This is a genomic window from Paenibacillus sp. Y301, assembly GCF_059445505.1.
On record NZ_JCAIUL010000013.1, the window covers coordinates 1 to 115,343 of the forward strand.

A 115,343-nucleotide genomic window follows, 5' to 3' on the forward strand; every position below is an offset into this window, starting at 1 on the left:
AAAATTAAATTTAAAATAATGAATCTTTTAAATATATAAATGCGGACGTCAATGGTATGGGAATCTGAGGATTTCCCATACCATTGACGTCCGCATATTGCTCTGGAATTCCTATTGTAGCTTCCACGAATTATTGAGATCTAGATTGCTGCTAATTGAGCTGTTTCCATTTGGTATCCATCACTTGTGGAACATAGTGTTCCATGCGTTGGATAAGGTCTATAGGGTCACTAGAAACATTGATTAGACTTAGATTCGAAGTGTTAGAGAACCCCTCTTGTACACTGTAATTGATCATGTTCAGAAGTGGGTCGAAATAACCACTAACATTTAAAATTCCAATTGGCTTGCTGTGTATTCCAATCTGAGACCAGCATAAAACCTCGAATAGTTCCTCATATGTTCCGAATCCTCCGGGAAGGGCAATAAACCCATCTGCTAATTTCCCCATCGTGGCTTTGCGCTCGTGCATGCCTTCAACTTCAATTAATTCGGTTAATTGTTGATGCACAATTTCGCCTTTAAATAACCCTTTGGGCATAATGCCCGTCACTTCTCCACCATTAGCGAGTACGGTATTTGCAATCACACCCATAAGTCCCTTGTTGGATCCACCATAGACTAAGCGATATTGTTCTTGGGCCATATAATTACCAAGCTCAGCTGCCTTGAGTTGATACTCCGGACGTTCTCCTAGATTGGAGCCTGCAAAAACACAAATTGACTTCATCTCATTCACTCCGATCTATCTGTGATTATATTAGCTATTATTTTATTATACAGAAGAACGTATCAATATTTGTTAAATTAATGTGTTCATTTCATCATCATACCGATGATGTTGCCATCAAGGAATCAACCACTACTGAGAAATAATATGGTCATAAAAATGAGACCTGAGACTGTATGACTGGAATATTTTCCTAGTAGAATGGAAATGGGTAAAGGATATCCCTAATGTGATTGATCTATCCACTGAAACATTCGTTCAATGGCGACAAGATGAGTGTTAAGTGGGAGATGGTGATCGCCCCCTTCATACGGATGGAATTCAACGGGTACCCCTACTTCCATAAGCTTGTTATACATATTCAGTCCGTGACTGAAATCGACTTGAGTATCCTGAGTGCCATGCATGATCAGTACTGGGCAATGAATCTGTTGTACCATATCGATAGGTGAGCGTTTCTTATAGGATTCGGGTGTTCTGGTGGGTGTACCCCCAATGACGCGTTTTAACATTTTTCGTAGATCGATTCGTTCTTCATACGTTTGTGCGAGATCCGACACCCCACCCCACAAGATTAATCTATGAACGTTAGGAAGGGTTGCTGTCGTGTGTGTGGCATTGATTGAACCTCGTGAGAATCCCATGATAGAAATTCGATTGGCATCTACAAAAGGGAGATTCTCAAGAAGGCGATAAGCAGCAAGAACATCCTCTTGATCGCTCCCCCCGAATTCATCACGACCTTCACCACCCTCATTCCCTCGATAGGTGGGCGCAAAGATAATATGACCGGAATTTGAAAATTGCTCGAGCCAGTCGGTCCTAACTCGGCCTACTTTACCGATGCCTCCACGACAATAGATCAATACAGGCCATTGTTTAGATCGAATATCTTGCTGTGCTGGCAGATAAGAGCAGGATAACTGTGTCACTGGAAGATCAGTAGAAGAACCTATGGATTGATGAATAAGGGTTTCCAATTCTGAGATGGGTAGGTCATAACCATAAGGGAAGCTAAGATACCCTTTTACCCTCAGACCATCGGATATGTATGTCATGTGTGTAATCATATTTTATCAGCTGCCCCTAGTGTTTGTGTGATGTGATTTATTGTCGCATATTCTATTCTTATACCCTAATTGGCTGGAATCAAGTCATTTGTTCAGTTATTTGTTGAACTCATTTTCAAATATAAATAAGTCTCACATATTGATTTGGATATCTGTTGTAGGACGGACTTCACATTAATATATTAGTTAAAAAAGGAGGTCGTGCGTACTGTCTCATTATGTTCAACGCATCTTTGCGTTTACAGTTGTAATTCTTTTGCTATGGGTCAATCCATTTGCAGAAAGAGTAAGTGCAGCAAGTGCAAGTTCATTCGGTTCGGATCTAATTGTGGTGAATAAGAAGACCAATACATTGGCTTTCTTTAGGGATGGGAAATTGGAAAAGAAATATGCGGTTGCTACTGGAAAGGATCCCGAACTAACTCCTGAAGGGAAATTCAGGATAGCGAACAAAATCAAAAATAGACCGTATTACAAAGAAAAAATTCCTGGAGGAGACCCGCGCAATCCATTGGGAGATCGGTGGATCGGACTAGAAGTAAATGGTACCATGGGAACAACGTATGCCATACATGGAAACAGCAATGAAAATTCGATTGGTAAGTATGTCAGTGCTGGGTGCATTCGCATGCACAATGCTGAGATACATGAACTGTTCACACAAGTGAAAGTAAACTCATATGCCGTTATCACTTCTTCTAACCTAACGTTTGAGCAGATTGCAGAGAAGAATGGGTATGTATTGGGACTTAAGGTTATTGAGGGCAAAGTAGTGATAAATGGTGAAGAACGAAAACTAAATAATCCACTTGCAATCGTCGATTCACGTATTTTCATACCGATGAGAGAATGTTTAGAAATGTTAGGAGCTCAAGTACAGTGGAACAATAAAACACAGACGACAACCATCATCATAGGTGGTCGAACGATAACTCACAAGCCACTGACCAACCAAGCGACAGTGAATGGAAAAGCGATCACGATTACACCTTCCATTTATCAGGGCACAACGATCATGCTCCCACTGCGTAATATTTTAGAGTTATCTGGAATTCAAGTAACATGGGACAGTAAGAATAATGCCATCATCATGTCAAATTAATAAGAAGTAGGGCCACGAAAGTGGCTTTTTTTGTGTGATAAATAAGTTACTCTTTAATGAATAAAAGCGAGTGGAAAGAGGGAATGTTTACAAATTTCACGAATGTAATAAAGAGCGTCATGAATACAGATGTGGGGGAAGAATCTGCGAAGGGTGCCGCAGATATTACGTTATGTGAAATTCTGGTAAAGTTTAAAACAACTAAACCGAATAGATCGATTATCTTAGAAAACAAATATTTTTATAGTTGGGAAGTGAGAATAAGCGTGAAGGACAGGATGAATCAAATAAGAGTGAGGTCATATTTAGACTTTACAATACAGCAAAAATTACTTCGTGTATTGTTTGTATTTTCGTTAGGGTTAATATTGGGTTTTTTGGCTAAATATGCGGATACTGTTTCCATTAACGCAGACAGTAAAACTATACATAGATTTTATACATATGGATTAACTATTATCAGAGAAATCACAACCAGTCTAGGAATTTGGGTTCTAATAGGCACAATTCTCGCTTCGAGGAGTCGTTCTCCCAAAGCTGCGGCACTACATGTATTTATATTCTTCGTAGGAATGCTGGTAGCGTATTATTCTTTCTCTACTGTATTGTTTGGTTTCTTCCCTAAATATTATTTTTTTGCTTGGGGTATTTTTGCTGTGTTATCGCCAATTTGTGCGTATATTATATGGTATGCCCGCGGAAGTGGTTGGATTGCTGCTTTTTGTTCAGCACCTCCGATAGTTTTACTTTTGATAAATGGAGATGGCTTCTATCATACTCATTCTCTACTTCAAGGCTTTGATTTGTTTTTGGCAATATTGTTATTTATCATTCTCCCAAGTAACAATATGCAACGTTTGCGTGTATTACCTTTTGTTGCAATTATGTATTTATTATGTAGGAATTTGAATCTGATATCCCTGTTCTTTGGGTGGGTATGATTATTGTTACGCATAACCTTGATCAATTTGAGTATTAATTCGAAGAGGAGTTAGACTAGGGACATAAAGGAAACTTACATATATATGAAAGTGAATTCGAAGAAGGCCACAACATCACTTAAACAGAACATTCCTAAGTCGTCGCTTTCGCTCCTAGGTCACCAAGAGGGATTTCGGAGAAGTGGAATCAGGTGACACATGTAACTGTCTAATTCTAATGACCCGTTCCCTTCGGTCACTTAAGCCACTTGAACGTCAGGAATGCCAAACCGTTAGTACGCCAAGAAGCTTGGCTCATCTGAAGAGGTGAAATTCCTTGTGGGGCAAGGTCTAACCAACTACCTCTATCGAGTGTTGCGCTGACACAGGTAACTGCTAAGTGAAGTGTACACAGAGAGCCATGTAGGTGCCAAAAGGAGATGTACCTCCTGAAGTATATTCAGTCTCGTCAATGTAGTTCGGGAAAAAGAACAAAGAACAGACGACATGTTTAACGTCACGGAAGTCCAAGCAAGAGAAACGTTAAAAGAAAATACGAAGTGCGTTTTTTTTTTTTGGAGGTAAGATTCTGGAGGGTCTGTCGTGTCATGTATGGAGAGATGAGTCAGGAACTTGGGAGTCCCTAAGAGCTCCTACTCCAAGGAGTAGGTAGGCTCGACAAGCGAAAAAGAGGAAAGCTGATGGCGATTAGGGAATCGGATCTATTCATAGTACTCCGAGATCGGGAGAGCCGATTACATGGGGAAGGGACGTGTGCGCCAAGTAGGTTATGTCATTTAGCAGGTGGTAACCCTGCCTAATAAGGGAACTACAGCCTGAATCAGGAGCTTGTTTTGGTCAACGGAGGTTAAGTAAAGTAAAAATGTGAACGTTGTTAATAAATATTAGTTACTCCATAATGAAAGCGTAACCAAAGTGCGACTACAATTGAATTGGGGGTTGAATATGAAAACGGGTATAAAGAATGGATCAGTTTGGTTTAAGAGAACTTCAATCTTGCTGTTGTTTTCACTGTTGCTGGCCGCATGCTCTGGAGAAGGAGGGTCCAACAACGGAAATAAGGACAAGGATTCAACGGATAACCAGAATCAGAATCAGAACGTGGTGGTGGATGAGAGTCCGCTTGGGAAATATGATCCCCCGATTGAAGTATCATTTGTCAGACACTTGAGCGATGTCGTGGAGAATAATGTGCTGGGCGTACTGAAAGACGAAACCGTCGAAGATAATCGCTGGTCACAATTGTATGAGGATCAGCTAGGCATCAAAATAAAGTATGACTGGATCGTTAAAGGCGACGACACCTCAGATCAATACCTTCAGAAAATTAACGTAACGCTAGCCTCCGGGGATTTACCGGATGTCATTCCGGTGAATGCTACACAGCTTAAGCAATTAGCGGATTCAGACCAGATTGAAGATATGACAGAGTTGTACGAAAAATATGCTTCCCCGTTCACTAAAGAAGTGCTCTCGGGAGAAGGAACGAGCGTTTTTGATGCAGCGTCCTTCGAGGGAAAGCTGATGGCGATTCCTAATCTAGAATCTTCAATTGAACGGTCGATGTACATCTGGATTCGTACGGATTGGCTGGAGAAGTTAGGGTTACAGCCGCCTAAGACTATGGCAGATGTTCTCGCCATAGCGGAAGCCTTTACGGAGAAGGATCCGGACGGGAACGACAAGAAGGATACTTTTGGTCTTGGACTCACCAAAGATTTATGGGGTGGAGCAATGGGGCTTGAGGGATTTATGGCCGGATATAATGCCTACCCGAATATTTGGGTGGATGATGGTACGGGCAAGCTCGTATATGGCAGCATTCAGCCTGAAGTAAAGAAGGCGCTTCAGGTGTTACAGGATATGGCCAAAAAAGGGCAGTTGGACCAGGAGTTCGGGGTTAAGGACGGAGGCAAGGTCTCCGAGTTGATATCTGCAGGCAAGATTGGGATGGAATACGGAGAGCAATGGAACTCCATCTGGCCACTTCAACTCAACCGGGACAATGATCCAAATGCACAGTGGCAGGCATTCCCGATCGTCTCTGAATCAGGGGAAACGCCAAAGGTGCCGCTTAAATTTAGCACAACCCGTTTCTTTGCTGTCAAGAAAGGTGCCGCACACCCGGAAGCGGTAATCAAATTGTTCAATATGCATCTGGAGAAGAACTGGGGCGAGACTGCTGAATTCGGCAAGTACTTTGCGCCTCCGGAAGCTGAAAGTGTATGGCAACTATCGCCGGTAACGCCATATCCAGTTACGAAGAATGTAGATGCTTTCAGAGAGATTGATGCCGCCCGTAAAGCTGGTGATTTCTCCAAGCTGGTGGGAGAAGCCAAGACGATTCAGGAAAAGTTAGAGTCGTATGCATCGGGATCGAAGGAAGGCTTCGCATTGTGGGGCTGGGAGCGGATTTACAGTGAGCAGGGTTCCATGGGTATAGCCGACCAGTACATTAAGAACGACCAGTTCTTGCAGGAAAAATTCGTCGGCGCTCCGACTCCGACAATGGTAGAGCGCAAAACGACGCTTGATAAGCAGCAAAATGAGATGTTCGTCAAGATCATTTTAGGAGAGCCTATTGAGAAATTTGACCAGTTTGTGAAGGATTGGGGAAAGCTGGGTGGAGACCAAATTACGCAAGAGGTCAACGAATGGTACGAATCGACTAAAAGATGATTTGCCTTGGAGGAAGAAATCAACGGTTTCTTCCTCCATTCCATTCTTGCTTGCACATGTGGAGGATAAAAATGAGAACGAAACTATTAAAAGAATTACCGCTTCATTTAATGCTTTTGCCGGGATTGGTGATGATAGTCTTATTTTCGTACGTTCCAATGGCGGGCGTAGTGATTGCCTTCCAAAAGTTCATTCCTGCCAAGGGTTTGTTCGGGGACCAGAAATGGATCGGCTGGGATAACTTTGAATATGTGATGAACTTGCCGAGTTTCACGCAAATATTGTGGAACACACTGTTTATTTCGAGTCTCAAGCTTATTCTGGGTCTGATTATTCCAATTATATTCGCCGTGCTTTTGAACGAACTCAAGAACAATGTGATTAAACGGTCCGTACAAACAGCGATTTATTTACCGTATTTTTTATCCTGGGTTGTACTTGGAGGCATATTGATCGATATTCTTTCTCCTTCCGGAGGAATTGCAAATGAATTTCTTGGATTATTTGGAATTTCGAAGATCTTTTTCCTCGGTGACAACGACTGGTTCCCCTTTACACTCATCGCTTCGGATGTCTGGAAGAACTTTGGATATGGGACGATTGTGTATCTGGCAGCAATCACCGGCATTGATCCGGGGTTATATGAAGCGGCCACGATTGATGGTGCCAACCGCTGGCGTAGAACATGGCATATCACCATTCCGGGAATACGGATGGTCATCGTGCTTTTGTCGGTACTGAGTTTGGGACAATTGTTAAATGCCGGATTTGATCAGGTATTTAATTTATATAGTCCGCAGGTATATGAAAGCGGTGATATCCTGGACACCTTTGTGTACCGGATCGGTTTGCTGGATGCGCAGTACGGCGTGGCAACCGCTGTTGGTTTCTTTAAATCGGTCATATCGCTTACTTTAATTTCAAGCTCGTATTTACTGGCCTACCGGTTTGCAAAATATCGGATTTTTTAGAGGAGGGAGTACCTTGGAGCAAAGGCTAGCGCCCAATCAGGCAGAATTAACTGTCAGTCACAAGAAAAAACGCTTAGACTGGATTTCCATAATGAATGCCGTATTTCTGATCTTCGTATCACTGCTTTGCCTTTTGCCTTTGATTCATATCATAGCCGTATCATTCAGTTCAAGCGCGGCGGCTTCCGCAGGTTACGTAAGACTCTGGCCTGTCGATTTCACTTTTGCTTCCTATATGTATACGATGAGCCGTAATGAATTTTGGCAATCTATGCTCGTTTCTCTGACACGGATCGGTATCGGAACTCCGCTGAATCTACTTTTGACCATTTTGGTTGCTTACCCGTTATCAAAGGAATCGCATGCTCTCCGGTTCCGAAGCATCTATGCCTGGACCTTTTTTATTACGATGCTGTTCAACGGAGGTTTGATTCCCTGGTACATAACTATCAAAGAGTACGGCTTGCTTGATTCGATCTGGGCGCTAGTGCTGCCCGGTGCGGTTCCCGTGTTCAGTGTCGTCCTGCTGCTTAACTTTTTTCGGGAGATTCCGAAGGAACTTGAAGAAGCAGCGCTCATTGACGGAGCAGGCCATTGGAGGATTGTGTGGTCCATTTTTGTGCCGATTTCGAAGCCAGCACTTGCTACGCTTGCCTTGTTTTCGATGGTCGAGCATTGGAATAGTTGGTTTGACGGACTGCTACTTATGGGGAGTCCGGACCACTATCCGCTGCAAAGTTATATTCAGACGATCGTAATCCAACAGAACCTGTCGAACATGTCGCGCGATGCAATGCTCAACCTGGCACTTATTTCGGACCGGACCTTAAAATCGTCCCAAATTTTTCTTGGTTCGCTTCCAATCATTCTGGCATATCCGTTTTTGCAGAAATATTTCGTTAAAGGCATCGTTCTCGGCAGTGTGAAAGGGTGACAGTGGGAAGGTTTCAAATATAATCTGTTTGTCTCCTTAAATCTGGGATATAATTGAAAGAAATTACTTTGGAGGTATCGGCATTGTTTTTCCAAAAGGACTTTTCGCTGCGGAACACGATATTTCTACGATTGATTGTGACCTTTCTTCTAATTATGCTGCCTATTCTGTTGTTTGCGGTCTATCTATACCAATGGATCGTGCAAACCACAAGCGCGGACATTATGAAGACTTCGAATGCTCAAACCGTATTCTACCTAAACGATATGGAAAATGAGATAGACCGGATAAAATTGCTGCAGTACAGCCTGCTGGAGGATGAATATCTGAACAAGCTGGCTCTGACTTGGGAAACGCTGACGACGATTGACCGCACGGTGAACCTCAATTCGCTGATGAAACGGCTGTTCACCGTTCAAAACAGCAGTATGTATATTAAGGATGTAAAAATCCATATCTTGTCCATCGGCAGAACGGTTTCAGCCGTTGGCGGAGTGCGGGAATTTGAATCCGAACGCTTCCATGAAATCCGCTCCGTCTTTGGAGAACGCGGTTCCCAGATCATTGAATGGCACGGAGGATTTTTTCTTAACGCTATGAAGCAGGCGGGAATAAAGGGAGCGGAGCCATTGTTCACGGTGGAGATCGAGCTTGATACCCAAAAGCTTCAATTAGCGCTAGGACAATTCAACACGTATCCCGGCAGCGGCACGTTGCTGCTGTCGGATAGTGCTACCGTTGCCTTGTCCAGCGTGACAGGGACGTTGGCGGAGGCCGACCAGTTTTTGTACCATCGGCAAATACGTTTGGTTTCATCTGGCGAAAGGTTAATGATTGATAGGGACCAATATTATATTGTTCAGGCTAGCTCATCGAAATTGGGATTGTCCATTTACCGTATTATTCCGGAAGGGGTCATTAAGACCCCTATAAGAAAATTTTATATATGGGCCTGGGTATTTGCCATAGCTGCGCTCGCCATCATTATTGCTTTTGCACTATCCACCTACAAGTTTATCCATAAGCCAATGTTGACCCTGGTGAAGAGCTTCAGGAAAATGGAGCAAGGGGCATTGGATATTCATATCGCGCATGGCTCCAATGATGAGTTCCGTTACTTGTACAAGAGCTTCAATCAGATGGCCGCAAATTTACACTCCTTAATCGACCAGGTATACAAACAGAAGATTATGGCGCAAAGAGCGGAGCTGAAACAGCTTCAATCGCAGATTAACCCGCATTTTTTGTATAACAGCTTCTTTATCCTCAACACCATGGCAAAAACGGGCGACACAGAACGGATCGAACAGCTCACGACACTTCTCGGCGAGTATTTTCAATTTGTGACCAGAAATGCATCCGATGTGGTTTCGATGGAACAGGAGATTCATCATGCAAGAATGTATACGGAAATTCAAGCCATGCGATTCTCCAGACGGATTCAAGTCCATTTTGAACCGCTGCCGGAAGAGCTTAGGACAGTACTTGTCCCCCGATTGATTGTTCAGCCTATTATTGAAAACGTGTTCAAGCATAGTCTTGAGAAAAAGATCATGAATGGCCTAATTATTGTCCGTTTTGAACAGGAAGGTCTCGAAATCCGCATTATTATTGAAGACAACGGTGAACAGTTGACTGATGAAGCATTAAAGAAAATGAAGAAGACCCTTGAGGTTTATCAGGACCAGGCCGAGACGACGGGGATGGTGAACATTCACCGGCGGATTCGCATTACATTTGGTGAGAAAAGTGGATTGCGGGCCAACCGAAGTGAGTTAGGGGGACTTAAGGTGACAATCCTGCTACTGGCTGGAGGTGACGACACTGATGTACAGAATGCTTATCGTTGATGATGAAGAAATTATCACGGATGGCCTTGCAGTTATTTTTGGAAAAATGAACCTCGAACTGGATCTTTATAAAGCGTACTCCGGTCAAGAAGCACTGAGTCTGCTGGGGAGTACGAGAGTGGATATCGTCTTATCTGATATTTGTATGCCTGGAATGGATGGGCTGGAACTGATGAAAAAAATTCACCTGAACTGGCCGCAGTGTAAAGTGGTTTTTCTGACGGGACACAGTGACTTTGATTATGTCTATCAGGCAATTCAAGCCCCGGGTGTTCAATATGTGTTGAAAAACGAAGGGTATCCGAAACTGATTGAGGCCGTAAAGCGGGCATTGAAGGAATTGGATGACACCATGAGGGTGAACAATCTAATCCGCCAATCGAGAGAGCAACTGGATACGCTTGAGACATTGGCTCAAGGAGAGTATTTCCGCCATCTTGTCCATAGTATCAAACTTGAGCAGAATGTGGAGGAAGATTTCAAGCAATTGCGCATACCGCTGGATGCATCTATACCCGTTTTGATTGCACTCGGCAGTTTATCTTATCCGCAATCATCCCAATCGTATGCCGACCGCCAGGAGTTAGCTCTCGCGGTTAAGTTTCTGTCGGAGAGGCTGCTGAAGGAGAGGACGGTCTGTCTCGGGATAATCGATCGACACGGAGATCTGATCTGGCTCATTCAGCCGGATCGGCAAAAATACGCGGACAAACCGGACACCTTTGAACAGACAGTTATATTTCTGGAAGGAACGTTCGAATTAATTCAGCAAGCATGTCTGGAATCACTGGATATAATGGTTACCGTTACGCTGGGCGTAGAAGAATCAGCCTGGGTCTCGCTCCCTTTTTCATACGAGAAAATAAGACAATTCCAGCATTACCGGGTCGGTGATGGAAACCGGATGGTCCAGAAGGTGCTACCAATGGAGCCTGTATTGCCTGACTCCGTTCGTGACCGGTCATTGCGCGACAAATCCGAGACGCTGACCGCACATTTGGAGGCTGGAAGAAAAAGTGAATTTTTCACGCTTTTTGACGAGATGGTCGAACCTGCCGGTCATGAATCGGAGAGGGGAAGTCCTTACCTCACAGAGTTGTATTTCACCGTAGCACTGATACTTATGTCTTATATCAACAGGTGGGAAGCAGATGAGCAGATAGGCGCGCACGGTTTAGTACAATTGGAGAAACACCGTTCTTGGGAAATAGCTTTCGGCTTCTTGAAGGACAATGCGAATTTCCTCTTCTCGATCAGAAAAAACAGGGAGCAGAAGAGGGCGGCCAGTGCCATCGACAAGGTGTGCTCATATATTGAAGATAATATTAGTCAAGACCTATCACTTGTGCGATTGGCAGATGTGATCCATTTCAATCCCTCCTATTTGTCCCGTCTGTTCAAGCAGGAACGGGGCGTTAATCTGTCAGAATATATTGAGGAAATGCGAATCGGCCAAGCCAAGGAACTGCTCAAAAAAAAGGAACTGAAGGTGGCTGAAGTCGGTTCGTTAATCGGGTATGTGACGCCGCAGTCGTTCACCCGTTTTTTTAAAAAATGGACTGGGATAACACCACAGGAGTACCGGGTTGATATGCAAAGTAGTTAAACCTGCGACTCTCCCAAAAGGTAAGCGTCAGCAGTATCCGTCTTTACTTTACGAAGTTGAGACTTCCTAAGCCGATACCCGGGAAAAGTAGATCAAGAACGGCGCGAAAATGAAGCTGTGTTTCACCATGCAGTCCAGTCCAACGCTGGCATTGGCGACATATAACAAGGAGCTGTTGAATATATTCGCTAAGCTCAAAGTCTAACGACCCTTTTCTTACGGTCACTTAAGTTATTTGAATATCAGGAATAAAGTAAAAAAACCAAGACAAACTGTAGCTGTTGTCTTGATTTTTAATATAAATACTAATTTCGAATTGATTAAAAGTTTTGGTTTAAGCATCTACTCTTTCTGCTTTACGCGTCTGTCTTGTATGGATTTTTTTCATTGCAAATCTTGCTATAGGCTGAGCATTGAAGGAGCACTATATGGCGACTATAGCACTGATAAGGCATGGTTGTACCAGTTGGAATAAAGAAGGACGAGCACATGGGAACTCTGATATTCCGCTGGATCAGGATGGGGTTAATCAAGCAGAACTTTTAGCGACGAGATTAAGATCAGAGGATTGGAATCATATTTATTCAAGTACTTTAGCAAGAGCAAAGCAAACTGCTCTTATTGTAGGGAGGCTATAGGAGTAGATATACACCTTGATGATCGTCTTCGGGAAAGGTCAGGAGGATTGATTGAAAGTACTACTGAAGAGGAACGAATAGAAAAGTGGGGAACAGGTTGTAGAGAATTAGATCTTGGACTTGAGCCAATTGAGATATTCCAAAAAAGAGGTGGAGAATTTTTAGAAGAAATAATGATGAAGCACCAAGGAGAAAAGGTGTTGGTGGTTTCTCATGGTGCCTTAATTCAATTTAACTTTATCAAGTTAGTTCCTGATTTTCCTACTAAACATTTTGGGAATACATAGCATCTCTTCAATTTTGCTTGCCCCTGAAACAATGAATTGTGTAGATTCATAAAATGCGTCGCCTCTGCCTGCGGCAATTTCGGGGAAGCAGATTCAGGAGATTCCACTTAAGATAAGAGCAATCTAAAGCTGGATCGTGTGTTGCTGATGCGAGAAAGTTAAGCGAAATATCCAAAGCATAGAAAGTGAGGAACCCAATGAACAACAGAAGGATTTTCTGGAGTCTAGGGTTATTGATGATAGTGATCATTGGACTTGTTTATTATTATAATTTATCGCCAGAAATTTCTAAAGACGATTTAGTTATTGAAAGTGAAATTCAAAAGTTTGACAAGGATATGTATCTAGTAGAGTTAGCAATAACTCGAACGAAAAAAGAAACGAAGTCTAATTTTATTTATCCAGTAATTCAAGGACTTGGGAATCTCTCCTTTATAGAGAAAGATAATTTATATAGTCCTTCTTCCATTGGAACAGACTTTGAAAGTTATGTAATACTGAATAATGAAATCAAGAGTGAACAGTTAAAGCTAGATGAAATAGGGTTCTCTGTACCAGGTGAGATTGGAACTTATATGATGAAATTCACACTAAGTAACTTGGGAGATATCCAAATGCTAAAAAATCCAAGTATTTATTATGTTCATAAAGAAGAGAAGTTTGGAAAAAAATTAAATTGGATAACAAAAGTACCTATAAAAACAATTGATTAAATGGTTTAGAAGATGTCGGATACATTCGTACGCTTCTCGGTCACCAAGAGTATTTTCTGAGAAGTGGAATCAGGCGACACATCCAACCGGCTAAGTCTGACGACCCGGACCTACGGCCCTTAAGCGCTTGGACGTCAGGAATGCGCAACGTTATTATGAAAGAGATGCAGATTAAGAGAAAAGTTCATTTTTTACAGCTGGTTCTAACTGTAGTTGTACTGTTTTTTTAAGGCAAGAAAGGGAGAAGATTCATAGATGTCCGTAACTACTTAACAGAACACTCATACATTGACGCAACATACTGACAGAATTGTCATGGAGGAATAAATATATGAAAACTGATGGGTGGATTCCTCTCGATGAATTAAATGATAGTCAATATATTTGGACAGGGACGAAAGTTAGATTGTATGGTGTTGGTCTAAATGTGAAGGACAAGGCTGAAGACTATTGTGATTACCTAGTATCATATATCTACGATAATAATGAATACTTACAATTAACTAACCTATCTCATGGCGAAGCAGGAAATATTATCTGTGTCATAAAAAAGGATGAACCAAACCAATATTCATTAGGTAGAACTCTAAAGGAAATGATGGGAATTAAAGATACATGTGTACTGTTTGAATGAGTAGCTGTCATTCCCTTCGGTCACTTAAGCCGCTTCAATGTGAGGAATGCGCAAGTTATGTGGAAGATCAGCTATAAGTCAAATCATCTAAACTTAGGAATTCATATGGAAGAGTTTATTGAATTAATTAGTTTGATAGAAATAGAGATTAGATCCAATGAAATTTATTGTGAATTAATTGATAAGGGGGAAATTTGAAATTGAAGTTTTTATATTTAACAATATCGGCCATTTTAATATTTTTAATTGTTGGTTGTTCACAGCAACAAACCTTTGAAACTTTTTTTCATCAAAAGATGGAGCGTATGCATATTGGGGAACAAGATTATTTCTACAAGCTTGTTTACAAGGAATTTAATGTAGTACATCATGATGATGTGGTGGCAGTTTTTAAAGAAAATAATAAACATGGAGAGCAAATTTTTATAGCTTATTTTGAGAAACAGGATAATCAATGGAGTTGGATACAGACAATAGGGGCTGAATGGGATTCCCCAGTGAAATGGTCTTCAATGAACCAAACACCTTTTATATACTTTGGTACAATAAGTGGCAATTCGATTAGCGAAGTATATGCAGGTGATGAAACTGGGGTAATCGTTGATGTTGAAGAGGATAAGAAGTTTTGGTATGCAATTAATCCTATTAAAGATGTGGAAGTAATGGTGGTAAAAGAAGATGGTACTAAAGAAATTATTAAGAATATTAATCATGAAGAAGTATCAAGTAAATAATTTCAAGAAATGGCTTACTTATATTCAAACGATACGATAGTTAGAGCAGCATTAGTGAATGGAGTATATCCCCATATCTATGGCGAGTTAAATATAGACTCTGTATTAAGAACAAGTGATTTTGATCCTAATAGATGGAATATTTTCATTACCCCAACATCGCATTCAACGCTGGGTGTTGGAACCAGCCCGGCCATGGGGTACGGAAGGGATATTTCAGGGAGGCAAATTCACCGGATACATTCAGTCGGCTAAGTGGCGTATTTGCACAAAAACAACTGAAGGAATTTCCAAATACCATCGTATCGTATTGTAAATAAATTACAATTAGGTGGAACATGAAAGCTTTGGATTACTTAAGAAGAGTCTATTATAGGCTTTGTTATTATTATCAGAAATTTCAAATTGATTGTAATGTCTTTTGTAGTTGTTGGAATCGTTGATTATTTTTTTCTTTCAATAAGTATTCAAAGGGACATCGTGATCACAACAATCTTAGATGAAATGATGGTTTTTTATGGAAGGAAGAATTTCAGGATGCAGATAATAACGGAAAGATTAGTACTGAGGGATTATAGTTCAAATGATTTGAATAATTTAATGTTACTTAAGTCTAATAGGTTAGTTTCCTTAAAAATCAATTTTCAGGAGGAATAAATGAATATTAGTCATATTACTTACAATATTGACGAAGTAACATTTCAATTAAAGGAAGATATCGATTTTAGTTGGCTACTAAAATTAGGTTATGTATTTGCAGTATTCGATCAACAGGATTCAGGTAATATCTGTTTTGGAGTGGAGAGTGAAGGGCAGAAGAAGTTTGTTAAATACGCTGGTACCAGGCCTGTTGATTATCAAGGAGAACCCTCCGAAGCAGTATCGAGACTGAAAGATGCAATTCCTTTATATTATGAACTCAAGCATTCTTGTTTAATAGAAATCTTGGATCATTTTAGTGTTAATGGTGGTTATGGTTATGTTGCAATTTTCAAATGGTTTAATGGCGAATGCCTTCATTCTCACTGGTCGTATCCTCCTCCAGCTAAATACACAAATCCCGATTCTCCCTTTTATAAATATAAGCACTTATCGATCGAGCAAAGATTGAACTCATTAGAACGTATTATTGATTTTCACGTATTTGTAGAAGAAAAGGGATATGTTGCAATAGATTTTTATGATGGAAGTATACTTTATGATTTCTTGAATCATGAAACTAAAATTTGCGATATTGATTTTTATCACAGAAAACCATTTTACAATAATATGGGAAGGCTTTGGGGGTCTTCAAGATTCATGTCACCTGAAGAATTTGAATTAGGAGCAGAAATTGATAGCCGAACGAATGTTTATAATATGGGTGCCATTGCGTTTGGGCTATTAGGTGGTGAGCTTGATAGGTCCTATGAGAAGTGGGAGGCCAACCAAGAACTTTATAATGTTGCTTACAATGCAATTAACGAAGACAAGCTAAAGAGATATCAATCGATTAGGGAATTTTTAAATGCTTGGAATAAAAATAAGGAATGCTGAGATGCAATGATAATAAAAAAAATAAAGGATGTGTCTTAATGTCACGACTTTTTGGTGATCGCATAATTCTGAGAGAGTATTGCAAGGAAGATTTAAAATTTATAAGACAATGGTGTAATGACCCGGAAATCGTAGATAATCTATCCGATATATTCTTATTTCCGCATACAGTAAACGGAACAGAACAATATTTAAATTCAATACTTGAAGGGAAGACAGAGCAGAAAGGGTTTGTAATTGCACACAAAGACACTGAGGAGTACATTGGACAGATTGATTTATTTAGAATGGATTGGAAAAATAGATCGGCTGAACTAGGAATAGTGATTGGAATTAAAGAGTACCTTGGCAAGGGATATGGTACTGAAGCAATAAAAACGCTACAGGATTTTGTGTTTAACAGATTAAATTTAAATCGATTACAATTGGAAGTACATGATTTTAATGAAAGAGCTTATAGATGTTACTTAAAGTGTGGATTCAAAGAAGAAGGAAGATTAAGAGAGAAGAATTTTATTAATGGACGATATTCGGACACGATTACTATGAGTATATTGAAAAGAGAATATGAAGAGTTAAATAACCGGTAACAGAGACTGTACAATGAACTAACTATCAGCTGTGTTTGCTGCAACGCATATTACATAAAGATAAATTTCATATGTCACTATGATTGAAGATTAGAATTAGTGTAAAAGATAGTAGTGATTCTTAAGAAAATAGTAGAGACCACCGGATTAAATCCTAAGTGGTCTTTTTTTTACCAAATTTATTACTATTGACTCATGTTAATATTCTTGTATGATACCCACACTGGGCATGTGGTCCTTACGTTAGAGCATAGGGGATTCAAGACTTTTGCTACTCTCGTTTTTATATCTTATTCTAAATTATCTATTGCGTATTGCGCTTCTTCCTTACTGAACTTTTCTCCGTATTCCGAAATCAATTGATCGTAAATAGCCGAATCTGACATACTCATAGATTCTGCATATGAATGTGCCTTTTTTAATGCATTTTCTTTCCAATCGAATACAATGTTATCGATAGCATATTGAGCAGCTTCTGGAGGGAAGTTCTCTCCATATTCAGAAGTCAACTGTTCATAAATTCCTGCCTTTGACATCTGCATAGTTTCTGCATATAACTCTGCTTTCTTTAACGCCGACTTATGTTCTCTAGGGACACTTTCCTCTTTAGCCAATTCTTCAGCCGCAAGCTTCGCTTCAGCATCTGCCTTATCTTTAGCTGCTTGATCTGCCTTATCTTTAGCTGCTTGATCTGCTTTATCTTTAGCTGCTTGATCTTCTTTCTGTTTAGCATCATCTTCTGCTTTGGTAGAAGTTTCATCAGCCTTTGCGGACACAACTTTTTCATTATTAGTGCTGGAGATAGGTTCCGTTTTAGCGGTTGGGCTAGCTATAAGGGCCACTATAAATAAAATAAAGCACGCCAATGAATACAAGAACTTTTTCTTTGCTGTACTCTTTTTCTTAATCAAAGATACAACCCCTAGTATGATTAATATAACAAATGCTAAAAAACTTATAAGACTAATAAACATCCACATTTTTTATAATCCTCCTAATTTCAATGACATAAGACAAATATAGTCTATCAGAACTAGGTAAATATATCCATAATATATTATATTTTTAAGATTTATACGAAGCTTAAAAAATAATTTAATTTTAAATAATCGTATTAGATAAATTATGTAAAGCGATTTTACATACAAGATTATTTGATTATGTAATACCCAATGGATGTAATTAATATATTTAAGTATCAGAATTGCATGTTCAGGGGGGACTTATTATTAATGGGAGCTGGAGGCGCTTTCAGTCCATTCGCAGTAAGCTAATTGCTACTTTACTAATAGTGATTGCGGCACCTACGTTGATTGTACTCTACAATTACTTCAAGACATCGGCTAGAGTGGTGGAGCGGGAGGTATATGCAGCCAACCAGAGCCTGATTGAACAGGCGGCTTTGACGATTAATGATAAAGCTAAACGGATGATTCAAGCCACCTATTTGCTAGAAACGGATATGGCCCAGACTTACGGAAACCGCACCTTTAATTGGGACTACGGGAATGTGGAGGCAATGGGGGCGATCTTTCAGATCCAGAAGCGGATGGGATATTTGCGTGACATTCTACTGGATGATAGCTCTTTTATAGGACTAGCTGATGCGGATGCGAATATTGTAACAACATTGAATAATTTCAACCGTAAGGCCGCCAGCGATATCATCCACGAACCTTGGTTCAAGGCAGGTATAGACGGAAAAGGGTACCCTTACTGGAAGAAAGCCTATCGGCTCCCAGTAAATCTGGGATACACCAACAACGGACCGAATAAGGAGTTCATGTTGCTGGCACGGTCTTTCTCTTTTGAATCCTCCATCCACGATTCAGGTCTGGCTGTAGTAGGCATACCTGTAAGCCAGTTTTATGGGGAAACCTCCCAAGGACTTCCTAATAATACGCAGCTGCTCATTCTGGATCAGAACGCAACCCTGTATGACATTTATGGGAAGAAGCAGTACTCGCTGACGAAGCAGCAGCTAAGAGACAGCGAAACAAGTCCGGCGGTGATGAAGAAGTTGACGTTACATAATAAGGCTTATTTGATGAATTTGGCCACCGTACCACAGATCGGCATTTCTATAGTGTCGCTGCAGCAGATGGGGGACTTCTCAGCCCAGTTGGATAATTCCCGGACGAAATCGATTGCCCTGTTCCTGTTGTTCTTCTGCGTCGGAATCATTATAGTGATCTACATTCTGTTGCGCCTAACCAAACCGCTGTATACGCTAGTACGTTCCATGAGCCGGGTGGGCAGCGGGAATTTCAGCACCAAGGTGGAAGTACGGGGGAAGGATGAGGTTGCGATGCTCGGCAGCCGTTTCAATAAAATGGTGTCCCAGCTGGAGGAATTGGTTCGGCATGTGGCAGAGGAGCAGCGGGACAAGGAGGAGGCGCATTTCCAAGCACTCCAAGCACAGATCAATCCCCACTTTTTGTTCAACACACTGAATTCAATCAAGCTGATGGCCATGTTATCCAATACCAACCGTAACGTCAGCGATATGATTACAGCATTAGGCAAGCTGATGGAATTCTCCATGAAGCAGAATACACTGTTTGTTACGTTGGGGCAGGAGCTGGAATATTTGGAGTTGTACATGTCGCTACAAAAAATCCGGTATCACGACAACATTACCGTCTCTATTAAGGTCCCGGAAGAACTTCTGGAATGCACCGTACTGAAATTCACACTTCAGCCGCTAGTCGAGAACAGCATTATTCATGGCTCGCAGGTGCCCCTGCACATCCGCATTGAAGCCGAACACCGTGATCAATACATACTGTTGCATATCCGGGATAACGGAAAAGGAATTACTCCTGAGAAAATCCGTGCAATCTCCAATCAGTTGACACAGGATCATGTGAAGACAAGTGGCATCGGCCTGCTCAATGTAGATCGGAGAATCAAAATCCATTGTGGACAGGAATGCGGGCTTCAGTTATCGCAGCAGGATGACGGTGGTCTTCAGGTGACGGTTCGTATCCCACATCGGAAGGAGCAGGAATGATGACAACAAAGGTGTTGATTGTGGACGATGAGATTCTGGTCCGGGTGGCGATAAAAACGCTGATTCCTTGGGAGGAGCAAGGATTCGAGGTGATCGGGGAAGCGACGAACGGGGTGGAAGCTCTGGAGATACTCAGCCGTAAGTCCTGTGATATTATTCTAGCTGATATCCGGATGCCGGAGATGAACGGGTTGGAGCTGATGAATCATGTGCGCGTGAGATGGCCAGCTACAAAGGTAATCATTTTATCGAACCATAACGACTTTGAATATGTGCAGAAAGCGCTGCGTCTGGGGGCGGTGGATTATACGCTTAAGCTCGCTTATACCCCTGAAGAGCTACTCGATAAGTGCAAGCGGATACAGCAGTCCTTACGTAACGAACAGCTGAAGCGTAGGGAAAAACACAAGCTCGAGTATAAAATACAGCATTTGGAACGGAAATCCACCGAGTTGATTCTACTCGATTTGTTGGTCAAGCAAGGTTCCCAGCTAGAGGTGGACAACCTGCAAAGAGACGGACTTCTTCCACCGTTTGTGCTAAATGGCTGTCGTGTAATTGTGGCGGGAGTGGATCACTACCAGCAGGTGTTGGAGGAGAACCGATTTAAAAGCGAGCAGTTGCTGATGTACACGGTCAGCAATATCTTGGCGGAAATCATGAGGAAATACGGGGATTTCCAGTTGGTGGATATGTATAATCACAAGCTCGTGATCCTGTGCGGTGCCTATTCAGAAGAGATGTTAGATGAACTATGGGAAGCGGTGGGAACCTTTGTTAAAGTGAATGTTAGCTTCGGTGTCTCTGGAACCAGCTTCAGCCCATACCAATTAAATGAAGGCTGTCGGCAAGCGGAGCAGGCGCTGGAACGGCACTTTTTCCATCCTACGAGACATGTGCTGTATCCGTTGGACAGCTTGGACGAGGTGCGCGACAAGTTCAGCATTTTGCAGAACGGACATTGGACCGACTTACTGGAAAGGGCCGGAGAAGATGTCATTCTAGAGGAACTACGGCAGTGGACCCATCAGTTGCAGAAGGAAGAGGGAATGGGAGTCGCCTGGGTAAGGGAGCAGTGGTTGCAATGGCTACATTTGATCTGCCAGCAGATGGGACAGCCTGAACATATTCTCTATGTCATGCCGGAATATCAGGGGAGATACCCCTTTGATGTGATCCGTAATGCCGAAACGCTCCAGGAAATCAGTAACTGGTTTCTTGGCTGGCTTCCCGAGGCGGTCGCTATTGCGAGACAGAACAAACAGCCGGTATACCGAGATGAGGTGACGCAGATTATTAAGATAATGGAAGAAGAGTATGCTTCATCCCTTAAAGTGGCTGACCTGGCCCAAAAAGTAGGGTTTGCGGAAAACTACCTCAGCGTAATGTTCAAAAAGGAGACCGGCGTGAAAATTGTGGATTATCTGACGCAAATCCGTATGCAGAAGGCAAGAGAGCTACTGCGCAATCCCACGTACAAAATATATGAAATCTCGGAAATGGTCGGTTACACCGATTCCAATCATTTCAGCAAGTATTTCAAGAAAGTAGAAGGATTATTTCCGCTCGAATACCGCAAAGTCATGACAGGCAGGTAAACAGGTAGCTTGGAAATTCCCTCTTAGAACAAAGAATATGCCGTTCGTTATTCGGCAGTGATTTGTTATAACTAAGTTGTAGTTCCGTCCTATACAACGAAAGGGGAAATGATAATGAAGCGAGGATTACTATTAAGTCTGACATCCGTTCTGCTGGCTGGCTCGATGTTAAGCGGATGTGGAGGTAATAACGGAGACTCGGCCAATACGTCGCAGGAGAGCACGAATGCTTCTGGCGGTTCGAAAAAGATAGAACTTAAATGGTGGGGCGGCGTGCCAGAAGAGAATGGACCCAAGGCGGTAGTAGACCGCTGGAACGCCGAGAATCCTGATATTCAGGTCGAATATGTTCGGTTCGTCAATGATGACCCGGGGAACGTGAAACTTGAAACCGCGCTACTCTCTAATACGGATGCTCCCGATCTATTCGTGAACTATGCCGACGCCCAATTGGATCATCGCATAAAGGCCGGAATGGTGGAACCATTGGAGGGTTTGATTGAATCTAGTGGGTTTGATCTAGAGGGAATCATCGGCTCGGAGAACATTACGAAAGTTGACGGCAAGATATATAACCTTCCAGGGTCTAGAGATGTGCGTTACGTTGCCTTCAATAAAGCTTCCCTCGATGCTGTGGGTGAGCGGGTCCCGGAACCGGGCTGGACATGGGATGAATATGAGGCATTGGTCAAGAAGCTGACGAAAGAGGGGCAATATGGTGCCTTTCTTAACCCGATCTTAGAACCGATTGCTACAGATGTGTTGAACTCAGCACAATCCAAGGATTCCTCTTATGCTGCGGACGGAAGCTCTAACTTCGATCATGAATCATTCCGCAAGGGTCTGGAAATGCAAAAGAGGTTGTTTGACGCCAAAGTTCTTATGCCTTATGCGGAAGGGGTTGCGAATAAGGCGCAGCCTCAGGATGAGTTGCTGAACGGTAGAGCGGCATCTACTTATACTTCCGCCTACTTTGTCCGTTACATCAAGGATGACACCGCTTATCCGAATCGAGATTATCAGATTGCCTTTGCGCCGATGCCTCAGTGGACGGCAGGCAGCAATGTGAATAATTCGAAGTTAAATGATATGACCTCAATCAATGCCAAGAGTCCGAACAAGGAAGCTGCAATGAAGTTCCTGAGCTGGTTCCTTGTAGAGGGCAATACCGAGATGCTGCCGGGCGGGCGGATTCCATCCAGTAAGAAAGCCGATGTCAACCAGATAGCGGAAGCTATTATGGGCGATAAGGCAAAGTACTTTGATGTAGATTCGTTCGTGAAGCTGCTGAACACGCAATACATCACTGCAGAAGTTACTCAAACGGCCGGCTTAACCGAAATGCGCAAAGCCGTTCTTGAAGAAGCAGAGACATATTTCATGGACGCACAGGATTTGGATACAACGGTTAAAACGATCAAGCAACGGGCCGATGAAGCGATTGTCGCGGCAAAGAAATAATTCAAAGCTATCTCCGAGCTATCCGGAGATGGCTTTTTTTGCTATCTGGGGAATAGTTATAGTCACGCAGAAGAAGGGTTCAAAGAATATCACGGTATTTGCATAGTTTATGACATTCTGAGGAGGAGGAAGCCTCGCTATAATACAGGTAGAAGGAGTTGAGTGTATGAGAGGAAAAACGAGGGAGAATATCGCCGGCTATTTATTTATTCTTCCGAACCTGCTGGGGTTTGCGGCCTTCATACTGTTCCCGATGGCATTTAGTTTTGTGCTGATGTTCACAGACTGGAACTATCTCAAAGGGCTGGGTGGTCTAAGTTTTTCTGGTCTTGATAATATAATCAAGCTAGGGGGTGATCCAATCGTCTGGAAAGCCCTGCTGCATAATGTGATTTTTTCCTTGAGCAGCGTTCCATTGGCTTTGGTGATTGGTCTGCTACTAGCCGTTATATTGAATAGGCTTGTATATATGAAGACGTTGATCCGTACTATGATTTTCCTGCCTTATATGAGTAGCATTATAGCGATATCCGTAGTCTGGCGGGTCCTATATAATCCTTCTCAAGGTCCAATTAATTCGGTGCTCAAGGCGCTGGGCGTGGATAACCCCCCAGGATGGCTGGCAAGCCCGGATTGGGCATTAGCGGGCGTAATCATTATGACAGTATGGACTTACATCGGCTATGCGATGATTCTGTACATGGCCGGTATTCAGGGGATCTCAAAGGATTTATATGAGGCCTCAGCTATCGATGGAGCCAACGCATTCAAAAAATTTCTGCATATCACCTTGCCCATGCTAAAGACGACAACTTTTTTGACTGCGGTTACACTGATTATTTCATCCTTTCAGGTATTCGCGTCCGTGCAGGTCATGACTAACGGCGGCCCCATGCGTTCCTCCAGTGTGCTGGCGCTCTATATTTATGAACAAGCTTTTGAACTACGAAATATGAGCTACGGGGCAACCGTTTCCTGGCTACTGTTTCTCTTTATATTCATTGTCACTCTGGTGCAATGGCGCTCGCAGCGCAAATGGCAGGACCAATTCTAGGGAGGAAGGGTGAAGCTAGTGTATAAACGCCATACTTATAGATTGGTCGCAAAAATATTCATCACAGCTGTATTCCTCCTGATTGGAATCCTGATGCTGCTTCCCTTTATCTGGATGCTGTCCGCATCCTTCAAGAATACTTCGGAGCTGTTCCGCTATCCGATCGAGTGGATTCCCGATACGCTAAATACTGGCAACTATAAGAGGGTATGGAATGGTGCTGTTTCTTTTGGCGTGTATTACTGGAACTCGATCAAAATCACTTTTTTTCAGGTGTTGGGTTCCCTGATTACCAGTTCGATGGCAGGTTATGCTTTCGCAAAACTGCGCTTCCGCGGCAAGGAGACCATCTTTCTCTTGTATCTGGCTACCATGATCATTCCAGCACAGGTCTTCTTTGTTCCGCGGTTTATTTTATTTGACAGTCTGGGACTGGTGAATACGCATCTGGCTATAATTCTTCCTGGGATGTTCACTGTGCTAGGCACCTTTATTATGCGGCAGTTCTTCAGTACGTTACCGGGCGAATTACTGGAAGCGGCTAAGGTGGATGGTGTCGGTCATTGGAGAATGTTCTGGCAAATTTGTCTTCCGCTAACGAAGCCGGCATTGGTCACGCTTCTCATTCTTACGTTCACTTGGCACTGGAATGAATATGAGAATCCGCTGATCCTGCTGCGGGACCGTAAATTGTTCACGATTCCGCTGGGGCTGACTACGTTTACGGATGAGAACGGTACTGATTATCCTCTGATAATGGCTGCTTCCGTGTCGGCTCTGGCTCCGCTGGTACTCGTTGTTAGCATCTTTCAGCGCTGGTTCGTTGAGGGAATTGCCAGTTCGGGACTTAAAGGCTAAATATATGAAACTACAGAAGGGAGAATTATAAATGATGATTCATAAAAATGAGCATTATCAATTTGTTGTCGTTGGCGGAGGAATGGCTGGGTTTTGTGCGGCTATCGCCGCAGCACGCCACGGGGCGCGCACCTGTTTGATTCAGGACAGACCGGTATTCGGTGGCAATAGCTCCTCGGAGATCCGGGTGACGCTACACGGGGCAGCTGCTTTTCATACGTATGCTAGGGAGACAGGGATTATCTCCGAGCTATTTGTTGAAGAGCGGGCCCGCAATCACGAGGAGATTACCGAGAATGGTTGGACGAACAGTGTCTGGGATATGACGATGTACGATATGGCGCAAAGCACGCCGAACTTGACCTTCCATTTGAATACTTCTGTCCATGAGGTTGTGATGAAGGACGACCAGACGATTCAATCGATTATGGCTCGTATAGCCAATGCGGAGACAACTATTGAAATTTCAGCGGATTTGTTCATTGATTGCACAGGAGACGGTGTCATTGCCGATCTTGCAGGATGCGAGTGGAGAATGGGCTCCGAAGGGCGCGCCGAATTCAATGAGCCGCATGCGCCAGAGATGGCTAGTGGAGACACAATGGGTAATTCCATTCATTTCAAGGCCAAGGATATGGGGCGCCCCATTCCGTTTGTTGCTCCGGAATGGGCCACCAAATACGAAGATGCAGCCTATTTCTACGAACAGGGACGTAAACCGTACGATATCCGTAGCGGATACTGGTGGATCGAGATTGGGGTGCCGTGGCATACCATTACAGATTCCGAAGACATCCGGCATGAGCTGACCAAACATACGCTGGGCATCTGGGATTGGATCAAGAACCGGGACCCTAAGACGAAGGAGTTGGCCGCCAACTATGCGCTGGACTGGATCGGACAGGTGCCGGGTAAGCGAGAAAGCCGGAGGATCATGGGAGAATATTTCATGACCGAGCATGATCCCGTCAACCGAAAGGTGTTCGAAGACGAAGTCGCTTATGGCGGCTGGTTTCTAGACCTGCATACACCAGGCGGACTGCTGGCCATGACTAGTGAGCATTCCAGCTCCGAAAACTACAGCGAGACTACTGAATATGCAATCAAAAGCTACTGTGGTCCCTACGGCATCCCTTTTCGAATCATGCTTGCAAAAGATGTGGATAACCTGATGATGGCTGGTCGTAATGTCAGTGTGACGCATGCCGCGCTTGGTACGGTGCGGGTCATGGCAACCGGCGCGCTGATGGGCCAGGCGGCCGGGACGGCTGCAGCGATCGCCCTGAAGAAAGGTATCGCAATTAAGCAGGTTACGACAGAAGCGATGCCGGAATTACAGCAGACCCTGCTGAGGGATGGTTGCTTCCTACCGAATGCTGTGAATGTGGATGCGGCTGATCTAGCTAGGGATGCGACAGTCACTGTCAGTAGTGAGGTGGCAGTCTACGGTGCAGGGCCGGAGAGTAAGGATCATCTGCCGAAACTGGCAGAATGGAATGACTGTAAGGATTGGAGTGAGCAGGATGAGATACTGCACAGAAGACGCGGCCAATGGATTGCCGTCTCCTCCCCGCAGATCGACTGCTTATCTGTCTGCTTGAGTAACATGACAGATGAATCGCAGACGGTAGATGCAGTGCTGCTCAAGGTGGATCATATCTGGGACTACCGCTCTGAGCCACAAGACGGAGAGCTGGCCAGCTGTACGCTAACCGTTCCTCCGGGAGGAAGGCACTGGATCGAATGGGCCAGCCCTGCAGGTGCCGGGCAAGGATTGCAGCCGGGTTCTTATGTCAGGCTGGATCTAACAGCCAATCCGAACGTAATCTGGCATGCCGCGGGCACGATTATTCCCGGACATATCAGCGCCTTCGAGATGGGTGAGGGCAGAATGCGGCGTTACGAGAAGGGAATGACCATGAGCTATATCATCTCCCCGCCGCAAAAGGCTTTTGGCGGCAATAACATCATAAGTGGGGTTACCCGGCCTTACCGGTCAACCAATCTATGGCGCTCCGATCCGATGCAGCCCCTGCCGCAGTGGGTTGAACTGTCCTGGGATACTAAGCAGAGAGTGGGGACAGTGGAAATTACTTTTGCCGGGCATCTGTTTCGCGAATATCATGCATATGGTCCGTTATATCGAGATCCACAATGTGTTAAGGATTACAGAATTCAGGCATGGATCGATTGCGAGTGGAAGGATGTAGTTCATGTCGTGGACAATTACCGCCGGCATGTACGCCATACATTTCTGGAGACGATTGTTGCAGAGAAGTTGCGTGTGCTCATTGAAGCAACAAACGGTGATCCTTCTGCGGCAGTTTATGAAGTGCGTTGTTATGAATAATAGAGATATGGTCTTACTGGCCTCCATCTCCTAGCCGCTTCATTTGGAATTTCAGAATTGTAGCTTCCTCAACTATTCAACTAGCTAATCCCATGATGTAGCAGACCGCACTGAGGGAGAGATCCCTGCAGTGTTGTCTGTTTTTTGTTGCAAAGAGGATGGAGATATCAAAGAAAAGAAGGAATCAAAGCTAAGAGCAAAGAAGGTTTATGGTCATAAGACTAGAAAGAGGAATAATAATGAGTCCATTTTTAACATATCTGATCAATGAAATAACGGCTAATATAACTGAGGTTCAGGCAATAATTCTTAGAGGCTCACATCTTAATGAAAATACAGTGGATTTCTGGTCAGATTTGGATGTGTTAGTAGTCTTAGAACCATTAGTACACATAGATGAAGAGGTGTTTATTCAAACAATAAATAAATCTGGATAAATTATCGGAAGTGAATTGTATATCAATCCGGAATCAATATTGTATAGAACCGCTATCGAACATAACCAATCAATAGAACTTCTAGACGTATCTATATGTACTTACAATGAATGGTTACTGGTTGAAGCATCAAGTAATATTTCATTAGTTGTATATGGACATATCGAGTTATGTGAACCGGTTAGAGATCATGAGACTAGATTTTCTTTTAACTCCTATGAACCTATAATTGGTGAAATATAGTATAAATATGTTATTACTATTAAGAAATTTGCTCGAAGAGATCATTTGATCGGTCTACATTTACTCCTTGAACTTGTTAGGGAGTATTTAGTAATAGAGATGATCGAGAGGGACATTCAACATAACACGAATATACATAGACATGGATTTAATGAAGAATTACCTGATTATATTAAGTTATCTCATTTAAATGATTCAAATATAGAAGTCATATTAAACTATATTGAGAGACTAGCATTTGAGTATGATAAAAAGTTACAGCATCATGTATCGGGATATTTGAGTCAATTTGATCGAATTGCTAAATATATAGAAGAATCTCGTCAACAAATCAAGTAACGTTTTTTGAATGTCCCAATTGCAAAAGAGTCTACACATCAGACGATTTATAAGAGACATTAAATGAATTGGAGGGTCAGGGGGTATGAGGATGCCTAGTCATGACTATGAATCTAAACTTGCATTGAAAAATGCCATCCATAACGGCTATCTATCTCTAGATAATGAATTTGATGGGATTCAAGAATATCAAAAGGATATCCGTATTCAAGAGGTAGATCGGACACCCGCAGAAATCATCGCTTACCAACTTGGTTGGATGAATCTTGTTATGGGGTGGGATAGGGATGAGAAAATGGGTAAAACCGTCATTACGCCTACTCCGGACTATAAATGGAATCAACTTGGTGGATTGTATCAATACTTTTATCATACATACTCGCATTATTCTTTAGAGGAATTAAGATATGTATTCAAAGAAACAGAACAACAATGGCAGGATTGGATTGATTCATTGAATGAAGAGGAACTTTTTACGCAAGGTGTTCGGCATTGGACAGGTTCCAATCCGAAATGGGCTATGGTCAAATGGATTCACATTAATTCAGTAGCGCCTTTCAAGAGTTTTCGTTCTAAGATTCGTAAATGGAAGAAACTGCAGTTGTAGAACTAAAATAAAGAAATAGAACGGAGTGATTTTAATGCCTTGGCCAATGGTCCATTTCTTGGTTGCAAGTGGATTGTTATCCAAACCATCTTCTGAGTTTTTACTGGGAAGCATTGCTCCCGATTCAATTCATGTAAGGACTAACGAGAGAATAGAGAAAGCAAAAACACATTTAATGCGTGAGGAAGGCAAGTTCCCAACAGATGAAGATCTTAAGGAGTTTTTTGAACACAACAAATATTTGGCATTTAATGATTTGAGGTTTATGCAATATTTATGCGGGTACATCGCCCATGTCTATGCTGATCGAGTATGGACATTTGATATTTATCCAGCGTATGAATTACATCCCAATAGTCGGAGGATTTATACGCAGGATGTAACAAAGTTTGAATTCTTGATATATCGTAATAAGCCGGAGACTAGAGAACTAGTAAGTAGGCTTGAAGCAGGCAAGGCGTTTGAGTTAGGTGGATTGTTTGAACAAGAGGTTTACTATTATAGAGAAGAGAAGATACGTTTCATCAATAACGGTGAGAATGAACCTATTAGTGAGCCAAGTATCTTAACAATGAATAAGTTAGAAGAATTTATTAATACAACTGTGTTAGGGTTACGAAAAATTTTTATAGAGTGGGATGTACTCAATAAGCTTGAAGAAAGCTAGTGAATTCAGCTAACATCGTAGTCAGGTACTGATTGGACGTCCTTAGGGAATTAGCATAGAAGCATAAGAGTATCTCGTAGAGAGGGGAGACTTAAATTGAGGAAGTGTTTAGTATTTACGACATTGTTGATCTTATTATCTTCATGTAGTTCAGAAGCAAAGAATGATTCATTACACGCGGATATGTCTTCTAGTGAGGCTAAACAGCAAGGATATGTTGTGTCAGGCCCATCAGGCCAAGCGAATATAGATAAAATTGAAACGTTCTATGAAGATTATCAGAACAAGAAAAGTAATAGTAATAGTATCACACTTGCTCGGTATACGGATGAAGGTGACCCCATTTATATAGACCTTGAGTCCGATGGAGATAAGATTTCATATTCCTACGATAACACCTGGGATGAATTTGGAGGGCAAAATAAAGGAGTACGAAAAACAAGTTGTACAATCATGGGTCAACGACTCGATCCACAAGAAGACCGTATTGGAACGGAATATTACCTAACTTCTTGTAGCGATGATATAGGATATAGTGATATAGAGAAAGAAGAGTATTATTTACTATTCATAAACGGTGGGAAGTAATAGTTAAGAAATCTAAATGAAATAAGGGAGAATCAATATGACGACATATCATTATCTACCAATGAATGAACAATATGCTTCAGCGATTTGTAAATGGATGTACCCGGAACCTTATAATCTATACGATATGGGTGATAGTAGCGAGAGTATTGATGATCTGTTGAATGGTGATTACTTTTATGCATTAGATAGCCAGGATATGTTAGTTGGCTACATCTGTAGCGGGAACTCTTCTCGGGTACCTGGTGGATATCCAATAGGTATATATGATAACAATAAATACTTGGATTTCGGGGTTGGCTTGAGGCCGGATTATACGGGTAAGGGTAATGGGCTAGAATTCTTGTCTCAAGGTATCGAGTATCTAATGAAAGAGTCTAATGTTCATAATATTCAATTGGTTGTAGCCGCTTTTAATGAGAGAGCAATAAAAGTATATGAGCGTGCGGGCTTTGTTCAAGGATGTAGTTTTAAGAGTAAGGTGGATGACGAAGAGGTTGACTTTATTGTGATGCGTTGTTCCTTGCATAAAACAATATAACAGTTTAGTAGCTCTCACGAATATAACGAAGGAGAAATGAAGATGAGTGAGTTTACATCAGGATGTTTAACATTAGTGAAATATAAAGAATGGCTTACGAAACTTTCCCCAACGTATATGACAGAACTTAATGATGAATGGTTAGTCTTTATCACTAAAGATACTTTTGTTGATGAGGATATTCCAGATAGTTTATATGAAATTTCAAACCAGTTTCCAGTAATGTACTTCTATAATTTTGAAGATCATTGTTGGGGGTATAGTATCGTTAGCAACTCTCAAGAGTTAGCAAATGTCCATGTGTCATATGAGTTAGAATACACTATGCTCATGAGTCTTGCAGAAGAAAGGTATCCGGAAGAAGACCCTAATGAATTTTTATATGATGACGTTAATGGCAGCAAGATTAGAGAGAATCTAGAAGAAGAAATTCAAAATTCTAAAGAATATAAAGAGTTAATTAATCAGCAATTTTTGAACTGCAATGTAGATAGTTTTAAACTTTTTGGTATAAGTGATGAACAATTAAACGAATTAGCGGGGATGTTGACTAGTGACTATTTGATGCAACTTGAGTCTGATCATCAACTAGTGGAAGAATTTAAAGAGATATTACATATTCAAGAAATGAGTTGGATCCGTTCAGATAGGATTGATGAACTGGAAGATTAGTCTACCCAGCTGGAAATCCGTGCCGGACTAAAAGGAGAGTTTACAAATATATGTATAAGGTTGTATTTTTCGATGTTGATGGGACCCTATTAAGTGAGATTGATAGAACTATGCTACCAAGCACGAAAGAAGCCATTGCAAGATTGATAGAGAAAGATATAAAAGTGGTTGTCGCGACAGGAAGGCCGTTCAATATGTGTGACGAGTTTAAGGTGTTGGGAATTGATACTTTTATCTCTGCAAATGGTGCTCTTGTTAAATGTAAGGAGGAAACGATATATAAGTCAGTGCTAACGACAGAAACGGTTCTAGATGTCTCGACATTCGCCGAATTGAACGGTCACGGTATTTCCTATTTCACGGAACGATATGCTATGAATGGGATAGGTACTGGCAATCAGCGAATTAGGAGTGCATTAATGGAGACTTTGATGCTTGCGGATTATCCCGAAAAAATAAGCTCACTTTCAGAAGAAATATATGGTATGTGCTTGTATGCAGACGATAACGAAGCTCAAAAATTCGTAGATCAATTTCCTTCGCTCCGTTTCAAACGTTGGCACGACTACATTATGAATGTGTATGATCACACGGAAGCCTCTAAATCATTGGCGATTAGACATGTGTTGAATCATTTTAACATTTCTAGATCAGAAGCCATTGCTTTTGGTGACGGTGGAAATGACATCGATATGTTGGAGTATGTAGGATTGGGAATTGCCATGGGGAATGGTGAACAACAGCTACAACGTAGTGCGGACTTTGTTACCAAAAAAGCAAGTGAAGGTGGCATTTACTATGCATTAGAAAAATTTGGTGTTATTTAGGAAATGCCAGCATTTACACCTGATTTAAATCCACTGAAAGAAACAATTATAGGACTGACCTTGAAAGATTTTGGAATATATAGATTTGAGAATGCATGAATTAGATAACACAGGGAGCTGCTTACTATGTTCGGACTTTTTAAAAAGAAGGCTGATTCTTTGGATCACCAACTTGCGAAGTTAGCGGAATTTGGCATAACTTTTAATGAAGGGATAGAGCCTGCTATATTTCTTGAAGAAGTTTCTAGAGATTTTTTTGAGGAAGACCCCTATCTATCATTATTGATCTGTATGGGTGGCGAAATCTCTAAGGGTGATACATTTGTCGATGCTTCAGATCATATCTGGTATTTCGATACTGAGTGTATTGAAGATCATGGTGTGTATTCAGAAGTGATTGAAAGACTAAAGAAAATGACAGAACTCGATATTCGTAATATTAAAGATTGCGTAGATATAGAGAATGGAGTAGTGTGGGTATCCTTTACATATGATAACCAACAGGTTAAATGGGATTTGCAAATGGATTATGATTGGTTAGATGTTGGAATTTTTGAAAAGTTCAATGATCTCATTAAGAATAAATCTTCTAAGCGATTAGTTGTGACATCCATAGACCAATCTTGTCTAATTATTTATTCAACAGAAGAACAACTGAGGGGAATCAATAGTTTAGTGAAGAACAAACTCGGGTAGAACAGATCTGAGTTAATGAACGTTTAGATAATTAGTTTAGTTGTGGAAGCCGATATCATACATAATAATTGTAAAATACGATTATGACTTGATATAAAGGACGGATCTAATGAATTCTTATTCTGGGAAGTTCCAATTTTTTCCTTCATAATTTAGTAATGTGTTAACAATACTAACCTTTATGAAGGGGGGATCTCGGGAAATGAAAGAAGCAGATTGCAGTTCAGCTAGTAATAGTAACAACTCTAATAAGGCTAAGGCAGAACAAGGAGACATGAAGTGGTGGCAACTGTCATTAATCGGTGTCGGTTGCACGATAGGAACGGGTTATTTCCTTGGATCAACAATTGGTATAAAAACAACGGGACCATCGATTGTCTTTTCATTTATTTTAGCAGCTTTAGGAACGTATATCGTCTATAATCTACTCGCCAAAATGACTGCTTTAGATCCGCAGGAAGGCTCCTTTTGTTATTATGCTAACAAAGCATTTGGACGTTGGGCTGGGTTTAGCTGTGGTTGGAATTATTGGTTCTCAAATATTCTAATTATGGGTAGTCAGTTGACTGCGCTTTCGATATTATCACAATTTTGGTTACCAAAAATTCCACTTTGGATATTTGCGGCAAGTTACGCCATTATAGCAATCATTGTCGTGTTATTTGGAACAAAAGGGTTCGATCGAGTCGAGAATATACTTGCCGTGATTAAGACAGCTGCAATTGTTATGTTCATTGTTTTAGCGGTATGTGCTGTGTTCGGTTGGTTCGGTCTAAAAGGAGCGGAGCCCCCATCATTTCCTAATACCTATAGCGAACTATTTCCCAAGGGTCTGAAAGGGTTTTGGACATCGCTTATTTATGCCTTTTATGCGTTTGGAGGCATTGAAGTCATTGGTCTGATGGCGATGCAGCTCAAAAAGAAAGAAGATGCACCGAAAGCAGGGACAGTGATGCTTCTTGTCCTAACCGTCATTTATGTCATATCTATGGGATTAGCTGTAACCATGGCTTCACTGGAGGCATTTACTGAAAAAGAAAGTCCGTTTGTTACCGCGATGGATAGTTTTCATTTGGGATTTTTTCCACATGTATTCAACGGGGCCATTATTCTGGCTGGGTTTTCAACAATGACTGCTTCATTATTTGGAGTGACGAATCTTTTAGTTACCATTGCAAAGGACGGAAATGCGCCTAAACTTTTTTCCAAAAAAATGAAGTTCAAGAAATTACCTTTATTTTCTTTACTTCTCGCTACAATTGGCTTAATAGCATCTATAGTCACAGCATTGTTATTGCCCGGTAAGATCTACGAATATATTACGACATCGGCTGGTATATTACTATTGTATAACTGGGCTTTCATTATCTTGTCTTCTTTCAAAATTTTGAAAGAAAAATGGTGGAGTAAAGTTCTTGCATATGTAGGACTTTTGCTAATGGCGGTAGCTGTTAGTGGAACATTGCTTGAAAAGCATATTCGACCTGGGTTCTATGTAAGTTTGTTATTGATTGCGCTAATTGCAATAGCTGCAATTATTATGAAGAAAAAGGTCTGGAATAAAGAAGGCGTATAGTATTGCGTTTTAAATTATTCTATGCAAAAAGGTGTAGTAAACCGTTCGCTGTTTACTACACCTGATGAAAAGATGCAGGGATACCCTTTATAGCAGCTCTATATTTCCTTCTTTACAATCTTTAAGGATTTGCTCATTCCATACCGATACCTGTACCTCACCGATATGTGCCTTTTTCAGCAAAAACATACATAATCTAGATTGCCCAATACCACCGCCAATGGTAAAAGGTAAACGTTCATCAAGTACAGACTGATGGTATTCAAGTGACTTCCTATGTTCAGTGCCAGAAAGTTCTAGTTGTTCTGACAGACTACGCTTATCGACTCTAATTCCCATAGAGGATACTTCGAACGCGCGGTCAAGAACGGGGTACCATAATACGATATCGCCATTTAAACTCCAATCGTCATAATCAGGAGATCTGCCGTCATGGGGTTCTCCCGAGTTCAACTTGCCACCAATTTGCATGACAAACACAGCACCATATTGCTTAGCGATCTGGTCTTCTCTTTGTGAAGGGGAAAGATCAGGATACAAATATTCGAGTTCTTGAGTAGTAATGAATTGAATTTGTTCTGGAAGTATAGGTTCTAACTCCGGGAAACTCTGATGTAAGTTCGCTTCTGTAGATTTAATGGTCTTATAAATTTTAAGAACTTCCGTTTTCAAAGTTAGCAAGTTACGCTGTTCATGTAAAATAATCTTCTCCCAATCCCATTGATCTACATAGATCGAATGGACATTGTCTTGCTCTTCATCTCTTCTGAGAGCCTTCATATCCGTATATAAACCTTCCCCGAGCTTAAATCCATATCTAGATAACGCCGTACGCTTCCACTTCGCTAGTGACTGCACAATTTCAAGTTGAACATTATTTAGATGTAAGGCCTCGAAGGTGACCATTCTCTCTATACCATTCAAATTATCGTTAATACCAGTTCCGTTTTTCAAGATAAGGGGTGCAGACACTTTCATTAGATTGAGTGATTTGCTAAGTTCATGTTCGAAGTGATCTTTCACTATTTTAAGGGCTTTCTCTGTTTGCATTGAATTCAGTTTTGATTCGTAACTCTTGGGAATAACTACGGTTGGCATATTATATTCGTCCTCCAATTAAATAGGGAAAAGTAGGCCATAGCCTCGATATTTTGTACCCTGTATCTTATGAAGGATAGATAAAATGGTTACCAATCTAAAAGAAAAGCGATTTTATTCCTAGATAACCAAAATATATCCCAAACCCAAGAAGCGATATCCCAGATATGATAGAAATCACTTTAAGAATATGATCATTGAGAAATTTTCGAAATACGGTTGTTAGCGATGCAATAAATATATCCCACAAACTTAAACCAATAAATATCATACAACTATAAATTAATAGCGAACTAGTACCATTTACTTGGGCTGTTTTTGCTAGTATTGAACCATAGATCCCCAACCAGAAGAGAATGGATAATGGACTTGTAATAGACATGATGAAACCAGTCAGAAAACAACTGATTAAAGAGTCCTTTTTCCTGTTATAAGAAAGTGTGACGGAGTTAATACCCATGATACTTTCAACTCCCGAATAAATAAGTACAAAACCACCAAACAACCAAAGGAAAATTTGAACGAATGGAATATCTAAAAAATGAACCATCCCCATATATACCAGTAACATAAAGATAGCATCCGCTATCATAGATCCTGCACCTACAACCCAAGCGTGCCAAAAACCGTTTTTGATTCCTTTATCTAAACGGACAGAATTTACGGGGCCAATGGGTGCTGCTAACGTTAATCCTAGAATGATATAACCAAATAAAATATTTACACTCACTGATAATACCTCCTAAATGCAGTTAACTTGTACCATTCTATGTTAAAAGCTTCATGTTAAGACTCATAGAAAAACAATAAGTGCTATTTTAGGAGCGTTTACAATTTAGAAGTTATTTTTTAGATTTCGGCATTCAAGCAAGGAATCTGAGAATTTTATGTCGAATAAGAAGAATAGGTTAGATCTGTATATATTTAGTGTGGAATGATTATTGGTAGAGTATAGTAGAAAAGTATCAATTTATTATTCAGATCGAATATGAAAGAGGGTATCACTTGAGAAAGCATATCGTATTCGACTTCGACGGAACACTTGTAGATTCTATGGGAATTATCGTAAAGGTATATAATGAGTTAGCAGAACAGTATAAATTTAAGACGTTGGATCAAAAAGAGTATCAAATGATTATGAAGCTTCCATTAGATGAGAAAATTAAAGCTCTTGGTGTTCCGATGTCCAGAGTGCTATTAATTAGAAAGTTTTCAAAGGACTTTAAAAATAAATATAAATCATATTTACCTACACTTCATTTTTTTGATGGAATTCTTGATGTTCTTGGTCAGCTCAAGAAAAGGGGATATGTGATCTCGATTATTACTTCCAATACAGAGTCTAATATTAGAGATTATTTGAAAAATAAAGACATCAATGTATTCGAATATATTAAATCTTCCAAAGGCTTATTTGGCAAAGACGAAAGCTCTTGGGGGATTGATATAAGTGAGGTGTTATTGGCTGAGCAACCCCATTATTTCATTGAAGATCCAATAGAAATATTTGACATCGTGTAACGATAACCAATCCTAAGAAGAAGAGAAAGTCTTAATTGATGCGTTACATATGAGATGGGCTATTCTATTGAAATCGATGGATGAAACTCAATTTAATAGACAATTTCATCACCCGGAATCTAAACAAATGACCAGATTAAATTACAAGCTAGGGATCTATGTGTGGCACGGAAATCATCATACCGCCCATATAAAAATGGTAAGAGACGTTTGAAAAATTAACGAATTGGGTAATCTTATAGGTTTGGATATTTATTGAAGAAAAACTATTGCAAAAATACAGGTCAATATGCTACTATTGACCCAAGCACTGGAAACGTTACCGAGAACGGTTCCAATACAGTTTAGGGAAGCGTTGTCAAAACCTACTGAGAATAGATGGTAACGGTTTCAATACGATGGCCTTTGAAACAAATTTAAAGAAAAGAAGGGGAAAAAATGAAGAACAAATTTAAAAAAATGTTAGGACTCTTGCTAGTGTCTTCTATGGTTATCGGTTTAGCGACTGCATGTGGTAACAAGAACGAAAAAAATGCAGAAGTGAAAGAAGATTCGACCAAGACTGCAACAAGTAAAGGTGGAGAAATCTACTTCTTAAACTTCAAACCTGAAATTGCTGAAACATACAAGAAAATAGCTGCAGATTACGAAGCAGAAACAGGCGTGAAAGTCAAAGTTGTAACTGCTGCTGCAGGAACTTATGAAACAAAATTAAAATCTGAAATTGCAAAATCTGATGCTCCTACCATCTTCCAAATGAATGGACCTGTTGGTTATGAAGCTTGGAAAGATTATGCACTAGATTTGAAGGATACGAAATTGTACAGCTACTTGACTGATCCAACACTAGCAGTTACTAGTGGAGAAGGCGTGTACGGTATCCCTTACGTTGTAGAAGGTTATGGAATTATCTACAATGACGCTATCATGAAGAAGTACTTTGCATTAGCTGACAAAGCTGTTTCTATCTCATCTACAGCTGAAATTAACAACTACGCTACACTAAAAGCTGTGGTTGAAGATATGACTGCTAAGAAAGATCAATTAGGCGTTAAAGGTGTATTCGCTTCCACTTCTCTAGGTGCTGGTGAACAATGGAGATGGCAGACACATCTAGCAAACATCCCATTATACTATGAATTCAAAGACAACACAAACTTTGATAACACAATATTAGCGGGTCTGGATTCTAAAGAAATTTCATTCAAATACGGAGATAACTTCAAAAATGTCTTCGATCTTTACATCAATAACTCTGTAACAAAAGGTGCGTTATTAGGAAGTAAAACAGTAACAGATTCAATGGCTGAATTTGCTCTTGGTCAAGTTGCAATGGTTCAAAATGGTAACTGGGCATGGGGACAAATTAGTGATGTAGATGGAAACGTAGTTAAAGCAGAAGATATCAAGTTTATGCCTATCTACTCTGGTATTGCTGGTGAAGAGAAACAAGGGTTAGCTATTGGTACAGAAAACTATTTTGCAATCAATAGTAAAGTATCTGCTGACAAGCAAAAAGACTCAATCGCTTTCTTAGAGTGGTTGTTCTCTAGTGATAAAGGTAAAGCTTATGTAACAAACGACCTAGGTTTTATAGCACCATTCAACACATTTAAAGACAACGAAAAACCAGCAGATCCACTAGCAAAAGAAGTATTAGCATGGATGGAAAAAGATGGGATATCATCATTAGCATGGACGTTTGCAGCATTCCCGAATGAAGAATTCAAAAACAAATTTGGTGATGCATTGTTGGAATATGCTCAAGGCAAAAAGACTTGGGATGAAGTTTCAACAATAGTTAAAGATTCATGGAAAGCTGAAAAAGCAAAATAATATAAGTACAATTACGACGGATTGCGCAGTCCAAGCTTAATTGACCTAAACAATCCGTCGTAAGTTTAATTGGATGATGGAATCATATTTATGCCACTGCGTACTGACGGTACACAGTGGCTAAATATTATGGATAGAGAGAGAAGAGAAACTTTAATACTGAGTAGTAAGGAGAAGACGACATGGAAAAAGCGATAAAAAAATATTTTGCTCTTTTCGCATTGCCGACATTGCTGGCTTTCGCTATAGCATTTGTAATTCCATTTCTTATGGGAATATATTTGTCTTTCACAGAATTCACAACAGTAACAGATGCAAAATGGGTTGGATTAAGTAACTATATTAAGGCCTTTTCAAACAAAGAATTTCTAGATGCATTGTGGTTTACGGTTAAATTTACGATTTTATCAGTGCTTACCATAAATGTGTTCGCATTTATTATTGCAATGTTATTAACAAGAGGGAAAAAAGGTACAAATTTATTTAGAACTATCTTTTTCATGCCTAACCTAATTGGCGGGATTGTACTAGGATATATTTGGCAATTAATACTTAATGGTGTTTTGTATTACTTCGATGTTACTCTTACGTACGATGCTAAGTATGGTTTCTGGGGTTTGATCATACTAATGAATTGGCAATTAATAGGTTACATGATGATTATCTATATCGCAGGTATTCAGAATGTTCCTAAAGATATAGTTGAAGCTGCAAAAATCGATGGAGCGAGTCGCTTCAACATTCTACGAAATGTGACCATTCCGTTGGTTATGCCAGCAATTACGATTTGTTTGTTTTTGACATTGTCAAATTCATTCAAGCTATTTGACCAAAATTTAGCTTTAACTGCTGGTGCACCATCGAAACAGACTACGATGTTAGCATTAGATATCTTCAACACTTTCTATAGTACAACCGGTTGGGAAGGCGTAGGACAGGCAAAAGCAGTTGTATTCTTTGTTCTAGTCGCTTTGATCGCATTAATTCAACTTGTTCTTACTAGAAGAAAGGAGGTTGAGAATTAATGGAAACTCAAACTTCGAAGTTTAAGGATAGTATCGTTTATATCATATTAGTATTATTAGCTGTTTCATTTCTAGCTCCTATATTTATCGTTCTAATGAACTCATTTAAAGGGAAATTTTACATTAGTGACACACCATTTTTATTCCCTAACAGTACAACGTTTTCTGGGCTTGATAACTATATCGGTGGGATAAGCAAGACCGATTTTCTCAGTGCCTTCGGAATGTCATTGTTCATTACAGTATTTTCTGTAGCAGTTATTGTTCTATTTACTTCAATGACTGCATGGTATATTACAAGAGTTAAGGGTAAATTCACGAATGCATTATATTATGTGTTTGTATTCTCAATGATCGTACCTTTCCAAATGGTCATGTTCACAATGTCTAAGGTTGCTGATATCATACATCTTAATAATCCAATCGGGCTTATATTGATCTATCTAGGATTTGGATCTGGATTATCTGTCTTCTTATTTAGTGGATTTGTTAAATCGATACCGCTCGAGGTAGAAGAAGCAGTAATGATGGACGGATGTAATCCAGTTCAAGCCTTCTTCAATATCGTATTGCCTATTCTTAAACCGACTGCAATTACGGTTGCAATTCTAAATGTAATGTGGGTATGGAATGACTATTTGTTACCTGATTTAATTATCGGTACGGAGTATAAAACAATTCCTATTGCTATACAATATCTAAAAGGTGGATATGGTTCTATAGATATGGGAGCTATGATGGCGATGCTAGTATTAGCTATTGTACCTATCGTAATTTTCTACCTATCTTGTCAAAAGTATATTATCGAAGGTGTAGTAGCAGGAGCAGTCAAAGGATAATAAATTTTAGATGAGTGGGTATTCTATTCAAAGAGTAGGGTTCCGTTCTTGGTGTGTTTAATATCCGAGAATAACCTACTCTTTTTTTTAACTTCATGGTCCTTAATACTGGTATTTATATGAATTTAATTTCATCTTTGTATATGTGATAACATGCAAATAATCTTGTTTGATTGTCTTATACAACTTTAATTGCTATATTTATGATATTAAGAACCTGGATATGTAGTTCTATTTAAAGTATAGCGGGACTGTGCCATAGAGATAATAATGCATGGTTAGAGAAAGAGAATTTACAAGGGATTTCATGGGTGAAACTACAGTGTAAGGGAAGAACCTAAATGGAAAGAATTACAATTATTGATATTGCAAAAATGTGTGGGGTTGGCGTAACCACAGTCTCTAGAGCGATCAACAATCATCCAGATATTAATGAAGAAACAAAGATGATGATTATGCATGTAATTAAAGAAAATCATTATGTTCCTAATAATAGCGCGAGAAATTTAAAGCGTGCTGCTTCGAAAACGATAGCGGTATTAATTAAGGGGATTACGAATCCTTTCTTTAATCACATGATTAAAGTATTTGAGGAAGAAATAAAGAGAAAAAAGTACTCCTTTTTTCTACAGCGTGTAGATGAGAATCAGGATGAAATTGATGTTGCTATAGAACTTGAAAAGGAAAAGCGACTAAAAGGAATTGTGTTTCTAGGAGGATATTTCTCACACTCTAAAGAAAAACTGACACAATTAACGGTACCGTTTGTACTTAGTACAATAGGAATGACTACGGAGTTTGAACCTAATGATTACTCTTCTGTATCCGTGGATGACTTTAAAGAAAGTTATAAATTAGTTGATTATTTATGTAATCTAGGGCATACCCAAATCGCAATCATTACTGCATCTATGGAAGATGTAAGTATCGGGAAATTACGATATGAAGGATATAAAAAAGCTTTAGAGGATCATGGTTTGGCATATAATACGAATTTGGTACGGTTTATGAAGGAAGACATTGAGAGTTACACGATGGAAAATGGGTATGCTGTAACTAAAGAATTATTAGAATCAAAGGAAGAGTTTACAGCTATTTATGCTATCTCGGATAGTCTGGCTGTTGGTGCATGCAAAGCTATATTTGAAGCTGGAAAGAGTGTACCAGATGATTATTCAGTAGCTGGTTTTGATGGACTTGATATATCATTTTACTATAATCCTTCCATTACAACGATGAGACAACCGGTAGAGGAAATTGCCGAAGAAACGATAAAACTCCTTTTTGATCTGATCCATAAGAAAATAACTCACGCACATAAAATATTCCCGGCCGAATTAATTATAAGAGATTCTACTAGACCTCCTGATTATATAAAATAGTAAAAAATAAAAGCCTTACTACATCTAAAATGTAATAAGGCTTTTAAAATTGTTTGGAAACGTATGTTAACAGCTATTATCCTTCAAATATACGATCCACAATCTTGTTAATATGTATTCTTTTTCATCTCTTCACAGTGGAGACATGCGACTTTAGTCGTGTGAGGAAACTGTGTCGCTGAAAGCGAATTGTACTTATCCTGAATAATAACATACTCCACACCTTTCTTCTGATTCTCACTACTCACTTCACTAAATATATAATATAACATTTAGTGAAGGGGGTGAGCATGATGAAAACCACCATTACAGCAAAGATAAAGATTAACCCTACAGAGGTTCAAATATCGTTGAAACAATGTCTGTGTATAAGAAAGGATGTAATTTTGTTTCAGAAATGGTATTTGACACTAAGAATCTCAATCAAGCTTCTTTGCATAAGGTTACATATGAGACCCTTCGTACTCAATATGGATTGCGTTCGCAAATGGCACAATCTGTATTGAAAACTGTAATTGCTAGATACAAGACCAACAAGAGTAGTGGTCATGAGTGGACACTTGTCACTTTCAAGAAGCCTGAATATGATCTCGTTTGGAATAGAGATTATTCTCTATCCAAAGATAATTTTTCTTTGAATACACTTGAAGGAAGAGTAAAAGTTCCCTATGAAGCAAAAGGTATGGAACAATACTTCGATACTGAGTGGTCTTTCGGAACAGCTAAACTCGTTAGCAAGTATGGGAAATGGTTTTTGCATATTCCTATGACCAAACAAGTAGAAGATGTTTCGGATAAAGATATCGAACAAGTTGTTGGCGTTGACTTAGGTATAAACTTTGTCGCTACAACTTACGATTCTCAAGATAATACTTTGTTTTTCGATGGAAGACGAATTAAACATAAACGTGCAAAATACAAACATCTCAGAAAACAACTGCAACAACTCGGAACTGCCTCCTCACGCAGAAAGATAAAACGAATTGGACAACGAGAATCCCGTTGGATGACTGATGTAAATCATCAGATCAGTAAGGCACTCGTCGATCATTATGGAGCAAATACGTTATTTGTTATGGAAGACTTATCAGGTATTCGAAATGCAACTGAAAAAGTTAGAGTTCAAGATCGTTATGTGTTCGTATCATTGGTCTTTCTTTCAGTTCCGTCAAATGCTTGAATATAAAGCTGTTATGTCTGGCTCGAAAGTTATTGCAGTTGATCCAAAATACACTTCGCAGACATGTCCAAAATGTGGTCATACAGAGAAGGCAAATCGAGACAAGAAGAATCATGTTTTTTGTTGCAAAACGTGCCAATACACATCTAATGATGATCGTGTAGGAGCAATGAATCTTCAACGAAAGGGAATTGAGTACATCGTTGAAGTAACTACATAAGCATGTCTTTTGTAGTTGGGTAGCTGTCAACCTGCCCTGATGTAACGCCATACTAAGGAAGGAGATTCTCAAGAATCGTTCGCACTTCTGGGCAGTTACAAGCTCGTGACTTTAGTCATTGAGTTGTTGACCGTATCTCTCTTCTCATTCAACATTGAAAGTATCAAAGCAAAAGAATACAATACAAAAGTAGTTGTTTCTAAGACCCTTAACAGACTTATACGTATTTTGCTGTACAACACGAAAGGGGTGATATATTGAAGGGAATTAATTATCTTACAATTGCTATTTTGAATTTTCTAGCAGCTGCTGCATTTGTTGTAACAGATGTCATCTCTGATCATAGTAATTGGAAAATAACATATGGCTTTGGATTTGTAGCATTTTTATTTTTTATTGCTGGGATTGGGAATACGATCAAACATTTCAAGGATAATTCAACAACGGATTGATGAAGGTTAGACTTCCTACAGTGATTAGAACCGAAGTGATTAGTTAGCTAAGTCCCCCGTGCTTTCCGCGATATAGTATATCATATAGTGGATGGGGGTTCACTTACGTTCAGATACTTTAATATTGATGAAAGTAGTGAGAATGAAAATATGGCGATACATACGACTATTTACTTCGTAAGACATGCAGAATCACCTTATATTAAGGGAGAAGAACGTACTCGAGGGTTATCCGAAAAAGGTCTACGGGATGCAAGGATAGTTAAAGAGCTACTGGTCAATGAAAGAATCGACATCTTCATCTCAAGTCCATACGAAAGAGCTATTGAAACGATTAAGAACTTAGCCCATGAACTTTCTGAAGAGATTGCAATAGAAGAAGATTTAAAAGAAAGAGTCATAGGAGACTTCGGAAACTTGGATTTCAAAGAAGCGAAAAGAAAGTTGTATAATGACTTCGATTTCATGTACCCCAATGGAGAATCAAGTCATGAAGCTCAGGATCGTGCGATTGCAACGGTTGATAAGGTACTTCATGATAATCAGGGGAAGAAGATCGTGCTGGGCACACATGGTGATATCATGACCTTAATGATGAATCACTTTGATGCGAAATATGATTATGATTTCTGGGCGTCCACGTCAATGCCGGATATCTATAAATTGAATTTGGAAGGAAGTGAATTGCGACATGTGGAGCGATTGTGGAAGTGAGCCAAGATATTGAGGTAGAATACTACATATTTGAAAGAGAAATACACATACTGGTATAGACATAAGAAGATGAACTCGCAGGGTAACACGTAGGTTAAAGGACATTTCGTTATTTTAGCTCATCTCTAAAAGTTATTCAATATGAATAATAACATGATAAATACATGTGATATTTCTGATATACTATTCATAAAGCGTACTTTCGGAAGGAGTAAATGTTGAAATGGGAATTAAGGGAGCAGTGTGCAAACTACGAGGTCTATACAAATTAGGTGAGATGTCTTCAAAAATACGTGGAAAAGTCTTCATTAATAAAATGGGGGAAATTCAGGTTGGTAAAAACCTCTCCATCGTAGGACATCCATGGGCAGTTCAACTGACCAGTAATAAAAAAGCTAGCTTAACAATAGGACATCATGTGTATATTAATGCTGGAGTAGGGATCGCGGCTAGTACAGGGATTATCATTGGGGATCACGTTAAAATCGGCCCAAGAACGAGTATTTTTGATAGCAATTATCACCGGATGGATTCTGCGGACAACGGTGAATTGAGTGCAAAAATTGTTATCGGTCATAATGTTTGGATCGGAGCAGATTGTACAATTCTTCCAGGTGTCACGATTGGAGATAACTCTGTGATTGCCGCAAAGAGTACCGTGAATAGGGATATTCCAAACAATGTATTGGCGGGAGGAAGCCCGGCGAAGGTGATTCGAGAACTCATCATAGAAGACGGTTGGGTTAGAAATTAACTTATACCATCTTTTACTAGATATTACTTGCAATACGTTTGTTTTACATAATTTTACTTGACAATCAACGGTGGGGTTATGTAATATTGTACCAATCTTATATATGTTAGGCTCTGACCAAAGACATGATTTCCTTTTCCGGACTGCCCAGAGAGTGAAGTGATGGCTGCAAGCTTCTCCTGTACCGGTTGTGAGATTACCCCTTTGTAGCTGTGATGCTGAACCCGTTGATTCTGTGAATGGACTCGCGTTGTATGTATCACCGTTTTATCTACGTTACAGGATACTAATGATTAATGAAGGACCTTGTTACTAACAGGTTGTGGCGAATAGCCCAATAAGTGATGTGACGGGTTGAATTAGGGTGGAACCACGAGTTGAACGCACTCGTCCCTTTGGGGATGTGATGCGTTTTTTTGCGTTCAATAAATTTAAGAAATGGAGGCTAATCATGATGAGCGAGATTAACGTAACGCTGCAAGATGGAACAGTTAGGAGGTATCCGCTAGGTACCACAATATTGGAAGTAGCAGAATCAATCAGTACAGGCTTGAAAAAGAATGCGGTGGCTGGAACAACGAACGGCACACTCGTTGATCTCCATCATGCGATAGACCATGATTGCCTCTTAGAACTGGTTACATTGGATAGTCAGATAGGGTTAAACATATATAGGCATACTACTGTACATGTGATGGCACAAGCGATTAAAAGGTTGTACGGATCCAAAGCTGTTAAGCTAGGAATTGGACCGATTATCGAAGATGGATTCTATTATGATATCGATATGGAGCAACCGTTATCTGTGGATGATCTTGTAGCGATTGAGATCGAGATGGAGAGAGTTATCCAAGAGAATCTACCCATTCTACGTCGAGAGGTAAGCCGAGAAGAAGCTATCCGTATTTTTAGAGAGTTGGAAGATCCCTTAAAGCTAGAACTCATTGCAGATTTACCTATAGATGCGGTCATTTCCTTATATGAACAAGGAGAATTTATAGATCTCTGCCGCGGGCCACACTTACCGTCTACTGGACGGATTAAGGCGTTCAAGCTATTAAGCGTAGCAGGTGCGTATTGGCGGGGGAATTCGAATAATAAGATGTTACAGCGCATCTATGGAACTTCTTTTCCAAAAAAAGTAGAACTCGAGGAACATTTAGCCATGTTGGAGGAAGCCAAGAAACGTGATCACCGCAAGCTGGGTAAAGAACTTGAACTATTCATGTTCTCTGAAGAGGCGCCGGGAATGCCATTCTACCTTCCTAAGGGCATGGCGATCCGCAAAGGACTTGAACAATTCTCTCGTGACATACAAAGACAATGGGATTACGAAGAGGTATTTACTCCCCTGATGATGAACAATCGGATGTGGGAGCAATCTGGACATTATGAGCATTATCGCGAGAATATGTATTTTACGAATGTGGACGAAACAACATTTGCACTCAAGCCGATGAATTGCCCAGGGCATATGCTGATTTACAAAAATAGTCTTCACTCCTATCGAGATTTACCAATCCGCCTGTCTGAGTTCGGTCAAGTGCATCGGCATGAGTACTCAGGGGCGTTAAACGGTATGATGCGAGTTCGTACCTTTTGTCAAGATGATGCTCACATCTTTGCACGTCCCGATCAGATTGAGGAGGAGGTTAGTCGAGCCATTGCATTGATCGATCACATGTATAAGGTGTTCGGTTTTGAATATAAGATCGAGTTATCTACTCGTCCAGAAGATTATATGGGATCAGAGGAATTGTGGGATACGGCTGAACAATCGTTACAGAGTGTTCTGGAACACCGCGGTATATATTATCGTGTGAATGAAGGAGATGGCGCGTTCTACGGTCCTAAGATCGATTTTCACATTCAGGATGCACTCAAACGAAGTTGGCAGTGTGGCACGATTCAATTGGATTTCCAAATGCCTGAGAAATTCGATCTGTCCTATGTTGGTGAGTATAACCAGAAGCATCGGCCTGTTGTTATCCACCGTGCGATATTTGGTTCCATTGATCGGTTTATCGGTATTTTGACTGAGCATTATAGTGGAGCATTCCCTTTGTGGCTTGCGCCAGTACAGGCGAAGATCTTGCCCGTGTCCGAGAATTATAATGATTATGCTTATGAGGTGAAGAAATCGTTAGTACAGGCTGGGATCAGAGTAGAGGTTGATGTGCGAAATGAGAAGCTAGGATACAAGATTCGTGAAGCACAGCTAGAGAAAGCTCCTTATATGCTGATTGTGGGTGAGAATGAGAGGGATTCAAGTAGTGTGTCTGTTCGAAATCGGAGCGAAGGTGACCTTGGCATTACAAGTGTGACAGAGCTGATTAAGAGGGTACAAGAGGAGATTCAAATATAGATATATGGAACATCATACGAAACAACCGGTTGCTTAAGAGCAAGCCGGCTGTTTCGTATGATGTTTAGAGTAAGTCATTATACAATTGATTTATGGAAACCTGCTGAATCACATCAGGAAGATAATTACCGTTGGAGCAGACTGATAACATGTGCGCATCATCCATTCTGAAGCTTTTGAAATGGAATCCACTGGCTTCTGGTGAGTACCATACTCCGGTATCCTCTCTGCGATTCATAGAGAAAGAGGTGAGAGGGATAGATAATCCCTTACCAACAGCTTTCATATAACTTTCTTTCAAGGTCCATAATTGATAGAAGTATTCTAACTGTGCATCACCTGTTTTTGACGCAAGTATTTGGTTTTCTTGAGGTGCAAAGAGGTTTGCTGCGAATGCAAGATTCAAAGGTACAGTCTTCTCCACATCAACACCTACAGCGTGACCTCTATGATCCAAGATCATTGCTACCCAATTCCCTGAGTGAGAGATATTGAAAGTTAAATCTGGATTGTTGTGTAGCAAAGGTTTACCATATGGATTGTAGTCAAATTTGAGTTCGTGATGGTTCACACCCATATCATGAGATAACGTTGAACGAATCAACACCTCACCCAACAAGGAGCGGTAAGCATCCTCTTGATGGACGAAACGTGAAAATTGTTGCTTTTTTTTATCAGAGACATTAGCCAGAAAAAAGTTTAAGTAATCCGACGGTATGTTTGCCGGGATTTGTACGACCATAATTGATTGCATGAATGTATCACCCAATCGAATATTTCTACAATAAGAACGAGAAGTCCTTTATTTTGTCTGTAAAACATGAATTAAAAGAAAGAGAGCGAAGGATGGTTTTGACTCGAAATGTAGAATTGTTATGATGCAAATGTATGTTCTGTGGTAGAATAATAAATATTCATTTAAGAGAATAACTCAACAAGTATGTTGAGATTAGTTAGATACATAAGAATTGAAAATAAATCTAGCCAGAGGAGAACAAAAAAACATTATATGATGACACAACTAAAGCAAATTCATCCTTTATCATGGACCATTATCTTGGGGACTATTTTTGGTAGAATGGCCACGTCTATGAGTATACCTTTTCTATCTATTTATTTGATTAAAACGATGGGGGCTTCCCCGTCACAGACCGGAATTGTTGTAGCGGTAAGTTCTTTGATCGGTGTGTTTGCAAGTTTCTATGGAGGCTATATTTCGGATGTAATAGGTCGTAAAAAGGTGATATTCATCTCGATCTTCGGGTGGGCTCTTGTCTTTATAGGATTCGCTGTGGCGGACAAAATATGGATTTTCTTTGTTATGAATGCACTTAACGGCTTGTGTCGTGCCATGTTTGAACCCACTTCTCGGGCCTTACTTGCAGATATTACACCCCAGGAAAGCAAACTTCTAGTGTTTAACCTGCGTTATGCTGCCATTAATCTAGGTGTTGTATTTGGTCCTATTATAGGTTTACAAATGGGAGCTTCAGGATCGAACTGGTCTTTTGCCGTTGCGGGTGTGGTCTATATTCTATATGGTGTGACCTTGATTATCCAATTCTTTAGATACCCTAAATTGGGTACTGCAGTTAGTAACGCTAGCGAACGAGTGACATTAGCAGGTGCGTTCCGTGCTACGAGTGGCGATCGAGTATTTATGTTTGTGTTGATTGGCATGATATTCTGCGTACTGGGATATGGACATTTCAGCTCCACGTTAGCGCAATATATGGAGATGAGTCCACGGATTGAAAATGGCGCAACGTGGTTCGGTTACATGTTATCGCTTAATGCGATTGTCGTGCTGGCATGCCAGTTTCCTGTAGTTAAATTTGCCAGTAAATTACCACCTATTATTCCGCTGATCCTAGGGAGTATATTCGTATCTTGCAGTCTACTGATATTCGGGTTCTTTCAATCTTTCATTGGATTAATGGTGGGTGTAGTTATATTTACGATAGGTGAAGTTCTGATGTTTACGATGACAGATATGCTTATCGATCGTATCGCTAAGCCAGAATTACGTGGGACCTATTTCGGGATGATAGGATTTAACAATTTGGGAAATGTAATGGCACCTTTACTTGGTGGCTTTTTGTTGGAGGCTTTAGGTGTAGATTCATCCATCATTATTTTCACGATTATTGCTGTAACATCAGCCTTCGGCATCCCGTTCTTACTATCCGCCAATCGGAACATGAAGAGAGAAGAACAGATGGAGAGAGGAAGTTCGATGGAGATAGAAGGCTAGATGATGAGAGGAAATTTGATGGAATTGGCAGGATGCAAGAGTTTGGATATTACAAATATTGCAAAAAATATAGTCCTAGCTGGTACTTTCAATCGATATGATGGGTCATTTGCTAATGTGCTGTAATACAGAATAAAGTTATCGGGAAAAACCCCCTGCTATATGATGATGAGAACCTCTCTTTTCTCTTTCTAACTGGACAAAATACCGCTAATTCGACGATTAGCCCTCAAAAATAGCTCGAATTAACGAATTAGCTGGAGATAGTCCAGTTAATTTCTCTTCTAGTAGTTTTCAAGCTACATTAACTGGAAAATTTCCTGTTAATCTTCTTTTGCAAAAGCATCTATTCTTGAATCTGAAACCCTCGAAGTCGAGGGTTTTTTATTGCCTCGAACTGTCAGTCCGAATCCTATCAAAATGAAAACTAATATAAAAATACATCATATGAAAAATTCATAATAGATAACATATAGATAAATTAAGCCACATTAGCACGTACACATCACATTGTATTTACTTATTCTTTGAAAAAGGGATAATCCTAATTCATACTGCTGAAAAAAACAATAAAAAACGGACAGAACCAGCTTAGCTAGTTCTATCCGTTTATGCTTGTACACGATCATCCGTGCTAGTACACGAACTATCGAATTGCTTGTAGTTATGCCAAGCTATCCTTACAGAAGTAGTAAATCGTCGTTACTCCCACCGAAGTAAACTAGCAAGTCGTTACTCCCTCTGAAGTAATGCTGCGCCTGCAATTCCAGGGTTGGTCATTTGATATGGATCGAGGATGATGTTCAGTTCTTCTTCCGTCAGAACGTTGTACAGGAGACAGAGACTACGTACCGATTTACCGGTGGTAATGGCTTCGCGTGCGATTCGAGATACGACTTCATATCCTAGGTGAGGATTAAGGGCAGTGATGATCCCTACGCTGTTCTCAACATATTCACGACAATGATCTATGTTGGCCTGAATACCTTCAATACAGTGTTCTCTAAATACGCGGAAACCTTGATTCATAATCTCCAACGACTGTAGTAAGTTGTATACCAGTACCGGCTCCATCACGTTCAGTTCCATTTGACCTGCTTCCGATGCAAGGCAGATGGTATGATCATTACCCATAACTTGGAATGCAATCTGGTTAATGACTTCGCACATCACAGGGTTTACTTTACCTGGCATGATGGAGGAGCCTGGTTGGCGGGATGGAAGTGTAATCTCAGCTAATCCAGCTCTTGGGCCAGAAGCCATTAGACGGAGATCACTAGCCACTTTAGACATGTTCATCATGCAGATTTTGAGAACTGCGGATACCTCGGTATAGGCATCTGTGTTCTGTGTTGCATCTACTAGATGTTCCGCTGGCTCCAATGGAAAACCACTTAATTCTGCAAGGATTTCGGCTACACGCTGAATATAACGTACATCAGCATTAAGACCCGTACCGACTGCTGTTGCACCCATATTAATATGAAGTAGGTTATTCTTGGTGGCTGCAAGTCGTTTGATATCTCTTTCAAGTACGCGTGCATAAGCTTGGAATTCTTGTCCGAGACGGATAGGGACAGCGTCCTGAAGATGGGTTCGTCCCATTTTGATAACACTGTCGAATTCCGTTGCTTTATCACTGAATGCTGTATGTAATTCTTTCATTGTCGAGAGCAACTTCTCGATCATAGTCAGTACTGCTAAATGTACGGCAGTGGGGAAGGAGTCATTCGTAGATTGAGCCATATTGACATGATTATTGGGACTGATGTCTGCATAACTTCCTTTTTCCTTACCTATCAGTTCAAGGGCACGATTAGCTATGACCTCGTTAGTATTCATATTGATAGATGTACCCGCACCACCTTGAATAGGATCAACAATAAATTGATCGAACCATTTCCCTCCAATAATTTCATCAGCCGCGAGAACGATAGCATTTCCTTTGCTAGATAGTAATCGTCGGATCTCCATATTGGCTATAGCTGCACCTTTTTTAACCATGGCCATAGCACGAATGAGTTCGGGATGTATGCGTTGACCAGTAATTGGGAAATTCTCTGCTGCTCTGATGGTTTGAATGCCGTAATAAGCTTCTGATGGAACTTCTTTTGTACCCAGAAAATCTGTTTCCAATCTCATAATATGAATTCCTCCGAGTGTGAATAATTAGTAATATCATCCTGGTGTAAGCACTTTATTTACCAGACTCGCTCTCATTATAGTTGTTTCATGTCAGCTTATCAATTGTTATCTTCTTTCCAATCGTAACAACTCCGTTATAGCAAGTAATAGATTCGTGTTGGATTCGTTCAGCAAGCTGGTACCAGATTATCCATTAAATAAAAAAAGCAAGGCTCGTCAATGACGAACCTTACTTGATAGGGTTGGATTAAAGAGAGTTGGGTACTTGAACATCGGGATTAACTTCGGTTTCATAATCAACACCATCACACTCAAATCCAAATAGTTGGAAAAATTCGCGGCGATAGCCTTCCAGATCCGTAAGCTCATTGACGTTCGCTGTTGTTAACTGATTCCATATCTTTGTAACTTCCGCTTGAACATCTTCGCGGAGTTCCCAGTCATCAATGCGTATACGTCCTTTTTCATCCACAGGTGTACCTTCTTCAGTATATAATCGTTCTGTAAACAGGCGATAGGTCTGTTCAATACAACCTTCGTGGATACCCTTTTCCTTCATCACTTTGTATAAAGCAGAAATGTATAACGGTACGACAGGAATTGCAGAGCTAGATTGTGTCACAAGACCCTTGCTAACACATACATAAGCACGACCGCCGCCTATAGCAAGTTGATCATTCAATTGTAATGCCGTTGCTTCTAGATGATCTTTCGCTCGACCAATGGAACCGTCTCGATACACAGCTTGCGTGAGTTCTGATCCGATATAGGAATAAGCGATCGTAGTCGCATGATCTGCTAGAACACCAGCATCTCGAAGAGCGTGTATCCATTGTTCCCAATCATCGCCACCCATAACGGTCACGGTATCTCGAACTTCATCTTCTGTGGCCTGTTCAATCGTAATCTGGCTCACTTCACCTGTATGGAAGTTGACTGTTTGATTGGTATATGGTTTACCGATAGGTTTAAGAACAGAGTTAACCATTTCACCCGTCTGAGGATCTATTCTTCTCGCGGAAGCTACACTATAGATCACTAGATCAACTTGACCTAGTTCAGTACGGATGAGTTCAACTGTTTTGTCTTTTGTCTCGGAAGAGAAGGCGTCACCGGTCACACTGAACGATTTAAGACCAGCTGCGGCTGCCTCTTTCTCAAAAGCTGCGGAGTTATACCATCCGGCTGAAGCGGTACGTTTCTCACTTCCGCTGCTAGGGCGATATACGCCAACTGTATTTGCTTGTGCTCCAAAAGCCGCAACTATACGAGATGCTAGGCCGTAACCCGTCGATGCTCCGACTACTAATACATTTCGTGGACCCTTTATTGCTGGATGTGCTTGTACATATTCTATTTGTTGCTGTACCTGACGGGCACAGCCCTCTGGATGGGATGTCGTGCAAATAAATCCACGTGTTCTCGGTTTAATAATCATGGGTCTGTAAATTCCTCTCTTTAACAGAAACTGCTTTAATATCTTATCTTAATTATATTCAAATTGTTGGCAGTTGTCTCGTTATGTAATCCACCCTATACAATAAAACTGTCATTTTCGGTGGAAATCGTTAGATAAAAGTGGTTTACACCTCGGTTTCGGCGTTCCGATGTGAACGTCCGTACATTCGGTAAAGGACGAGACCAAATATCATACCTATAAAGGACATAGCAGAGATGGTTAGAAAAAGTGCTTTTCCACCAAAAACTTCATATAAAGCTCCTCCAACATAAGATGAGATAATACCAGACACTCCGAAGAACAGAAGTGCTAATACCGTCTGACCGGTTGCACGCCATTCAACAGGTACGATCTGATAAAGATATTGAATGGCCGCTGTGTAGAATACCGGGAATGTAAGTAGTTGTAGAACTTGCAAATAAGCTAGCATGTGTGGATCTGTGATCCAAGCGGAAATAAAGAATCGAATGAAATAGAAACCGCCTGCAAGAGAGATAACGATGAGTTCTTTCCCTTTTCTCAACCACCAGAAGCTTAATGCAAATACGACAATTTCACTCCCTGCTGCAAGAAACCATGCTTGCCCAACCAGTCCAGGTGTTCCCCCAAGTTCGAGAATATAGACCCCTAGAAACGTATCGTTCATCCGTGCTGGAATAGAGCTAATGAAGACTAATAATAAGAATAATAAGGTTTCTTTTCCGCTCAAAAAATGCTTGAGACTCTTTATTGTAACTGGTTTGCTAGCGACAGGCGCATCAGGTATGGCAAGAATAACGATAAAGCTTAGGAGTCCTATTCCCGCAAAGAGTATCGCTAAACTGTGTGCTCCGAATTGAGTCATTAAGTAACCTGTCAATAACGACATAACCGCATAACCTAAAGCCCCAAACGTACGGATCGAACCATAGTTAATTCCTGCAGATTCAGATATCCGGAAATTTAAACTTTCTGTCAAAGGATCAATAGGCATTAAGAAGAAATAAGTTAGCATTGCGAACAGAACAAGTAAAGTGTAGCTACTCGTATTGTATAAAAAATATCCGGTGACAGAAGCAAAAACAATTAGCAATAACAGTACTTTACGAATCGTCTTCGTCCGGTCGCTTATCATTCCCCACAAAGGCTGGGCAATAATGGTGATGATACCACCTGTTCCAATGATGAATCCGATCTGTGACTTACTTAATCCCTGTTCAGCAAAATAAACGGGAAGAAAGGGAATAAACATAGCCAATAGAGCAAAATACAAAAAATTAAAGCCACGTAATGGTGTAGAAAGTTTCATAAGTTCTCATTGTCCTCACATGAATTGGTTTATTATAGATAAATGACAGCCTTAATATTGTACCATGAATGTAATGGGGAGAGATAAGTGTAATGAAATATATTGAAGTTAAAGGGATTTTGCGTCCTTTTAGACTTCAGTCGATATACATACGGCTGTGGGTAGGGAGAAGAGTATTCGTTATTGATTCCAAAGAAGGGTTCAAACAATACGCGAAAAGCAGAAAAAAACTAAAATTGATTCTTGGATTTCGTGGCATGTGATGCATAGTTGGGTTAGAATACTGCAACACTATTATAGTGAAAACCTGAATAAAAATCGATGCCAAGGAGGAATTAAATATGAGCCCAAGACATCCAGATAAGAATCTGATGAATACGGTAAAAGATTTAGAAACGACACCTGTAACGAGTCAGCAAGCACAGCAATTCCAACAAAAGAAAAATGATAGACGGAAAGAAATGCTTCAAGATGATTCAAAAGAATAGATTTTAAATCATACCGCTTGCCGAAGTCGTACAAGAAGAGGGGGAGATTGAAATAATCTCCTTCTATTATGTTATCTTCCCTACATGAATTGGATTACACAAGAATATGATGCTATACTATATGTTACTTTAATTTGCTAAGAGAATGGAACCTGCAAAAGTTAGTATGAAGATATAATATGATAATCACTTACTAAGCTCTTTGTTAAAAGGGCTTTTTATAAACCTTGGTAAGGTTTCTACTGGTATCACTTCAAGATTTCCACCATAGAGAAGAGGAGTTGTCTTTAGTATGTTAAAGTTAGGCGTGCTTGATCAGGTATATATCAATGAAGGGCAAAATGCAACGGAAGGTCTTCAGCTATCCACACGACTTGCTCAAGCTACGGATGGTCTAGGGTATACGCGATTCTGGGTATCTGAGCATCATTCTATGCGTGCACTTGCTTTCTCAAGCCCAGAGGTGTTAGTTGCACACCTTGCCGCTGCAACGAATCGCATTCGTGTCGGATCTGGTGGGATTATGCTCCCACATTACAGCGCGTATAAGGTCGCAGAGAATTTTCGATTGTTGGAAGCTCTTCATCCAGGACGTATTGATCTGGGTCTAGGTCGTGCTCCAGGGGGGATGCCACTCGCTACAAGAGCTTTGCAACAGGATAAGTACGTTGACGTGAATAAATATCCGCAACAGGTGCTTGATATTATCGGCTATTTACATAATTCCATTCCTGCTGGGCATCCGTTTGAGAAATTAGTGACTTCGCCAGTTATCTCTAGTGCACCTGAAATCTGGCTATTAGGTTCAAGCGGCGAAAGTGCGAGAATTGCTGCGACACTAGGTACCTCATATGCGTTCGCAGAGTTCTTTGGTACACCTGGAGGAGAGCAAGCGACTCAACATTATAATGAGAATTTTGAACCTAATCATGTATTAGAAGAGCATCCACGCTCAATGATTGCAACACTAGTTATTTGTGCGGAGACGGAAGAAGAAGCGGACGAATTGGCGAAGAGTGGGGATTTATTATTCCTTGGTATTAGAACAGGGTTAGAAATTCCGTTCTTGCCTTCGGTAGAGACTGCCACCAACTATCCATACACAGAGATGGATCTGCAACACATCGAGCAAATTCGTAAGCGTCGGATTATTGGGACTCCAGATCAGGTGAAGGAACAGCTACTACAAATGAGTAAGGATTTCCATGTTGGTGAGATTCTCATCAATAGTCCAATTCATAACGAACAAGCGAGAATCCATTCTTATAAGTTGATTGCAGATGCTTTTGGAATGAATGAGAAGTAGGGAGGATTAGATCGCTTGACACTACAACAATTGAAGTATGTAATCGAGATTGCTAGTCGTGGTTCCATGAACTTAGCTGCAAAACGTTTGTTTATTTCCCAGCCTAGTCTTTCGAATGCGATTAAGGATCTCGAAGAAGAAATTCAGATTACGATTTTTGAACGAACAAATAAAGGGATATCCTTGTCGAAGGAAGGGGTAGAATTCCTTGGTTATGCTCGTCAGGTTGTTGAGCAAGCAGAACTTCTGGAAGCCCGTTATCTAGATGCGAAGCCCTCACCACAGCATTTCTCAGTATCTACTCAACACTACGCTTTTGCGGTGAATGCATTTGTGAATATGGTTCGTGAATATGGTCAAGATGAATACGAATTGGCATTACATGAGACCAAGACCCATGAAATCATCCAGGATGTAAAGAGTTTACGTAGTGAGATCGGGATCATATATCTTAATGAATTTAATACAAAAGTCATCAGTAGACTTCTCAAGGATGCGAATCTACAGTTCAACCGTTTATTTACGGCAAAACCACATATTTTTATTAGTAGTAAGAATCCCTTAGCCAAGCAGGCTAGAGTTACCCTCGATCAACTACAGGAATATCCATATCTGTCCTTTGAGCAGGGTGAATACAATTCCTTTCATTTCTCTGAGGAGATTCTTAGTACGTTGTCGCATCAAAAAAGTATTCGTGTCAATGACCGAGCAACGCTCTTCAACTTATTGATAGGATTGAACGGATACACGATTTCGACAGGTGTTCTCAGTTCCGATCTGAATGGGAATGAGATCATTCCGGTTCCATTGGATTGTGATGAAGTGATCCATGTTGGATGGATTTCTCATAAAAATGTTGCACTCACGAAGCTCGCATCGGCTTATATTGAGCAACTTCACCAAGCCATTGTTGAATAATAATACGGGTATAGTTTAACGCTAACTAGATATTGGGCCATATAATAAGCACTCCACACCTGTGGAGTGCTTATTAGTTATATTTAGAAGTAAAGGCGTTGTAACAGTAAATCCATTTTCTCATAGTTATCAAAGGGTTGGAGGATAGCTTGGGTAACATCATGGGGAATTAGGAACTCGCCCAGCTGAGATATCGACCCAATCATGTACAAAGCAATGAACGATAATAGGGTTAAATGGAAGCGCATACATTGTTAAATCTATACTATAATTGGAAACGAGAGCAGAGGAGGGATGAGATGTTAGACGAACGAGCTGCTAAAGTATTGCATCTTATATTGTCTAATCGGGTTATAACTCTCAGACAGTTGGAACTTCAGCTTGATAGTTCAAGGCGTAAGGTGAATTACGATGTTCAAAAAATCAACGATTGGCTATTAGAAGAAAATTTACCGCTCATCCAAAATAAGCGTGCACACGGTTTCACCGTTGATAAAAAGACAAAAGAGAAAATCTCAGGTGCACTATTCAAAGTCACACTGAAGGAATTTATTCCGTCACCCATGTTAAGAAACGATATGATGCTCCTGAAGATTTTTATGAAGAATGATTATTTATCCGTTAACCATTTTATTTCAACGTTCAAAGTTAGTAGAAATACTGTGTTGACTTATATCCAAAATGTTCGCTCAGAGGCGAAACGAGCTGGAATCTCGCTGAAATACAGCCGTCAGGAGGGATACTGGCTGGATGGTGATGAGATGGACATCCGGACGTTAATCTTAAGTAGTCTAGCACGTGTGGTTCAGCAGCCAAGAGGACTTTATGTCCTTAAAACCGTATATGATGAGCAAAAACAAGACGGAGATTTTGACCAAAGCTATGAGGCTGTCATGGCATCTCTCAATCGAATTGAGGACAGCTTGGACATTACTTTTGTTGAGGAGCGCATGAAGGAATTCGCGTCCTTTACGACCCTTCTGCTTGCAAGACTAGAAGGAGAACACAACGTCTCTGTAACTAGCAGTATCATGAAAACCATTCAGGGAACAAAGGACTATCAGGCTGTGGAAAGCATGCTGGTTGAATTAAAAACCAAGCTCCCCGAGCAAGAAAAGACGTATATTACGATCCTTATGTTGGGGTTAAGTCTCAGGCATGATAAGAAGATTTATGAGCAACAAAATAGCAAAGAGTTCAATAGGATTACCAACGAAATTCTATCTGAATTTGAAATGCTGGCCTATGTGGAATTCAAAAATCGAGAGCATGCCATCAAATCATTGATGCTGCATTTGAAACCGGCTTATTATCGTCATATCTTTCACATTTCCCTGACCAATCCTTACTTGGAAACGATCAAGGATGAGCACTTTGACCTCTTTCTTCTTGTTAGAAAAGCACTTAGGAAATTTGAAATGTTTGTGGGTTCATCACTTTCTGATGATGAGATCGGTTACATTGCCCTGCATTTTGCTTCTTTCTTGAATGATCAAGCGATCATCGTAACTCGGAAGAAGGGTATTATCGTATGTCCGAACGGACTAGCCACATCCAATATGCTGAAGCGGCAAATTGAGAGAGTCGTTCCCGAACTGGAGATTGTGAAGGTCAGCTCTATCCGCGAATATGATGATTCTCACGAGGAAGTGGATATTATCTTTTCTACGGTTCTTCTCCGTACACAAAAGCCTTTAATCATCGTGCAGCCTATTCTGACATCGATGGATAAAGCTAAGATCATTCAGGAGGTTGATTTCATTTTACATGGAACCAAGACCTTGAAACCGAAGGTGAATCGTTTGATGCAAGTAATTAAATCTTTTGCGAATGTCCATGATGAGGAAGGCCTGTATACCGCCATTAATGACACTCTTAATGGAAATACGCTAGACAATATCGGGAGGTATAAGCCAGTGCTAAAGGAACTGCTTACGAAAGACATGATACGGTTTGAAGAAGGGGTGGACAATTGGGAGCAGGCAATTCGAATGGGAGCACGACCCTTATTGGATATCAATGCAATAGGAGACAGATATGTTGACGCAATGATCCATAATGTGAACACTCTGGGAGCCTATATTGTCTTGGCTCCGAGAGTAGCGGTACCCCATGCGCGACCAAGGGACGGCGTTTCCAAGTTGGGAATGAGTCTATTGAAGCTAGAACGTAGTGTGTCATTTGCGGACAATGATCCCGAGAAAGACGTGAATATTATCATCGTCTTGGCCGCTATAGATAATGAATCACATCTTAAAGCGCTGACACAGTTAATGGAACTACTTGAGGAAGAAGGGAATATTGAGAAACTGATTCAGGCCGATCGTTTAGAACCTATCCTTGCTTTAATCGAGCAGTATAGCTAGATATCGAATATATGAGGAGGAATAAGCATGTTGAATATTGTGACCGTATGCGGTAATGGAATTGGTAGTAGTCTGATGTTGAAACTGAAGATTGAGGAAATATGCTCTGAAAATGGGATCAAAGCTTCCGTTGAATCCTCGGATTTCAATGCAGCCAAAGGTCGAAATTGTGATCTAATCGTTACAGTGAATGAATTGGCATCCCAATTTGATAATAGCCAGCGAGTGGCTGTCACCCGTAGCTATATCAATAAGAAGAAGATCCAGGAAGACATATTAGAAATATTACTAGAGTTGAATAATTAAATATCGGAGGGGGAGTAATGATGAGTTTTTTATCTGGATTGTTGGAGTTTATAAAGGATATTTTGTCCCAACCGGCTCTTTTAATTGGAATTATGTCCTTTATTGGGTTGATTGCCTTAAAAAGACCAGGACACAAAGTATTAACTGGAACTTTGGGACCCATTCTCGGTTACCTTATGCTCAGTGCGGGAGCAGATTTCATCGTTGCCAATCTGAATCCACTAGGAGCATTGATCGAGAAAGGGTTTCATATCCAGGGCGTCGTTCCGAACAATGAGGCCATCGTAGCCTCAGCACAAAAGCTACTTGGAGTAGAAACCATGTCCATTCTGGTGCTTGGTCTAGTGCTCAATCTGGTGATCGCCCGTTTCACCAAATATAAATATATATTTCTAACGGGGCATCACAGCTTCTTTATGGCTTGTCTATTATCAGCAGTACTAGGTACTTCAGGAATGTCTGGTGCTCTCTTGATTATTGTAGGCGGGTTCCTTCTGGGCGCATGGAGTGCAATCTCACCAGCGATCGGTCAAAGATACACCTTGAAGGTTACTGATGGAGATGAAGTGGCGATGGGCCATTTCGGAAGCTTGGGTTATTATTTGGCGGCTTGGGTTGGTAAAAGAGTTGGTAAACCCGAAGATAGTACAGAAAAGATAAAAATTCCGGAAAAATGGAATTTCCTTCGCAATACGACAATTTCAACGGCTTTAACCATGGTTGTATTTTATTTAATCGCTGCATTTGCGGCCGGACCCGAATTTACATCGACGTTATCTGATGGGATGTCGCCGTATTTGTTCGCTGTCATGACAGGGTTGAAGTTTGCTATCGGTGTAACCATTGTTTATTCGGGAGTCCGGATGATCTTGGCAGATTTAATTCCCGCTTTCCAAGGGATTGCAACCCGAATCATTCCTAATGCCATCCCTGCGGTCGACTGTGCGGTATTCTTTACGTATGCGCAAACCGCTGTCATTATCGGTTTCGTATGTAGCTTCATCGGCGGTGTCATCGGAATGTTAATTCTAGGTGTGAGTGGAGGAGTGCTTATCATCCCCGGTCTCGTTGCTCACTTTTTCTGTGGTGCGACAGCAGGGATATACGGTAATGCGACAGGAGGTCGCAAAGGAGCAATTATAGGCTCTTTTGTCAATGGATTAGCGCTGTCATTCCTTCCTGCTCTTCTGCTACCTGTGCTTGGTAATTTAGGTTTCTCTAACACGACCTTCGGAGATATTGATTTTGCCGTACTGGGTATTACTCTTGGTCAAGCTGGTTCAACAGGAATATACGTTATTGTAGCTATATTAATCATCATTTTGTTAATCCCTAATTTTATCAAGACCAAATCAATTACGTTAAACAACTATGAAGATACTAAAGGAGACTAACTATGAATAATCTAAATATCAAAATTTATGCAGATGGTGCCGTTGTAGAGGATATGCTAGTTGCTTACCGATCCGGAAAAATAAAGGGGTTCACGACAAATCCTACTTTGATGAAGCAGGCTGGAATAAAAGACTATGAAGAGTTTGCTAAGGGAGTACTACAGAGTATACCAGATAGACCGATTTCATTTGAAGTCTTCTCCGATGATTTCGCTGTGATGGAGGAAGAAGCCAAAAAAATTGCTAGTTGGGGTTCAAATGTGTATATCAAAATCCCGATTACTAACGCTCAAGGAGAAACTTCTATTCCTTTAATCCGCAAGTTATCGGGACTAGGGTATTCACTGAATATTACTGCTATATTAACGCTTACTCAGGTCGAAGAGACCGTGAATGCTTTCGCACAAGGGACGACTAATGTGGTCTCGGTATTTGCAGGGAGAATGGCGGATTCTGGAGTAGACCCTGTACCGATGATGAAAGAAGCTGCAGCCATCTGTCATGCTAAAGAAGGAACCGAGCTACTATGGGCAAGCCCAAGAGAATTGCTTAACATTTTTCAGGCGGACCAATGTGGATGCGATATTATTACCTGTACACCAGCAATCTTGGGCAAACTACCCTATGTGGGGAAGAAAATGGAGCAAATCTCACTAGAGACCGTTCAGATGTTCTCCAAAGATATTCAAATGCTCGGCTATTCCATTGTGTAAGGTTCTAGTGGTTCTGAAAGGACGCTCCGCGAACGGACCGTTTCTCCAATCGCTGTGGTCTCCAAATTTCTAAATTGAAACCGCTCAGCGGTTAAAATTCGGAGACAGCGTATGCCTTCGAAGTAGCTTTCCTTTGGAAAGCTTTTAGGCGACCGCTATCGCTTTTACGAAATCGTTCCGTCCTCTGCGCTGCCTTAAGCATATTTTTGCAACTTTTCAACCAAAACAACAAAAAAATCGCTCTTATTGGTAAAATGGAAGTACGACCAACCATACCAAAGGGAGCGATTTTTTGTACATTCATGTACCTTGGATCAAATTTTCTAGTCGATGGGTTTAGAAGAAGACATTCCACAAAATCACCTAGTTCGTCTCGTCAATGCAGCTGTAAATCTAGCTGAACGATGCGATCTTTGACGCTGCTCTGCGTTTTTGATCAAACGCGGTTTGTTTCATTAGATTGTGGCCAAGTAAAAACCAACCGCTTGATCTAACGTATATCAATATTATCCACGGCCCGCTTGGAAAGATGGATATTTAGTCATTCCGCCATCGGCAAACAATGTAATGCCTGTAACATAGCTTGCTTCAGATGAGGCTAACCATGCGGCAACAGCAGCAATCTCTTCTGGTTCACCAATATAACCCATGGGGATCATACTTATTACATCTTGCTTCTGTTTGGGATCTGCAAACTTTTCTGCGTTAATGGGTGTATTAATTGCACCTGGACCAATGTTATTTACACGAATTCCCTTTGGTGCGTACTCTAAGGCTAATGTTTCAGTCATTAACTTTATGCCCCCTTTACTTGCTGCGTAATGAACGAATAAAGGCCATGGAATTTTCTCATGAACGCTAGACATGTTAATAACCGATCCCTTAATATTATTGTTCACAAAATATTTGATAGCTTCACGACTTCCTAAAAAAGCACCCGTTAAGTTTGTACTGATAACTTTGTTCCAATCCGATAAAGGTAGCTCATGTGAAGGGACTGCATTCTCAACTCCAGCATTATTGATCATAATATCTAATGTACCAAATTGCTTAACAGCAGATTGAACAAGGTTAATAACATCTTCTTCTTTCGTTACATCACCTGGAACGATCATTCCGTCTCCGCCTGCGGTTCTAATGGCTTCTAATACTTTTGCCGCTTCGTCTGCATTTGACCGGTAGTTTATGACTACGTTGGCATGTTCTTTACCGAATCGAATGCCCATTGCTTTTCCTAACCCTGTTGAACCGCCTGTGATTACGACCACTTTTCCTTTTAAATCTGCATACATCATGAAAACTCCTTTGTTAACTTTTAGCAAGACCTAACAGTACGCCAGCTGTGATAATAAGTAGGATGCCAATAGTGACCCAAATGTATTGACGTTTCGTTTTTTTTTCATGTAATATTAATATCCCGCCAAGGGTTGAAATAACAACGCCCATCTGAGATAGAGAGAAACTTGTGGCAACTCCCACGCGAGGTTGTGAAATAAATAAAAACATGTTTCCTGCAGCCCATATCAAACCTGGAATAATATTTCTAATTACATATTTGTTAAAGGGTTTATGTCTGAAGGTTAGTAGCACTCCACCGATCACCATTCCAATTGCTTGAGGTAAAAGAGCGGACCAGCCATCTACTTCAAATAGTCGTAAAATGACTACATAAACTAAATAACCAACGGTAGAAATTAAAAGAATCAGAATTCCCTTTTTAAAATCACCTGATTTGAGACCTTGTTTGTCTTGTTTGCCCTCTTTGTCCTCTAATGATGTTAAAATCACACCACCGATAATTAAGACTAACGCCAAAATGCCTAAAACAATGGATGTGATCGTAGACCATTCGTGAAAGACGATAACACCAAATAATGTTGTTGCAACTAATTGAAGTCCCGTTGAAATCGGAATTGTCTTGGATACGCCCATTAATTTAATGCTTTTTAATTGATTAACTTGACCAATTGCCCAGAATAGACCTGATACAATCCCAATTCCAAATATCAAGGGCGATAAAACAGGCCGAACAAACAGGTACACACAAATTGAAAAGATAAAAGCACCTATGGTAGTTCCTAGAGTTTGACTATAGGGCCCACCGCCTAGTTTTACATTGAAAAGGACGATGCTTCCCCAAAAAAATGCGGGTAAAATCGCAAACAAAATATCCATTTTTTATTACCTTTCCTTAAAAGATAATCATTCTATCCATAACATTCCCTTGAAGTCATTTTTGAATGCATACCATTTAATTAGTGCCGAAAGATTGAAGCGGAGACTTATTAAAATAAAGGGATTCAAAGATGATTTAAAGAAGTAGTTAATATGTTTTTAGTAATTCCTTGAATTTTCTATATACGGACTTGTATCAGAGGCAGGGTTCACATTTGATATTGAGAAAGGCTGGATGGTAAATATGACAGAGGAAAGTAAGCTATATTCTGGGGGAAGTAAAGGAGGCCCAACGGCGCCGAAGGATCCAGTAGATAGACGGAGTGGCTTTTTTTTAATGTACGATTCTCAGATTGAAGCTACTCCCCGAAATGAAGGCGAGCCTTCACAAGAAATCTATTTAGAGGGAGAACAAATAAAGAATAAGGCAAGGCTCGCAGGTGGCGTGACCGATGAGAATATACTGAAATTGTTGGAGAGTTGCGAGGGTTTCCATTCCTTGGTTCATAGCATAGGCATATCCATTAGATCCGAACAAGATCCTGGGGGAATTATCAACGTTGTACTGCAAAATTGGGGGAAAGTGAATAAATATGAATCAGGTACCCTACTCAGAATTCCATGTCCCAAGAACGGAAGTGAAGTAATTCTGAATCTGGAAGACTATGAATGGTCTCTGGAGGATGATGTCCTAGGCAAAATAGCATTTGAATTTGACCAAGCCGGACAAATAGCGATAGCAAGCATTAAGTTCTATCTGAATGACGGGTATCACGTTCCAGAAATAGAGATGGAACCCCCAGTAGATTTTGGATCAGCAGGCTATCAGGCTATGATTGCTAAGTCTCTGGTAAGCATGGGAAATTCACTCAGGTTGAAGACTGCAATAGAAAGAGCGGAACGTGGCGATGTGGTCACGATAGCTTATATTGGAGGATCAATCACTCAGGGAGCAGGGGCAAAGCCTATTCACACCGGTTGTTATGCATACAAATCCTATTTGAAATTCAAGGAGATGTTTGGACAGGGAGAGGGAGATCATCTCCATTTTATAAAAGCGGGAGTAGGAGGAACCCCCTCTGAACTGGGCATGATTCGCTATGAACGGGATGTATTAAGAGACGGCGACATACAACCTGATATTGTTGTGGTTGAGTTTGCCGTAAACGATGAGGGTGATGAGACTAAGGGGAACTGCTATGAAAGTCTGATTCTTAAGATTCTTGCCAGTGAGAACAAGCCAGCCGTTGTTTTATTATTCAGTGTATTTGTGAATGACTGGAATCTGCAAGATAGACTTTCACCTGTAGGCAGACATTATGATCTTCCCATGGTTAGTGTAAAAGACGCTGTTGTGGAACAGTTTGGACTAACTAAAGCGGCCGGAAACGTTATTTCGAAAAGACAATTCTTCTATGATATCTATCATCCGACCAATGATGGTCATCATGTTATGGCGGACTGTTTGACTTATCTGTTCGCTGAATGCAAACGCAATTCTTCGAATCAGGTAGATATTACAATCCCTGAGTCCCCAGTGCTGGGGAATGACTTTGTGGATGTTCGGTTAGTCGACCGAAGTAGCGATCCAAGCGTTGCTAAGATCTCAGCAGGTGGATTTATAGAAATCGACCATGATCTGCAATTCGTGGAGCTGGATGATCGTCCTGAGCCAACACCGCAGTTTCCTCATAACTGGATGCACACGGTCTCTTCTGGTCAAGAAGGTTTTAAAATGACCATCCTGAGTCGTAGTCTCATTCTTGTTTATAAGGATTCGGGAAAAGGTGAGTTTGGAAGCGCGGAGGTTTTTGTGGATGGCTTGTTGGCTAAGACAGCGAATCCCCATGAGAACAACTGGACGCATTGTAATCCCGTCATTCTGTACAGTGAAGAGAGTTGCAAAGAGCATAATGTAGAAATTCGAATGGCCCCAGGTCATGAGGGAAATTCTTTTACTATCTTAGGGTTTGGATACACCATATAAGGGGATCATAATTTTAAAGATGAAGTCAAATTATCATATGAATGATATTCTGACTTTATCTTTTTTTTATGTTGAGAAAAAACGGATCTACAAACATAAAGTGTAACAACTTGCCAAAACTAAGCGATTTATTATAGACTATTTTCTATCGGATCTTTTTTTAAAGACCATTATGTGATGCAAAAGATTGAAGATATAGCAACAAAAAGAAATTAATCTGGAACGGGGAAATGAAATGAATGAAGTCGCAAGAAGACAACGTAAAGTCAATAAACTGAAGATTATTTCTAAAGTATTACTAATTATTATTGGGGGACTAATAGCTGCCTATGGTCTAGAAGCAGTATTAATACCTAACAACGTCTCAGACGGTGGTGTGACAGGTCTAAGTATCGTAGGCTCAGAATTATTTGGATTACCGTTAGGGTTATTAATTGCCTTAATCAACATTCCCTTTGTGTGGTTAGGATATAAGCAAATTGGTAAAAGTTTTGCCATTTATTCAGTTATTGGTATTGCGTCACTAGCTATCGGGACGATGCTTATGCATCACGTACATACAATTATTCATGGTGATACGTTGTTAGTTACCGTTGTGGGTGGTATTATCATCGGTTTTGGAATGGGACTAGCATTGCGTAATGGTGGCGCATTAGATGGGATTGATATGTTAGCCGTATTACTTTCACGGAAATTACCTTTCGGAACAAGTGATCTCATATTATTTTTAAACATGTTTGTGTTTATTATTGTTTCATTCGTATTTGATCTACAGGCTGCTATTCTATCAGCAATCGCATATTTTATTGCTTCAAAAGTCATCCATATTGTTGAAGAAGGATTAAGTGGGTCCAAAACTTTTAAAATCATTACAAGTCAACCCGAACTAATGGTAGAGACGATTCGTGATCGATTAGGTCGTGGTGCTACATATAGTGATGCTTACGGTGGTTATTCAAAAGAACAATTCAAGGAAATCACTTGTGTTATTAACCGTTTGGAAGAAAGCAAAATAAAAGAAATCATTAATGAAATTGACGAAAATGCTTTTGTTACGGTATATGATGTAGCAGAAGTTAAAGGTGGTAGTTTCAAAAAGAAGGATATTCATTAATGACAATTTAAAAAGAGTGTTGAACATGAGGGCTCAAGCACAATGCTTGAGTTTTTTTGTATCTTTTTAATTTGATCCTTTCGAGTTGCATCCATTTTCTGTTATAGTATTATAACAAGAATAGTTGTAATAAAAGCGGGGGTGCTTCTCATAAAGATATTACAGTTAACCATGGATGAAGCAGTTGAAATAAGCAAAGTAATCTCCAACGAACATCGGATGAATATTTTGAAAATATTAGGCACAGGTCCACACAACGTCAATGAATTATCAGAAAAGTTAGGTTTACCGTTTTCTACGACAGCCGTAAATGTAAGAAGGCTGGAAGATGTCAACTTAATTACTACTGAACTAGTGCCTGGACGAGGAACACAGAAGGTGAACACTAAAAATTACGATCGTATTATCATTGACTTGTTTACAGAGGAACCAGAACCAGAAAAGAATGTCATTACGATTGATATGCCGATTGGTGAATATGTTGATTGCCATGCAGAACCTAGTTGTGGACTGGTCAGTGATAAGGATTACATCGGGATGCAAGACGATCCACGTTCATTTTACGAGCCCGGTCATAGAGAGGCGCAATTGCTCTATTTCCGAATGGGTTATGTTGAATATCGTTATCCGAATCGGATTCCGTATGGGAATACGGCAACAGAAATAAACTTCAGCGCAGAAATATGTTCTGAAGCACCGTATCACAAGTTGGATTGGCCATCAGATATTACAGTTTGGGTTAATGATATCGAGATTGGTACATGGACTTCTCCTGGTGACTTTGGTGGGGTGCGAGGCTTCAATACACCTGAATGGTGGTTGATTTATTTCACGCAATATGGGCTTTTGAAGTATTGGAAGATCAATCAAGATGGAAGTTTTATTGATGGCGTGAAGATGTCAGATGTCACCATAGCCGAATTAAATCTTAGCGAAAAACCGTTTGTTTCGCTAAGGATCGGAGTCAAGAAAGATGCAGTCAATGCAGGTGGTCTCAATTTGTTCGGCCCGAACTTCGGTAATTATCGGCAAGGAATCATTATGAATGTACATTATTAAGACTTTGCTACAATAAAATAGACTATAAAAAAAGAGAGCGGACATGATTGTTCCTCTTTTTTTATAATATAACCCCATATAACCTATTAAAATGTTATTAATGTTAAAATAATACATTAATAGCGAGATTGAAGCTAAAATATCGAGATTTTTATTTAAAAATATATTGATATATAACAATAAAACATGTTATATTAATTTTGAAAAAAGACAAATCACTTTTTAGGGGGTTATGGAATGAAAAAAGTCATGTCTCAACTTGTACTTGTTCTGATGATTATTACGGTAGTATTGAGTGGTTGTTCGACGGGGGATAATTCTAAATCTAAAAATGAAAGCGCTAACAATGGTGGCGGTGAAAAAGGGAACGAGGTTGTGAAGTTAACATACTGGGTTCCGTTTAGTGGGTCTGATGGAGAATACATGGAGAATATGGTTAAGTCATTTAATGAATCGCAGAAAGAAATTCAAGTCGAGTTCATGAATAACAATTGGGATAATTACTATCCGAAGCTTCTATCTTCCCTTGCGGCAAAATCAGCACCAGATGTAGCAGTGGCGCACGTGTCACACTTGGCTGAATTGATTCCAACAGGGATGGTTGAACCGCTTGACGCGTTAGCGACAGAAGCTGGCCTTGATTGGTCAACCTACGGGAAGAATCAAGAGACGTCAGTTATTCGCGATGGTCAACATGTTGCCATACCGCTAGATACGCATGCGGTAGTCATGTACTACAACAAGAAGTATCTTGGTGATGCAGGGCTTCTAAACGCCGATGGTAGTATTAAAATGGATCCAGGCGCAGAAGGTTTCACTAAGATGCTAGAAGTTCTTAAAGAGAAGTTGCCTGCTGATGTATCGCCTATGGTTATCGGAAGTAACAATGTCTTTACGTACTGGATCTGGTATGCCCTTGTTCAACAACAAGGAGGTACTTATTTTAAAGATGGTCAGCCAACGATCAATACACCTGAGGGTAAAGTTGCGATGGAACTGCTTCAGACTTGGTTGAATAAGAAATTGATGTTACCTGACATCGGTGATAATAGTTACGATCTTTTCAAAACATCTAAAGCAGCAGTTACGTTTACTGGCGTATGGTCAACAGGGAACTTCGAGAGTGAAGCATCCCTTGATTTCGCAGCAGCTCCATTTCCTCAACTATATGACCAACCGGCCGCATGGGGTGACTCGCACACATTGATTGTACCTAAGCAAGATAACAAAGAAAAACAGGTCGCTGCCGTTAAATTCGCGGACTGGTTAGCAGAACATGGTGCAATGTGGGCAAAAGCAGGTCATGTACCATCTAAACCATCCGTATTAGCATCGGAAGATTACAAAGCAATGCCATATCGTGCAAGTTATGCAGCTGTTATGGATGTCGTAAAATATATGCCAGATACACCAAAGCTTGGTGCAATAAATGACACGGTTCTTGAATCGCTTGTTGAAATCAATTATGGACACCAAAGTATAGATGAAGGATTGGCAGCAGCACAGAAAAATGCAGAAAAATTAATGACGAGATAACCAAACAAATGATATATCTACGGGGTATTTAAGTGATATCCCGTGATATCTTCATTTGAAGGAGTGAGAAAATTTGAAATTCAAAAGCCAAAGTTATAAAAACTATTTAGCAGCCCTAGTCTTTTTGGCTCCGTTCATGATTCTCTATTTAGTATTTTGGATCTATCCGATACTCAAAGGGTTTATATCAAGCTTATTTGCTGGTACTTTAGGTGCGGAGAAAACCTTTGTGGGAGTGGACAATTATGAATATATGATGAGTGATGAGAAGTTCTGGAGCTCCTTATGGAATACATTGTACTTTATTGTCATCTCCACACCTTCAATTGTCATCTTAGGATTAGGAATGGCGTTACTTGTTAATATGAAGTTGAGAGGCACGACAATGCTCAGAACGGTTTATTTCATGCCTTACATGCTCTCAGTATCCGTTGTAGGTAGCATTTGGGTATTTATTCTGCAATCTAGAACAGGGTTGATCGCTGAAACGCTTAACTCTATGGGAATGACCATGGAGATATCCTGGTTTGGTAGCTGGGGTATGGGTTGGATCTCCATTTTGATCTCCACGCTTTGGTGGACGGCAGGATTTAATATGATATTATTTCTCGCAGGATTACAGGAAATTCCGGATGATTTATATGAAGCAGCAGATATCGATGGGGCCAATAGGTGGGCGAAATTTCGGTATATCACCATGCCTTCGTTAAAGGGTGTCACCGCATTGGTGATTCTGCTACAAACGATAGCCTCCTTCAAACTGTTTGGCCAAACCTGGCTCATTACCAAAGGGGGACCTGGATCATCCACAACCCCACTAGTTCACTATATTTATCAAATCGCGTTTAGGCAATGGGACACAGGGTATGCTTCAGCCGTATCTTTCGTTTTATTTTTGATCATTGCCATGATTTCATTGGCTCAGTTCAAACTATTGATGGGGAAGAAATAAAGAAGAGGTGAACCATGCATGAGTAACATAAAACGAATGATGAACATAAGAATTTGGGGCTACATTATTGCATATGCGTTTGCCATAATCATGCTCGCACCTTTGCTGTGGATGTTCATAGCTGCTTTCAAAGCGCCAGGATCCACGGTAACGATCGTCGGGGAACTGTTTACAACGAAGTTTTCTCTGGATAGTTTCATGAGCGTACTGAAACCTGATGGAACAGCTATGATGTGGCGATGGACATTGAACAGCATTATTGTCGGTATTGTACAGACAGGTATTACGGTATTGATTAGTTCATGGGCAGCATTTGCGGTGTCCAGAATTCAATTCAAAGGAAAGACCTTTGTATTTGCACTTATCCTAGTAGGGATGATGGTACCTGTAGAATCGATTGTAGTTCCATTATTCGAAATGATAACCGATCTAGGTTGGACGAATAGTTATAACGCGCTTATTTGGCCAGGGATGATGCTTCCGCTCGCATTCTTAATTCTTAAGCAATTTATAGATCAATTACCTAATGAATTATTGGAGGCTGCCAAAATAGACGGCGCAAGTATTTTTACGATTTGGTTGAAATTAATATGGCCATTATCTCGCAGCTCTATGGCTGCGGTCAGTATATTTATTTTCATACAGTCTTGGAATAACTTATTGTGGCCTTTGTTGGTGGCACAAGATACTTCAATGATGACATTACCTGTAGGAATTCCAACATTCCAAAGTATTTTCGCAACAGATTTGGCTGTACCAATGGCCTCAAATGTTCTTGCGAGTATTCCAGCTGTGCTCGTATTCCTGTTATTCCAAAAACACATCATTAAGGGTATCTCTACAACAGGTATCAAGTAAATGGGGGAAAAGTATGAGAGAGAACTGTAGCTTAAATGGGTCGTGGAATTTCCTGATTGACCGAAAGGATCAAGGAGAAAGAGATACTTGGTTTGTGAAAGGTTTAATAGATGCTCGACAAGTTGAAGTTCCACATATATGGCAAAGAGAAGAAGAATACGTGCACTATTGCGGTACAGGATGGTATGAGAAGCAATTCACTCAGGCAGAACTTTCCACCGGTATGAACCTGTATTTATGTTTTGGAGCTGTGGATTTTCAGGCAAGAGTATGGTTGAATGGGGTCTACATTGGTGAACATGAAGGTGGGTTTACACCATTTGAATTCGATGTTACCCAGGTAATAAATCAGGGGGGAATGAACCGCCTAACCGTGAGGGTGTTTGATCCTCAGGATAACGCTGAGATCCCAATTGGCAAACAAGGAAGTTGGTATACGAGAATCAGTGGCATCTGGCAGGAGGTATTCTTGGAGCAACGTTCTAATTGTTTCATTGAACATGTTCATATTTCTCCGAATATTGATGATGAAATAGTAGAAACATATTTACGTATTTCCGGAGAGTTCAATGAACCACTCATTGTTGAGTATACCATTACAAATCACGAGGATTCAGACAACAAGATTGTAGTATTCCAAGACATGATCATGAATAATGAATCTCGTCACCATATACCTCTTGAGAATGCGATTTGGTGGTGTCCCGATAATCCTCACTTATATGATATGACAGTTACCATCAAAGAAAATCATGGCGACGTTATCATCGATGAGTTCGTCACCTATTTCGGTATGCGGAAGATTGAATTTGAGGAAGGTCAGTTGTTGCTCAATCATCAACCTTTGTATGTCCGAGGGGCGCTAGATCAAGCATTTTACCCGGATACAATCTACATTGCGCCTTCAGACGAGTGGATATTAAATGAAATTAAGCTTGCCAAACAAATGGGATTTAACCTACTACGTAAGCATATTAAAATCGAAATTCCTCGTTACCTCTACTGGGCGGATCGCATGGGCATGTTAATATGGGCCGAGCCACCCAATGTAGTGAAGTGGTCAGCACAGAGCAGGCAAAGATTCTATAGCGAGCTTCGCGGAATGATTAACCGGGATTTCAACCATCCATCGATTCTTATATGGTCTTTGTATAATGAGGAATGGGGATTGGAATGGGACCTAGCTAACGATATTGAGAAGCAAGAACATGTGAAGATCATGTATGATGACATTAAAAAAATGGATTCGACCCGGTTGATCTGTGATAATTCAGGCTGGGTTCATGTGAAGACAGATATTAACGATCATCATCGTTATTTTGTACTGCCGGAACAAATCGAAGATTGGAAGACCGACATAGAAGAATATATGGTAGGAAATCCTGAGAAGAACTACGTTAACGGTTATAAACCACAAGGTGAGCCAATTATCGTATCTGAGTTCGGAGTATGGGGACTGCCTAGTGTTCAGAAATTGATAGATTACTATAAGGGTGAACCTTCGTGGTTCGCGAATCTTGGAGACGACACCCATCGAGAAGATTTTAAAAATCCACTTACCGCATTAGCGAATTTCGATAAGTATCAATTAAATCGAATTTTCGGAGATTTCGAGAATTTGTCGTTCTACTCTCAGCGCAGAATGGTTCGAGCTGTGAAATCATTAATTGAAGAGATGCGTAAACAACCACAAATCAACGGATATGTGGTTACTGAATTTACAGACGTTGAATGGGAAACAAATGGTTGGTTAGATTACACTAGAAACATGAAAATCGGTTTCGATAGAGCAGGAGATTTCAACGGAAGTCTTATCGTTATGGCAGATCGCTTGAAGCGTAATCTCTGGTGCGGGGAGACTCAATCTTGGGATGTGATCATATGTAATGACGACCTGCGTCCGCTACAAGGTGAATTGAAGTGGGAAATTAGGGGTACGGATGTGTCTGGCAGCATTCCGATTCATGAAGAGAATCAAGCTTATGTTCGACTGTCGGAAGGTATTCGATTTACTACGCCAAGGGTTCTTACTTCGGCATTTCATACATTAAGACTAACTTTGGTTATGGACGGCGAGGCCGTGGCAACGAACGAAGAGGAATTAACCATTACACCGCAGGAAATTATGCCTTCTGTTGCCGTCTACGCTTATAAAATGGATGCATGTTTTCAGGCTTCCCTTGAAGCCAATGGATGGACAGTGATTGAAAATTTCACATCTGCTCAAGTCGTTATTACTTCTGTCCTAGATGATTCAGTATTGGAGTATTACCGTAACGGGGGGCATGTATTGTTCTTAGCAGAAGAAGGAGATAGGTTATCCGACAAGGGGCAGTTTACGTTCCGAGAGCTTGTACGAGGCGAGAGTTGGAATCGCACTTCCTCATTCAATTACGTCGATCCGACCTATTTCGATGGCATTCCACTCCATCATGAGATGGGCTGGGAAATGGAAGGGATTTATCCTGAATATATTGTGCCATTTAGTAACTATGATAAATTGGGTGGAACGATGGGACGCATTGTCTATATGTTCGGCAATGAGAGTATTACCCACACAAGCGAGATTGTCTCAGGATATTTCCAAGGTTGGATTGGTCAAGCTGGCGGGTCTCTTGTAGTCCAGAGAAGTGCAGAAGGAAGTCTTACTTTAACAACATGGAAGTTAAAAGAAAGTTATGGAACCCATCCAATTGCAACGCAATTGGTGAATGCTTTGATCATGAAGTTCATATAGGTTGAGTTATCCAGGAAAAGATTGCAGAACAAAAGGTAGTTAGTGTTTTGATTTCGATATCCATATGAAGAAGGATCTTCATTATCCTCCTTTAAAATAAAGAAGAACCGTAAACACATGGGGTTACCTAAGGTGCTATAAAAGGGGCTGTCTCAAAAGTGGATAAATCATTTGAAGAGGTAGCCGATTTCCCAAAAAAATATTGATGCACAAAAAATAGTAGGTCAAGTGGGTTATCCTTGCCCTACTATTTGGCGCTTTTAATCCATTGTGGCTTGCTTCAACAGATTTTGGGCAAGTGAAAGCCACCCGACCTCAAGGCTAACTTTTTGCAAACCTCGAAGCAGACGACAGCTCGAATTTCTTCTGCCTCTTAGGTATGCATAGTTTTCTTCTCCACCATATCCAGCATCAGCGATAACTGTTTTCGGGACGACTCCCCATGTGGCTTTTATCTTCTCTAAATGCGGTTTCAGACAACGCGTATCCGTGGGTCTTTGATGGATATTGTACCCCACAATGAACTGGTTTTCTGTCCCGATTTGCACGTTGTATCCAGGTTTCAACTGACCATTCCGCATATGATCCTCTTTCATCCGCATGAATGTAACATCTGGATCCGTCTTATTAAAGCTGTTGCGTTGACCGAGTGTTTCCTGATATTTCTCGTACTTTTGTAGACGAGGGAGCAAGTCCTTACGAAGCACTCGAACTGCCTTTTTCAAGGGCTTGTCTTTCGGCGTTTCCAGAAGACGGTTTTCGAGTTGTTGAACGGCTTTTTCTAGCTTTTGACTGGTAAGTTCATCCTGACCACTTAACTCGGCGAGATCTTGATCTTTGAATTCTTGATCTTCATGTTTTTGAGTTTCTTCGATGGTAGCAAATAGAATCTGTACTTTCTCCTGAAGTTTGGCCTTATGCTTGACGATAGCTTTACCCCAAACAAACGTATAGCGATTCGCATTTGCTTCGATCTTAGTCCATCCATAAAGTAATGTTCTAACGTAACATACTTTTCTTCGATGAGAAACTGAAGCACAGCAGTAAATGCCGTTTCAAGTACGTCTTTCATTCGCTTTGAACGAAAGCGATTAATAGTCCGGAAATCTGGGCGTTGTCGTCCGGCCAACCACATGAACGGAACTTGTTCTCGTATGGCTTTGGCAATTAAGCGAGAAGAATAAAGCCGCTGAGTGTACGGATAAATGATAACTTTAGTGAGCATTTTTGGGTGGTAACTATCCCTGCCACAACCGGGATAAGCGGCATCAAAAATAGAATCGTCGAGTCGATTCACAGCCGTGTTAATGAGGCGAACGAGGTGGCTTTGAGGAATCTCTTCTTCCAAATCCATTGGCAGAAAAAAGCTAGCTGGTCCATGGTATATTGAATGTACAAAAAAATCGCTCCTTTGGTATGGTTGGTGGTACTTCCATTTTACCAAAAAGAGCGATTTTTTTGTGTTGTTATCGGTTGAAAATTTGAAAAAATACGCTTAAAGTAGCGTAGAGGACGGAACGATTTCGTAAAAAGCGATAGCGGTCGCCTAAAAGCTTTCCAAAGGAAAGCTACTCCGAAAGCATACACTGTCTCCGAATTTCAACCGCTGAGTGGTTCCAATCCAGAAATTTGGAGACTGAGAAACGGTCCGTTCGCGGAGCGTCCTCTCAGAACACCTAACTTTCTCCTACAAAAAAAATGGGGTGCCCCTAGCCATTTTCATGACTTATGGGACAGCCCCAGGTATAAACACCTTGGCATTAATTAAAATAAATGTGTACTTTCTAGTTGAATGTATAAATTGGAAATAAATTTCTTGAATACCTTGTAAAAATTAGTATTACATAGTATTATAATTCCAACAAATGTATATAATTATGAATAAATGGATTTTTTGATACAGTACCTTGTATAGCGAGGTACTGAAAAGTGGTTTTTTTTTGATCCGGTACCTTATATTGCGAGGTACTGAAAAAAAGAGATGGTGGTATATGTGAATATACAGTTTAAAAAGGGTGTGCTGGAACTATGTGTGCTAGTACTTACTGCCAAGAAGGATCGTTATGGGTATGAATTGGTAGAAATGATATCACGGAAATTCGAGATTGCGGAAGGAACCATCTATCCTCTACTGCGTCGACTAACGATGGAGAATATGTTCTCAACCTACTCAATTCAGTCAAGTGTGGGGCCACCACGGAAATATTATAAGTTGACGGAGCAAGGTAGGAAATCAATGGAAGAGATGTTAGCTCAGTGGAGTCTATTCGCTGATGGTGTGCAAGACATGATTGAGGAGGGTCTTCGCGGTGAATAAACAAGCGTATATGTCAGAGTTGGCACAGCATTTAAAGCCATTAAAACAATCCGAACTTCAAGTCGTTCTTCAAGATTATGAGGAACATTTCGCTAATGCTTTGTATGGGGGACGTGATGAAGGAGAAATAATACGACGATTGGGTAGCCCATTAATGGTATCGAAGGAAATATTCGCACAGACAAAGCTTCGAAATGCGACAGTTTCACCTTCACTTAACAAGGTGATTAAGGCAGTTTTAGCTATAACTGCTTTAACAACCTTCAATATAATTCCTGTGTTATTACCTTTTGTGCTCACATTGTTAGCGTTGGGGATTATGTATATTATTTCTATTATATTCATCGCGTCACCTGTGATTCTATTAATTCAAGACGGTATAAGTCAAACTTTCATGTATGAACTATTCTGGATATTGGGATTGGTTGGCTTTGGAATGATGATGATGTTGGGACTGATCAGATTGACGCAATGGTATTACCGCCAAGTATTACGTTATTTAAAGTTTAGCCTTCATAGATTGGAAAGGGGATGAGTAGATTGAATGGACTTTTATTGAAAATAGCGTTAATTCTAATTATTGTTGCAGTAGCTGGGAACATTATCTTATTCATGATAGGGGTATCGCCGTTCAATATGGTGTCAGTAAATGTTGAAAAAATGGTTAATCCCGCTGGTGTACGGAATATACAAGTGAAGTCAGATACAGAAGATATTGAATTCTTAACTTACTCAGGAACTGAAATTCAAGTGAAGTTACATGGCAAGACAGCAAAGCGATGGGAAAATGATTATGATCTTCAGATTGAAAGAAATAATGGGGAGGTATCTATATCTGTCCAAGAAAAAACGAAGCAGAAGTTTTTCAGTATCTACACCAATATTAAGTTGACCATTCAAGTTCCCGAAAATGTATTTGATCTAATCGACATAGAAACAGATACTGGCGACACAACAATTAATCATGTGGTGTCTAATGAATTTCGTTTAAATAGTGATACGGGGAATCTCAATGTCAATGTTGAAGAAGGAAAGTTTGATATATCTACAGATACAGGTGATGTTGCACTCCAATTGAAACGTATTACATCGGATATTGCGGCAACAACAGATACTGGGAATATAACCGTAACTGTAGCAGAATCGCCCAATAGCTTGCAGTACCAGTTAGTAACAGAAGATGGCAATCAAGAAGCTGATATCCCGCAAAGTTCAAGTGGTGAAGGTGGACCCAATGTAAATTTAACCTCGGATACAGGGGATCTAAAATTGGTTCAACGTTAATAGTATTTGTTCATAAATATGATTGAATATATGAATCTTAAAGAATAAGGAGTTAAACGCCAATGAAGCAGATTTCCTTATTTTGTATCCCTTATGCAGGAGGGTCCTCATCTATATATTATTCATGGAATGAGTATGCCCATCCTAATGTTAAATTGATCCCCATTGAATTGAGGGGTAGGGGTAAGCGATTTACAGAGCCGATGTTAGAAACAATGGCTGAGGCTATTGACGATCTTTATCAGGTTGTGGAATCAAGGCTAGATGATGCACCTTATAGTCTGTTCGGTCATAGCATGGGTGGGTTGTTAGCATACGGCCTAGCACATAAAATCAGGCAAAAAAAAGGATTGGAGCCGATACATCTGTTTATTTCCGCAAGCAGAGCTCCACATCTGCACAATAACACAAAACATCTTCATCAGCTTAAGGATCCGGAATTTCTAGCAAGAATTTCACTACTTGGCGGAATACCTAGTGAAGCATTGGAGAATCAAGAGCTCATGGATTTATTCACACCCATTATTAAATGGGACTACAAGCTTTTTGAGAGCTATAGATACTCGCCTCCCGAGAAAATTCTGAATTGTCCGCTAACCGTGTTTACAGGCTTATATGATAAAACAGTCTCATACTCGGAAGCTTTAGCTTGGAAAGAACACACAGATAACGAATGTAACGTCCTTCAAAAAAATGGTGGTCACTTCTTTATTAATAATCTATCGAGGCAAATGGTAAGTATGGTCAATTCCATATTAACAGATACAAACATGAATCATGAATGGGGATGAGTTAGATGAAAGTTCAATTACAGACCAGTGAAATTAAAAAAGTCATCCTGAGAGCTGAGAACTTGTACAAAACATATACAACTGGAACAGAAAAATTCCATGCAACAGAGAATATTAATCTGGATATTTATGAGCGAGATTTTACAGTTCTGATGGGGAGTTCAGGGTGTGGGAAGTCAACCTTGCTATACATGTTAAGCGGACTAGATGACGTCAGTTCCGGCAGTGTCTATTTCAGAGAAGAGCGTATAGATCAATTCTCAGAAGACAAGATTACCATGCTGAGATCGGAAAAAATCGGTTATGTATATCAATCCATTAATTTGGTACCAGATCTCACGATGTATGAGAATATAGCTCTACCAGGTTTTGTGGCAGGCAGGCCAAAAAAAGAAGTAAAGGAAAAGGCTATGTCACTTATGAAGTTAATGAGCATCGATGGTCAACAAAGTCGGTTACCATCTCAAGTATCTGGAGGTCAGCAGCAAAGGGCAGCGATTGCCAGAGCCTTGATTAATTCTCCAGAAGTTATATTTGCAGATGAACCCACAGGATCACTGAATCAAGAACAGGGAACGGTTATTTTAGATTTATTGACCAAAATTAATAATGAGGGACAATCGATCGTTATGGTGACTCATGATATTAAGGCGGCTTGTCGTGCAGATCGTGTCATTCTTATACGTGATGGAGAGATTGGCGGTTGTTTGGAACTCGATAAATATAAGCCGGAAAACCAAAAAGATAGAGAAAATAAGATATTTCTATTCGTTTCCGGAAAGGAGTAACAACCTATGTACCCAGTATGGTTATTATGCAGTTCCAACCTTAGAAAGAAGAAGGTTCAAAACTTTTTTATCGCTCTGATCATTCTGCTCTCTTCTGTACTGCTGATGACGGCCGTAGCTGTAATAAATAATTCTGATGACGTCTATTTGAAAACACATAGTCAATTGGACGGAGCGCATCAAATCTTGAAAATTGAAAATGGATTGCATGATCCTTACAAGGTTGAGCAGTGGTGGGAGAATCAGCAAGGGGTTACAGTATCTAAGATTATGAAATATCAAAATGTAACTGGAGTTACTCACGAAGGACAGGATTATTCGAACGTCGATGTTATTATGATTGATGGGCCAGATCAGCCATCTGCTGTCGATCGATTGTTATTCGATCAAGGGGAAGAAACGGTTGAACCGCAATCCGGGACGGTATGGATTCCAACCACACTGGCGAGATCAAAGGGGATTCTGCTAGGGGATACGATAGGATTTAAGACGGAACAAGGTTCGCTTGAATTTAAGGTTTCGGCAATTGTTGTAGATATATCTTACAGTGCACCTTTCACATCTACTGCGCGTATATGGATGAATTCGAATAATTACCAGCAGAATCTTTCAGCTATGCATGACTCAGACAAGTTCATGCTTGGATTGAGATACGAGGATTATAACCAAAGTCAGACTTATTGGAGAGCTTTTGAAGAGGGATTGGGATCACCTTATCTAGAATCAAAAGCGGAGTATGAAGGCCTATCATCCTTTTACTTGATTACCAATAAACTTATTGGTTTTGTCATGATATTTCTTGCATTAATCATGACTGCTATCGCATTATACACGATTTACTTTACGATCTCAGATGAAATAATTTCCTACTATAAAACGATTGGGATATTAAAGTCGGTCGGTCTCTCATCAAGGAAAATCATTCGTGTCTTTGTGATACAATATACATTTCTTGCCGTAGTTGCAGTAATTCCGGGAATATTGCTCAGCTATCTTTTCTCGGATTTTATTATTGACAGTTCAGTCTCTTCGCTCAAAACAGGAACATCAGATATTAACGTACTGTCTATTGGTTTCTCATCGTTAATGGGTGCTCTAATTATCTTGATCATTCTTGGAGCAGCATGGTTATTCTCAAATAAAGCGAGAAAAATTGAGCCAGCACAAGCCATTCGTTACGGGATGTCCGAGAAGAAATCTGCACGGAAATCTTCCCTTCTGGGTAGAATGATTCTTAGTTTCGAACGCCTGCCAGTGACACTTGTCATCGGATTAAGAGGAATTCTCAAGAACATTCGCGGTTCGTCTTTGATGATTATCATCTCAGGTATGACTTCTGCAGTGCTGGTATTCGGGTTTATCTTTATTTACAGTATTATTTCAATTGGGCAAACCATACCCAAGTGGGGTTACGATTCTTCTGATATATCCATGCGTATTGATGATCCCTCGAAACTATCATTTGAACAATTACAAACAGAGTTTCAAGCAGATGAACGAGTTGCTAACTTTAGTAGATTTGGAGAATTAAATGGCATTATTCCTATTTCTGCTGATGTGTTAGAACAAGAACAGACTTCAATCGGAATTTATTTAACCGTACTAGATGGGAATTATGATGACACAGGTGTTGTTAATATAAAAGGACGGAATCCTAGCAATGGGGATGAAATCGCCATCGGAGTAAGTGTGGCTAAGAAGTTAAATAAAGAGATTGGTGATTCCCTCGAAATTTATATTCAAGGACAGCCGATTACCTTGAATGTTACTGGGATCTATCAGGCGATTGCGAATGGGTCGAATTCCGCTAGAATCAAGGCGGAAGCCGTTCAGAAGATTCAACCTAACTACAAAGATATGGATTCGTTCCTTATAAATTTGAGAGATGGAGAATCAGCAGACTTCTACGTGAAGGAATTAAATCAAAAATATGGAATCGCATTATGGACTGCGACACAGCAGACTTTGGTAGATGAAGTATTCTCTGAAGCCGTGACTATACTTGTAATTCCATTGGCCATCATGGGAATATTGTTCATTATGGTTACGTTCATTATCATTTACAGTGTAAGTCGCATAAATATTAAAAAGGAAAGTAAAACCTACGGTATTTATAAAACGTTAGGAATGACTTCAAGAAATATCAGAATGTCTATCACTTCAGGCATTTTTGTACTTTCACTAATTGGTGGGTTGGTAGGATCGCTGATTGGAATATTCGCACTTCCACAACTGCTTAATATGGTATTATCGGACTTTGGAATTGTAGATATACCGTTAATAATGAATTGGATAGGAATCATACTGATGGTGCCTATAAGTGCATTAGCAGCTGGACTCGGATCATGGATGGCCTCTAAATTGGTACAGAGAACATCTCCTAAAATCTTGACAATTGAATAAAAGAAGGTTCAAAAAAGCTGAAAATCAATAATTGATTTTCAGCTTTTTTGCGATTCATATTTATGATAGATTAATATAAAAAGAACAATATTTTACACTAATTTACATAAAAGTGCTTGTCTTTATATATTAAATAGATTAAGATAATACCAAATTCTTATATATTTAATAATTTTTAGTGGATACCTGCGATATTCTGTACGTCTTTGGTCGGACTCAAGGAATATCTTGGGAGGGACATAATACCTAATAGAAAGATTGGATAAGTATGTCTATTATTAGTCTACTATGGTGTGAACATTGATATTCATTGTTGTAAATGATAAGAGAAATGGGGTGGCTTGCATATGGATAATGTTGCTTGTTTATTTCCAGGACAAGGCTCTCAGTATGTTGGAATGGGTCAAAAGTTCTGGCAGGAGTATCCTCTTGCAAGAGAGCGGTTTGAAGAGGCTGAAGAAGTATTAGGATGGAATCTCCGTAAATGCTGCTTTGAAGGAGATCTCAGCGAATTAACACAGACCATGAATGCTCAACCCGCAATTCTAACTCTAAGCGTCATCTCGTACGATATTTACATGCAGGAGATTGGTGTTCTTCCTCGATGGCTTGCTGGACATAGTCTGGGGGAATATTCAGCCTTGGTATGTAGTAAGGCGCTTGCATTTTCTGATGCTGTGAAACTTGTTCGTGCACGTGGGAAGTTCATGCAGCAGGCTGCTACATCAGGTATTGGGGCTATGATTGCCGTTTCTGGGATGGATACAACTGATCTAGAAATATTATGTTTTCAGAATTCGACAGAAGCTGAACCAGTTGTTATCGCCTGTCGAAATACTGAGTTCCAGAATGTCGTTTCAGGTTCTAGAATTGCAGTGGATCGCCTAATCGACCAATTGGAAGAACGTAATGTGAAGTATTCATTTTTGCAAGTTAGTGGTGCATTCCATAGTCCTCTGATGGCTACAGCCGCTATAAATTTAGAACAAGAGTTAAAGAAATATACCTTTCAAGACTTCCAAATCCCCGTCATTTCCAATGTTACAGCTGAAGTATACGACAATCCTCTACAAGTTACTGAATTATTGAAGCAACAAATGACAATGCCTGTTCGATGGCATGAATCAATGAAATTACTGAATCGTACTGGAGCGAGTACTACAATCGAACTAGGACCAAAAACAATATTAAGCCAAATGATGAAAAAAGTAGTACCAGCGGTTCAATGTCTTTCATTAGATTCTCCATCTGATTTAAATCGACTTCGTTCTCTAGTAAACAATGCTGACAAGAACTACCTAGAAAGTTTAGAAAGTTACTTTACCGCTGCTACGATAACAAGAAATTACAATGACAATATAGCGGAGTACGAGCAAGAAGCACTTCCACTAATAGCACGTTTGAGAAAGTTGATACTAAATTTCAACGAAAGTTCACATAAGCCGGGACAATTACAAGTGATTGAAGCGAAGGAACTATTGAGATTAGTGCTGTTCATGAAGAAGTTGCCGGAGGATGAACAAAGAATTATTTACAATTCAGTCAAATAATTTTTCAGGGAGAGAACATATATATAACTATTCCGATAGAGGAGGAGAATAATGTTTACACTGAAATTCAAGAGTTTGACAGAAGTTATTGAAAATCGAAGTCTCATTCAAGATAAGGGAATTACTATTATAGGTGGTGAACAAGAAGAGGAGCTTGTTACTTATTATGATCTTTATCAGGAATCACTTGGGTTTCTTAATAAACTTCAGAAGCAAGGATTACAAGCTAAGCAAGAAGTTATATTCCAAATCGAAGATAATCGGAAATTCATTGTAGCTTTCTGGGCTTGTTTATTGGGAGGTATGATTCCAGTACCTATCAGTATCGGAAAGAATGATGAACACAAATGGAAAGTGTTAAGAATCTGGGATATTCTTAATCGTCCTTATATGATTGCTACACCCAAAGCTTTTGAGGAGATACATAAGTTTATAGACAAACAACAAGAGTATAATTCACATCATTCTATGAAGGGAAATATCATGATGATGGATGGTGAGTTAGGCCAACCGAAACAAGCGGAAATCTATATATCCCAACCGGAAGATATTGCATTTATTCAGTTTTCATCCGGATCAACAGGGGATCCTAAAGGGGTAACGCTGACACATCGGAATCTTCTCTATAATGCCTGTGGAATAATTCATAATACGGAAATTAACGAGCAAGATTCATTCTTGTCTTGGATGCCTCTCACTCATGATATGGGTTTAATTGCTTGCCATATTACACCTTTAGTGATGGGAATTTCGCAGTACTTGATGTCTACAGAATTATTCATTCGCAAACCAATCTTATGGTTACAGAAAGCGGATGAACACCGGATTACAATACTATCATCTCCAAATTTTGGATATAAATACTTCTTGACCTTTTTTAAACCGGAGAAGATTGGTCAATGGGATCTATCGTCTGTTCGTGTCATTTACAATGGAGCAGAACCAGTATCTGCACTATTATGTAATGAATTCTTAAGTACTTTAGAACCATATGGTTTAAAAAGAACTTCAATGCTTACGGTATATGGGTTAGCAGAGGCGTCTGTAGGTGCTGCAATTCCTATTCCAGGAAAAGAGTTCGAAACTTTGTTCTTACATCGGAATCATCTTAATCTAAACGAACAGGTTGTGGATGTGCCACAGGATGATCTAACAGCTGTCAGCTTCGTCAAACTAGGCAAAGCTATTAAATATTGTGAGATTAGAGTTTGCAATGAAGAGTATCAACCATTGCCTGAGAATATAATTGGGAACATACATATAAGAGGAGAAAATGTGACAAAGAAATACTATAACAACGAGTTATCAACATTAGCTGTTACGACTCCTGATGGATGGATCATTACAGGAGATCTAGGTTTTTACAGGGATAACGAACTTGTTGTTACTGGAAGAGCGAAAGATATTATTTTTGTGAATGGTCAAAATGTATATCCTCATGACATCGAGAGGGTAGCTGAAGAAATAAATAATGTTGAACTTGGTAGAGTGGCTGCGTGTGGTGTGTGGGACGACGAGCAGGATAAAGAGGATATTGTTTTGTTTGTAGTGACTAAGTGGAAGTTGGAGAAATTTATTCCGTTGGCGCAAGAGTTGAAGAAACATCTTTACAGTGTAGGTGGATGGGATATTAAACAGATTATTCCAATCCGACAAATGCCCAAAACTACTAGTGGCAAAGTACAAAGATACAAGCTGAGTAAACAATATAACGAAGGTGAATATACGGACATTACCCGACAACTAGAGTCTTTGATCACTGCTGAGTCCATTCAACACGAAGTTCAAAATATTCATGATATCGCTATTCATGATATTGAAGAACAACTACAGCAAATTTGCAGAGATATATTGAAGCGGGAACGTATCGGCCTTCACGAAAGTTACTTTGATCTTGGGGCAAATTCTATCCAATTAGTACAAATATCGGAACGAATTGAGAATAAATTTGGAATATCTTTTGCAGTAACAGATTTATTCGCCTACCCGTCCCTTGCTCATCTTGCGAAGCATCTCTTTTCACAGATCGCAGAGAGTAAGGATCTACAGAGTGAACTTTCACATTCAACGAGTGAGGATGATATTGCAATTATTGGAATGGCCTTTCGCTTGCCTGGGGCTTCAACGAAAGAACAACTATGGAATAATCTGTGTGTTGGTGTTGATTCCATTCAACCTCTAAATTTCAAGCGCAAGCAGGACGCCAAACATTATCTATCTGTTCTTCAATGGGATAAGCCGGAAAGTGACTATGTTGAGGGTGGATATCTAGACGAGATTGATACTTTCGATTATTCATTCTTTAGAATGAATCCGAAGGAAGCCGTCATGATGGATCCAAATCAGAGGCTTTTTTTGCAAAATGTATGGCATACCCTTGAAGACGGTGGTTATGCTGGTAAACAATTACAAGGAAGGAAAGTTGGGGTATATGCAGGGTATTCCAAGGTTGGTTATGACTACGAAAGGCTAGTATCCAAATGTAATCCAGATTCATTACAGCAGTATATAGTGGGTAATCTACCTTCAGTTTTAACCAGCCGAATCTCGTATTATCTTGATTTGAAAGGGCCTGCTGTTACGGTTGATACGGCCTGTTCATCATCTCTTGTTGCTGTACATTTGGCGTGTAAAGCCATTCAGCAGGGAGACTGCGAGATGGCCATTGCAGGTGGAGTCAATACTACTCTTCTACCGATCCCATTGGGGTTAGATATGGAATCGTCTGATGCACGTGCCAGAACTTTTGATGCTCAATCTGATGGAACCGGTGTGGGTGAAGGCGTGGCTTCTATACTGCTTAAGCCATTGAACAAAGCCATCGAAGATGGGGATCATGTATATGCAGTAATTAAAGGTAGTGCAATCAATCAAGACGGTACAACGGTAGGAATAACGGCTCCCAATCCTATCGCACAATCAGATGTTGTGGAAGCGGCTTGGAAAGATGCTAGGATACATCCAGATACACTCACTTTTATTGAGGCTCACGGAACAGGTACAAAGCTTGGAGATCCAGTCGAAATTAGTGGTTTAACACGAGCGTTCAACAAATATACGAAGAGGAAACAATTCTGTGCTATTGGGTCAATCAAAACGAACATCGGACATTTATTCGAAGCGGCTGGCATTGCAGGGCTAATCAAGGCTACTCTGATGTTGAAGTACGCCAAGAATCCCCCGTTGCTTCATTTTAATAAGCCGAATCCGAATATACATTTTGAGAACTCTCCTTTCTATATTGATAGAACGGGTGTTCAGTTTACGAAGAGTGATCAACCGCTTCGTGGCGGTGTAAGTGCATTTGGGTTTAGCGGTACGAATGCACATGTTATATTGGAGCAATTTGTTGAACCTGTACAATTGAATCCTAAGGAAAAGGAAGACTGTTACGTCTTTACATTATCGGGCAAGACGGAAGAAGCGCTTCAACAACTGGTATCCATGTATCGATCAGATTTGATTGAACAAAAATCTGAGGATTTGGATGATATTTGTTTCACAGTAAATACAGGTAGAACACATTGGGAAAGAAGGATTGCTATTATATGTCCAAGTCGTGATGTTCTATTGAAGCAGTTGGAGAGTATTTCTGCAGGAGACCTGCAGATCGAAGGAGTATACCGTGGTCACTATTCAATAATTCCTGATTCATATGCACCTTCTTTTCCAGGTGCAATTAGTGAGACTTCTCTTAAGAATATACAGGAACAAGTGGATAAATATCTCCCATCCGTTGGTAATTCAGAGCGCTTGCAACAGGAACAATTACACACTATTTGTGAGCTTTATGTTCAGGGAGCGAGCGTGGACTGGAATACATTGTATGGCTCGAAAGCAATGAAGAAAGTTCCACTTTCTTTATATCCTTTTGCACGGAATCGATACTGGATTGAGGGAGGAATAGAATCCCCTGCGGTGATTTCTACAAATGGCAATGACCTGAATTCTAGGGGGGATGTTGAGGATGGTTCCCCATTTCAAACACAAATATCAGATGCTCTGATGAATATTGTGAGCAGGGCTTCTGGTCTGGAACTGACTGTGGGAGATATCAACACACACTTTCTCGAAATGGGACTGGATTCAATTATGTTGGTGCAAGTTAGAAAGGAAATTTCTGATAAGTTTAATATCCATATCCCTTTGGAGAACTTTTTTGAGACAGTCACTAATTTGTACAATTTAGAACAATATATTTCCAGTGTGGTTACTCCACACCTGCAAGTCGCAGCCACGGTCACAGCCACAGCGAATGTAGTGAAACATAATGACTCTATATTTAGCACTGAAGAGAAGATTGTACTTGGTAATATACCGAAGAAAGACTTGAAGGCTGACCAACAAGATCAGGCTCAAGGGATGAGCGAAAGTTTACCTTCTGCTAGGCAAGGAAGTCTGGACCATGTTATTTCACAACAATTAACGCTAATGAACGAACAGAATCTTCGATTCAGCCAATTAATGTCACAGCAACTAGATGCCTTGAAACAATGCGCCACACAACAATTTCGTGCTGATTCAAATGAAATTTGTTCAGCTCCTGAAATCCAAATTGCTCCTTCTAGGAGTAACATATCGAGTGAATCTGAATTGGTTTCTAAGCCATTTGTTCCGTATCAACCGATCAGCCTTGATATGTTGAGTGGTTTTACTAACAAACAACAAATTTACATGAATCATTTCTTGGCTGATTACCAACACAGAACACTGAAATCCAAACAGCTTACTCAAGCGACTCGATTTGTGCATGCTAATAATCGGAACGCTTCAGGATTTCGTTTATACTGGAAGGAAATGGTGTATCCGATCATTGCTGAGAGCTCGAAAGGATCCAGGATGGTGGATGTCGATGGCAATGAATATATTGATTTAACGATGGGTTTCGGTGTTAATCTATTTGGTCATAATCCCGAATGGATTCAAGAGGAATTGACTTTAAATGCTGGACGGAATCTGCCTCCTCTCGGTCCCATGTCTAATCAAGCAGGGGAAGTTGCCTCATTAATCTCAGAAATGACTGGGGTTGAACGTGTAGCCTTTTACAATTCTGGTACGGAAGCAGTGATGGTGGCTTTACGCTTAGCTAGAGCAGCGACAGGACGTAATAAAGTGGTTATCTTCTCGGGTTCATATCATGGAACCTTTGACGGTGTGCTCGGAGTTGCCAATCCGACACCAAATGAAGCAGGGGCAATACCTATGGCACCTGGCATTGCGTCAAATTACCTACATGATGTGCTGATGCTGAATTATAACCATCCTGAATCTCTGGATTATATTAGTAATCATGCTCATGAACTAGCTGCTGTACTGGTAGAACCAGTGCAGAGTCGTAGACCGGATATTCAACCTACCTCCTTCTTACAGCAACTTCGTGCCGTGACTGCGGAGGCTGGTGTTGCGCTAATCTTTGATGAGGTTATTACAGGATTCCGAATAGCACTTGGTGGAGCACAAGCATGGTTCGGGATTCAAGCTGATCTCGTTGTATACGGAAAAATTGTAGGCGGTGGACTACCAATCGGGATCGTTGCAGGTAAAGCTCGATTTATTGATCCTGTGGATGGGGGAGTGTGGTCATTCGGAGATGATTCTTATCCTGTAAATGCCGAACAGAAGACCTTTGTAGGAGGTACATTCTGTACACACCCACTAACGATGAATGTTTCACTTAAGGTCCTTCAATATTTGAAATCGCAGGGATCACAAATGTACGAGGGTCTGGATCAGAAAGCGGCCTATTTAATAGACGAATTGAACCTTTATTTCAAGAATGAGCATGTACCGATTCATATGATAAGATATGGAACGTTATTCCGCTTTGTGTCATATGGAGATATTGAAATATTCTATTATCATCTTATTCATAAAGGAATCTACATTTGGGAAGGACGCAATTGTTTCCTATCAACTGCGCATACCATGGATGATATCCAGAATATTATTCAGGCGGTTAAGGAAACAGTAGTGAATTTGCGAGGTGGAGGATTTTTGCCACCATCTCCTGATACCCCAGATGGTGGTGGATCGGGAATCCGCTCGGGCAGTGGAGCGAACCGTGAAATAGATGTAGTACCTTCAATATTCGGAGAAAGCTCTGGTGAAAAGCAATTCCCATTATCTAAGGAACAGAAACAAATGTGGATCGCTTCAGAATCCAATGAATTAGCATCAACAGCACTTCATCAGTCTGTTGTATTAAACATGCAATTGAAACTAGATTTGGAGAAGCTTCATCAAGCGATTCAGATCATCATGGATAGACACGAAGCATTAAGAACCATTGTCAATCTGGATGGGGAGACTCAACATGTATTGAGCACTCCTGTGATTGATATCGAAGTGCACCATACAATGATGTCTGACGGTGATAAGCAAGATAAGGAATATGCAGTATGGCTGGAATCAGAAGCTGCGAAGCCTTTTGATCTGAAGTCGAAGAGTCCATTGTTTCGGATTTCATTGTTCAAAGTATCAGATATGGAGCATAACGTATTGCTCACCTTCCACCATCTACTTTTGGATGGTTGGTCTATTGCTTTATTTATTGGTGAGTTGGAGAAATCATACACCGCACTGGTAACTGGTAAATCTCTGAAGCTTCCGAGTGCTGAACAGTTTAGCTCTTTCACTGTCTGGCAAGAAACTTTGATGGAAGGGGATCATGCAGAAGTAGCAATAGATTTCTGGCAAAAGCAGTTCAATCAAAAGTCTTCCCAAATATGTATCCCTTCGAAAAGCGCGGGAATTGTACAAGGATCATTTAATAGTCAAAGATATTCTATTGCACTTAACAAGGGTTTAACTACTGCATTGAAACAATTCAGTATCCATACAAAAAATAGTTTGTTTGTAACGATGTTAGCGGCCTATAAAGTGTTTCTGCATCGGATCACAGGTCAGGAAGATCTAGTCTTGGGTATACCGACTGCTGGGCAGTCTCATATGGGTCAATATTGCCTAATGGGGAACTGCGTGAATCTATTACCTCTTCGTAGTGAAATCAAAGGTCGATATTCATTTGTTGATTATCTAACTACGCTGAAGCACCAGATGCAAACATGGGAAGAACACCAACAAGTATCTTTTGCACATATATCTGAAACCCTGTTGGGGCTGAAAATACCTGCAATCAATGTACTATTTAATATGGATAGACCCGTTCGTCGTTTGCAATTTGCCAATCTGGAGACAAGGATATTACCGATTGCGGCGCAGCATTCACACTATGATCTATTCTTAAATGTAACGGAAATAGACAATGAATTGTGGTTAGATTTCGATTATAGTCTGGATTTAGTCGATAGGGATACTGTTTGTGAATGGGCGCAATGCTTTGTTCAGCTCCTTCAAGTTGTATCGTCTGATGGAGAGCAACTTATTAATCAGATACCAGTCATTACAGAACAACAGCACCATGATTTAGAGAGATTGTGGAAACTTCGCATGAATGACGTTATTAACATGCTAGAAAGTAAACCAATGATAGTTGACATAGATAGCATCCAGAAGATCAGGGTGAATGATCAATATGCACAACCTGCTATTTACGGAATTGTCGGTGAAATTCAGGTTTACACTGACAGATGGATACAAACGGGGTACCTAGCCAGTAATAAGAAAGACGGGACAATTGAGTGGAGGGGACAGGCTGATCGAATTGTAAATATACGGGGACGTCAAGTGAACTTATATGCACTAGAGATGTTTATTTCTTCGCTATTTTATGATAAGGATTGTTTCGTTTCAGAAAGGGAAACTGTGCTAGAAACGTATAATCCCTCTCAAACACAATCAGGTGAATTAAGTGTGTATCTTGTTTCCTCCGAGTCTGCAGGAGACATTAGAAACAAGCTAAGGGATAAGCTTCAAGATTACTTAATGCCAAGGTATATCCTTCCAGTGGAACAGATCCCTAAACATCCGAATGGGGAAGTTAATGTAGAATGTTTGCCTCGATCGATTACTCAGGATGAAGGAATAGAGTCACTGACAGCTACGGAAGAGCAACTATTACAAATATGGAGAGATATTCTAGGTTTATCTACCATATCGCAGTATGAGGATTTCTTCTTCCTAGGTGGAAATTCCTTGAAGGCTACTATTCTTTTATCACGAATATACGAAGAATTTAACATACAGATCCCATTAAGCCAATTTCTTATCCATAGGACGGTTGAAGAACTAGGGAATTATATCGATGGAGCGGATGCAGATGGATTTGTAAGAATACCATTTGCACCCATTCAACAGTCATACTCATTGACTCCAGCGCAACAAAGGGTGTTTATAGTTGAACAACTAGAAGCTGGAAGCATGGTTCATCACATTCCTGGTTACATCAAGATCAATGGTCTATTAAATCATGAACGTTTGTTCGAAGCGATACAACACATGGTGGATCGACATGCCATGCTACGTACATACTTCAAGATTCATGAAGATCAGCTTGTACAGGTAATTACAGACACAATAGATGTATCGATACCTGTGGTTTCTTTAGATCATTCTCAATGGAATGAGGATGAAGTGATGAGTAAGTTCGTCCGCACTTTCGACTTAGGTCAAGCACCTTTATTCCGGGCAGAGTTGCTGATGCTGGGAGACGAAGAAAGTGTTTTACTATTGGATATGCATCATATCATTTCGGATGGATTTTCTATGGCGGTATTTATGAAAGAACTAATGGCGGCTTATCAACAGGATCCTCTACCAGAAATGAAGATCCAATATCAGGATTTCGCACATTGGCAGCAACACTTCTTGGACAGTGAGCAAATGAATCAACAGAAATACTATTGGCTGGAGCAGTTTAGCGGGGATATTCCCGTTTTAAATATGCCGACCGATTATCATCGTCCGCAACAACTTAGCTACAAAGGTGCCCGAATTACTCACATGCTAGATGTAGCATTAAGTAACCGGTTGAATGAATTGGCACAAGAAACGGAAACAACGCTATTTATCATCATGTTCACCGCATACAAACTGTTGCTACATAAGTATACTGGCCAGGAAGATATTGTTGTAGGGACTCCAATGTCGGGTAGAAATCATCCGGATTTGGAACGGTTAATTGGCATCTTTATTAATACAGTTTCCATTCGTAGCTATCCTCAAGCTAATCTGTCATTCACACAATTTGTAACACAGATTAAGGATCAGGTGCTTCAGGCTTACGACAATCAAGAATATCCGTTCGAACAACTGGTTGAACAATTGAACGTGAACAGAGATATAAGTAGAAATCCGTTGTTTGACACGATGTTCATTATGCAGAATATGGAGTTACATGAAACGAATAGCAAAGGATTGACTTGGATTCCTTCAGAATTTAATCCAGGCGTGTCGCAGTACGATATCACATTCAGTGCTGAAGATCGCGATCAGAGGATTACACTTCATGTCGATTACAGCACTTCGCTTTTTGCAGAGGAAACCATGCGGAGAATGGCTGAACATTATATTCAAATTCTGGAATCGGTATGTAAGTATCGTGATACCACATTATCGCAGATTAAGATGATTTCTCCTGTGGAAGAAGAGAAATTAATTCATGAATTTAATGATACTTTCCTGGAATATAACAAGCATATGATGATTCACGAGACTTTTGAAAGACAAGTAGCGAATACACCTGATGCAATATCCCTAATCTGTGGACAACGGCTAATGACATATCGTGAACTACATGAAAGGTCAAACCAATTAGCCCACTTTTTGCAGAAAAAAGGAGCGAAACGGGGGAGTATAGTCGGAGTTATGGTCGACCGTTCTGAAGAAATGATCATAGCGATCCTAGGAGTTCTCAAAACGGGAGGAGCCTATCTTCCGATTGACCCTGAATATCCTGACCAACGGATTAAATACATGCTATCCGATAGCGGAGCCACCTTACTATTGTCACAATCACATAGCCATGTTCCTGTTCAAGGTCAAGCGCTTAGGATATGTATAACTGATGAAGCGATTGCGCTAGAAAGCATAGATCAATTGCAGAATGTGAACTCATCCGAGGATCTGGCTTATCTTATCTACACTTCCGGTTCAACTGGAAACCCAAAGGGAGTTATGATTTCGCATAGCGCCGTACAGAACTTCATGGCAGCTATGTGTGCTGAAATCCCCTTTGAGGCGAACAAAACTATTCTGGCTTTGACGACGATTTCCTTTGATATCTTTGTCCTGGAAACACTGCTACCGCTTTGTCAGGGTATGAGGATTGTTATTGCGGATGAAACACAGCAAACGGATGTGAACGCTCTATATAAGATGATTACCGAACATCGTATAGATATGTTGCAGACGACACCATCTCGATTAAAAATGCTGTTAACCGGGGATAAGGAAGGTTCCTTTTTGTACCAGGTCAAGGAAATCATGATAGGTGGCGAAGCATTGCCAGCTTCCTTGCTAGAAGGAATTCGTAATGTTGAGAATTTGAAAATATACAATATGTATGGACCAACAGAAACGACGGTGTGGTCATGTGTAAGTGATGTGACGAATAAAGCGGTGGTTGATATAGGTAAGCCCATAGCGAACACCAGAGTGTATATCGTAGATCAACATAATCAACTTCAACCTATAGGAGTGCCTGGAGAACTGTGCATTGCAGGTGATGGTTTGGCTAAAGGTTATCATCTGAGGAATGACTTGACGGAGGAGAAATTCATTCCATGTCCTTTTGTAGAGAATGAAGTTATGTATCGCACTGGTGATCTGGCCAAATGGACACCTCAAGGAACTCTTGAATACTTGGGAAGAATGGATTTTCAAGTAAAAATCCGAGGATATCGTATTGAGCTTGAAGAAGTGGAGAAAGCGTTGCTAAGTCTAGATGGTGTTCAGGGGGCTGTAGTTGTCCCTCGTGAAGATGAATCTGGAACACCATTTCTATGTGCGTACGTACAGGTAGTAGAAGAGATAAGTATTGGCAAGTTACGGGTTGGACTTTCCCAACTGTTGCCGGAATATATGGTTCCGACATCTTATATGATCATGGAACAATTGCCTTTGACACCGAACGGGAAAATTGACAAAAAGTCACTACCTGAACCTGAAATTGTGCATAACAAGCAAGAATATATGCCACCAGAGAATAAATTACAGGAGCAATTGGTAGCCATGTGGCAAGAAGCACTATCTATTCCGTGTATTGGGATAAGTGATCATTTCTTTGAGATAGGCGGACATTCCTTGAGAGCAACGATGCTGGTTGCCCGCATCAATCAAGAACTTCATGTAGATATGCCTCTCCGTGAAATATTCAAACATCCGACTGTTAAACAAATGGCCAAATGGATAGAGAGTGCAAAGATCGAAAAGATTACGGTGATTCCACAGGCTTCAGAAAAGCCATATTATAAGGTCTCTCCCGCGCAGAAAAGATTGTTTGTCGTACAACAGTTAGATCCAGATAGTACGGCTTATCATATGACTGCAGCGATGAAACTAGAGGGTGATTTAGATCGGACTAGGTTGCAGCACACGCTACAGCAGCTCGTTGCACGGCATGATGCTTTTCGAACATCTTTTCAATTAATAGAAGATATCCCTGTGCAATGTATTGAACCTACCCTTAAGTTTGAAATTGAAGATTTAGGTCAGGTACGGACTGAAGATATGGATGAACTTGTGGAAAGGTTTGTACGTCCATTTGATCTAAGTAAAGCGCCTCTGTTTAGAGTAGGATTAGCGAGTATAGGATTAGAGTCATCTGTATTGCTAATGGATATGCATCACATTATTTCAGATGGAACATCCATTCGCATCATAATAGAAGAATTTAATCAGATCTATCAAGGTAAAGTATGTGGTCATCAGGAAATTCAATATAAGGATTACTCCGAATGGTTGAACAATGGTCTGGATAATGATCAAGGGCAGCAGCAGTATTGGTTGGATCAATTTCAAGGTGAAATACCCGTATTGGAAATGCCAACAAACTTCCCACGCCCATCCTTGCAGACATTTGACGGGGCACAGGTTGAATTCACGCTTAATCTCGAGGAAACCAGGCAGTTAAAGACTATCGCGAATGATACGGAAACGACACCATATATGATTCTGATGGCAGCATTTCATGTTCTTCTTGCTCGTTATAGTGGCCAGGAAGATATCATAGTGGGATCGCCAGTGGCGGGAAGACAACGTTCCGAGCTTCAGAATATGGTTGGTATGTTGGCCAATACGATAGCTTTACGTAGCCAACCTAAGGGAAGTGAAACTTTCCAAAATTACCTTATGGAAATGAAGGAACGGGTATTAGATTCCCTTGATCATCAGGACTATCCTTTAGAGCAACTGATAGAACATTTGCAACTCAAACGAGATATTAGCCGTAATCCATTGTTTGATATCATGTTTACTTTTCAGAATATTGAAGTGGATGAATTCAGCTTAGAAGGAATAAACATCCAGTCATATGATTTACAGGTGCGCAAGACCAAATTCGATATCTCATTGACAGCACAAGCGAATGGAGAATGTATCTCGTTTGATTTTGTCTATGCACAGCAGCTTTATGAGCGGGATTTCATTATGATGCTTGCTGAGCATTTCTTGACCATTGTGCGTGTTGTGATCTCACAAATCGACATCACTCTTGCCGAAATCGATATTCTTTCTCCACAGGAAAAGCAGGAAATTATTAATGATTTTAATGATACGGATCTACCATTTTCTTCACAACGTACATTTATTCAGATGTTTGAACAACAAGTTGACCAGACATCTAACCATTCTATAATCTGCGGTGAGGATCGTCTCACTTATGTGGAATTAAATCGTATAGCGAATCAATTGGCAGGTGAGCTTCAAACTATACTGAACTCTTCAAGTGATTCAACTAGCACACAGCCTGTCATCGCTCTAAAGGCCGATTATCGACTCGAAACGATTGTAGGGATACTGGCTATTCAAAAAGTTGGTGCGGCATTCATGCCGATTGATCCCCAATTTCCAGTAGAACGAATGGACTTTATGATCCAAGACAGTGAATCTATGGTTCTCCTAACTTATGCTGAAGAGACAGAAAGTACTCTAGCTAGCATTAACACACTCTACCTTGACGATGTGCTAAGTTACACCGGAGAAGATAATAATGTCATTGTGGATTCAAATCCAGAGGATCTTATGTATGTGATCTACACATCTGGGACGACAGGGCAACCCAAGGGCGTTATGGTCGCGCAACAGAATGTAGTCAACTATATTCAGTGGTTCGTCAGAAATTTCGATATACATGATCAAGATAGGACCGTACTTCTCTCTTCACTAAGTTTCGATCTGGGGTATACAGCTTTATTATCCGCACTTACTCAAGGATGCGAACTTCATATTATGAAGAGGCATGATTATGTGGATCCAGTATTTATGCAGAAATATATATATGAACACAGAATTACGTACTTGAAAGCAACACCTTCCATGTTTCATTTGTTGATCCACAAGGAAGCGGGAATAAGCGACGATAGTTCGTTTAGGTCATTGAGACTAATTGTACTAGGAGGAGAGAAGATCAATGACTCCGATATAGGAACGTACCATGAACAGTATCCAGAAACAGTTATCATTAATCACTATGGCCCAACCGAAGCAACGATAGGATGCATTGCGTCACCTATTGACTATAAACATATCCGGGAATATAAGCATCAACCCGTACTAGGCAGACCGATTTCCAATGCCAAAGTATACATTATGAATCGGTATGGTAAGCTCCAACCCATTGGAATACCTGGAGAATTAGTAGTTGCTGGTGCTGGAATAACACGAGGATATTTGAATAATCCGAATCTGACAGACGAGAAATTTATACCTAATCCTTTCGGGTCACCAGGGAAAATGTATAGAACGGGAGATATCGCTAAGTGGACGACCGATGGAAGAATTCAATTTATAGGCAGATCTGATCATCAAGTTAAGATTAGAGGCTACCGGGTTGAGTGCTCTGAAATTGAGCAACGACTGTTGGAACATCACGATATTCAAGAAAATGTGGTGATCGCGAAGGAAGAAGGATCTATGTTATACCTCGTTGCCTATATCGTTAGTGATCCTCCGTTGGATACAGTTGAAGTTAAGCAATGGATAGCCGCAGCTCTTCCAGAATATATGGTTCCTGCAAATATAGTCTTCATGGATCACATACCGTTAAATCCGAATGGAAAGGTAGATGTGCGGGCACTACCGGAACCTCATCAAGAAGGAAATGATGAACTTCCATATGTTCTACCTTCAAATGAGGTGGAGTCAGCCTTGATCCAAGTATGGGGCGAGATATTAGGTCTACAACAGATCGGAACAGATCAGAATTTCTTCGAGTTAGGCGGAGATTCAATCAAGGCGCTACAGATATCCTCCAGATTGTTACGCTATGGCTTGAAGATGGAGGTGCGCCACTTGTTCCAGCATCCGAGAATACAACAATTAAGTAAATATGTCCAATCGGTTAAGGTGAAAAGTGATCAAGGGATTGTGACTGGCCCAGTCGAATTAACCCCAATTCAAATGCGTCTATTCGAGCAAAAGTGGGAGAATATACAGCATTACAATCACGCAGTCATGTTGTTAAACCGTAATCGCTTTGATGAAGAGGGGATAAGAGCCACCCTAACTACATTAATTGAACATCATGATGCTTTAAGAATGAAATTTACGTTTGACGGAAATACCGTTCTGCAATTTAACCGAGGAATAGAAGAACCCGGTTACGAACTTATCGTTATAGATTATAAGGATGAACAACTAGATGAGGAAGTAAGGATTGATATGGAGAGACAGGCAGAACAGATTCAAGCTTCTATGCGTATTGGGGAAGGGGCTCTGTTGAAGGCAGCATTGTTTAAGACGGCAATTGGAGATTACTTACTGCTCGTTATTCATCATCTTGTTGTAGATGGGGTGTCTTGGAGATTTATCCTGGAAGACCTTGAAACAGGTTATTCCCAGTTTATCCAGAAGCAGTCGATAAGACTTCCAGACAAAACAGACTCGTATCAGAGATGGGCGGAACAGTTAGTTGAATATGCGAGCAGTAAGAAAATGATGGAGGAAATACATTATTGGCACCAATGCGAGCAAACAGAGGTTAGAACTTTACCTAAAGATAAATTAGTGAACATTCGAACATCGAGGGAAAATGTCACAGCAACCATTAAGCTTGACTTGGGTACCACTCATAAGCTTCTCAATGAAGTGAATCAAACCTATAACACCGAAGTCAATGATATTCTACTCTCCGCATTACTCCTAACAATGTATGAATGGATTGGAGGAGATCAGAATGTTGCGGTTCATCTGGAAGGGCATGGACGAGAAGAGATGATAGAACAGATAGACCTGTCAAGAACAGTGGGCTGGTTCACGTCAATCTATCCTATACTACTCAATCTCTCCTATGCTTCGGATATAAGTCATTGCATTAAATCGATCAAAGACGATCTACGTCGTGTACCTAACAAAGGAGCGGGATACGGAATCCTGAAATCACTTACTTTGAGGGGCTTCCAATCAGAGATACCGTTACAGTTCAATGTACAGCCAGAGATTATTTTCAATTATTTGGGACAGTTCGACCAGTTGCTTCAATCAGATCATCTTGAGATTTCAGATCTCGGCACCGGAACGGAGATCGGTCCAGATATGGAGAAACGATATGCCCTTGAATTTAACGGAATGATTATTCAAGGAGAACTGGTCATGGATATTCATTACAACAAGGATGAGTACCGCCAAGAAACGGTCGAACGATTGGCGAAGTCTTACAGTACTCACTTGCAAGACATCATCAATCATTGTTCAGAGAAGGAAACATCGGAGAATACTCCAACTGATTTCCACTACAATAAGTTGTCTCAACAGCAGCTCGATAGAATATCGAAGTCAATCCAATTGAAGTTGTAATAGATAATATATGGCATGAAAAATAATTCCAATATATTTCGGGAGTGTTGATGCATTGAAACATGAAATTGAGAATATTTACACATTAACACCGCTACAGGAAGGAATGCTTTATCATGCCCTTCTTGATCCTCAATCCACAGCGTATTTCGAACAACTTACTTTCACTTTGCAAGGTCAAATTAATATTTCGCAGTTTGAGAAGAGCTTTAACATGCTAATCCAGCGATATGAAGTATTAAGAACTGTGTTTGTATTTAAAGAATCAGAACAACCCTTGCAGGTTGTTCTGCAGAATGTTGACACTAGCATTCATGTTATCGATATGACCGAATTTGAATATGAGGAACAGCAAGATGTTATATCACAATTTAAGCAACAGGATAAGAAGAATGGATTTGACCTTCAACAAGATGTGTTGATCAGGTTGGCACTTCTCCGCACTGGCGCTGAAGAATACAAGGCGGTAATGAGTTTCCCTCACATTATTATGGATGGCTGGTGCCTGGGTATTATTGCCACTGAATTGTTTGGGATTTATTCGGCCTTAGAGCAAGATGTCCCTGCACCGTTGAATGATAAGTATCCATATAGTGACTATATTGCTTGGTTGGTGAAACAGGATCAAGAGAAAGCACTGCAATATTGGTCCGATTATTTAATCGATTTCGAAGACCAGACCCAGGTTCCTATGCAACATAAATCGCTAGCAGAGCAAGGATTTGAGTACAGAAGACATTCATTTCAATTTAGTAAGGAAGTTACTCGGGGGTTGGAAAAACTCGCAGTTGACCATCAGGTTACATTAAGTACGGTCTTCCATGTCATGTGGGGGATGTTAATGCAGAAATATAATCACATAGATGACGTTGTGTTTGGAACAGTTGTTTCAGGTAGACCTTCTGAGGTTGCAGGTATAGAAGATATGGTTGGATTATTTATCAATACAGTACCCTTGCGTGTGAAAATAAGCGAGGGAACGTTGTTCTCTGAGCTCTTACAAGATGTGCATGCGGCAATGATAGAGGCGAACGTAAATAGTCACGTTTCATTAGCAGAAATTCAGTCTTTCACCGATCTGAAACAGCACTTAATTCAACATATTGTCGTATTTGAGAATTATCCGCTAGATTCCTCGCTCCTTAATGACAGTGGAGAGGGGAACAAGATCTCTATCTCGGATTTCGAGATGGAAGAGCATGCGAATTACGATTTTGATATATCCGTTTTTCCGCAGGAAGAATTGGAAGTTCAATTCACTTACAACGGTTTATTATACGAAGAATCCTTTGTTCAACGGATCGAGGGACATCTGATGCAGATGGCACATCAGATATTAAGAGATGCCGATAAAGAAGTTTCAGCTATCGATATCCTAACAGACAATGAAAGAACTCAGATTCTGCAGGGATTTCATTTAAATGAACCGGAATATCATCTGGATAAGACAGTCTCACAGCTCTTTGAAGAGCATGCACGTATCCAACCTCATGCGATTGCAACCCGATATCGGGGTACCCACTTGACCTATGATGAATTAAATAAAGAGGCCAATTGCCTTGCGAGGTGGCTAGTCAATCAGGGTGTCCAACGAGGGGATTTTGTGGGGATCATGATGAAACGCTCACCACTGATGCTGAAGAGTATTCTAGCGATCTGGAAAGCAGGAGCCGCATATATTCCACTGGATGTCCATTATCCCGAAGAACGCATTATTTCCATTATGGAAGATTCCAATGCAGCCCTGTTGTTGACGGAATCAGACTGTGGATCGGAATCATTACAACAACGATATGGTACAAAATGGGTCGAATTAGACATCAATAATGAACATAATAGGCATGAGAATTCAAGCAACCTGAATCTTCCAGTTGATCTTCGTGATCTAGCCTACTGCTTGTTTACATCAGGTTCAACAGGTCAACCGAAAGGAGTGATGATAGAGCAACTGGGGATGCTGAATCATATTATGGCTGAACGGGATGCTCTTGAATTATCCAACCAACTCATCTTTGCGCAGAATGCCAATCATTGCTTCGATATATCTGTTTGGCAATTCGTATGCGCGCTAGCATTGGGTGGGACGACGAGTATTATTCCTGACGAGATCGTATTGAATCCACAGCAATTCATTGAGTTGATTCATTCAGACAAGATAACTTTACTTGAGGTTGTTCCATCCTATTTATCCTTGCTAATGGACCATATTGAGCAACAGTCAATCCATCTTGATCATCTGGAACTTCTCATGATTACTGGGGAAACGGTGACACCAACAATCATACAGAGATGGTTCAGTTTATGTCCACATATTCCAATAATCAACGCTTATGGACCGGCTGAAGCTTCTGATGATGTATGCCAATATAGACTAGATCGCTCTCCAATAGGAGTAGAGAAGATTTCAATTGGAAGGCCCTTATCTAACATTCAAATGTACATTGTAGATCAGCACATGCAGTTATGTCCTGAAGGAATCACGGGTGAGATTTGTGTGAGTGGGATTGCAGTGGGCAGGGGATATTTGAATCAGCCTGAGAAGACATTGGAAGTGTTCCAAGATGATCCATTTGCTAATCAATTGGGTGTACGTATGTACAGAACAGGAGATTTAGGCAGATGGTGTGTAGATGGTCAGATTGAGTTTGAAGGCAGACGTGACCATCAGGTTAAGATTAGGGGATTTCGTATCGAATTAGGGGAAATTGAGAACACTCTATCTTCCCATACGAATGTTAGAGAGGCGGCAGCTGTAGCGTGGCAAGATGCAGGTGATCATTATTTATGCGCTTATTTCACAAGTGACCAAGAGATACCCGAGAACGAGATTAAATCGTACCTAAGCCACTTTCTACCAGAGTATATGATACCTGTTCATCTCATCCGTCTGGAAGAGATACCTTTGAATATGAATGGTAAAATTGACCGAAAAAGGTTACCGCGTCCAGTCGATAATGCTAAGCCTATGTGGATTGCTCCACGTAACGCAACAGATGAATTATTGTGTGGTATCTGGAAAGACGTGCTAGGCCAACAGCTTGCTGGAATTCAGGACAATTTCTTCGATTGCGGTGGACATTCCCTAAAGGCAATTATTATGGTATCCAAAATTTATAATCAATTAAATGTAAATGTAACCGTTCGTGATATATTCCGGCTCCCTACTATTCAGGAATTGTCTGATTATATATCTGAATTGACCGAAAGTATCGTTGAATCTATTCCTGTTATGGAACAACAAGCCTTTTATCCAGTAAGTTCAGCTCAAAAAAGGATGTTCATTCTTTATGAGTTAGAAGATCATAATAGTGTCGCATACAATATGTCAATGACATATCTAGTTAAGGGTGAATTGGACTGGGAACATTTCGAAAAATCCGTACAAGCACTGATTCGACGGCATGAAGTGTTGAGGACACAATTTGAGACGATAGATGATGAAATTGTGCAAAGAATACTGTCTGAAACTCCATTTGATATACAGAGAACGGATCTATCGAAATCACCGAACCTGATAGACAACGTGATTCAATCTTTCGTCCGACCTTTTAATCTGTGTCAAGCACCACTACTTCGAATTAAAGTCGTACAAACTGAAGATAACGAATACTATCTATTGGTCGACATGCACCATATTATTTCAGATGGACTAACAGGTCAGATCATTGTCCAAGAATTAATAGATATTTATCAGAATAAGGCATTGTCTCCGTTAACGATTCAATACAAAGACTTCGCAAAATGGCAGCGAGATCAACTTAGCTCAGATGTGATGAAAGAACATGAGACTTACTGGTTGCGACAATATTATGGTGAGTTACCGCTGTTGAATTTACCACTGGATTACCGGAGACCCGCCCGCCAAAGTTTCTCAGGGAGAACCCTTAGCTTCAATACCGGGAAGGAGTTAGCCAAGCAACTTCAGGATCTTTCTGTTCAACAAGGATCAACGTTATTTAATGTTCTACTTGCTGCATATCATGTGATGCTGTCGAAATATTCAGGTCAGAATGACATCATAATAGGAGCACCTGTCACTGGAAGAAATCATCCAGAATTACATAACATGTTAGGGATGTTTGTGAATACAATTGCTTTGCGAATAATATCTAACCAGGATACATCGTTCAGGAAATTTCTGAAAGAAGTAACTGAGCACACGCTTCAAGCAATTGAACATCAGGATTATCCATTTGAGCAACTGATTGACCGAATAGATGTGACACGTGATACTAGCCGCAATCCCTTATTTGATACCATGTTCAATCTATTTGATGCGGAAGATCAAGAGATTCTTCTAGATAAAGCGAGTATCACTCCTTATCAACGGGACAATGATGTGGCTAAATTTGATTTGCTAATGGATGCATATGAGGACAAAGGAAACATCTATTTCGATTTCCAATACTGCACTGATCTATTTAAAGAAGAGACGATTAACCAGATGTCGAAGCATTATTTATGGATACTGAAGGAACTTGTAAGTAATCTGGATATCTCACTTCGTAAAATTAGCTTGTTGTCGGAAAGTGAGAAGAATCGGATAGTCCAGCAGTTTAATGGTAAGAAAGTGTCATACGATTACAGTAGGAATGTGGCTGAGCGCTTCGAGAAGCACGCTGCGGATTGGCCAGATCGTATCGCTGTCATATTTGAGGAAACCAGAATTTCGTATGGGCAATTGAATGAGAGAGCGAATCAACTTGCTTCTTACTTACTAAATATTGGGTTTGGGCAAGGGAAGGTTGCAGCGGTGATGTTGGATCGCAGTCCACATTTTGTGGAAAGTGTGCTTGCGATTTGGAAAGTGGGAGGCGCTTATGTTCCTATTGATCCAGCTTACGGAAATGCAAGACAAGAGAATATTCTAGCCGATTCAGGAGCTGATGTGTGGATAACGACAACTGAACATCATGGAACTGGTCAAGCAGAATTTGATCAAGGGCAACTTATATACCTCGATCAGATTGAAGAGCAATTATTATCGGAATCTGCTGATAATGTTAACATTCCAGTGAATATTCACGATCTATCCTATATTTTATTTACGTCTGGATCAACGGGTAAACCCAAAGGAGTCATGATTGAGCATCTTGGAATGTTAAATCATATTCTGGCAGAAGCTGACGAATTAGGTCTTGATGAAGGGCTTGTGTTTGCACAAAATGCCAACCAATGTTTCGATATTTCCGTATGGCAGTTCTTCGGACCGCTTGCTCTAGGTGGAACGACAGTAATCTATTCCAATTCACTTATCTTGGATGTGGATTCATTCATGCAGCGAATGGATGAAGACGGTGTGACATTGTTAGAAGTAGTACCAACCTATCTTTCTGTCATGATGGACGTGATCGAGAGGAGAAAAGACTTACTGTCTACACTTCGTACGCTGATTATTACCGGCGAGGCTGTGAAGCCTGAAATGGTGAAGAGGTGGTTCATGCTATGTGAACATATTCCGATGGTCAATGCGTATGGACCTGCTGAAGCGTCGGATGACAGTGTTCAATACATGATGAAAGACTCACCCAAGGATGCACAACTTATTCCAATAGGTAAGCCGATCGCGAATATGACTGCCTACATTGTGGACGAAATGATGAGTCTTTGTCCTGTAGGTGTAATCGGTGAGATTTGTCTGGCTGGTATAGGTGTCGGAAGGGGATATATCCATGATCCAGAACGCACTCGTGCATCCTTCATGATCGATCCGTATGCAGAAGAGTCGGGGCAGCGTCTTTATCGTACTGGTGATAGAGGAAGATGGCTTCCCGATGGATCAATTGAATTTTATGGTAGACAGGATTATCAAGTGAAGATTCGTGGATTTCGAATTGAATTAGAAGAAATAGAGGCTGTACTTCTTCAACAAGATAATATAAAAGAGGCTGTTGTCATGGCTTTAGATGATGATGGAGGAAATCCTTATTTATGCGCTTATATGACATCGACAGTAAACATTGATTTACAAGCAATGAGAGTTGAACTTTCTCAGCTATTACCGGACTATATGATTCCACCATATATTATATGTTTGAGTACGATGCCCCTGCTGGATAATGGGAAAATAGATCGAAAATCATTGCCGAAACCGGATCGAAACATGGTCGTTGGTAATGAAGTAATTGAACCTATCGATGAGATGGAGATTCTACTGGTCGAGATATGGCAGGAAGTATTAGGTATCGATAAGTTGGGGACGAACCATAACTTTTTCGAACTTGGTGGCGATTCGATTAAGGCAATACAAATCTCGTCTAAATTAAATTCGCGTGGGTTTCAATTGAAAATCAAGTATCTATTCCAGTATCCGCAAATCAGACTTTTAAGTAAATGGGTGAAGCAAGATGTCAGAGAAATTGACCAGGGGCTTGTAGAAGGAGAAGTATTATTAACTCCGATTCAGCACTGGTTCTTCGATAATAAGTTCGTGCATCCTCACCATTGGAATCAATCGGTTATGTTATTTAATCCTGAGGGGTTTGATGCAGAGAAGGTGCAAGCAGTATGGTCACATATCATGCTACATCATGATGCACTTCGTATGGTATATGAGCAAGTGTCGGACATGATCCGACAATTCAATCGAGGGATGGACATTCCGGTACTGGACCTTGAAATCATTGACGTCAATCATGCTGCGGATGCCATTTCTGAAATCAATCATGCTGTAGAAGTAATTCAATCGGGGATAGATCTCAGTACAGGAACTCTCGTGAAACTAACCTTATTTCACACCAATCAGGGAGATCATCTATTCATAGTGATACACCATCTGGTCGTAGACGGTGTATCATGGCGAATCCTCTTCGAGGACTTTACGACTGGATATATGCAACTGATTCGTAATGAAGAGGTTGTGTATCCTAGCAAAACTGATTCCTACAAACGTTGGGCAGAAGAGTTGCACAAATATGCAAATAGTAAAGCTATGACTCGTGAAATCCCATACTGGAGTCAAATAGAGAATAGGGTAGTTCCGACTTTGGCGAAGGACTTTACTAGAATGGATATTCGAGTGAAATATAATAACATCCGTAGCTTCCAACTGTCTGAGAATGAGACTGATTTACTATTAGGTGCTGCTCATACAGCTTATGGGACGGAAATAAATGATCTGTTGTTGACTGGCCTTGGGATGGCCATTCAAAAATGGGCGGGGCACGATCAGGTAGTAATCTCACTTGAAGGTCATGGTAGGGAAGAGATGATTGAATATATCAACATCAGCAGAACTGTAGGTTGGTTTACATCGGTTTATCCGGTTGTTCTAGATATGAATGGCTCGGATAATATGTCATTACTAATCAAAAGGGTGAAGGAAAACCTACGTCGTATTCCGAATAAAGGGGCTGGATACGGCATTCTTAAATATTTGACAACGAAAGAGAATAAACAAGGATTGATATTCTCATTGAAGCCTGAGATTAAATTTAATTACCTGGGACAATTCGATACAGATGTTAACACGGAAATATTTCAAGTATCTCCCCTTACTTGCGGGATGAATGAGAGTCCTGAAGATGAACGAGAAGTAGCTCTGAATATCAGCGGCTTAATTGAGAATGGGGCTTTACACATATCGATCGAATACAACACCAATGAATTCACGGATACAAACATAGGTTTGTTCGTAGAGGAATTCCAAGATGGGTTGTCCCAAATTATCAAACATTGTATTACGAAGGAAAGTAAGGAACTGACTCCTTCGGATGTAGGCGACGATAACTTATCCTTTGAAGAGTTGGATGAAATCCTGATGTTCTACAGCAATAAAGAGTGAGGAAAGGCCTTACTATTGTGAGAAGGAGTGAGCCAGGTGCAGAAATTATCTGTCAAGAGTGTTTATAATTTATCGACGATGCAGGAAGGTATGTTGTTCCACGCTTTGTTGGATCCAGAATCTCCCGCGTATTTTGAACAGTTCTTATGCACCATTCACGGAGAGCTAGATGTTCATTTACTTGAACAGAGCTTTAATATTCTTATTGAGAAATATGATGTTCTTCGAACTAATTTTATGCACGAGAACTTAAAGAGTCCCAAGCAGATCGTATTCAAAGAACGAAGTCTAAAGATTCATTATCTAGAGCTTTCATCCAAGTCAGAACAGGAAAGTAAGCAGGTTATTGAACAATATATCATTCAAGACAAACTTCAGGGCTTTGATCTAGTGAAGGATATGCTGATCAGGCTTGCAGTGTTCAAAATGGGGGAAGGACGATACCAAGTCATATGGAGTTACCACCATATCATAATGGATGGTTGGTGTTTGAAGATATTACTCCAGCAATGGCTTGAGTTGTATGTACTCCTTGCCGAAGGTCGCCCTATAACTATGGGAGAGGTTAGACCTTACTCAGAATATATCCAATGGCTGGATCAACAAGATACTCAAGAAGCTGAACAATTTTGGCGTCACTATCTTAGCGGGTACTCTCAGCAGGCTTCATTACCTACGTTACCCCTAGGAGAAGGAGATACACGATCGAAGAATGTGGAGTATCAACAGATCGATCATTCTTTTTATATTCAAGAGGATGTTGCGCATAAGCTTGAGAGAGTTGCTAAGAAATATCAGGTCACACTGAACATGCTACTTCAGACGGTATGGGGAGTTCTTCTTGGGAAGTATAACAGGACGGAAGATGTAGTGTTTGGTGTTGTGACTTCAGGTCGGCCTGCCGAAGTTGAGGGTATTGAAGAAATGATTGGATTGTTTATTAACACGATTCCGGTACGGGTCCGATGGAATTGGAAAGAGACATTTGCTGAACTGCTTAAGAATGTACAACAAGTTGTTATAGATTCACAAAATTATGATTATTACCCACTGGCAGATATTCAATCTTGTTCTGATCTATCACGAAATTTAATTCATCACCTGTATGGTTTTCAGAATAATTCTGATCAGGAGAAATCGGTATTGCGAGGAATCGAATCGCATTTCTCGATTGATGAAGGCAGTGATTTCGAACAATCGAATTATGATTTCAATATTATTATTAGTGCGAGCCAGGGATTGGAAGTCAATTTTAAATACAACGCTAACGTTATGCATCCACAGATAATACATAATATGGAGGAGCATTACCGTCACCTACTTAAACAGGTAAGTGATAATCCAGAAATATTGATCTGTAATATGGAACTTATTACTGATGATGAAAAAAAGGAAATACTGGATCAATTCAATGATACATGTATTCCGTATGAGCTCCATGAGACATTTATTCAGCATTTTGAGACCCAAGTATTCAAGACTCCAGATCAACTTGCCGTTGTATTTCGCGACCAGCGATGGACATATAAGCAGTTGAATGAAAAGGCTAATCAATTAGCACGTTGGCTGATGGAAAAGGGTGTGACGAAGAATCAGATCGTTGCCCTGATGTTGGATCACTCGTCCGAAATGATTGTAGGCATACTGGGGATAGCTAAGGCTGGAGCAGTTTTTCTACCTATCGACCATCAGTGTCCTACTGAACGCGTGAAATTCATGATGTTGGATAGTCAAGCTACATTACTTCTCTCTAGACAACGTTGGCTACAGGGAGCAAGTTGGGAGACTGAAAACGCGGATATTGATGAGATTTCTCTTGATACATATGAGACTACCAATATTCCTAGTACTAGTAATCCTTCGGATCTAGCATATATTATCTATACTTCTGGATCGACGGGTCAACCTAAAGGGGTCATGCTGGAACATCGATCTCTGTTGAATCAATCATTATGGCATGCGGAGTATTACAAAATTACGGAAGAAGACCGCTGTTCCAAATATATAGGGTTCGGATTTGATCCTTCAGTGATAGAGATTGTTCCTCCCTTGATTGTAGGGAGTGTCATTGAAATTATTCCAGAAGAGCTTCGATTAGATGTATTCGAATTAAACAGGTATTTGGAGGAGCGGGGCGTCACGGTTGTAATTCTCCCAACACCTATGTGTGAACAATTGATGAGGCTAGATAACCATTCGTTAACGAGAGTGATCACGGGTGGTGATAAACTGAAGTCATTTAGAGAGACTGGATATCAACTCTACAACAATTACGGTCCTACTGAAAACACCATTGTCACCACCTCCTTTAAAGTAGACCGGCTATACAATAATATCCCCATTGGACAGCCAATATCCAATGTCAGAACTTATATTGTGGATAATAACGACTGTTTGCTTCCAGTAGGAGTACTTGGTGAGTTGTGCATCGCAGGAGTAGGACTGGCTAGAGGTTATCTGAATCAGCCGGATCTAACCTTACAATCGTTTGTGCTTGATCCGTACTATCCGGGTGAACGGATGTATCGTACAGGAGATCTATGTAGGTGGCTACCAGATGGGAATATTGAATTCATTGGACGAATCGATCAGCAGGTCAAGATCAGAGGCTATCGTATTGAATTAGGAGAAATCGAATGTCGCTTGATCCAACAACCGGAAGTTAAGGAAGCGGTAGTTACGGTATTTGATCATATTAATGGTGAGAAGATGCTGTTTGCGTATATCGTGTGCAACATCTCTGTGACGACAAACCAAATTAGACGTAATTTGGCCAAAGAGTTGCCGGAATATATGATTCCAACCTATATGATGTTCTTGGATCAGATGCCTTTAACCGTGAACGGAAAGATCGACCGTAAAGGGTTACCACAGCCTACGGTTCCTGAAGAGGAAGGAAAGGAAGATACGATACCCCGAAATGATATAGAAGCTAGACTTATTGAAATTTGGAAGAACGTATTGGGGGTCAGCAAAGTTGGGGTTTACAGCCATTTTTTTAATCTCGGTGGAAATTCCTTAAGCGCTATTAGGCTGGTATCTGCGATTAAGAAAGAACTTCAATCCAGCATACTATTGCAGGAAATATTTCAGAATCCTGTACTTTCAGATATGGCAAACCAAATCAGTGGGGAAGATAATGACTACTCCTCGATTGAGCCAGCTGCTCCCGCAGATTACTATCCTGTATCGTCAGCACAAAAGCGGTTGCTCATTGTAGAACAATTGGAAAGTGTAGGAGATGCGTATCATATTCCTGTGCTATTACGCATCCGTGGTGAGCTGGACTTGCATAAGTGGAAACGAACAATACATCAAATAATTGAGCGGCATGATTCCCTACGTACAACCTTCACTTGGGTTCAGGGAGAGCCGATGCAGCAAGTGAATGAACAGACGGATTATGCTGTGGACTATGTGGAGTTACTAGGAGGAGAAGCGGAAATTGAAGCGGCAGTTACAGCTTTCATCCAGCCGTTCGATCTCAGTCGTGGTCCGCTATTCCGAGCGACTCTAGCACGAATAACAGAGCATGAATATGTGATGATGGTAGATATGCATCACATCATCACGGATGGTTCATCCATCGGCGTGCTGGTGAACGAATTCAGCCAACTGTACCGAGAAGAAACACTACCTGAGCTACGTATTCAATATAAGGATTACGCAGTCTGGCAGCGTGAACAGGATGGGAATGACCTAATGAATAGACAAGAGGAATACTGGATTAACCAATTCCAAGGTGAGATCCCAGTACTGAATCTACCACTGGATCATCCACGACCGCAAATGCAGAGTTTCGCAGGAGCGAGCGTAACCATCCGTTTGGAATCCGAACTCAGTGAACTGATCCGGAAGTTGATATCTGATACAGGGACGACATTGTATATGGTGATGTTGTCGGCCTATACCATATTACTGTCCAAATACAGTGGACAGGAGGATGTAGTTGTAGGATCACCAGTAGCAGGTCGTCCACATGCAGATTTGGAGCAAGTGGTAGGAATGTTCGTGAATACATTGGCACTACGTAGTTATCCAGAGGGAAGTAAGACGTTTCGGGCATATGTACAGGAGATGAAGGAACGTGTTCTGGAAGCATTCGAGCATCAGGAATATCCCTATGAACAGTTGATTGAGAAACTGAACGTTCGTCGAGACTTCAGTAGAAATCCGCTGTTCGATACAGTATTCGCGGTGGAGAACATGAACATTGGGGACATTGAGGCAGATGGGCTGACGTTAGAACCCTATCCGCTTCCAGGAAATATTGCGAAATTTGACTTGACCTTCACCGTAGCAGAAGAAGGGAAAGAGATCATACTGGATATCGAATATGCTTCGAAACTGTTTGATAGAGCAACCATCGCAAGGATGGCCGCCCACTACCTACAGATTCTAGAAATGGTGACGGAGCAGATTGATATTCCTCTGGCAGACGTCAGTCTGCTGTCTGGGACTGAACGACGGCAGATTGTTGAGGAATTCAATGATACCTGGAGTGACTACCCACGGGAGAAGACGATTCATACACTATTCGAAGAACAGGCGAAGAAGTCACCAGATAAGGTCGCGATTACCTTTGGATTAGAGACCATGACTTACCAAGAGTTGAACGAGCGATCTGATCGTCTAGCCGCTGTGTTACGGTCGAAAGGTACGAGGAGGGATCGTTGTGTAGCGATCATCGGGGATCGTTCGATCACGATGATTGTCGGTATGTTGGCAGTGTTGAAAGCAGGAGGAGCATACATGCCGATGGATCCGCAATATCCAACGGAACGTCTGAGTTATCTGCTTCAGGATAGTCAGGTAGAGATCGTGTTGGTACAGAAGGCATATGCGGAACTAGTGTTGGGATGTTCGGCCGTGGTGCTGGAATTGGAAGATGAGGACAATTATGTAGTTCAGAACTCAGATCACTCACAAATAACTAGTGACTTGGATGGAATTGAACAGAATACCAGCGTCAAAGATCTCGCTTACGTGATGTATACATCAGGTTCAACAGGTCAACCGAAGGGTGTAATGATTGAACATCGCAATGTGGTACGTCTCGTCAAGAATACGAACTACATTCGTTTTGAAGAGGGAGATCGTATTTTACAGACAGGATCTCCGGTATTTGATGCCTGTACCTTTGAAATCTGGGGAGCACTGTTGAATGGGCTAGAGCTGTATGTAGTAGACAAATACATGCTCCTCAGCCCGGCCCTGTTAGGACAAGCTATTCGGGAGTATGGGATAACGACGTTATGGCTTACATCTCCACTGTTCAGTCAGATTGCTCAAGAACGTCCGAACATCTTTGAACCGTTGAAATACTTAATTGTTGGTGGGGATGCTCTGACACCGAAGCATATCCAATCTGTTCGTAAGCAGTGTTCAGAACTTATCGTGATGAACGGATACGGTCCGACAGAGAATACGACATTCTCGACCACCTACGTGATTGATGGAGAGTGGAATGACAACATTCCGATCGGTAAACCGATTAGCAATTCAAAGGCATATATTGTGGATCAGAATGGGCAACTACTTCCGGTGGGCGTGCCCGGCGAATTGTGGGTTGGCGGTGAAGGTGTCGGCAGAGGTTATTTGAATAATGAGATGCTGACAACAGAAAAATTCATGGTCAGTCCATTTGTAGATGGGGAAACGTTGTATCGGACCGGAGATCGGGCTCAATGGCTACCGGATGGAAATGTGAAGTTCATGGGCAGGCTGGATTATCAGGTGAAAATCCGGGGATTCAGGGTAGAGACAGGTGAGATTGAGAATCGGATTATGGAACATGATGCGGTGAAGGAAACGACCGTGGTGGTCATAGAGGAAACGGACGGTAGCAAATCGTTGTGTGCCTATGTTGTTGCCGATGATGTAAGTGGAGAGGAACTGAAGGCATATGTAAAGGAACAACTTCCAGAGTATATGGTTCCCTCCTATGTGATGTTAATGGATAAACTTCCACTCACGATGAATGGAAAGGTAGACCGCAAAGCTCTGCCACAACCGGAACGATTGTGCACGGAGGAACAACTTTACCTCCCACCTGAAACTGAAACTGAGAAAGAATTGGCAGTCATATGGCAGGACATTCTGGATGTAGAACAGGTAGGGCGCAGTGACCATTTCTTTCATATTGGTGGACATTCCTTAAAGGCGGCAATACTCGTATCACGGATCAGTAAACAGTTAGAATCTAATCTTCCATTACGTGAAGTATTCCGAACGCCAGTACTTTCGGATATGGCGAAACAAATCAGCAAGCACGGAGTCCGATATTCCTCTCTGAAGAAAGCAACACCCGCAGATTACTATCCTGTATCGTCAGCACAGAAGCGGTTGCTCATTGTAGAACAATTGGAAAGTGTAGGAGATGCGTATCATATTCCTGTGCTATTACGCATCCGTGGTGAGCTGGACTTGCATAAGTGGAAACGAACAATACATCAAATAATTGAGCGGCATGATTCCCTACGTACAACCTTCACTTGGGTTCAGGGAGAGCCGATGCAGCAAGTGAATGAACAGACGGATTATGCTGTGGACTATGTGGAGTTACTAGGAGGAGAAGCGGAAATTGAAGCGGCAGTTACAGCTTTCATCCAGCCGTTCGATCTCAGTCGTGGTCCGCTATTCCGAGCGACTCTAGCACGAATAACAGAGCATGAATATGTGATGATGGTAGATATGCATCACATCATCACGGATGGTTCATCCATCGGCGTGCTGGTGAACGAATTCAGCCAACTGTACCGAGAAGAAACACTACCTGAGCTACGTATTCAATATAAGGATTACGCAGTCTGGCAGCGTGAACAGGATGGGAATGACCTAATGAATAGACAAGAGGAATACTGGATTAACCAATTCCAAGGTGAGATCCCAGTACTGAATCTACCACTGGATCATCCACGACCGCAAATGCAGAGTTTCGCAGGAGCGAGCGTAACCATCCGTTTGGAATCCGAACTCAGTGAACTGATCCGGAAGTTGATATCTGATACAGGGACGACATTGTATATGGTGATGTTGTCGGCCTATACCATATTACTGTCCAAATACAGTGGACAGGAGGATGTAGTTGTAGGATCACCAGTAGCAGGTCGTCCACATGCAGATTTGGAGCAAGTGGTAGGAATGTTCGTGAATACATTGGCACTACGTAGTTATCCAGAGGGAAGTAAGACGTTTCGGGCATATGTACAGGAGATGAAGGAACGTGTTCTGGAAGCATTCGAGCATCAGGAATATCCCTATGAACAGTTGATTGAGAAACTGAACGTTCGTCGAGACTTCAGTAGAAATCCGCTGTTCGATACAGTATTCGCGGTGGAGAACATGAACATTGGGGACATTGAGGCAGATGGGCTGACGTTAGAACCCTATCCGCTTCCAGGAAATATTGCGAAATTTGACTTGACCTTCACCGTAGCAGAAGAAGGGAAAGAGATCATACTGGATATCGAATATGCTTCGAAACTGTTTGATAGAGCAACCATCGCAAGGATGGCCGCCCACTACCTACA

General features: G+C 40.6%; 74 protein-coding genes and 3 pseudogenes (1 of these 77 running past the window's edge). 65 read left to right on the forward strand and 12 right to left on the reverse strand.

Translation table 11 applies throughout. From position 1 onward, the window contains the following. Nucleotides 1-151 precede the first annotated feature (151 nt). Nucleotides 152-730: an LOG family protein gene (locus tag AC1D69_RS19350; RefSeq protein ID WP_495457785.1), complete on the reverse strand. Its 579-nt coding sequence runs from the start codon at nt 728-730 to the stop codon at nt 152-154. A gap of 224 nt (nt 731-954) precedes the next feature. Then, nucleotides 955-1,800 (reverse strand): alpha/beta hydrolase family protein, encoded by an 846-nt coding sequence (locus AC1D69_RS19355; RefSeq protein WP_495457786.1) that lies wholly within the window; start codon nt 1,798-1,800, stop codon nt 955-957. 256 nt (nt 1,801-2,056) lie between these two features. On the opposite strand from AC1D69_RS19355, the gene AC1D69_RS19360 reads away from it, so the two are divergent. The 13 genes and pseudogenes from AC1D69_RS19360 to AC1D69_RS19420 all read left to right on the forward strand — a co-directional run bounded on the left by AC1D69_RS19360 (nt 2,057) and on the right by AC1D69_RS19420 (nt 17,015). After that, nucleotides 2,057-2,902 (forward strand): L,D-transpeptidase family protein, encoded by an 846-nt coding sequence (locus tag AC1D69_RS19360; protein ID WP_495457787.1) that lies wholly within the window; start codon nt 2,057-2,059, stop codon nt 2,900-2,902. Nucleotides 2,903-2,958: 56 nt separating this feature from the next. Continuing rightward, the gene (locus AC1D69_RS19365) at nt 2,959-3,843 is read left to right on the forward strand and encodes a hypothetical protein (RefSeq protein WP_495457788.1); all 885 of its coding nucleotides are present in this window, start codon (nt 2,959-2,961) and stop codon (nt 3,841-3,843) included. Nucleotides 3,844-4,788: 945 nt separating this feature from the next. Continuing rightward, nucleotides 4,789-6,522 (forward strand): extracellular solute-binding protein, encoded by a 1,734-nt coding sequence (locus AC1D69_RS19370; RefSeq protein ID WP_495457789.1) that lies wholly within the window; start codon nt 4,789-4,791, stop codon nt 6,520-6,522. A 71-nt stretch (nt 6,523-6,593) separates the two neighbouring features. Then, nucleotides 6,594-7,493 (forward strand): ABC transporter permease, encoded by a 900-nt coding sequence (locus AC1D69_RS19375; RefSeq protein ID WP_495457790.1) that lies wholly within the window; start codon nt 6,594-6,596, stop codon nt 7,491-7,493. A 91-nt stretch (nt 7,494-7,584) separates the two neighbouring features. After that, a complete protein-coding gene (locus AC1D69_RS19380) occupies nt 7,585-8,427 on the forward strand; it encodes a carbohydrate ABC transporter permease (RefSeq protein ID WP_495457859.1) in 843 nt (280 codons plus the stop codon). Nucleotides 8,428-8,651: 224 nt separating this feature from the next. Next, complete coding sequence (locus AC1D69_RS19385) at nt 8,652-10,277, forward strand: sensor histidine kinase (protein ID WP_495457791.1); 1,626 nt, start codon at nt 8,652-8,654, stop codon at nt 10,275-10,277. Then, complete coding sequence (locus AC1D69_RS19390; RefSeq protein ID WP_495457792.1) at nt 10,264-11,883, forward strand: response regulator; 1,620 nt, start codon at nt 10,264-10,266, stop codon at nt 11,881-11,883. The genes AC1D69_RS19385 and AC1D69_RS19390 overlap by 14 nt, the downstream gene beginning before the upstream one ends. Nucleotides 11,884-12,311: 428 nt before the next feature. Continuing rightward, nucleotides 12,312-12,808: pseudogene (locus AC1D69_RS19395) on the forward strand (histidine phosphatase family protein). A gap of 197 nt (nt 12,809-13,005) precedes the next feature. Next, a complete protein-coding gene (locus tag AC1D69_RS19400; protein ID WP_495457793.1) occupies nt 13,006-13,521 on the forward strand; it encodes a hypothetical protein in 516 nt (171 codons plus the stop codon). A 331-nt stretch (nt 13,522-13,852) separates the two neighbouring features. Then, nucleotides 13,853-14,155, forward strand: coding sequence for a hypothetical protein (locus AC1D69_RS19405; protein ID WP_495457794.1), 303 nt, complete (start codon nt 13,853-13,855; stop codon nt 14,153-14,155). Between the two features lie 194 nt (nt 14,156-14,349). After that, nucleotides 14,350-14,889 carry a hypothetical protein gene (locus tag AC1D69_RS19410; protein ID WP_495457795.1) on the forward strand — a complete coding sequence of 180 codons (540 nt, stop codon included), beginning with the start codon at nt 14,350-14,352 and terminating at the stop codon, nt 14,887-14,889. A gap of 657 nt (nt 14,890-15,546) precedes the next feature. Continuing rightward, on the forward strand, nt 15,547-16,425 hold the full coding sequence (locus tag AC1D69_RS19415) for a serine/threonine protein kinase (RefSeq protein ID WP_495457796.1): 879 nt from the start codon (nt 15,547-15,549) through the stop codon (nt 16,423-16,425). Nucleotides 16,426-16,463: 38 nt separating this feature from the next. Next, nucleotides 16,464-17,015: a GNAT family N-acetyltransferase gene (locus AC1D69_RS19420; RefSeq protein WP_495457797.1), complete on the forward strand. Its 552-nt coding sequence runs from the start codon at nt 16,464-16,466 to the stop codon at nt 17,013-17,015. 290 nt (nt 17,016-17,305) lie between these two features. On the opposite strand, the gene AC1D69_RS19425 is transcribed toward AC1D69_RS19420, so the two are convergent. Then, on the reverse strand, nt 17,306-17,995 hold the full coding sequence (locus AC1D69_RS19425) for an Ltp family lipoprotein (protein ID WP_495457798.1): 690 nt from the start codon (nt 17,993-17,995) through the stop codon (nt 17,306-17,308). A gap of 311 nt (nt 17,996-18,306) precedes the next feature. Here AC1D69_RS19425 and AC1D69_RS19430 point away from each other — a divergent pair, with 311 nt between their 5' ends. The 16 genes from AC1D69_RS19430 to AC1D69_RS19505 all read left to right on the forward strand — a co-directional run bounded on the left by AC1D69_RS19430 (nt 18,307) and on the right by AC1D69_RS19505 (nt 34,542). Next, complete coding sequence (locus tag AC1D69_RS19430; RefSeq protein WP_495457799.1) at nt 18,307-20,028, forward strand: cache domain-containing sensor histidine kinase; 1,722 nt, start codon at nt 18,307-18,309, stop codon at nt 20,026-20,028. Then, complete coding sequence (locus tag AC1D69_RS19435) at nt 20,025-21,626, forward strand: response regulator (RefSeq protein WP_495457800.1); 1,602 nt, start codon at nt 20,025-20,027, stop codon at nt 21,624-21,626. Before AC1D69_RS19430 ends, AC1D69_RS19435 begins: the two co-directional genes overlap by 4 nt. 114 nt (nt 21,627-21,740) lie before the next feature. After that, a complete protein-coding gene (locus AC1D69_RS19440) occupies nt 21,741-23,087 on the forward strand; it encodes an ABC transporter substrate-binding protein (protein ID WP_495457801.1) in 1,347 nt (448 codons plus the stop codon). Nucleotides 23,088-23,253: 166 nt separating this feature from the next. Next, on the forward strand, nt 23,254-24,141 hold the full coding sequence (locus tag AC1D69_RS19445) for a carbohydrate ABC transporter permease (protein ID WP_495457802.1): 888 nt from the start codon (nt 23,254-23,256) through the stop codon (nt 24,139-24,141). A gap of 300 nt (nt 24,142-24,441) precedes the next feature. Beyond that, nucleotides 24,442-24,999, forward strand: coding sequence for a carbohydrate ABC transporter permease (locus AC1D69_RS19450; RefSeq protein WP_495457860.1), 558 nt, complete (start codon nt 24,442-24,444; stop codon nt 24,997-24,999). Nucleotides 25,000-25,030: 31 nt separating this feature from the next. Beyond that, the gene (locus AC1D69_RS19455; RefSeq protein WP_495457803.1) at nt 25,031-27,349 is read left to right on the forward strand and encodes an FAD-dependent oxidoreductase; all 2,319 of its coding nucleotides are present in this window, start codon (nt 25,031-25,033) and stop codon (nt 27,347-27,349) included. A 239-nt stretch (nt 27,350-27,588) separates the two neighbouring features. Continuing rightward, nucleotides 27,589-27,786 carry a hypothetical protein gene (locus AC1D69_RS19460; RefSeq protein WP_495457804.1) on the forward strand — a complete coding sequence of 66 codons (198 nt, stop codon included), beginning with the start codon at nt 27,589-27,591 and terminating at the stop codon, nt 27,784-27,786. Nucleotides 27,787-28,074: 288 nt separating this feature from the next. Then, nucleotides 28,075-28,368 carry a hypothetical protein gene (locus AC1D69_RS19465; protein ID WP_495457805.1) on the forward strand — a complete coding sequence of 98 codons (294 nt, stop codon included), beginning with the start codon at nt 28,075-28,077 and terminating at the stop codon, nt 28,366-28,368. Between the two features lie 91 nt (nt 28,369-28,459). Continuing rightward, nucleotides 28,460-28,975, forward strand: a complete 516-nt coding sequence (locus AC1D69_RS19470) for a ClbS/DfsB family four-helix bundle protein (protein WP_495457806.1) — start codon at nt 28,460-28,462, stop codon at nt 28,973-28,975. Nucleotides 28,976-29,009: 34 nt separating this feature from the next. Beyond that, on the forward strand, nt 29,010-29,642 hold the full coding sequence (locus AC1D69_RS19475; protein WP_495457807.1) for a zinc dependent phospholipase C family protein: 633 nt from the start codon (nt 29,010-29,012) through the stop codon (nt 29,640-29,642). A 96-nt stretch (nt 29,643-29,738) separates the two neighbouring features. Next, nucleotides 29,739-30,230 carry a DUF4362 domain-containing protein gene (locus AC1D69_RS19480; protein ID WP_495457808.1) on the forward strand — a complete coding sequence of 164 codons (492 nt, stop codon included), beginning with the start codon at nt 29,739-29,741 and terminating at the stop codon, nt 30,228-30,230. A 37-nt stretch (nt 30,231-30,267) separates the two neighbouring features. Further along, nucleotides 30,268-30,771 (forward strand): GNAT family N-acetyltransferase, encoded by a 504-nt coding sequence (locus tag AC1D69_RS19485; protein ID WP_495457809.1) that lies wholly within the window; start codon nt 30,268-30,270, stop codon nt 30,769-30,771. Between the two features lie 42 nt (nt 30,772-30,813). Next, a complete protein-coding gene (locus AC1D69_RS19490; RefSeq protein ID WP_495457810.1) occupies nt 30,814-31,443 on the forward strand; it encodes a hypothetical protein in 630 nt (209 codons plus the stop codon). Nucleotides 31,444-31,493: 50 nt separating this feature from the next. Beyond that, nucleotides 31,494-32,270, forward strand: a complete 777-nt coding sequence (locus AC1D69_RS19495) for a Cof-type HAD-IIB family hydrolase (protein ID WP_495457811.1) — start codon at nt 31,494-31,496, stop codon at nt 32,268-32,270. 126 nt (nt 32,271-32,396) lie between these two features. Further along, nucleotides 32,397-32,966 (forward strand): hypothetical protein, encoded by a 570-nt coding sequence (locus AC1D69_RS19500; protein ID WP_495457812.1) that lies wholly within the window; start codon nt 32,397-32,399, stop codon nt 32,964-32,966. Between the two features lie 202 nt (nt 32,967-33,168). After that, a complete protein-coding gene (locus AC1D69_RS19505) occupies nt 33,169-34,542 on the forward strand; it encodes an amino acid permease (RefSeq protein WP_495457813.1) in 1,374 nt (457 codons plus the stop codon). Nucleotides 34,543-34,629: 87 nt separating this feature from the next. Here the strand turns inward: AC1D69_RS19505 and asnA are convergent, their stop codons facing one another. After that, a complete protein-coding gene (gene asnA, locus AC1D69_RS19510; protein ID WP_495457814.1) occupies nt 34,630-35,640 on the reverse strand; it encodes an aspartate--ammonia ligase in 1,011 nt (336 codons plus the stop codon). Between the two features lie 97 nt (nt 35,641-35,737). Further along, a complete protein-coding gene (locus AC1D69_RS19515; RefSeq protein WP_495457815.1) occupies nt 35,738-36,370 on the reverse strand; it encodes a LysE family transporter in 633 nt (210 codons plus the stop codon). A 275-nt stretch (nt 36,371-36,645) separates the two neighbouring features. On the opposite strand from AC1D69_RS19515, the gene AC1D69_RS19520 reads away from it, so the two are divergent. The 10 genes and pseudogenes from AC1D69_RS19520 to thrS all read left to right on the forward strand — a co-directional run bounded on the left by AC1D69_RS19520 (nt 36,646) and on the right by thrS (nt 47,928). After that, complete coding sequence (locus tag AC1D69_RS19520; protein WP_495457816.1) at nt 36,646-37,161, forward strand: HAD hydrolase-like protein; 516 nt, start codon at nt 36,646-36,648, stop codon at nt 37,159-37,161. Nucleotides 37,162-37,599: 438 nt separating this feature from the next. Continuing rightward, nucleotides 37,600-38,997 (forward strand): ABC transporter substrate-binding protein, encoded by a 1,398-nt coding sequence (locus AC1D69_RS19525; RefSeq protein ID WP_495457817.1) that lies wholly within the window; start codon nt 37,600-37,602, stop codon nt 38,995-38,997. 182 nt (nt 38,998-39,179) lie between these two features. Next, entirely contained in the window at nt 39,180-40,022 is an 843-nt protein-coding gene (locus tag AC1D69_RS19530) for a carbohydrate ABC transporter permease (RefSeq protein WP_495457818.1), read from the forward strand. After that, on the forward strand, nt 40,022-40,861 hold the full coding sequence (locus AC1D69_RS19535) for a carbohydrate ABC transporter permease (RefSeq protein ID WP_495457819.1): 840 nt from the start codon (nt 40,022-40,024) through the stop codon (nt 40,859-40,861). The genes AC1D69_RS19530 and AC1D69_RS19535 overlap by 1 nt, the downstream gene beginning before the upstream one ends. A gap of 341 nt (nt 40,862-41,202) precedes the next feature. Then, nucleotides 41,203-42,243 carry a LacI family DNA-binding transcriptional regulator gene (locus AC1D69_RS19540; protein WP_495457820.1) on the forward strand — a complete coding sequence of 347 codons (1,041 nt, stop codon included), beginning with the start codon at nt 41,203-41,205 and terminating at the stop codon, nt 42,241-42,243. 293 nt (nt 42,244-42,536) lie between these two features. Next, nucleotides 42,537-43,643, forward strand: a pseudogene (locus AC1D69_RS19545) (RNA-guided endonuclease InsQ/TnpB family protein). 257 nt (nt 43,644-43,900) lie between these two features. After that, nucleotides 43,901-44,095 carry a hypothetical protein gene (locus AC1D69_RS19550; protein WP_495457821.1) on the forward strand — a complete coding sequence of 65 codons (195 nt, stop codon included), beginning with the start codon at nt 43,901-43,903 and terminating at the stop codon, nt 44,093-44,095. A gap of 150 nt (nt 44,096-44,245) precedes the next feature. Beyond that, nucleotides 44,246-44,809 (forward strand): histidine phosphatase family protein, encoded by a 564-nt coding sequence (locus AC1D69_RS19555; RefSeq protein ID WP_495457822.1) that lies wholly within the window; start codon nt 44,246-44,248, stop codon nt 44,807-44,809. A gap of 223 nt (nt 44,810-45,032) precedes the next feature. Continuing rightward, nucleotides 45,033-45,563 (forward strand): acyltransferase, encoded by a 531-nt coding sequence (locus AC1D69_RS19560; RefSeq protein WP_495457823.1) that lies wholly within the window; start codon nt 45,033-45,035, stop codon nt 45,561-45,563. Nucleotides 45,564-46,014: 451 nt separating this feature from the next. Then, complete coding sequence (thrS, locus tag AC1D69_RS19565) at nt 46,015-47,928, forward strand: threonine--tRNA ligase (protein ID WP_495457824.1); 1,914 nt, start codon at nt 46,015-46,017, stop codon at nt 47,926-47,928. 64 nt (nt 47,929-47,992) lie between these two features. On the opposite strand, the gene AC1D69_RS19570 is transcribed toward thrS, so the two are convergent. Further along, nucleotides 47,993-48,682 (reverse strand): 4'-phosphopantetheinyl transferase family protein, encoded by a 690-nt coding sequence (locus tag AC1D69_RS19570; protein ID WP_495457825.1) that lies wholly within the window; start codon nt 48,680-48,682, stop codon nt 47,993-47,995. A gap of 255 nt (nt 48,683-48,937) precedes the next feature. Here AC1D69_RS19570 and AC1D69_RS19575 point away from each other — a divergent pair, with 255 nt between their 5' ends. Continuing rightward, the gene (locus AC1D69_RS19575; RefSeq protein ID WP_495457826.1) at nt 48,938-50,182 is read left to right on the forward strand and encodes an MDR family MFS transporter; all 1,245 of its coding nucleotides are present in this window, start codon (nt 48,938-48,940) and stop codon (nt 50,180-50,182) included. Nucleotides 50,183-50,914: 732 nt separating this feature from the next. Here AC1D69_RS19575 and aspA read toward each other — a convergent pair. From aspA to AC1D69_RS19590, 3 genes are all read right to left on the reverse strand, one after another. After that, on the reverse strand, nt 50,915-52,324 hold the full coding sequence (gene aspA / locus AC1D69_RS19580; RefSeq protein WP_495457827.1) for an aspartate ammonia-lyase: 1,410 nt from the start codon (nt 52,322-52,324) through the stop codon (nt 50,915-50,917). A gap of 250 nt (nt 52,325-52,574) precedes the next feature. Next, nucleotides 52,575-53,765 carry an enoyl-ACP reductase FabV gene (gene fabV / locus AC1D69_RS19585; RefSeq protein ID WP_495457828.1) on the reverse strand — a complete coding sequence of 397 codons (1,191 nt, stop codon included), beginning with the start codon at nt 53,763-53,765 and terminating at the stop codon, nt 52,575-52,577. 145 nt (nt 53,766-53,910) lie between these two features. Beyond that, nucleotides 53,911-55,074: an MFS transporter gene (locus AC1D69_RS19590; protein WP_495457829.1), complete on the reverse strand. Its 1,164-nt coding sequence runs from the start codon at nt 55,072-55,074 to the stop codon at nt 53,911-53,913. Between the two features lie 92 nt (nt 55,075-55,166). Here AC1D69_RS19590 and AC1D69_RS19595 point away from each other — a divergent pair, with 92 nt between their 5' ends. From AC1D69_RS19595 to AC1D69_RS19630, 8 genes are all read left to right on the forward strand, one after another. Next, complete coding sequence (locus tag AC1D69_RS19595) at nt 55,167-55,337, forward strand: DUF3977 family protein (protein ID WP_495457830.1); 171 nt, start codon at nt 55,167-55,169, stop codon at nt 55,335-55,337. 78 nt (nt 55,338-55,415) lie between these two features. Next, entirely contained in the window at nt 55,416-55,562 is a 147-nt protein-coding gene (locus AC1D69_RS19600; protein WP_495457831.1) for a hypothetical protein, read from the forward strand. Between the two features lie 292 nt (nt 55,563-55,854). Then, nucleotides 55,855-56,868 (forward strand): LLM class flavin-dependent oxidoreductase, encoded by a 1,014-nt coding sequence (locus tag AC1D69_RS19605; RefSeq protein WP_495457832.1) that lies wholly within the window; start codon nt 55,855-55,857, stop codon nt 56,866-56,868. 15 nt (nt 56,869-56,883) lie between these two features. Then, nucleotides 56,884-57,786, forward strand: coding sequence for a LysR family transcriptional regulator (locus AC1D69_RS19610; protein ID WP_495457833.1), 903 nt, complete (start codon nt 56,884-56,886; stop codon nt 57,784-57,786). Nucleotides 57,787-58,085: 299 nt separating this feature from the next. Further along, nucleotides 58,086-60,152 (forward strand): BglG family transcription antiterminator, encoded by a 2,067-nt coding sequence (locus AC1D69_RS19615; protein WP_495457834.1) that lies wholly within the window; start codon nt 58,086-58,088, stop codon nt 60,150-60,152. Nucleotides 60,153-60,179: 27 nt separating this feature from the next. Then, nucleotides 60,180-60,458, forward strand: a complete 279-nt coding sequence (locus tag AC1D69_RS19620) for a PTS sugar transporter subunit IIB (RefSeq protein ID WP_495457835.1) — start codon at nt 60,180-60,182, stop codon at nt 60,456-60,458. A gap of 20 nt (nt 60,459-60,478) precedes the next feature. After that, nucleotides 60,479-61,852: a PTS ascorbate transporter subunit IIC gene (gene ulaA / locus AC1D69_RS19625; protein ID WP_495457861.1), complete on the forward strand. Its 1,374-nt coding sequence runs from the start codon at nt 60,479-60,481 to the stop codon at nt 61,850-61,852. Between the two features lie 2 nt (nt 61,853-61,854). After that, nucleotides 61,855-62,565, forward strand: a complete 711-nt coding sequence (locus AC1D69_RS19630) for a transaldolase (protein ID WP_495457836.1) — start codon at nt 61,855-61,857, stop codon at nt 62,563-62,565. 506 nt (nt 62,566-63,071) lie between these two features. On the opposite strand, the gene gdh is transcribed toward AC1D69_RS19630, so the two are convergent. Together gdh and AC1D69_RS19640 are read right to left on the reverse strand one after the other, a co-directional pair. After that, nucleotides 63,072-63,857: a glucose 1-dehydrogenase gene (gene gdh, locus AC1D69_RS19635; RefSeq protein WP_495457862.1), complete on the reverse strand. Its 786-nt coding sequence runs from the start codon at nt 63,855-63,857 to the stop codon at nt 63,072-63,074. 16 nt (nt 63,858-63,873) lie between these two features. Then, entirely contained in the window at nt 63,874-64,740 is an 867-nt protein-coding gene (locus AC1D69_RS19640; protein ID WP_495457837.1) for a GRP family sugar transporter, read from the reverse strand. Nucleotides 64,741-64,975: 235 nt separating this feature from the next. Here AC1D69_RS19640 and AC1D69_RS19645 point away from each other — a divergent pair, with 235 nt between their 5' ends. The 7 genes from AC1D69_RS19645 (at nt 64,976) to AC1D69_RS19675 (ending at nt 74,983) form a co-directional block, all read left to right on the forward strand. Continuing rightward, nucleotides 64,976-66,727 carry an SGNH/GDSL hydrolase family protein gene (locus AC1D69_RS19645; protein ID WP_495457838.1) on the forward strand — a complete coding sequence of 584 codons (1,752 nt, stop codon included), beginning with the start codon at nt 64,976-64,978 and terminating at the stop codon, nt 66,725-66,727. A 235-nt stretch (nt 66,728-66,962) separates the two neighbouring features. After that, complete coding sequence (locus AC1D69_RS19650; RefSeq protein ID WP_495457839.1) at nt 66,963-67,841, forward strand: YitT family protein; 879 nt, start codon at nt 66,963-66,965, stop codon at nt 67,839-67,841. Between the two features lie 171 nt (nt 67,842-68,012). After that, a complete protein-coding gene (locus AC1D69_RS19655; protein ID WP_495457840.1) occupies nt 68,013-68,900 on the forward strand; it encodes an ArsR/SmtB family transcription factor in 888 nt (295 codons plus the stop codon). A gap of 237 nt (nt 68,901-69,137) precedes the next feature. Next, nucleotides 69,138-70,436, forward strand: a complete 1,299-nt coding sequence (locus AC1D69_RS19660; protein WP_495457841.1) for an ABC transporter substrate-binding protein — start codon at nt 69,138-69,140, stop codon at nt 70,434-70,436. Nucleotides 70,437-70,509: 73 nt separating this feature from the next. Then, nucleotides 70,510-71,388: a carbohydrate ABC transporter permease gene (locus AC1D69_RS19665; protein ID WP_495457842.1), complete on the forward strand. Its 879-nt coding sequence runs from the start codon at nt 70,510-70,512 to the stop codon at nt 71,386-71,388. 18 nt (nt 71,389-71,406) lie between these two features. After that, complete coding sequence (locus AC1D69_RS19670; protein WP_495457843.1) at nt 71,407-72,246, forward strand: carbohydrate ABC transporter permease; 840 nt, start codon at nt 71,407-71,409, stop codon at nt 72,244-72,246. 13 nt (nt 72,247-72,259) lie between these two features. Continuing rightward, nucleotides 72,260-74,983 carry a glycoside hydrolase family 2 protein gene (locus AC1D69_RS19675; protein ID WP_495457844.1) on the forward strand — a complete coding sequence of 908 codons (2,724 nt, stop codon included), beginning with the start codon at nt 72,260-72,262 and terminating at the stop codon, nt 74,981-74,983. Between the two features lie 325 nt (nt 74,984-75,308). Here AC1D69_RS19675 and AC1D69_RS19680 read toward each other — a convergent pair. Further along, nucleotides 75,309-76,381: pseudogene (locus AC1D69_RS19680) on the reverse strand (IS1182 family transposase); the annotation flags it as partial. Nucleotides 76,382-76,976: 595 nt separating this feature from the next. Between AC1D69_RS19680 and AC1D69_RS19685 the strand changes: the two are divergent. The 10 genes from AC1D69_RS19685 to AC1D69_RS19730 all read left to right on the forward strand — a co-directional run. Continuing rightward, nucleotides 76,977-77,300 carry a PadR family transcriptional regulator gene (locus tag AC1D69_RS19685; RefSeq protein ID WP_495457845.1) on the forward strand — a complete coding sequence of 108 codons (324 nt, stop codon included), beginning with the start codon at nt 76,977-76,979 and terminating at the stop codon, nt 77,298-77,300. After that, a complete protein-coding gene (locus AC1D69_RS19690; RefSeq protein ID WP_495457846.1) occupies nt 77,293-77,835 on the forward strand; it encodes a DUF1700 domain-containing protein in 543 nt (180 codons plus the stop codon). Before AC1D69_RS19685 ends, AC1D69_RS19690 begins: the two co-directional genes overlap by 8 nt. Before the next feature lie 5 nt (nt 77,836-77,840). Continuing rightward, on the forward strand, nt 77,841-78,584 hold the full coding sequence (locus AC1D69_RS19695) for a DUF4097 family beta strand repeat-containing protein (RefSeq protein WP_495457847.1): 744 nt from the start codon (nt 77,841-77,843) through the stop codon (nt 78,582-78,584). Between the two features lie 62 nt (nt 78,585-78,646). Continuing rightward, complete coding sequence (locus AC1D69_RS19700; RefSeq protein WP_495457848.1) at nt 78,647-79,375, forward strand: thioesterase II family protein; 729 nt, start codon at nt 78,647-78,649, stop codon at nt 79,373-79,375. Between the two features lie 5 nt (nt 79,376-79,380). Next, nucleotides 79,381-80,163 carry an ABC transporter ATP-binding protein gene (locus AC1D69_RS19705; RefSeq protein ID WP_495457849.1) on the forward strand — a complete coding sequence of 261 codons (783 nt, stop codon included), beginning with the start codon at nt 79,381-79,383 and terminating at the stop codon, nt 80,161-80,163. Between the two features lie 6 nt (nt 80,164-80,169). Then, a complete protein-coding gene (locus AC1D69_RS19710; protein WP_495457850.1) occupies nt 80,170-82,566 on the forward strand; it encodes an ABC transporter permease in 2,397 nt (798 codons plus the stop codon). 347 nt (nt 82,567-82,913) lie between these two features. Further along, nucleotides 82,914-84,116 (forward strand): ACP S-malonyltransferase, encoded by a 1,203-nt coding sequence (gene fabD / locus AC1D69_RS19715; RefSeq protein ID WP_495457851.1) that lies wholly within the window; start codon nt 82,914-82,916, stop codon nt 84,114-84,116. Between the two features lie 51 nt (nt 84,117-84,167). Beyond that, on the forward strand, nt 84,168-100,028 hold the full coding sequence (locus AC1D69_RS19720; protein ID WP_495457852.1) for an amino acid adenylation domain-containing protein: 15,861 nt from the start codon (nt 84,168-84,170) through the stop codon (nt 100,026-100,028). 55 nt (nt 100,029-100,083) lie between these two features. Continuing rightward, complete coding sequence (locus AC1D69_RS19725; RefSeq protein ID WP_495457853.1) at nt 100,084-107,811, forward strand: amino acid adenylation domain-containing protein; 7,728 nt, start codon at nt 100,084-100,086, stop codon at nt 107,809-107,811. Between the two features lie 36 nt (nt 107,812-107,847). Beyond that, nucleotides 107,848-115,343: the 5' portion of a non-ribosomal peptide synthetase gene (locus tag AC1D69_RS19730; protein WP_495457854.1), read on the forward strand. Its footprint extends 3,271 nt past the window's final position; the window shows 7,496 of its 10,767 coding nt (coding positions 1-7,496); the start codon lies at nt 107,848-107,850; its stop codon lies beyond the right edge, outside the window.

What these genes read in the sequence shown, in the direction of transcription:
- AC1D69_RS19350 (WP_495457785.1), bottom strand. Translation starts at nt 730, where the DNA reads ATGAAGTCAATTTGTGTTTTTGCAGGCTCCAATCTAGGAGAACGTCCG.
- AC1D69_RS19355 (WP_495457786.1), bottom strand. Translation starts at nt 1,800, where the DNA reads ATGATTACACACATGACATACATATCCGATGGTCTGAGGGTAAAAGGG.
- AC1D69_RS19365 (WP_495457788.1), top strand. Translation starts at nt 2,959, where the DNA reads ATGAATAAAAGCGAGTGGAAAGAGGGAATGTTTACAAATTTCACGAAT.
- AC1D69_RS19370 (WP_495457789.1), top strand. Translation starts at nt 4,789, where the DNA reads ATGAAAACGGGTATAAAGAATGGATCAGTTTGGTTTAAGAGAACTTCA.
- AC1D69_RS19375 (WP_495457790.1), top strand. Translation starts at nt 6,594, where the DNA reads ATGAGAACGAAACTATTAAAAGAATTACCGCTTCATTTAATGCTTTTG.
- AC1D69_RS19380 (WP_495457859.1), top strand. Translation starts at nt 7,585, where the DNA reads ATGAATGCCGTATTTCTGATCTTCGTATCACTGCTTTGCCTTTTGCCT.
- AC1D69_RS19385 (WP_495457791.1), top strand. Translation starts at nt 8,652, where the DNA reads ATGAAGACTTCGAATGCTCAAACCGTATTCTACCTAAACGATATGGAA.
- AC1D69_RS19390 (WP_495457792.1), top strand. Translation starts at nt 10,264, where the DNA reads ATGCTTATCGTTGATGATGAAGAAATTATCACGGATGGCCTTGCAGTT.
- AC1D69_RS19400 (WP_495457793.1), top strand. Translation starts at nt 13,006, where the DNA reads ATGAACAACAGAAGGATTTTCTGGAGTCTAGGGTTATTGATGATAGTG.
- AC1D69_RS19405 (WP_495457794.1), top strand. Translation starts at nt 13,853, where the DNA reads ATGAAAACTGATGGGTGGATTCCTCTCGATGAATTAAATGATAGTCAA.
- AC1D69_RS19415 (WP_495457796.1), top strand. Translation starts at nt 15,547, where the DNA reads ATGAATATTAGTCATATTACTTACAATATTGACGAAGTAACATTTCAA.
- AC1D69_RS19420 (WP_495457797.1), top strand. Translation starts at nt 16,464, where the DNA reads ATGTCACGACTTTTTGGTGATCGCATAATTCTGAGAGAGTATTGCAAG.
- AC1D69_RS19425 (WP_495457798.1), bottom strand. Translation starts at nt 17,995, where the DNA reads ATGTGGATGTTTATTAGTCTTATAAGTTTTTTAGCATTTGTTATATTA.
- AC1D69_RS19435 (WP_495457800.1), top strand. Translation starts at nt 20,025, where the DNA reads ATGATGACAACAAAGGTGTTGATTGTGGACGATGAGATTCTGGTCCGG.
- AC1D69_RS19440 (WP_495457801.1), top strand. Translation starts at nt 21,741, where the DNA reads ATGAAGCGAGGATTACTATTAAGTCTGACATCCGTTCTGCTGGCTGGC.
- AC1D69_RS19445 (WP_495457802.1), top strand. Translation starts at nt 23,254, where the DNA reads ATGAGAGGAAAAACGAGGGAGAATATCGCCGGCTATTTATTTATTCTT.
- AC1D69_RS19450 (WP_495457860.1), top strand. Translation starts at nt 24,442, where the DNA reads ATGGCAGGTTATGCTTTCGCAAAACTGCGCTTCCGCGGCAAGGAGACC.
- AC1D69_RS19455 (WP_495457803.1), top strand. Translation starts at nt 25,031, where the DNA reads ATGATGATTCATAAAAATGAGCATTATCAATTTGTTGTCGTTGGCGGA.
- AC1D69_RS19460 (WP_495457804.1), top strand. Translation starts at nt 27,589, where the DNA reads ATGAGTCCATTTTTAACATATCTGATCAATGAAATAACGGCTAATATA.
- AC1D69_RS19470 (WP_495457806.1), top strand. Translation starts at nt 28,460, where the DNA reads ATGCCTAGTCATGACTATGAATCTAAACTTGCATTGAAAAATGCCATC.
- AC1D69_RS19475 (WP_495457807.1), top strand. Translation starts at nt 29,010, where the DNA reads ATGCCTTGGCCAATGGTCCATTTCTTGGTTGCAAGTGGATTGTTATCC.
- AC1D69_RS19485 (WP_495457809.1), top strand. Translation starts at nt 30,268, where the DNA reads ATGACGACATATCATTATCTACCAATGAATGAACAATATGCTTCAGCG.
- AC1D69_RS19490 (WP_495457810.1), top strand. Translation starts at nt 30,814, where the DNA reads ATGAGTGAGTTTACATCAGGATGTTTAACATTAGTGAAATATAAAGAA.
- AC1D69_RS19495 (WP_495457811.1), top strand. Translation starts at nt 31,494, where the DNA reads ATGTATAAGGTTGTATTTTTCGATGTTGATGGGACCCTATTAAGTGAG.
- AC1D69_RS19500 (WP_495457812.1), top strand. Translation starts at nt 32,397, where the DNA reads ATGTTCGGACTTTTTAAAAAGAAGGCTGATTCTTTGGATCACCAACTT.
- AC1D69_RS19505 (WP_495457813.1), top strand. Translation starts at nt 33,169, where the DNA reads ATGAAAGAAGCAGATTGCAGTTCAGCTAGTAATAGTAACAACTCTAAT.
- asnA (WP_495457814.1), bottom strand. Translation starts at nt 35,640, where the DNA reads ATGCCAACCGTAGTTATTCCCAAGAGTTACGAATCAAAACTGAATTCA.
- AC1D69_RS19525 (WP_495457817.1), top strand. Translation starts at nt 37,600, where the DNA reads ATGAAGAACAAATTTAAAAAAATGTTAGGACTCTTGCTAGTGTCTTCT.
- AC1D69_RS19530 (WP_495457818.1), top strand. Translation starts at nt 39,180, where the DNA reads ATGGAAAAAGCGATAAAAAAATATTTTGCTCTTTTCGCATTGCCGACA.
- AC1D69_RS19535 (WP_495457819.1), top strand. Translation starts at nt 40,022, where the DNA reads ATGGAAACTCAAACTTCGAAGTTTAAGGATAGTATCGTTTATATCATA.
- AC1D69_RS19540 (WP_495457820.1), top strand. Translation starts at nt 41,203, where the DNA reads ATGGAAAGAATTACAATTATTGATATTGCAAAAATGTGTGGGGTTGGC.
- AC1D69_RS19555 (WP_495457822.1), top strand. Translation starts at nt 44,246, where the DNA reads ATGGCGATACATACGACTATTTACTTCGTAAGACATGCAGAATCACCT.
- AC1D69_RS19560 (WP_495457823.1), top strand. Translation starts at nt 45,033, where the DNA reads ATGGGAATTAAGGGAGCAGTGTGCAAACTACGAGGTCTATACAAATTA.
- thrS (WP_495457824.1), top strand. Translation starts at nt 46,015, where the DNA reads ATGATGAGCGAGATTAACGTAACGCTGCAAGATGGAACAGTTAGGAGG.
- AC1D69_RS19570 (WP_495457825.1), bottom strand. Translation starts at nt 48,682, where the DNA reads ATGCAATCAATTATGGTCGTACAAATCCCGGCAAACATACCGTCGGAT.
- AC1D69_RS19575 (WP_495457826.1), top strand. Translation starts at nt 48,938, where the DNA reads ATGATGACACAACTAAAGCAAATTCATCCTTTATCATGGACCATTATC.
- aspA (WP_495457827.1), bottom strand. Translation starts at nt 52,324, where the DNA reads ATGAGATTGGAAACAGATTTTCTGGGTACAAAAGAAGTTCCATCAGAA.
- fabV (WP_495457828.1), bottom strand. Translation starts at nt 53,765, where the DNA reads ATGATTATTAAACCGAGAACACGTGGATTTATTTGCACGACATCCCAT.
- AC1D69_RS19590 (WP_495457829.1), bottom strand. Translation starts at nt 55,074, where the DNA reads ATGAAACTTTCTACACCATTACGTGGCTTTAATTTTTTGTATTTTGCT.
- AC1D69_RS19595 (WP_495457830.1), top strand. Translation starts at nt 55,167, where the DNA reads ATGAAATATATTGAAGTTAAAGGGATTTTGCGTCCTTTTAGACTTCAG.
- AC1D69_RS19600 (WP_495457831.1), top strand. Translation starts at nt 55,416, where the DNA reads ATGAGCCCAAGACATCCAGATAAGAATCTGATGAATACGGTAAAAGAT.
- AC1D69_RS19605 (WP_495457832.1), top strand. Translation starts at nt 55,855, where the DNA reads ATGTTAAAGTTAGGCGTGCTTGATCAGGTATATATCAATGAAGGGCAA.
- AC1D69_RS19615 (WP_495457834.1), top strand. Translation starts at nt 58,086, where the DNA reads ATGTTAGACGAACGAGCTGCTAAAGTATTGCATCTTATATTGTCTAAT.
- AC1D69_RS19620 (WP_495457835.1), top strand. Translation starts at nt 60,180, where the DNA reads ATGTTGAATATTGTGACCGTATGCGGTAATGGAATTGGTAGTAGTCTG.
- ulaA (WP_495457861.1), top strand. Translation starts at nt 60,479, where the DNA reads ATGAGTTTTTTATCTGGATTGTTGGAGTTTATAAAGGATATTTTGTCC.
- AC1D69_RS19630 (WP_495457836.1), top strand. Translation starts at nt 61,855, where the DNA reads ATGAATAATCTAAATATCAAAATTTATGCAGATGGTGCCGTTGTAGAG.
- gdh (WP_495457862.1), bottom strand. Translation starts at nt 63,857, where the DNA reads ATGTATGCAGATTTAAAAGGAAAAGTGGTCGTAATCACAGGCGGTTCA.
- AC1D69_RS19640 (WP_495457837.1), bottom strand. Translation starts at nt 64,740, where the DNA reads ATGGATATTTTGTTTGCGATTTTACCCGCATTTTTTTGGGGAAGCATC.
- AC1D69_RS19645 (WP_495457838.1), top strand. Translation starts at nt 64,976, where the DNA reads ATGGTAAATATGACAGAGGAAAGTAAGCTATATTCTGGGGGAAGTAAA.
- AC1D69_RS19650 (WP_495457839.1), top strand. Translation starts at nt 66,963, where the DNA reads ATGAATGAAGTCGCAAGAAGACAACGTAAAGTCAATAAACTGAAGATT.
- AC1D69_RS19655 (WP_495457840.1), top strand. Translation starts at nt 68,013, where the DNA reads ATGGATGAAGCAGTTGAAATAAGCAAAGTAATCTCCAACGAACATCGG.
- AC1D69_RS19660 (WP_495457841.1), top strand. Translation starts at nt 69,138, where the DNA reads ATGAAAAAAGTCATGTCTCAACTTGTACTTGTTCTGATGATTATTACG.
- AC1D69_RS19670 (WP_495457843.1), top strand. Translation starts at nt 71,407, where the DNA reads ATGAGTAACATAAAACGAATGATGAACATAAGAATTTGGGGCTACATT.
- AC1D69_RS19675 (WP_495457844.1), top strand. Translation starts at nt 72,260, where the DNA reads ATGAGAGAGAACTGTAGCTTAAATGGGTCGTGGAATTTCCTGATTGAC.
- AC1D69_RS19700 (WP_495457848.1), top strand. Translation starts at nt 78,647, where the DNA reads ATGAAGCAGATTTCCTTATTTTGTATCCCTTATGCAGGAGGGTCCTCA.
- AC1D69_RS19705 (WP_495457849.1), top strand. Translation starts at nt 79,381, where the DNA reads ATGAAAGTTCAATTACAGACCAGTGAAATTAAAAAAGTCATCCTGAGA.
- AC1D69_RS19710 (WP_495457850.1), top strand. Translation starts at nt 80,170, where the DNA reads ATGTACCCAGTATGGTTATTATGCAGTTCCAACCTTAGAAAGAAGAAG.
- fabD (WP_495457851.1), top strand. Translation starts at nt 82,914, where the DNA reads ATGGATAATGTTGCTTGTTTATTTCCAGGACAAGGCTCTCAGTATGTT.
- AC1D69_RS19720 (WP_495457852.1), top strand. Translation starts at nt 84,168, where the DNA reads ATGTTTACACTGAAATTCAAGAGTTTGACAGAAGTTATTGAAAATCGA.